This window comes from Methylocystis sp. NC52PC (assembly GCF_055698645.1).
The window spans coordinates 1,943,756-2,057,156 of sequence record NZ_CP170127.1 but is presented as its reverse complement, the minus strand read 5'-3'; the positions used below and the strand labels follow the sequence as shown (position 1 = coordinate 2,057,156).

Annotated in this window: 107 protein-coding genes, 3 tRNA genes and 1 pseudogene (1 of these 111 only partly in view); 62 read left to right on the top strand and 49 right to left on the bottom strand. The window is 64.2% G+C overall.

Going from position 1 to position 113,401, the window contains the following annotated elements:
* Both ACETII_RS11915 and ACETII_RS11910 read right to left on the bottom strand, forming a co-directional pair.
* A protein-coding gene (locus tag ACETII_RS11915; protein WP_363346176.1) for a DUF1214 domain-containing protein crosses the window boundary here: on the bottom strand, nt 1-233 show its 5' end (the start). Its footprint begins 364 nt before the window's first position; the window shows 233 of its 597 coding nt (coding positions 1-233); its start codon is at nt 231-233; its stop codon lies beyond the left edge, outside the window.
* A 2-nt stretch (nt 234-235) separates the two neighbouring features.
* Nucleotides 236-2,452 (bottom strand): transglycosylase domain-containing protein, encoded by a 2,217-nt coding sequence (locus ACETII_RS11910; protein ID WP_363346174.1) that lies wholly within the window; start codon nt 2,450-2,452, stop codon nt 236-238.
* 135 nt (nt 2,453-2,587) lie between these two features.
* On the opposite strand from ACETII_RS11910, the gene ACETII_RS11905 reads away from it, so the two are divergent.
* From ACETII_RS11905 to ACETII_RS11775, 27 genes and pseudogenes are all read left to right on the top strand, one after another.
* The gene (locus ACETII_RS11905) at nt 2,588-3,076 is read left to right on the top strand and encodes a YcgN family cysteine cluster protein (RefSeq protein ID WP_472785611.1); all 489 of its coding nucleotides are present in this window, start codon (nt 2,588-2,590) and stop codon (nt 3,074-3,076) included.
* 236 nt (nt 3,077-3,312) lie between these two features.
* On the top strand, nt 3,313-3,843 hold the full coding sequence (locus ACETII_RS11900) for a hypothetical protein (RefSeq protein ID WP_363346170.1): 531 nt from the start codon (nt 3,313-3,315) through the stop codon (nt 3,841-3,843).
* A gap of 13 nt (nt 3,844-3,856) precedes the next feature.
* Nucleotides 3,857-5,128, top strand: coding sequence for a DNA-packaging protein (locus tag ACETII_RS11895; protein WP_472788157.1), 1,272 nt, complete (start codon nt 3,857-3,859; stop codon nt 5,126-5,128).
* An 80-nt stretch (nt 5,129-5,208) separates the two neighbouring features.
* A pseudogene (locus ACETII_RS11890) lies at nt 5,209-6,366 on the top strand (phage portal protein); the annotation flags it as partial.
* A gap of 63 nt (nt 6,367-6,429) precedes the next feature.
* Entirely contained in the window at nt 6,430-7,038 is a 609-nt protein-coding gene (locus ACETII_RS11885) for an RNase A-like domain-containing protein (protein ID WP_472788156.1), read from the top strand.
* Nucleotides 7,039-7,040: 2 nt separating this feature from the next.
* Complete coding sequence (locus ACETII_RS11880) at nt 7,041-7,325, top strand: contact-dependent growth inhibition system immunity protein (protein ID WP_363346164.1); 285 nt, start codon at nt 7,041-7,043, stop codon at nt 7,323-7,325.
* A gap of 1,401 nt (nt 7,326-8,726) precedes the next feature.
* Complete coding sequence (locus ACETII_RS11875; protein WP_472785610.1) at nt 8,727-9,311, top strand: HK97 family phage prohead protease; 585 nt, start codon at nt 8,727-8,729, stop codon at nt 9,309-9,311.
* Nucleotides 9,312-9,443: 132 nt separating this feature from the next.
* Nucleotides 9,444-10,670 carry a phage major capsid protein gene (locus ACETII_RS11870; protein WP_472785609.1) on the top strand — a complete coding sequence of 409 codons (1,227 nt, stop codon included), beginning with the start codon at nt 9,444-9,446 and terminating at the stop codon, nt 10,668-10,670.
* Between the two features lie 60 nt (nt 10,671-10,730).
* Nucleotides 10,731-11,297, top strand: coding sequence for a head-tail connector protein (locus ACETII_RS11865; protein ID WP_472785608.1), 567 nt, complete (start codon nt 10,731-10,733; stop codon nt 11,295-11,297).
* Nucleotides 11,294-11,623: a phage head closure protein gene (locus ACETII_RS11860; protein ID WP_472785607.1), complete on the top strand. Its 330-nt coding sequence runs from the start codon at nt 11,294-11,296 to the stop codon at nt 11,621-11,623. Before ACETII_RS11865 ends, ACETII_RS11860 begins: the two co-directional genes overlap by 4 nt.
* Nucleotides 11,624-11,633: 10 nt before the next feature.
* Nucleotides 11,634-12,044 carry a DUF3168 domain-containing protein gene (locus ACETII_RS11855; protein ID WP_472785606.1) on the top strand — a complete coding sequence of 137 codons (411 nt, stop codon included), beginning with the start codon at nt 11,634-11,636 and terminating at the stop codon, nt 12,042-12,044.
* A gap of 19 nt (nt 12,045-12,063) precedes the next feature.
* Entirely contained in the window at nt 12,064-12,474 is a 411-nt protein-coding gene (locus tag ACETII_RS11850; protein ID WP_363346148.1) for a phage major tail protein, TP901-1 family, read from the top strand.
* Between the two features lie 11 nt (nt 12,475-12,485).
* Nucleotides 12,486-12,839 carry a gene transfer agent family protein gene (locus ACETII_RS11845; RefSeq protein WP_472785605.1) on the top strand — a complete coding sequence of 118 codons (354 nt, stop codon included), beginning with the start codon at nt 12,486-12,488 and terminating at the stop codon, nt 12,837-12,839.
* Complete coding sequence (locus tag ACETII_RS11840) at nt 12,836-13,060, top strand: rcc01693 family protein (RefSeq protein ID WP_472788155.1); 225 nt, start codon at nt 12,836-12,838, stop codon at nt 13,058-13,060. Before ACETII_RS11845 ends, ACETII_RS11840 begins: the two co-directional genes overlap by 4 nt.
* Before the next feature lie 19 nt (nt 13,061-13,079).
* Nucleotides 13,080-13,661, top strand: coding sequence for a phage tail tape measure protein (locus ACETII_RS11835; RefSeq protein ID WP_472785604.1), 582 nt, complete (start codon nt 13,080-13,082; stop codon nt 13,659-13,661).
* Between the two features lie 14 nt (nt 13,662-13,675).
* Complete coding sequence (locus ACETII_RS11830; RefSeq protein WP_472785603.1) at nt 13,676-14,314, top strand: phage distal tail protein, Rcc01695 family; 639 nt, start codon at nt 13,676-13,678, stop codon at nt 14,312-14,314.
* A gap of 11 nt (nt 14,315-14,325) precedes the next feature.
* Nucleotides 14,326-15,213 (top strand): DUF2163 domain-containing protein, encoded by an 888-nt coding sequence (locus ACETII_RS11825; protein WP_472785602.1) that lies wholly within the window; start codon nt 14,326-14,328, stop codon nt 15,211-15,213.
* Complete coding sequence (locus ACETII_RS11820; RefSeq protein WP_472785601.1) at nt 15,210-15,644, top strand: NlpC/P60 family protein; 435 nt, start codon at nt 15,210-15,212, stop codon at nt 15,642-15,644. The genes ACETII_RS11825 and ACETII_RS11820 overlap by 4 nt, the downstream gene beginning before the upstream one ends.
* A 28-nt stretch (nt 15,645-15,672) precedes the next feature.
* Nucleotides 15,673-19,539 (top strand): baseplate multidomain protein megatron, encoded by a 3,867-nt coding sequence (locus ACETII_RS11815; protein ID WP_472785600.1) that lies wholly within the window; start codon nt 15,673-15,675, stop codon nt 19,537-19,539.
* A gap of 7 nt (nt 19,540-19,546) precedes the next feature.
* Complete coding sequence (locus tag ACETII_RS11810) at nt 19,547-21,139, top strand: DUF2793 domain-containing protein (RefSeq protein ID WP_472785599.1); 1,593 nt, start codon at nt 19,547-19,549, stop codon at nt 21,137-21,139.
* Between the two features lie 33 nt (nt 21,140-21,172).
* A complete protein-coding gene (locus ACETII_RS11805; RefSeq protein WP_472785598.1) occupies nt 21,173-21,667 on the top strand; it encodes a M15 family metallopeptidase in 495 nt (164 codons plus the stop codon).
* A 38-nt stretch (nt 21,668-21,705) separates the two neighbouring features.
* A complete protein-coding gene (locus tag ACETII_RS11800; RefSeq protein ID WP_363346131.1) occupies nt 21,706-21,927 on the top strand; it encodes a hypothetical protein in 222 nt (73 codons plus the stop codon).
* Nucleotides 21,928-21,942: 15 nt separating this feature from the next.
* Nucleotides 21,943-22,143 carry a hypothetical protein gene (locus ACETII_RS11795; protein WP_363346129.1) on the top strand — a complete coding sequence of 67 codons (201 nt, stop codon included), beginning with the start codon at nt 21,943-21,945 and terminating at the stop codon, nt 22,141-22,143.
* A gap of 107 nt (nt 22,144-22,250) precedes the next feature.
* The gene (locus ACETII_RS11790; RefSeq protein ID WP_363346127.1) at nt 22,251-22,616 is read left to right on the top strand and encodes a PepSY domain-containing protein; all 366 of its coding nucleotides are present in this window, start codon (nt 22,251-22,253) and stop codon (nt 22,614-22,616) included.
* 35 nt (nt 22,617-22,651) lie between these two features.
* Nucleotides 22,652-23,335 carry a response regulator transcription factor gene (locus ACETII_RS11785; RefSeq protein ID WP_363346125.1) on the top strand — a complete coding sequence of 228 codons (684 nt, stop codon included), beginning with the start codon at nt 22,652-22,654 and terminating at the stop codon, nt 23,333-23,335.
* 5 nt (nt 23,336-23,340) lie between these two features.
* Complete coding sequence (locus tag ACETII_RS11780; RefSeq protein WP_363346123.1) at nt 23,341-24,726, top strand: ATP-binding protein; 1,386 nt, start codon at nt 23,341-23,343, stop codon at nt 24,724-24,726.
* Nucleotides 24,727-24,942: 216 nt separating this feature from the next.
* Complete coding sequence (locus tag ACETII_RS11775) at nt 24,943-25,524, top strand: hypothetical protein (protein WP_472785597.1); 582 nt, start codon at nt 24,943-24,945, stop codon at nt 25,522-25,524.
* 7 nt (nt 25,525-25,531) lie between these two features.
* Here the strand turns inward: ACETII_RS11775 and ACETII_RS11770 are convergent, their stop codons facing one another.
* Together ACETII_RS11770 and ACETII_RS11765 are read right to left on the bottom strand one after the other, a co-directional pair.
* On the bottom strand, nt 25,532-25,927 hold the full coding sequence (locus tag ACETII_RS11770) for a DUF3126 family protein (protein ID WP_363346119.1): 396 nt from the start codon (nt 25,925-25,927) through the stop codon (nt 25,532-25,534).
* Between the two features lie 126 nt (nt 25,928-26,053).
* Complete coding sequence (locus ACETII_RS11765; RefSeq protein ID WP_363346117.1) at nt 26,054-26,599, bottom strand: hypothetical protein; 546 nt, start codon at nt 26,597-26,599, stop codon at nt 26,054-26,056.
* A gap of 188 nt (nt 26,600-26,787) precedes the next feature.
* Here ACETII_RS11765 and ACETII_RS11760 point away from each other — a divergent pair, with 188 nt between their 5' ends.
* The 6 genes from ACETII_RS11760 to ACETII_RS11735 all read left to right on the top strand — a co-directional run bounded on the left by ACETII_RS11760 (nt 26,788) and on the right by ACETII_RS11735 (nt 32,461).
* Nucleotides 26,788-27,414 (top strand): DNA-3-methyladenine glycosylase I, encoded by a 627-nt coding sequence (locus tag ACETII_RS11760; protein ID WP_472785596.1) that lies wholly within the window; start codon nt 26,788-26,790, stop codon nt 27,412-27,414.
* Nucleotides 27,411-28,037: an HD domain-containing protein gene (locus tag ACETII_RS11755; protein ID WP_472785595.1), complete on the top strand. Its 627-nt coding sequence runs from the start codon at nt 27,411-27,413 to the stop codon at nt 28,035-28,037. Before ACETII_RS11760 ends, ACETII_RS11755 begins: the two co-directional genes overlap by 4 nt.
* A 21-nt stretch (nt 28,038-28,058) precedes the next feature.
* Nucleotides 28,059-28,577 carry a tyrosine phosphatase family protein gene (locus ACETII_RS11750; protein ID WP_363346111.1) on the top strand — a complete coding sequence of 173 codons (519 nt, stop codon included), beginning with the start codon at nt 28,059-28,061 and terminating at the stop codon, nt 28,575-28,577.
* A gap of 8 nt (nt 28,578-28,585) precedes the next feature.
* Complete coding sequence (locus ACETII_RS11745) at nt 28,586-29,569, top strand: NUDIX hydrolase (protein ID WP_363351300.1); 984 nt, start codon at nt 28,586-28,588, stop codon at nt 29,567-29,569.
* 80 nt (nt 29,570-29,649) lie between these two features.
* Nucleotides 29,650-30,435 (top strand): hypothetical protein, encoded by a 786-nt coding sequence (locus ACETII_RS11740; RefSeq protein ID WP_472785594.1) that lies wholly within the window; start codon nt 29,650-29,652, stop codon nt 30,433-30,435.
* A 373-nt stretch (nt 30,436-30,808) separates the two neighbouring features.
* The gene (locus ACETII_RS11735) at nt 30,809-32,461 is read left to right on the top strand and encodes a peptidoglycan L,D-endopeptidase MepK (RefSeq protein WP_472785593.1); all 1,653 of its coding nucleotides are present in this window, start codon (nt 30,809-30,811) and stop codon (nt 32,459-32,461) included.
* Nucleotides 32,462-32,691: 230 nt separating this feature from the next.
* Here the strand turns inward: ACETII_RS11735 and ACETII_RS11730 are convergent.
* A tRNA-Tyr gene (locus ACETII_RS11730) sits at nt 32,692-32,776 on the bottom strand.
* A gap of 367 nt (nt 32,777-33,143) precedes the next feature.
* On the opposite strand from ACETII_RS11730, the gene ACETII_RS11725 reads away from it, so the two are divergent.
* Entirely contained in the window at nt 33,144-34,739 is a 1,596-nt protein-coding gene (locus tag ACETII_RS11725; RefSeq protein WP_472785592.1) for a phosphoenolpyruvate carboxykinase, read from the top strand.
* A 3-nt stretch (nt 34,740-34,742) separates the two neighbouring features.
* On the opposite strand, the gene ACETII_RS11720 is transcribed toward ACETII_RS11725, so the two are convergent.
* A complete protein-coding gene (locus ACETII_RS11720) occupies nt 34,743-37,502 on the bottom strand; it encodes a glycoside hydrolase family 2 protein (RefSeq protein WP_472785591.1) in 2,760 nt (919 codons plus the stop codon).
* A gap of 175 nt (nt 37,503-37,677) precedes the next feature.
* Between ACETII_RS11720 and galK the strand changes: the two genes are divergently transcribed.
* Complete coding sequence (gene galK, locus ACETII_RS11715; RefSeq protein ID WP_472785590.1) at nt 37,678-38,838, top strand: galactokinase; 1,161 nt, start codon at nt 37,678-37,680, stop codon at nt 38,836-38,838.
* A 12-nt stretch (nt 38,839-38,850) separates the two neighbouring features.
* Nucleotides 38,851-39,879 (top strand): UDP-glucose--hexose-1-phosphate uridylyltransferase, encoded by a 1,029-nt coding sequence (locus ACETII_RS11710; RefSeq protein ID WP_472785589.1) that lies wholly within the window; start codon nt 38,851-38,853, stop codon nt 39,877-39,879.
* Here ACETII_RS11710 and ACETII_RS11705 read toward each other — a convergent pair.
* From ACETII_RS11705 to ACETII_RS11675, 7 genes are all read right to left on the bottom strand, one after another.
* The gene (locus ACETII_RS11705) at nt 39,858-40,355 is read right to left on the bottom strand and encodes a hydrogenase maturation protease (protein WP_472785588.1); all 498 of its coding nucleotides are present in this window, start codon (nt 40,353-40,355) and stop codon (nt 39,858-39,860) included. The genes ACETII_RS11710 and ACETII_RS11705 overlap by 22 nt on opposite strands.
* A gap of 6 nt (nt 40,356-40,361) precedes the next feature.
* Complete coding sequence (locus tag ACETII_RS11700; protein ID WP_472785587.1) at nt 40,362-41,654, bottom strand: Ni/Fe hydrogenase subunit alpha; 1,293 nt, start codon at nt 41,652-41,654, stop codon at nt 40,362-40,364.
* Entirely contained in the window at nt 41,629-42,420 is a 792-nt protein-coding gene (locus ACETII_RS11695) for an NADH-quinone oxidoreductase subunit B family protein (protein WP_363346094.1), read from the bottom strand. Before ACETII_RS11695 ends, ACETII_RS11700 begins: the two co-directional genes overlap by 26 nt.
* 1 nt (nt 42,421) lies before the next feature.
* Nucleotides 42,422-43,279, bottom strand: coding sequence for an FAD/NAD(P)-binding protein (locus tag ACETII_RS11690; RefSeq protein WP_472785586.1), 858 nt, complete (start codon nt 43,277-43,279; stop codon nt 42,422-42,424).
* Nucleotides 43,272-43,733 carry a cyclic nucleotide-binding domain-containing protein gene (locus tag ACETII_RS11685; protein ID WP_363346090.1) on the bottom strand — a complete coding sequence of 154 codons (462 nt, stop codon included), beginning with the start codon at nt 43,731-43,733 and terminating at the stop codon, nt 43,272-43,274. Before ACETII_RS11685 ends, ACETII_RS11690 begins: the two co-directional genes overlap by 8 nt.
* Nucleotides 43,720-44,877 (bottom strand): 4Fe-4S dicluster domain-containing protein, encoded by a 1,158-nt coding sequence (locus ACETII_RS11680; protein WP_472785585.1) that lies wholly within the window; start codon nt 44,875-44,877, stop codon nt 43,720-43,722. Before ACETII_RS11680 ends, ACETII_RS11685 begins: the two co-directional genes overlap by 14 nt.
* A gap of 230 nt (nt 44,878-45,107) precedes the next feature.
* On the bottom strand, nt 45,108-45,497 hold the full coding sequence (locus ACETII_RS11675; RefSeq protein WP_363346086.1) for an HU family DNA-binding protein: 390 nt from the start codon (nt 45,495-45,497) through the stop codon (nt 45,108-45,110).
* Nucleotides 45,498-45,775: 278 nt separating this feature from the next.
* Here ACETII_RS11675 and ACETII_RS11670 point away from each other — a divergent pair, with 278 nt between their 5' ends.
* The gene (locus tag ACETII_RS11670; RefSeq protein WP_472785584.1) at nt 45,776-46,225 is read left to right on the top strand and encodes a (2Fe-2S)-binding protein; all 450 of its coding nucleotides are present in this window, start codon (nt 45,776-45,778) and stop codon (nt 46,223-46,225) included.
* A gap of 11 nt (nt 46,226-46,236) precedes the next feature.
* On the top strand, nt 46,237-48,402 hold the full coding sequence (locus ACETII_RS11665; protein WP_363346082.1) for a xanthine dehydrogenase family protein molybdopterin-binding subunit: 2,166 nt from the start codon (nt 46,237-46,239) through the stop codon (nt 48,400-48,402).
* On the opposite strand, the gene ACETII_RS11660 is transcribed toward ACETII_RS11665, so the two are convergent.
* From ACETII_RS11660 to ACETII_RS11635, 6 genes are all read right to left on the bottom strand, one after another.
* On the bottom strand, nt 48,389-48,991 hold the full coding sequence (locus tag ACETII_RS11660; protein WP_472785583.1) for a nucleotidyltransferase family protein: 603 nt from the start codon (nt 48,989-48,991) through the stop codon (nt 48,389-48,391). The two genes, ACETII_RS11665 and ACETII_RS11660, sit on opposite strands and share 14 nt — an antisense overlap.
* Nucleotides 48,992-48,993: 2 nt before the next feature.
* Complete coding sequence (locus ACETII_RS11655) at nt 48,994-50,073, bottom strand: XdhC family protein (protein ID WP_472785582.1); 1,080 nt, start codon at nt 50,071-50,073, stop codon at nt 48,994-48,996.
* A gap of 72 nt (nt 50,074-50,145) precedes the next feature.
* Nucleotides 50,146-50,967 carry an HvfC/BufC family peptide modification chaperone gene (locus tag ACETII_RS11650; RefSeq protein WP_472785581.1) on the bottom strand — a complete coding sequence of 274 codons (822 nt, stop codon included), beginning with the start codon at nt 50,965-50,967 and terminating at the stop codon, nt 50,146-50,148.
* Entirely contained in the window at nt 50,964-51,809 is an 846-nt protein-coding gene (gene bufB / locus ACETII_RS11645) for an MNIO family bufferin maturase (RefSeq protein ID WP_363346074.1), read from the bottom strand. Before bufB ends, ACETII_RS11650 begins: the two co-directional genes overlap by 4 nt.
* Before the next feature lie 84 nt (nt 51,810-51,893).
* A complete protein-coding gene (locus ACETII_RS11640; protein ID WP_363346072.1) occupies nt 51,894-52,121 on the bottom strand; it encodes a hypothetical protein in 228 nt (75 codons plus the stop codon).
* 85 nt (nt 52,122-52,206) lie between these two features.
* Nucleotides 52,207-52,449, bottom strand: a complete 243-nt coding sequence (locus ACETII_RS11635; protein WP_363346070.1) for a hypothetical protein — start codon at nt 52,447-52,449, stop codon at nt 52,207-52,209.
* Nucleotides 52,450-52,855: 406 nt separating this feature from the next.
* Here ACETII_RS11635 and rpsA point away from each other — a divergent pair, with 406 nt between their 5' ends.
* From rpsA to rpsD, 4 genes are all read left to right on the top strand, one after another.
* Entirely contained in the window at nt 52,856-54,601 is a 1,746-nt protein-coding gene (gene rpsA, locus ACETII_RS11630; protein WP_363346068.1) for a 30S ribosomal protein S1, read from the top strand.
* Between the two features lie 192 nt (nt 54,602-54,793).
* Nucleotides 54,794-55,732 carry a hypothetical protein gene (locus ACETII_RS11625; protein ID WP_472785580.1) on the top strand — a complete coding sequence of 313 codons (939 nt, stop codon included), beginning with the start codon at nt 54,794-54,796 and terminating at the stop codon, nt 55,730-55,732.
* Nucleotides 55,733-55,811: 79 nt separating this feature from the next.
* A complete protein-coding gene (locus tag ACETII_RS11620) occupies nt 55,812-56,174 on the top strand; it encodes a hypothetical protein (protein WP_363346064.1) in 363 nt (120 codons plus the stop codon).
* Between the two features lie 281 nt (nt 56,175-56,455).
* A complete protein-coding gene (rpsD, locus tag ACETII_RS11615; protein WP_363346062.1) occupies nt 56,456-57,073 on the top strand; it encodes a 30S ribosomal protein S4 in 618 nt (205 codons plus the stop codon).
* Between the two features lie 79 nt (nt 57,074-57,152).
* On the opposite strand, the gene ACETII_RS11610 is transcribed toward rpsD, so the two are convergent.
* The 6 genes from ACETII_RS11610 to ACETII_RS11585 all read right to left on the bottom strand — a co-directional run bounded on the left by ACETII_RS11610 (nt 57,153) and on the right by ACETII_RS11585 (nt 65,983).
* Nucleotides 57,153-58,520, bottom strand: coding sequence for an ATP-binding protein (locus tag ACETII_RS11610; protein ID WP_472785579.1), 1,368 nt, complete (start codon nt 58,518-58,520; stop codon nt 57,153-57,155).
* Nucleotides 58,521-58,531: 11 nt separating this feature from the next.
* On the bottom strand, nt 58,532-59,251 hold the full coding sequence (locus ACETII_RS11605) for a response regulator transcription factor (protein WP_363346058.1): 720 nt from the start codon (nt 59,249-59,251) through the stop codon (nt 58,532-58,534).
* Between the two features lie 106 nt (nt 59,252-59,357).
* The gene (locus ACETII_RS11600; protein WP_472788154.1) at nt 59,358-60,893 is read right to left on the bottom strand and encodes an efflux transporter outer membrane subunit; all 1,536 of its coding nucleotides are present in this window, start codon (nt 60,891-60,893) and stop codon (nt 59,358-59,360) included.
* 32 nt (nt 60,894-60,925) lie between these two features.
* Nucleotides 60,926-64,099, bottom strand: a complete 3,174-nt coding sequence (locus tag ACETII_RS11595; RefSeq protein ID WP_472785578.1) for an efflux RND transporter permease subunit — start codon at nt 64,097-64,099, stop codon at nt 60,926-60,928.
* Nucleotides 64,092-65,120 carry an efflux RND transporter periplasmic adaptor subunit gene (locus ACETII_RS11590; RefSeq protein WP_472785577.1) on the bottom strand — a complete coding sequence of 343 codons (1,029 nt, stop codon included), beginning with the start codon at nt 65,118-65,120 and terminating at the stop codon, nt 64,092-64,094. The genes ACETII_RS11595 and ACETII_RS11590 overlap by 8 nt, the downstream gene beginning before the upstream one ends.
* Nucleotides 65,121-65,599: 479 nt before the next feature.
* Nucleotides 65,600-65,983: a hypothetical protein gene (locus tag ACETII_RS11585; protein ID WP_472785576.1), complete on the bottom strand. Its 384-nt coding sequence runs from the start codon at nt 65,981-65,983 to the stop codon at nt 65,600-65,602.
* 195 nt (nt 65,984-66,178) lie between these two features.
* Here ACETII_RS11585 and ACETII_RS11580 point away from each other — a divergent pair, with 195 nt between their 5' ends.
* The 10 genes from ACETII_RS11580 to ACETII_RS11535 all read left to right on the top strand — a co-directional run bounded on the left by ACETII_RS11580 (nt 66,179) and on the right by ACETII_RS11535 (nt 75,449).
* Nucleotides 66,179-68,032 (top strand): PQQ-dependent dehydrogenase, methanol/ethanol family, encoded by a 1,854-nt coding sequence (locus tag ACETII_RS11580; protein WP_472785575.1) that lies wholly within the window; start codon nt 66,179-66,181, stop codon nt 68,030-68,032.
* A gap of 10 nt (nt 68,033-68,042) precedes the next feature.
* Nucleotides 68,043-68,867 (top strand): substrate-binding domain-containing protein, encoded by an 825-nt coding sequence (locus tag ACETII_RS11575; RefSeq protein ID WP_472785574.1) that lies wholly within the window; start codon nt 68,043-68,045, stop codon nt 68,865-68,867.
* An 11-nt stretch (nt 68,868-68,878) separates the two neighbouring features.
* Entirely contained in the window at nt 68,879-69,589 is a 711-nt protein-coding gene (locus ACETII_RS11570; protein WP_472785573.1) for a c-type cytochrome, read from the top strand.
* Entirely contained in the window at nt 69,589-70,557 is a 969-nt protein-coding gene (gene coxB / locus ACETII_RS11565) for a cytochrome c oxidase subunit II (RefSeq protein WP_363346045.1), read from the top strand. The genes ACETII_RS11570 and coxB overlap by 1 nt, the downstream gene beginning before the upstream one ends.
* Nucleotides 70,558-70,567: 10 nt before the next feature.
* Nucleotides 70,568-72,511, top strand: a complete 1,944-nt coding sequence (gene ctaD / locus ACETII_RS11560; protein WP_472785572.1) for a cytochrome c oxidase subunit I — start codon at nt 70,568-70,570, stop codon at nt 72,509-72,511.
* Nucleotides 72,504-73,094 (top strand): cytochrome c oxidase subunit 3, encoded by a 591-nt coding sequence (locus tag ACETII_RS11555; protein WP_472785571.1) that lies wholly within the window; start codon nt 72,504-72,506, stop codon nt 73,092-73,094. The genes ctaD and ACETII_RS11555 overlap by 8 nt, the downstream gene beginning before the upstream one ends.
* Before the next feature lie 4 nt (nt 73,095-73,098).
* Nucleotides 73,099-73,545 carry a hypothetical protein gene (locus ACETII_RS11550; RefSeq protein ID WP_472785570.1) on the top strand — a complete coding sequence of 149 codons (447 nt, stop codon included), beginning with the start codon at nt 73,099-73,101 and terminating at the stop codon, nt 73,543-73,545.
* The gene (locus ACETII_RS11545; protein ID WP_472785569.1) at nt 73,533-74,801 is read left to right on the top strand and encodes a cytochrome c oxidase assembly protein; all 1,269 of its coding nucleotides are present in this window, start codon (nt 73,533-73,535) and stop codon (nt 74,799-74,801) included. Before ACETII_RS11550 ends, ACETII_RS11545 begins: the two co-directional genes overlap by 13 nt.
* A gap of 61 nt (nt 74,802-74,862) precedes the next feature.
* Nucleotides 74,863-75,261, top strand: coding sequence for a hypothetical protein (locus tag ACETII_RS11540; protein WP_472785568.1), 399 nt, complete (start codon nt 74,863-74,865; stop codon nt 75,259-75,261).
* On the top strand, nt 75,258-75,449 hold the full coding sequence (locus ACETII_RS11535) for a hypothetical protein (protein WP_472785567.1): 192 nt from the start codon (nt 75,258-75,260) through the stop codon (nt 75,447-75,449). Before ACETII_RS11540 ends, ACETII_RS11535 begins: the two co-directional genes overlap by 4 nt.
* 18 nt (nt 75,450-75,467) lie before the next feature.
* On the opposite strand, the gene ACETII_RS11530 is transcribed toward ACETII_RS11535, so the two are convergent.
* The 6 genes from ACETII_RS11530 to ACETII_RS11505 form a co-directional block, all read right to left on the bottom strand.
* Nucleotides 75,468-77,165, bottom strand: coding sequence for an amidase (locus tag ACETII_RS11530; RefSeq protein WP_472785566.1), 1,698 nt, complete (start codon nt 77,163-77,165; stop codon nt 75,468-75,470).
* Nucleotides 77,166-77,174: 9 nt separating this feature from the next.
* Nucleotides 77,175-78,605, bottom strand: a complete 1,431-nt coding sequence (locus ACETII_RS11525) for a SagB/ThcOx family dehydrogenase (protein ID WP_472785565.1) — start codon at nt 78,603-78,605, stop codon at nt 77,175-77,177.
* Between the two features lie 2 nt (nt 78,606-78,607).
* Nucleotides 78,608-80,860, bottom strand: a complete 2,253-nt coding sequence (locus ACETII_RS11520) for a TOMM precursor leader peptide-binding protein (RefSeq protein WP_472785564.1) — start codon at nt 80,858-80,860, stop codon at nt 78,608-78,610.
* A gap of 210 nt (nt 80,861-81,070) precedes the next feature.
* On the bottom strand, nt 81,071-81,436 hold the full coding sequence (locus ACETII_RS11515) for a hypothetical protein (RefSeq protein WP_363346025.1): 366 nt from the start codon (nt 81,434-81,436) through the stop codon (nt 81,071-81,073).
* A gap of 162 nt (nt 81,437-81,598) precedes the next feature.
* The gene (locus ACETII_RS11510; protein ID WP_472785563.1) at nt 81,599-83,278 is read right to left on the bottom strand and encodes a carbamoyltransferase family protein; all 1,680 of its coding nucleotides are present in this window, start codon (nt 83,276-83,278) and stop codon (nt 81,599-81,601) included.
* 210 nt (nt 83,279-83,488) lie between these two features.
* Nucleotides 83,489-83,578: transfer RNA gene (locus ACETII_RS11505), tRNA-Ser, on the bottom strand.
* A 207-nt stretch (nt 83,579-83,785) separates the two neighbouring features.
* Here ACETII_RS11505 and ACETII_RS11500 point away from each other — a divergent pair.
* Nucleotides 83,786-83,875: transfer RNA gene (locus ACETII_RS11500), tRNA-Ser, on the top strand.
* Between the two features lie 6 nt (nt 83,876-83,881).
* Here ACETII_RS11500 and ACETII_RS11495 read toward each other — a convergent pair.
* The 8 genes from ACETII_RS11495 to ACETII_RS11460 form a co-directional block, all read right to left on the bottom strand.
* Nucleotides 83,882-84,037: a hypothetical protein gene (locus ACETII_RS11495; protein ID WP_363346021.1), complete on the bottom strand. Its 156-nt coding sequence runs from the start codon at nt 84,035-84,037 to the stop codon at nt 83,882-83,884.
* Nucleotides 84,038-84,154: 117 nt separating this feature from the next.
* Nucleotides 84,155-84,496 carry a response regulator gene (locus tag ACETII_RS11490; protein WP_363346019.1) on the bottom strand — a complete coding sequence of 114 codons (342 nt, stop codon included), beginning with the start codon at nt 84,494-84,496 and terminating at the stop codon, nt 84,155-84,157.
* Nucleotides 84,484-85,542, bottom strand: a complete 1,059-nt coding sequence (locus tag ACETII_RS11485) for a PAS domain S-box protein (protein ID WP_472785562.1) — start codon at nt 85,540-85,542, stop codon at nt 84,484-84,486. Before ACETII_RS11485 ends, ACETII_RS11490 begins: the two co-directional genes overlap by 13 nt.
* 182 nt (nt 85,543-85,724) lie before the next feature.
* Entirely contained in the window at nt 85,725-86,150 is a 426-nt protein-coding gene (locus ACETII_RS11480) for a hypothetical protein (protein WP_472785561.1), read from the bottom strand.
* Nucleotides 86,151-86,265: 115 nt separating this feature from the next.
* Nucleotides 86,266-86,460: a hypothetical protein gene (locus ACETII_RS11475; protein ID WP_472785560.1), complete on the bottom strand. Its 195-nt coding sequence runs from the start codon at nt 86,458-86,460 to the stop codon at nt 86,266-86,268.
* The gene (locus tag ACETII_RS11470; protein WP_472785559.1) at nt 86,450-87,583 is read right to left on the bottom strand and encodes a DUF6250 domain-containing protein; all 1,134 of its coding nucleotides are present in this window, start codon (nt 87,581-87,583) and stop codon (nt 86,450-86,452) included. The genes ACETII_RS11475 and ACETII_RS11470 overlap by 11 nt, the downstream gene beginning before the upstream one ends.
* A gap of 41 nt (nt 87,584-87,624) precedes the next feature.
* Entirely contained in the window at nt 87,625-89,661 is a 2,037-nt protein-coding gene (locus tag ACETII_RS11465; protein ID WP_472788118.1) for an O-linked N-acetylglucosamine transferase, SPINDLY family protein, read from the bottom strand.
* A 109-nt stretch (nt 89,662-89,770) separates the two neighbouring features.
* On the bottom strand, nt 89,771-94,183 hold the full coding sequence (locus ACETII_RS11460; RefSeq protein ID WP_472788117.1) for a beta strand repeat-containing protein: 4,413 nt from the start codon (nt 94,181-94,183) through the stop codon (nt 89,771-89,773).
* 523 nt (nt 94,184-94,706) lie between these two features.
* On the opposite strand from ACETII_RS11460, the gene glf reads away from it, so the two are divergent.
* Nucleotides 94,707-95,858 (top strand): UDP-galactopyranose mutase, encoded by a 1,152-nt coding sequence (gene glf, locus ACETII_RS11455; RefSeq protein ID WP_472788116.1) that lies wholly within the window; start codon nt 94,707-94,709, stop codon nt 95,856-95,858.
* A gap of 27 nt (nt 95,859-95,885) precedes the next feature.
* On the opposite strand, the gene ftsH is transcribed toward glf, so the two are convergent.
* From ftsH to ACETII_RS11440, 3 genes are all read right to left on the bottom strand, one after another.
* Nucleotides 95,886-97,739, bottom strand: coding sequence for an ATP-dependent zinc metalloprotease FtsH (gene ftsH / locus ACETII_RS11450; RefSeq protein ID WP_472788115.1), 1,854 nt, complete (start codon nt 97,737-97,739; stop codon nt 95,886-95,888).
* A 201-nt stretch (nt 97,740-97,940) separates the two neighbouring features.
* Nucleotides 97,941-98,957, bottom strand: coding sequence for a fatty acid desaturase (locus ACETII_RS11445; RefSeq protein ID WP_363346004.1), 1,017 nt, complete (start codon nt 98,955-98,957; stop codon nt 97,941-97,943).
* Nucleotides 98,914-99,363, bottom strand: coding sequence for a hypothetical protein (locus ACETII_RS11440; protein WP_472788114.1), 450 nt, complete (start codon nt 99,361-99,363; stop codon nt 98,914-98,916). Before ACETII_RS11440 ends, ACETII_RS11445 begins: the two co-directional genes overlap by 44 nt.
* A 256-nt stretch (nt 99,364-99,619) precedes the next feature.
* Here ACETII_RS11440 and ACETII_RS11435 point away from each other — a divergent pair, with 256 nt between their 5' ends.
* On the top strand, nt 99,620-100,924 hold the full coding sequence (locus ACETII_RS11435) for a UDP-glucose dehydrogenase family protein (protein WP_472788113.1): 1,305 nt from the start codon (nt 99,620-99,622) through the stop codon (nt 100,922-100,924).
* A gap of 31 nt (nt 100,925-100,955) precedes the next feature.
* Entirely contained in the window at nt 100,956-101,576 is a 621-nt protein-coding gene (locus ACETII_RS11430; protein ID WP_472788112.1) for a YdcF family protein, read from the top strand.
* A gap of 57 nt (nt 101,577-101,633) precedes the next feature.
* Here ACETII_RS11430 and ACETII_RS11425 read toward each other — a convergent pair whose 3' ends face one another.
* Nucleotides 101,634-102,509 (bottom strand): FecR family protein, encoded by an 876-nt coding sequence (locus tag ACETII_RS11425; protein ID WP_472788111.1) that lies wholly within the window; start codon nt 102,507-102,509, stop codon nt 101,634-101,636.
* A gap of 282 nt (nt 102,510-102,791) precedes the next feature.
* Here ACETII_RS11425 and flgF point away from each other — a divergent pair, with 282 nt between their 5' ends.
* Genes flgF through fliP form a run of 6 tightly spaced genes read left to right on the top strand, consistent with a single transcriptional unit; the run spans nt 102,792 to nt 107,498 of the window.
* Entirely contained in the window at nt 102,792-103,514 is a 723-nt protein-coding gene (gene flgF / locus ACETII_RS11420; RefSeq protein ID WP_363345994.1) for a flagellar basal-body rod protein FlgF, read from the top strand.
* Nucleotides 103,515-103,518: 4 nt separating this feature from the next.
* Nucleotides 103,519-104,838 carry a FliI/YscN family ATPase gene (locus ACETII_RS11415; RefSeq protein WP_363345992.1) on the top strand — a complete coding sequence of 440 codons (1,320 nt, stop codon included), beginning with the start codon at nt 103,519-103,521 and terminating at the stop codon, nt 104,836-104,838.
* A 53-nt stretch (nt 104,839-104,891) separates the two neighbouring features.
* Nucleotides 104,892-105,428, top strand: coding sequence for a MotE family protein (locus ACETII_RS11410; RefSeq protein ID WP_472788110.1), 537 nt, complete (start codon nt 104,892-104,894; stop codon nt 105,426-105,428).
* Nucleotides 105,425-106,153, top strand: a complete 729-nt coding sequence (locus ACETII_RS11405; protein WP_363345988.1) for a flagellar basal body L-ring protein FlgH — start codon at nt 105,425-105,427, stop codon at nt 106,151-106,153. Before ACETII_RS11410 ends, ACETII_RS11405 begins: the two co-directional genes overlap by 4 nt.
* Nucleotides 106,154-106,167: 14 nt before the next feature.
* Entirely contained in the window at nt 106,168-106,773 is a 606-nt protein-coding gene (locus tag ACETII_RS11400) for a flagellar basal body-associated FliL family protein (protein ID WP_472788109.1), read from the top strand.
* Nucleotides 106,770-107,498: a flagellar type III secretion system pore protein FliP gene (gene fliP, locus ACETII_RS11395; protein ID WP_472788108.1), complete on the top strand. Its 729-nt coding sequence runs from the start codon at nt 106,770-106,772 to the stop codon at nt 107,496-107,498. The genes ACETII_RS11400 and fliP overlap by 4 nt, the downstream gene beginning before the upstream one ends.
* Before the next feature lie 309 nt (nt 107,499-107,807).
* Here the strand turns inward: fliP and amoB are convergent, their stop codons facing one another.
* From amoB to ACETII_RS11365, 6 genes are all read right to left on the bottom strand, one after another.
* Nucleotides 107,808-109,067, bottom strand: a complete 1,260-nt coding sequence (gene amoB / locus ACETII_RS11390) for a bacterial ammonia monooxygenase, subunit AmoB (RefSeq protein ID WP_363345982.1) — start codon at nt 109,065-109,067, stop codon at nt 107,808-107,810.
* A 166-nt stretch (nt 109,068-109,233) separates the two neighbouring features.
* Nucleotides 109,234-109,992 carry a bacterial ammonia monooxygenase, subunit AmoA gene (gene amoA, locus ACETII_RS11385; RefSeq protein ID WP_363345981.1) on the bottom strand — a complete coding sequence of 253 codons (759 nt, stop codon included), beginning with the start codon at nt 109,990-109,992 and terminating at the stop codon, nt 109,234-109,236.
* Between the two features lie 331 nt (nt 109,993-110,323).
* Nucleotides 110,324-111,091 (bottom strand): bacterial ammonia monooxygenase, subunit AmoC, encoded by a 768-nt coding sequence (gene amoC / locus ACETII_RS11380; protein WP_363345979.1) that lies wholly within the window; start codon nt 111,089-111,091, stop codon nt 110,324-110,326.
* Nucleotides 111,092-111,653: 562 nt separating this feature from the next.
* Nucleotides 111,654-112,133 (bottom strand): 2-amino-4-hydroxy-6-hydroxymethyldihydropteridine diphosphokinase, encoded by a 480-nt coding sequence (gene folK / locus ACETII_RS11375; protein WP_363345977.1) that lies wholly within the window; start codon nt 112,131-112,133, stop codon nt 111,654-111,656.
* Between the two features lie 3 nt (nt 112,134-112,136).
* Complete coding sequence (gene folP, locus ACETII_RS11370; RefSeq protein WP_472788107.1) at nt 112,137-112,991, bottom strand: dihydropteroate synthase; 855 nt, start codon at nt 112,989-112,991, stop codon at nt 112,137-112,139.
* The gene (locus ACETII_RS11365; RefSeq protein ID WP_363345973.1) at nt 112,984-113,358 is read right to left on the bottom strand and encodes a 4a-hydroxytetrahydrobiopterin dehydratase; all 375 of its coding nucleotides are present in this window, start codon (nt 113,356-113,358) and stop codon (nt 112,984-112,986) included. The genes folP and ACETII_RS11365 overlap by 8 nt, the downstream gene beginning before the upstream one ends.
* Nucleotides 113,359-113,401 lie beyond the last annotated feature (43 nt).

The window sequence follows — 113,401 nt, the reverse complement described above, 5'->3', positions numbered from 1 at the left end:
TGATCGCGCGCCAGCGGCGCCTCGCCGGAGCGTGCGATGACGGCCCGCGCATAAGGATCGACGTCGGACCCGCCGATATTGGGCCAGGCGATCCAGGACCCGGCGCGCAGGGCCCCGAATCCGTAGCCCGAGTTCAAGGAGATCAACGTCGCCAGCAGGCCGATGACAAGCCCGCCGATCATCACGGCGGCGGCGCGAAGATATTTTGCGTAAGGCCGGTTCAAGCGGAACACCCTTATTGCGCGGCGCCAATGGTCGGGAAGTCGACGCCGCGCGTTTCGGCGACCGTCGCCGGCGCGGCCATGCTTTGTTTGCCTACGCCAGTGGCCTTGGCCTTCTTCTCGATCGACTCCAGCGCCTGCACGGCGCCCTTGGTCAGCGTAGCGGGGCGCTGCGGGCCGCCGAGTTCGAGCGGTTTCACGGCGCCGCCCTCAGTCGAGGCGACGGCGGGCTTGGCTTCCGGCTTCAATCCGACAATGGGTTTCAGGGGGATGCCCTGGTGCGCATAAGCCATGACGTCGTGCCAGGTGCCGGCGGGCAGCGTTCCGCCGGTCATATTGTTCATCGGTTCGTTGTCATCGTTGCCATACCAGACGCAGCCGCCCATCGTGCCCGAATAGCCGCAGAACCAGGCGTCCTTGTAGCCGTTGGTGGTGCCGGTCTTGCCGATAACGTCGATGCCCTCGCCGAGAATGGCGCGCTTGCCTGTGCCTTCCTCCACCACTTTTTTCATCATGGTGGCGAGATCGACGACTTTGTCGAGCGGCAGCACCTGCCGCTGGGGCGGCGCGTCGCGGTCGTGACGGTAGAGAAGATCCCCCTGCCGGTTGCGAATCTCGACGGCCGCATAAGGAATGGTGCGCTTGCCGCCATTCACAAAGGCGGCATAGGCGGCGGAATGTTCCAGCAGGATCACATCGCTCTGGCCGACCGGCAGAGAGGGGGTGTCCTCGAGCGGCGTGCTGATGCCGAGCTTGCGGCAGGTTTCGATGATCTTGGCGCGGCCTTCCCTCGCATTGCCATTGCCGATCGCAATCGACAATTGGATCGCCACGGTATTGAGCGACCGCGCCAGCGCCATGGCGAGCGGCATCGAGCCCGCATAGCCGCCGCTGTAATTGTGGACGCAATAATTGCCGATGCAGGTCGGCCTGTCGGTGACGATGGTCGTCGGCTTGAATTTGCCGCTCATCAGCGCGGTCAGATAAACATAAGGCTTGAAGGACGAGCCCGGCTGGCGCGAGCCGTCCGTCGCGCGGTTGAACTGGCTAGCGCCATAATCCCGTCCGCCGATAATGGCGCGCAGAGCGCCGTCGGGCTCCATCACGACCATCGCCGATTGCTTGACGTGGAAAGACCGTCCCTGCTCCCGCAGATTCCGTTCGACCACTTCCTCGGCGCGTTTCTGCACGTTGGAGTCGAGCGAGGTGCGCACGGTCAGCACGCGGTTATCGCCGAGCTTGCCGCTCGCTGAAAGCTTCCTGATCTCCCCATAGGCATAGTCGAGGAACCAGTCCGGGCTCTCCTCGCGCTGGCGGTCCACCGGCGTCGCCGGGCTCCTCTGCGCGGCGATGATCTGGCTCTCGCTCATGAAGCCCGCGTCGACGAGATTGTTGAGCACGTCATTGGCGCGCGCGCGCGCGGCGGGAAGATTATTGTGCGGGGCGTATTTCGTCGGCGCCTTGAACAGACCCGCGAGCATCGCCGCTTCCGCGAGCGTGACGTCCTTTACCGACTTGCCGAAATAGAACTCCGCCGCCGCCTGGATGCCGAAGGCGCCGCCGCCCATATAGACGCGGTCGAGATAGAGCTGGAGAATCTCCCGCTTGGTGAGATGGTGCTCCAGCCAGAGCGCCAGAAAGGCTTCGTTGATCTTTCGCGTGATGGTGCGCTCATTCGACAGGAACAGATTCTTGGCGAGCTGCTGCGTGATGGAGGAGCCGCCCTGCACCACGCCCGATGAGCGGGCGTTCACGGTCACAGCGCGCAGCGTGCCGATCACGTCGATGCCGAAATGTTCGTAGAAGCGCCGGTCTTCGGTGGCGAGCACCGCCTTGATGAGATAGTCGGGATATTGTTCGAGCGGCACGGCGTCGTCGTGCTTGATGCCGCGTTGGCCGACTTCGTTTCCGTAGCGGTCGAGGAACGTGACGGCGAGGTCGGTTTGCTTCAACCAGTCGCCCTCGCTGGTCATCTGGAAGGCGTTGCCAGCCAGCGCAACCATGACAATAAGACCGCCGAGACCGAGAGTGAGACCCTCGCAGGCGATCTCCACCGCCACCCGCGCGAAGCCGGAGACGTGGAACCTCTGCATGAAGGCGGAGTAATTCTCGTAAAGCTCGCGCGTGCGGCGTCCGCTGTCGAAGACGCTCGAATCGATGAGCGCGTCGGCGGACAGAAGGATGCGCTTGATGCGCTTGACGAAAGGCGAGGACCAGAAACGCTCGAACAAGGCTCGTGAACCCCCCGGCCGCCGGGAACGATGCGGCAAGTTTAGCACCTTTTAAACCATCTTGACGACGCCCGACGACGCGCGCATTGCGGTTATGGTTTCCATCGCGCGGCGGGACAGCCGTATGGACAGAAAATGGCGGAAAAAAAAGGCGAAAGCGGCGCGGCTCCGTTCTGGCAGAAGCCCCTCTCGGAACTGACCCGGTCTGAATGGGAGAAGCTCTGCGACGGCTGCGGCCGCTGCTGTCTGGTCAAGCTCGAGGACGAAGACACGGGCGCGATTCATCACACGAGCATCGCCTGCAAGATGCTGGACCACGAAAGCTGCCTGTGCAGCGACTATCGGAACCGCCGCGCGCATGTGCCGGACTGCATCCGCCTGACCTTGACGAAATTGCAGGAGATCGCCTGGCTGCCGCCGACCTGCGCCTATGTGCTGCGAAATGACGGCAAGCCGCTGCCACCCTGGCATCCGCTGATCTCAGGCGATCCCGAAAGCGTCCATCGCGCCGGCGTCTCGGTGCGGGGCAAGGTCGAAGCGAGCGAGGAAGAGGTCGAGGACGAGGACACGCCCGACTTCATCCGGATCTGGCCGAAGCGTTGGCCGAAGAAGGCGCGCTTCTAGACGGGGCGCGCGGCGCTGAATTTTTTCCGGCCAGCGGGGAATATATTCCTTGACAGCCGCACGCTGCTCAGCTAGATAAAGGCCATGCTCCACAATTGCGCTTGGGCGGCGGGGCAAATCCACCGAAGCTGAAGGGACGCGCCAGTCTCTCGCCGCGAGAGAAGAACGGTTCGCCGCGAAAAAAGCGCGGCCGCCTTTCGTCGGCTTTGCCGCACCTGAGACGGCGCAACAGCGTCATGGCTGTCATGCACAAAAAGACATCTCCGGCGTCGCGCGCGAAAATCACGCAGGCGAAACTTCTCTATGACGCAGGCGCGCCCATCGCCGAGATTCTCGCTCTTCTCTCGATGAGCGCCCCGCAATTCCGCCGCTTTCGCGAAGCGAACGGCTGGCCGCTGCGCGCCTCCGCCTGCAAGCGGAAGGCCGACCCGCCCGACGCGCCGACCGCTGGCCCCGCCGCTGACCCGGGGCGTCTCATCCTGCGGCTCGAAGACGCCGTCGAACGGGAGTTCGCCCGCGCCGAGGCGGCGCTGGAAAAGCACGCGCCCAAAACGCTCGAAGCCAGCGCCCGCACGATCGCGACGCTGGTGAAAGCGCTCGCCGAATTGAAACGCATGCGGCGCGAAGCCGATGCGCCAAGGGAGACTGCGACCAGCGCCGATGACCATCCAGACGCCGACGCCGAGCCGCCCCGCGAATTGGCCGAACTCCGCGCGGAGCTTGCTCGACGGCTTGAGCGACTGCGCGGCGAAAGGCCTTCTCAATGAGGCGCTGGAAACTATCAGCGCGCGCGAGCTCGCGCGGCTTCTGAGCGACTGGGAGCTTGTGGCCCGCAAAGATCAGTGGCCGCCGGATTTCGCGCCGAACGGCCTGCCCTGGCGGGTGTGGCTCATTCTCGGCGGACGCGGCGCGGGCAAGACCCGCGCCGGCGCCGAATGGGTGAAGGCGCTGGCGCTCGGGCGCGCACAATTCACCGCCGCTCCGGTCGCGCGCATCGCCCTCGTCGGCGAAACCGCGGCCGACGTGCGCGACGTGATGATCGAAGGCGTCTCCGGCCTTCTCGCCGTGCACGACAAGCGCGACCGCCCGCGCTGGGAAAGTTCGCGCCGAAGGCTCACATGGGAAACGGGCGTCGTCGCCCAGGCCTTTTCCGCCGAAGATCCGGAAAGCCTTCGGGGGCCGCAATTTCACGCCGCCTGGTGCGACGAACTCGCCAAATGGCGCTACGCCAGGGAGACTTGGGACATGCTGCAATTCGGCTTGCGTCTCGGCGACTGGCCGCGTCAGCTCGTCACGACGACGCCGCGCCCGACGCCGCTTCTCAAGGAATTGCTCGCGCATCCGGCGACGGCGCTGACCCGCGCGCTGACGCGCGAGAACGCGGCCAATCTCGCGCCCTCCTTTCTGGAAAGCGTCGTGGCGCAATATGCCGGCACGCGGCTCGGGCGACAGGAGCTCGATGGCGAAATGGTCGAAGCGCGCAAAGACGCGCTGTGGACGCGCGAGATGATGGAGACGGCGCGCGTCGCCGCCGCGCCGGCGCTGTCGCGCATCGTCGTCGCCGTCGATCCGCCCGCGACCTCGGGCAAGCGCGCCGATCAATGCGGCATCGTCGCCGCCGGCGAGGACGCGGCCGGCCTCGTCTACGTGCTCGACGATCAGACCCTCGCGGCCGCGCGGCCGGCGCAATGGGCCCGCGCGGCGATCGCGTTGTATCACAGGCTTTCCGCCGACTCGCTCATCGCCGAAGTCAACCAGGGCGGCGAAATGGTGCGCGCCGTGCTCAATGAAGCGGATCCCGCGGCGCCGGTGACCATGGTGCGCGCCACGCGCGGCAAATATCTGCGCGCCGCGCCGGTCGCGCAGCTTTACGAACAAGGCCGCGTAAGACATGTCGGCGCCCTTCCGGCGCTCGAAGACGAAATGTGCGATTTCGGGCTCGACGGCCTCTCCTCGGGCCGCTCGCCCGATCGCCTCGACGCGCTGGTCTGGGCGGTGACCGCGCTGGCGCTGACGCCGAGATCGCCCGAACCGCGCATGCGGCGCGTGTAAACAGCAAGCAAGCCCGCCGTTTCAGCGCCGCGCCCAGATGGGCGCGGCCGCGTCTCATCTCTTCATTTCAGGGCCAACGCATGACTTCACTTTTCACGCGCCTCTTCGGCGCGACGGCGCCGGCGCGCGATCTCAAAGCGTCGCGCGCGGCAAAACTTCTCGCCATGCACGCCATCGGCATGCCGCATTGGACGTCGCGCAACAGCGCGGCGATGACGCGCGAAGGCTATGAGCGCAACGCCGTCTGCCATCGCTGCGTGCGTATGGTGGCGGAAGCGGCCGCCTCCGTGCCCTGGCTCGTTTACGAAGGCCGTGAGGAAGTCCCCGAGCATCCGCTGCTCGCGCTGATCGAGCGGCCCAACCCAACAAACACCAGCGTCTCCTTCATCGAGACGATCTGCGCCAATCTCTTGCTCTATGGCAACGCCTATATCGAGTCCGTCGCGCTCGACGGGCAGTTGCGCGAGCTTTACGCGTTGCGTCCGGACCGCATGAGCGTCGAGCCCGGCCGCAACGGCTGGCCCGCGGCCTTCGTCTATCGCGCGCAGGGCGCCGACGCCCGCTACGAGATGCAGGGCGAAGGGATCGAGCCGATTCTGCACATCAAATTCTTCAACCCGCTCGATGATTATTATGGCTTCGCGCCGCTCGCCGCCGCGCAAGTCGCCCTCGACACGCATAACGCCGCGAGCTTCTGGAACAAGGCGCTGCTCGACAATTCGGCGCGACCTTCCGGCGCGCTCGTCTACGCCGGGCCGGACAACGCCCATCTGACCGACGAACAGTTCACGCGGCTGAAGCAGGAACTGGAGGAAAACTTCTCGGGCGCCGATAACGCCGGACGGCCGCTGCTGCTCGAAGGCGGACTCGACTGGAAGGCCCTGTCGCTCTCCCCAAAAGACATGGATTTCGCCGAGTCGAAGGCGGGAGCCGCGCGCGAAATCGCCCTCGCCTTCGGCGTGCCGCCGCTGCTCCTGGGCCTGCCCGGCGACAATACGTTTTCGAATTACAGCGAAGCGAACCGCGCCTTCTGGCGCCAGACCGTGCTGCCGCTCGTCACCCGAGTCCAGAAGAGCTTTCAGGCCTGGCTGCAACCGGGCTTCACGCCTTTTCGCTTCGACTACAACGCCGACCGGCTGGAGGCGCTGGCGGCGGAACGGGCGAGCGAATGGGAGCGTGTCGGCAAGGCGGCTTTCCTCACGCTGGACGAACAACGCGAGGCCGTCGGCTACGGCCCGGCCCCGAAGGATGGGCCATTCGCGAAGGGCTTCGAGGCCCGCTACGCACCCGACCAGCCGCGCGTGCCGGCGGGGTCGTCGACGGGTGGGCAGTGGACGGGGGGTGGGGTTGGAGGAGGTGGTAGCGTGACTGGATCTGTCTCGCTGCTCGACGCCCCGGAACAGGTTGCAGTCAACGTCGACGCGAATGTCGCGGACGATCTCGGGATCGGGAGACTCTTCGAGCGAATTGGCGAGCTCGTTATTAACCTGTTGGATGAAGAGGGTGGCGCGCACGAAGGTCATGCCATTCGCGACCATATAGGAAAGAGTGACGCGCAGCTAAAGAATGCAACTCGAAACACTGTCAAGAAAATATTGGGTATTTGGGTTTGGAAGGATCAAATCGGTTCGTTTAGCTCATTGACCGCAGCAAATAAACTGGTAAACGCTACGTTAGCGAATAATCGAGCTCTGATAAAAGACATTATAGAAGGACGGATCGGCGGCGGTATCGCAGAAGCATGGTTCGACGCTCCAACAGGCTATCAGTCTTATCTTTCGAAGCCCGAAGCAGAAATTGAAATCCGCACGACCTACGGCGTTCGAGTTGTTCTCGTAAGAGATGGGAGCGCCAAGCAAGGCTTTCGCATCAAGACGGCTTATCCAATCTACGAACCCGGGAAACTCTAAGCATGGTTATTCCAGAAGAATTCCTGACTTTCACGGCGTTCTTTCACCAAGACTTTGATCTGCTGTTTCCAAACGGCGAAGGCTTGATCGAGGATGCAATTTCACACACCAAACTCGAACACCAGAACATCATCAAATCGTTCATCGATGATTTGCTGAGTGGAAAATTTACCGAAGACGAGCTGAGAATGATCTGGCGGAGCACCAGGGCGGAGATATCGCCCTTTCGCGGAACAGAGGGAAGCTGCACGGAATTTCTGAAATTGATCCGTTCGTTTCTCGCATAGGCCTGACACTTGCTCCGGAGGTCCTGATCGGGCGCCCATGCGAGCGCCCACAGCCGCTGCTGCTCGAGGCTAAGTCGACTGAAAAACCCTTTTTCGCATTACGGCGAAGCGAACCGCGTCTTCTGGCGCCAGACCGTGCCGCCCCTCGTCACCCGCTTGCAGAAAAGTTTTCAGGCCTGGCTGCAACCGGGCTTCGCGCCCTTCCGCTTCGACTACAACGCCGACCGGCTGGAAGCGCTCCCATCCGGCTGGATAAATGGTTCTCTTCCCCAACCGGTTTTGAAGCATTTACGGATCGTCCTTGGGACGTTAGTGCGCCAATAGCCTTTCGCGCGATATTCGGGTTCGGATTCGAGGCATACATAGAGCGCGCAATCGACTATGGACTCAGCTGGTGTGAGCGGAGCGACCTACTCGTTCTGAGGGACTTCCTGGCCAAAACGCTGAACGAGCCGAACGCCGCGGAGAAATTGAGCACGTTGTGGGAAAATGCGCGACCCCGTACTGCGGTTTTCTCTGGGCCAGACGCGAGTCGAGATCAGCCGGCAATTGTGCAAGTTTTCGCGCGGGCGCTTGCTGCTATAGAAAAAAAGCTCGGTTAGCGCTGTTCGTGAACTCAGCGCCGCGACGAAACCCAAAGGTCCAAAGAGGATATTCGGGTAGCACCGCGTTCCCGTCTTTTTGACCTTAAGCAGTAGTAAAATGCCAATGTCTGCGCCGCGTCAGTTTGAGGGCTTCTGTGTCGCGCTCGAGGTAGGGCTTTACCGAGATGGTCCCAAATTCTCGAAGAGTGGTTTCGCTGCTTTGAGAGCGGTAGAGCAGAAATTAACCTGATCCGGTGACTGGAAAGCTTTGTCGCTTTGCTTTCGCCGAAGGAAGGTCGTGTTTATTAAAGGAACCGTCCTCGAAAAATGGATTTCGCATAAATCTCTCATAAGCCTGGCGCTTGCTCCGCAGGCCCTGACCGGACAATGCCCATCTGACCGACCCACGGCCTGGAAGGCTTTGTCGCTTCGTCAAACACACCGATCCCACTTGGGAAGGAGGTCGCTTCGCTGTCCGACATTCTCAACGCCATTCTCGAGCGCGGCGATCTCGCCCATCTCGCGCTCTTTCTATGGGCCTGCGTCGCCACGGCGCAGGCCCATCTCGCGATGCGCCAAGTAAGTGAGGCGACGCGTCGCCTCGACGCCTTTGTGCGCGAACTCGCCCGATTCAACCGACGCTGTGGGAGCGATCCTTGATACATCTGAGACTGCGTCTGCCATTTTCAGCAAATCCCCGCCGCAAGACGACGCGACGCCGCGAGGAGTCCGCGCAAGTCTTCAAGACTTTCGTGCATGTGCTCGCGCAATTACAGGCGCATTCGCGAAACCCTGCGGGCGCCGATCTGGGCAGAGGATGACAACCTTGCGAGAAACCAAGCGCATAAGCCTTCCACTCGGCCAGGCGACGTCAGCTCGCGTTATCGAGGGCTATGCTTCGCTCTTCGGCGTCGCCGATACGGGCGGCGACATTGTGATGCCCGGCGCCTTCGCGCGCACGCTCATGAAGCGGGGCGCCGCGGGCGTCAAACTGCTGTGGCAGCATAACGCCGCTGAACCGATCGGCGTCTGGACCTCGCTTATCGAAGACTCGAAGGGCCTGAAAGCCGCTGGCCACCTCGATCTCTCGGTGGCGCGGGCGCGCGAAGCGCTCTCGCTCATTCGCAGCGGGGCGGTCGATGGGCTTTCGATCGGCTTTCGCGCCAAGCAGGCGGCCATCGACAAGACGAGCGGCCTGCGCCGACTGAGCGAAATCGATCTTTGGGAAATTTCCGTCGTGACGTTTCCTATGGCGCCGCAGGCGCGCATCGACGCGGTCAAACGCACGCCTCTCGCGACGACCGACACACAACGCGCCATGCTCTGCCGGCTCAAGGCGCAGGAGGCGTCGTTGCGTCTCCAGCATCGACTGCAAAGCCTCGCGTTACGAATAGGCTGTTAAGAAAACCGTTCCGCTCACGCCGTCGACGCGGAACACGCATTGGCCAGACGGCTTTCACCCCCGCGCACAGACGAAAACCCACGGCGATCGCCGGCGGGACGTCCTTTTGCGCGCTCACCCCCGAGGCACTTCATGGCGTCCACTGAAATGAAATCTGCAAGCGACGGCGTCATCGCCGACCTGAATTGCGCCTTCTCAGCCTTCAAGGAGGCAAATGACGAGCGTCTCGCCCAACTCGAAACGCGCATGGGCGCCGATGTCGTGACCGAGGAGAAGCTTGCGCGCATCGACCGGGCGCTCGATGAAACGAAGAGCCGCCTCGATCGGCTCGCGCTCGACTTGTCGCGTCCGCGACTGGGCGGCGCAACCCCTGAGGATCAAGGCGGCCGCGAGCACAAATCGGCCTTCAATCACTATATGCGCTCGGGCGAAGCGGCCGGACTGAAGGCCCTCGAAGCCAAGGCGATGTCGCGGACTTCTGGACCGGACGGCGGCTATCTCGTGCCGGTTCCGGCCGAACGAGAAATTCTGCGTCGCCTCGCCAAGCTTTCGCCGATTCGAGCCATCGCCAGCGTGCGCGAGATTTCGACACAGTCATTACGACGCGCCTATTGCACCTCTGGCCCTGCGGCCGGCTGGGTGGCGGAGGCCGACCCCCGCCCGCAAACGGCCAACCAGCAGATCGCCGACATGAACTTCCCGGCGATGGAGCTCTACGCCATGCCGGCGGCCACTCAGGCGCTCCTCGACGACGCCGTCGTCGATATTGAGCAGTGGATCGCGGACGAAGTGCAGGTGGCTTTCGCGGAGCAGGAAGGCGCCGCCTTCGTGTCCGGTGACGGCGTGAACAAGCCGAAAGGCTTTCTCTCCTACACGAACGTCGCCGATGCGGGTTGGACTTGGGGCAATATCGGCTATGTCGTCACCGGCGTCGCTGGGGCCTTCGCGGCCACCAATCCTTCGGACGCGCTATTCAATCTCGCTTACGCTCTGCGCGCAGGCTACCGACAGAACGCAAAATTCGTCATGGGCCGGCGCGCCCAATCTCTCGTGCGCCAGTTCAAGACGACGACCGGCGATTACATCTGGGCGCCGCCCGCGACAGCCGACGCGACCGCGAGCCTGATGAACTTCCCGATCGTCGAAGTCGAGGACATGCCCGATCCCGGCGCAAACACGATGGCGATCGGCTTCGGAGATTTCGAGCGCGCCTATCTCGTCGTGGACCGCATCGGCGTTCGCGTGCTGCGCGACCCCTACTCGGCGAAGCCGTATGTGCTGTTTTACACCACGAAACGCGTCGGCGGCGGCGTGCAGAACTTCGAGGCGATCAAGCTCTTGAAGTTTGGCGTTTCCTGACCGCTCCCGGCCTGCGGCGGCGACGCCGCGGGCTTTCCCCTCCTGATCAGGACCCCGCCCATGAGACCCATGCTGATCGGCGCGCCCACGATCGAGCCCGTTTCGCTTACGGACATGAAAGCCTGGCTGCGTGAAGACGGAGGCGACGAGGACCAACTGATCCAGGCGCTCATCGTCTCGGCCCGCATGACGCTCGAAGCCTATACGCGTCGCTTCTTCGTTACCCAGAGCTGGCGGATTACGCTCAACGCCTGGCCCCTCGATGCGCTCATGCTGCCTATCCCGTTCGCGCCGTTTCAAGCCCTTTCGGCTATTCGCATCTTCGACGCCAATGACATGGCGCAGACGCTTGCGCCGATCTCCTATCGGGCCCCTCCAGCGAGCGATGGCGCCCGCGTGACCTTCAAATCGGCGCCGCCCGCGCCGGGGCGAAGCGTCGACGGGATCGAGATCGACTTCTCGGTCGGCTATGGCGCGAGCGCCAGCGGGACGCCCGAGCCACTCCGACGCGCCATGATGGTTCTTGTCGCGCACTGGCGCGAAAAGCGGGGCGACGACGCCAACGACGCTTTGCCAAAAGGCGTCATCCAACTCGCAGCGCCCTTCAGGCGCGAGCGCTTGTCGTGACCAGCGCCGCGACAATCGGCGCGTTGCGCCATCGCCTCACCTTGGAGGCCCCGGTCGACGTTCCGGACGAACTCGGCGGCTTTACGCGAAGCTTCGCGCCCGTGGCACAACTTTGGGCGCGAATCGAAGCGCTTGGCGGAAACGAGCAGTTCATCGAGCAACAGATCGTTCAGACGCGACGCTACGCGGTTAAAATTCGTTGGCGCCCCGACGTGGCGAACGAGATGAGATTCGTTTTTCGCGGACGGAAGCTTGTCATTCGCAACGTCGAGGACAGCGACGAAGGTCGGAGGTTTCTTAAATGCGTATGCGAAGAGTTTTCATGAGGCGCCGACCATGACCGCCTCGCCCGTCGTCGCCCTGCGCAAAGCAATCCGCGCTCGCTTGCTGATGGATGGCGCGCTCGTCGCCGCTCTCGGCGGCGCACGGATCTATGAAGAGGCGCCACGCGGCGCTGAAACGCCTTATGTGCTTTTCACGGATGCCGAGATGCGCGACTGGTCGACGACGCTCTCGCGCGGAAGCGAGCACTTTCTCACGCTGGCCGTCATTTCGACCGAACGCGGGCTCGGCCCCGCGTTGGACGTCGCGCAGCAGATCGTCGATCTCCTGGATAGCGCGGCGCTCACGCTCGACGACCATGAGCTGATTGATCTGCGCTTCGCTTCTCTGAACACGAAGCGCGACGCCAGCGGCCGCTTCGCGCGCGTGGCCATGCTTTTCCGCGCGACGACGGAATATCTCTAACCCGAATTCGAGAACCGACATGACTGCCCAAAAAGGCAAGGATCTTCTTCTCAAGGTCAGCGACGCCTCCGGCGCCTTCGTGACCGTCGCCGGCCTTCGCACGCGACGCCTTGCGCTCAACGCTGACAGCGTCGACGTCACCGACGCCGAGTCGGCGGGAAGATGGCGTGAATTGCTCGGCGGCGCCGGCGTGCGCCGCGCGAGCGTTTCGGGCGCCGGGATTTTCAAGGATCAAGCCTCCGATGCGCTCTTGCGCCAGATCTTCTTCGACGGCCTGCTGCGGGACTGGCAAATAATTGTTCCCGGCCTTGGAGCGCTTGCAGGGCCTTTTCAGATTTCCAATCTCGACTACCGCGGTGAGCACTCGGGTGAAGTGACTTTCGACATTTCGCTCGACTCTGCCGGCGCACTGACGTTCACGGCGATTTGAGAGAGCTTCCCATGGCCAACGCCAAACGTGGAGAAATCGACGCGCTGCTAGACGGCAAGCGCTACACGCTGTGCCTGACCCTCGGCGCGCTCGCAGAGCTCGAGAGCGGCATGGGAGCGAACGATCTCGTCGGGCTGGCGCAGCGTTTCGAGGCGAACCGGCTTTCCGCCCGTGACATTTTGCGCGTCATTGGCTGCGGGCTGCGCGGCGCGGGTCATGCGCTGAGCGACGAAGAGGTTTCAAGGATGAAAGCATCGGGGGGATTTGCAGGCTATGTGCAAATCGCGGCTGACCTCCTGGCCGCGACATTCGGCGATGAGCCGGAGCCGCACGCCGCAAACCCTCGGTCGCCGCAGGACGCCTGATCGCGAAAGGAAATTCGGCGCGCGCGCCCTCTCCGCGCCCGCCCTTTCCTTTCTCGCGCGCGATGGCCTTTGGCCTCGGCGTCCTGCGGCTTGGTCCACGTGATTTCTGGTCTATGACGCCGCGCGAGTTGTTCCACGCTGCGGAGGGCGTCTACGGGCATGGCGGAACCTGCATGAGCCGCTCCGGGCTCGACGCCCTGATGCGCGATTTCCCAGATTGAGAACTGATGAGGACAGACGATGGGCATCGACTTCCCAGACTTTGACGGCCTGAGCGCGTCGCGGCCGATTGCGACGCAGGAGCTGACGTCCGCCAAGCATCTCCTCGACCAGATCGGCGCCTCGGGCGAGAAGGTCGCGAAAATTCTGGCGAATGGCTTTGGCGCTGCGGCGACGAGCGGCAAGAGCTTCAATGAAACGCTGCTGAGCATCGGACAATCCTTGGCGAAGCTCGCCTTGCGAGACGGCGCGAAGGCAATGGTCGACGGCGTTTCAAATTCCTTGAGCGGTATGTTGAGTAACGCCTTCAGCGGCAATCAACGGATCACGCCCTTCGCTGAGGGCGGCGTCGTCGCGAGCCCTGCCTATTTTTCAAATGGCGGCGCAATCGGACTCATGGGCGAACGCGGCGCCGAGGCGATCATGCCGCTTGCGCGTGGCCCAGATGGGCGGTTGGGGGTCGTTGCGCAAGGCGCTCAGGGGCGGCCTGTCTCGGTGACTGTCAATATCGCCGCGCAGGATTTCGAGAGTTTCCGCCGCTCCGAGGCGCAGATCACCAGCGCGCTCGCGCGAGCCGTCGGGCGCGGCCAGCGGCAACTCTGATCGACGGTTTCCAGATGAGCGACTTTCACGACATCCGCTTTCCCCTGGACGTTTCCTTGCAAGGGCGCGGCGGGCCAGAACGCCGCACCGAGATCGTGACGCTCGGGTCCAACCGCGAGTCGCGCAACGCACGCTGGGCTCATTCGCGTCGCCGCTATGAAGCAGGCTATGGCGTGAAGACGCTCGCCCAGCTTTCTCAGGTCATCGCCTTTTTCGAGGAGCGGCGTGGGCGTCTCTACGGGTTTCGCTGGCGCGACCGTGCTGATTTCGCGTCCTGCGCCCCAGGCGCCGCGCCTGCGCCAACGGACCAGAATCTTGGAAAAGGCGACGGCGCAACACGGACATTCCAGCTGACCAAAGCTTATGGCGGAGTTTTCGCCGCATACGGGCGTAGCATTGCAAAACCCGTCGCCGGCAGCGTGCGCATCGCTGTCGACGGCGTTGAAAAGGCCGCGTCACAATTCTCAGCCGATGCGACGACCGGCGTCGTCACTTTCTCGCCCGGCGCGACCCCGCCGCCGGGCGCGTTCATCACTGCCGGTTTTCTCTTCGACGTGCCGGTTCGGTTCGACACGGATTTCCTCGAGATCGACTTCGAGGCCTTCGAGGCGGGCGCCATCCCGAAAATCCCCATCATCGAAATCGCCGTCTGAAAGGTTTGGGAATGCTCGATATCTCTTCGTCTTTCCAGCAAAAGCTCGACCGGCAGGCGACGACCCTTTGCCATTGCTGGCGGCTCTTGCGGCGCGACGGCGTCATCATGGGGTTCACCGACCATGACCGGGATCTTACTTTCGACGGCGTCGTCTTTCGCGCAAGCACAGGGCTGTCGGCCACTGAAGCTGAACGCAGCCTCGGCCTTTCGGTGGCGACGTCGGAGGCCGCCGGGGCGCTCTCCGATGACAGTCTATCGGAAAGCGATCTCCTCAACGGCCTGTACGATAACGCCTCCGTCGAGACATGGCTCGTCGATTGGAGCGATCCTCAACTCCGGACTCTACTGGACGTCGCAACGATTGGTGAAGTGCGGCGCGGCGAAGGCGCTTTCAGCGCTGAGCTGCGCTCGAGCGCCCATTTCTTCGATCAAACCCAGGGCCGCGCGTTCCAGCGCGGCTGTGCTGCGGATTTCGGCGACGGCCGCTGCAAACTCAGTATCGGCGCTTTCGCTTCAACTGGCGTCGTCGCGGCGTTTTCAGGCGGCGTATTGACGCTCAATCTTTCCGGCGTCTTCGAATCGGGTTTCTTCACCGGCGGCAGACTGACCTTCACGGGCGGCGTCAACGGCGGCGCCAAAGTGACGATCAAATCGCACCGGCGGGAAAGCGGGTTGCGCGCGACAATCACGCTGTGGACGCCGCCAGGCGCCGCCATCGTGAGCGGCGACGTCGTGTCGCTCACCGCGGGCTGCGACAAATCGGCGACGACGTGTCGGACCAAGTTCGGCAATATCGTCAACTTTCGCGGCTTTCCGCATATGCCCGGCAACGATCTTGTCATCGCCTACCCCAGTTCGCGCTCTCAGGCGATGGATGGCGGGAGTTTCTTTCAATGAGCGTGAAGCGCGCAACGATCGTCGCCGCCGCGCGTCGATGGATTGGAACGCCTTACCGACATCAGGGGTCGCTTGTAAACGCAGGCTGCGATTGCCTTGGCCTCATTCGTGGCGTTTGGCGCGAAGTGATCGGCGAAGAGCCTGAAGAAGCGCCGCCCTACACCCCCGATTGGGGCGAGGCTCTCGGCGTCGAGGCTTTGCTCGATGCGGCGAACCGGCATTTCCGGCCTGCGCCGCCAGACGATTTTCGCGCGGGGGACGTCCTCGTGTTCCGCTTCCGCGATAACCTCCCGGCAAAACATCTCGGGATCGCGACCTCCCCCACCCATATGGTCCACGCCCATAGCGGCGCCCGTGTCGCGGAAGTTGCGATCGGCCATTGGGGCAAGCGCATCGCCGCCGTCTTCGCCTTTCCGGGCGTCGTCGACTGACGCCTCCTCGAGCCTCCAAGAGATTTGCATGGCGACGCTGGTCCTCCAAACCATCGGCTCCGCCGTCGGCGGCGCAATCGGCGGCCCGGTTGGCGGCGCTGTCGGACGTCTCGCTGGCGCCCTGGGCGGCGCGCTCTTCGATCAGGGACAAGCCCACGGCGCGCCGCGCTACAGCGACGGGCCGCGCCTCAAGGCGATGGATGGGGTCGCCTCGACCGAGGGCGCGGGCATTCCGCGCGTCTACGGCCGGGCGCGAATTGGCGGGCAGATGATCTGGGCCACCCGCTTCCTCGAGCAGAGCAACGTGGCCATTCAAACCACCGCCCCAAGCGGGGGCAAGGGCGGCGGCGGCGGGGCCGGCGCGCCACGGGTGGATGTTACCTACGCTTACTTTGCGAACTTCGCGATCGGCCTTTGCGAAGGGCCAATCGCCTTCATCCGCAGGATTTGGGCCGACGGCGCAGAACTGGATCTGACGACGCTGCCATTGCGCATCTACAAAGGAACGGAGGACCAGGAGCCGGATCCGCTGATCGTGGTCAAGGAGGGAGCGGAGAATGCGCCCGCCTATCGCGGGCTCGCTTATGTTGTCTTTGACAATCTCCCGCTGGCGTCGTTCGGCAACCGGATTCCGCAATTCACTTTCGAGGTCGTGAAGCCCGTCGCGGGCATTGGCGAGATGATCCGAGCGATCGATCTCATTCCCGGCGCGACGGAGGCTGGGTATCTCCCCGCGTTGAAGCTCAACTTCTGGTCAGCGGGGGCGACGAGCGCCGAAAACCGCCACCAATTGACTGCGCAGACGGACTGGCAGGCGTCGATCGACGCGCTCCAGGCGCTATGCCCCAATCTCGAAAGCGTGGCGCTCGTCGTCGCCTGGTTCGGCGACGATCTGCGTGCGCAATATTGCGCAATCGAGCCGTGCGTCGACGCGCCTTTCAAAACGATCGGCCAATTCAACTATCTGCTTGGCTCCTCATGGCCGGCCGACTGGAGCGTGGGCGACCGCACCCGCGCGACGGCGCGACTCGTCACCCAGATCGACGGACGCGCCGCATTTGGCGGCACGCCGAGCGACGCCTCGGTGCTCGGGGCGATCGCGGACCTCAAGGCGCGGGGCCTTTCGGTCACCTTCTATCCGTTTCTCATGATGGACGTTCCGCCGGGGAACGACTTGCGGGATCCTTACAGCGGCGCAACCAGCCAGCCGACGTTCCCATGGCGGGGACGCATTACCTGCGACCCCGCGCCGGGGCGTCGCGGGTCGCCCGACAATAGCAGCGTCGCGGCGACGCAGATCGACGCCTTCGTCGCCCGCTATCGCAGCTTCATTTTCCACTATGTCGACCTCCTGAAGTCGGCGGGCCTCGAGGCTTTTCTGATCGGCTCCGAACTGATCGGGCTCACGCGCGTGCGCTCAAGCCCGGGAGACTATCCCTTCGTCTCCGCGCTGACGTCGCTCGCCGCCGAGGCAAAGGCGATCCTCGGCGAAACCACAAAGGTCGGCTATGCAGCGGATTGGACCGAATATGGCGCGCATGTCCCCGAAGAGGGGGAGCTGCGCTTTCCGCTCGATCCTTTGTGGGCGTCGCCGGCGGTGGACTTCATCGGCGTCGACGTCTACTGGCCGTTGTCCGACTGGCGTGACGGCGACGCGCATTTGGACGCCGCGCAAGCGGCATGCCCGCACGATCTCGACTATCTCATGTCGCGCGTCGCGGCCGGAGAGGGCTACGACTGGTATTACGCCGACGCCGAAGCGCGCAAGGCGCAGGTCCGGACGCCTATCACCGACGGCCTCGGCAAGCCCTGGGTCTATCGCACGAAAGACTTCGTCTCCTTCTGGTCGCAGCTGCATTACGAACGCGTGGCGGGCGTCGAACTCGCGCAACCGACGGCCTGGATCCCGTGTTCCAAACCGATATGGATCGTCGAGACCGGCTGTCCCGCCGTGGACCGGGGGGCGAATGCGCCAAACATTTTTCCAGATTCTCGCTCGAGCGAAGGCGGCCTGCCCTATTTCTCGCGCGATGGTCGGGACGACCTCATGCAGTCGCGCTTCATCGAAGCGATGCTCGCCTATTTTGATCCGTCTCGCCCCGGCGGGTCGTTGGCGAATCCGCGATCGGCTGTCTACGGCGGCCCAATGGTCGATCCCGCGCGCATTCATATCTGGTGCTGGGACGCACGGCCATTCCCCGCCTTTCCAACGCAAGGCGACGCCTGGAGCGACGGGCCCAATTGGGAGACGGGACACTGGCTCAACGGGCGGCTGGAGGGCGTTCCCCTCGATCGTCTCGTGACGACGCTGGCCGAGGCCGTGGAGGCCCCGGGCCTCGCGATCCAGCGGCCCAGCATCGGTGGGTTTCTGGATGGCTATGTGCTGGATCGGCCGATGTCGCCGCGCGAGGCCATCGACCCGCTTGCGGCGCTTTATGGATTCGACGCAGCCATCGGCGCCGGCAGGCTCAACTTTGTCGATCGGCGCCGCAAACCGGTGCGCGAGATCGGCGATGATGATCTTGCAGTGGGAAAGGACATGTCGCTCGTCACCCTGACGCGGGCGCAGGAAAGCGAGCTGCCGGGCGAAATTGCGCTCACCTACGCCGACTCGGAAAGTGGCTATCAGCTGGCGCGGGCTCTCTCACGTCGACTCGAGTGCCGCTCGGCCAGAAAGAGCGACGCTCAGGCTGCGGTGATCACCCATCAGGCGGAGGCGCAGAGACTTGCAGACGTCTGGCTGCAAGACCTCTGGGTCGGACGCGAAACTGCGGAGTTCGCTCTGCGGCCAGGCCTTGTCGGCCTCCAGCCGGGCGATGTGCTGCGCCTCGACGCGCGCCAATTCCAGATCCAGCGTATCGCCGACGGCGCCGCCCGACGCGTCATCGCAAGGGCGGTCGACGCATCGGTTTATGACGCGGCGGCGCCGAAGATTGAACGCGTCGCCCAGGCGACGCCACAAATCCTCGGGCCGCCGAGAGTCGTTGTGCTTGATCTTGCGATCCTGCGCGGCCCTGAAGCGCTTTCCTATGTCGCCGCCTTTGCCGATCCTTGGCCCGGCGCACTGGCGCTTGTGAAAACCATGGGCGCAGCGTCGGAAACGATCGGCGTGATCGAGAAGCGGGCGATAATCGGCGACACGCTCGACATTCTGCCTCCAGGTCCTGTCGGCCGCTTCGATCGAGGATCGAGCCTGACAATATGCTTAGGAGGGGGAGAGCTTGCCTCGGTCGACGATCTGGCGGCGCTCGCTGGCAGGACCGCCATGGCCATCAAAGGCGCGGACGGCGAGTGGGAGATCTTCGCTTTCGCGCGCGCGGAGCTCGTCGGCGAGGGAACCTATCGTCTTTCGAGGCTCATCCGCGGCCTGGGCGGCGCGGAGCATCTCGCACGCCGAGCGGCGCCGGCCGGCTCCACCGTCGTGCTGCTCGACGACGCGCTCGTTCCGCTGGCGCGCAAAGTCGAAGAAATCGGCGCCCCGATCACTTACGCCATCGGCCCCACCGATCGAGACGTCGCCGATCCGCTCTACGTTCGCGCTACCGCCACGGCGACGCGTCTGACGCTGATGCCCTATGCGCCGACGCGCCTTCGCGCGGTTCGCACCGCTGAAGGAATTGTGATCAGCTTCTTGCGTCGCGGCCGCATCGACTCGGATAGCTGGGGGATGCTCGACGTTCCGCTCGGCGAGTCCAACGAGGCCTATGAAGCGGAGATTGTCCTGCCGACGGGCAAACGCGCGCTCTCCGCGCAGACGACCTCGATTCTCTACCCCGCCGCTCAAGAGCTCGCCGATTTCGGCGCGCCGCAAAGCGCTCTCACGCTCTCCCTCTATCAGATGAGCGCCGCTGTGGGGCGCGGGTTTCCTTTCACCGGCACGGTGACCATCGAATAGGCGAACCATGACCGAGACGACGCATCTGGCGCTGCCGCTCATCGACGCGGCTCAGGCGCAGAAACATATTACCCACAATGAAGCGCTGGCGATGCTCGACGCCAGCGTGCATCTTGCTGTGAAAGCGCGCAATGTCGCCACGCCGCCGACCGCGCCCGCTGAAGGCGACCGCTTTCTCATCGGCGCGGGGGCGACAAGCGCCTTCGCGGGCAAGGAAAAGCAGATCGCCGCCTTTCTCGCCGGCGGCTGGACGTTTTTGCGCCCGAGCGCGGGATGGCGCCTTTACGTCTCCGCGGAATCACTGCTGCTGTTTTTTGACGGCCTCGATTGGGTCGATCTCGGCCGCGGCCTGCGGGAAGTGCAAAACCTCTCGCGGCTCGGCGTCGGAACCACGGCCGACGCAGGCAATCCGCTCTCGGTGAAGACGAACGCAGCGCTGTTTTCAGCCAGAACTGTCTCCGAAGGCGGCGGCGGCGATCTGAGGGTGTCGCTGAACAAGGAGGCGTCCGCCAAAACAGTCTCGCAGCTCTACCAGTCGAACTACTCGGGGCGCGCCGAGACGGGGCTCGCGGGAGACGACAACTTTCGCATCAAGGTCTCCGCCGATGGCGCATCGTGGCGAGACAGCCTTGTCATCGACCGTACGACGGGCGCCGTTTCCTATCCCAGCGGCGGGCCGACAAGAATTCTGACGTTCAGAGCGAGCGGGTTTTACACGCCCTCCTCCGGACTTCGTTTCGCTGACGTCATTCTGTTCGGCGCAGGGGGCGGCGGCGGTTCCGGGGCGCGCCAGACGCCGGGCTCTCCCGCTTCCGGCGGCGGCGGCGGCGGCGGCGGCGCGTGGATCAGAGGCTCCTTCCCCGCTTCGGTGATCGGAGCCGGACAGGCGGTGACGGTTGGCGCGGGCGGCGCGGGCGGAGCCGCTCAAACGACGAATTCGAGTCCGGGCGCCAATGGCGCAGCCGGCGGGGACAGCTCTTTCGGGTCCCTAATGAAAGCCTATGGCGGCTGCGCAGGGTCGGGCGGCGGCCTTGGGAGGGCGTCAGGCGGCGGCGGCGGTTCAGGCCTTGCGAAGGGAACCGACGCTTCCGGCGCAACAGGCGGGGCCGGCGGCGGCGGACAGGGTGGGGGCGGCTCGGGGGCGGGCGGCGGCGTCTCCCAACTTCTGGGGTTCGGCGGCGGCGGCGGCGGCGGCCCCGCCGACGGCTCGGCCGGCTTTAGCGGCGGGACCGCCTTTTTCGGCGCTTCAGGCGGGGGCGCGGGAGGCGGTCTGACCGCCTCGAACGCGGCGAGCAACGGCGCCATGGGCGGCGCTTTCTTCCCGAGCGGGTTCGACGCGCGCGGGGCGCCAGGCGTTGCAGGCGGCGCGATCGCGGGCGGCGCGGGCCCTGGCGATTTCGCGACCACGACGGGGGCGTTCACTCAAGCTGGCGGCGGCGGCGGCGGCGGCGCCTCGGGGACGGCGATTGGCGGCGGAGGCGGCGTAGGCGGCTTTCCTTCGGGCGGCGGCGGCGGCGGGGGGGCGCATCAAAACGGCGGTTCAGGCGGCGCCGGCGGGGCGGGCGCGCCCGGCCTCGCGATCATCATCGAATATTTTTGATTTTTTCTCCCTCAAAAAGAAAAGGGGAACGCCGTGCACTGGCCGAATGAACGTCATATCGAGGAGTTGATCGAATTTTACGGCGATCCAATCTTGCACAGCTCGGTCAATCCGAGTTGGGAGCGTGACAACATTGTTGATCTCGTGCCCCCCTATGCGATGAGCTACTCATGGGGCCCGCCCGTAACGAAGTTACGCTTTCATCGCAGATGCAGGGACGCGTTCGGGGACGCGCTGCTCGCAATCAAGCGCCTCTATGGGACGCAAAAAGACATCGAGGCTCACCGCTTACATCTGACGGGCGGGTCGCTCATGGTGCGGCTCATGCGAGGATCGACAAAGAGCTGGTCCATTCACAGCTACGGCGCGGCCCTCGACATCGATCCCGAGCGCAATCCCTTTCGGTCCAAGTGGCGGCCTGGCTTCATCCCGCTCGAAGCCGCGCGCGCCTTCCAAGACTGTGGGCTGATCTGGCGCGGCGCCAACGGCGACTGCGACCCCATGCATTTCCAGGCCGCCGCTCGGTGACGGGCGCGAAACTCAAACGAAGGAAGGAGCAAAAACACATGTCAGCCCTTAATCGCCTCGCCGCGATCGTCGACGACTTGCGAAGCTTGATCGGCGTCGCGGCCGACCACATCCAAAATCTGTCCCATAGCCTCGCCTATGCGCAGGCGCAGGCGGCGGACGCGGCCGCCATCGAACAGATCGCCAACGACCTCCAGGCCACCGCCGACCAGTTGCGTGGCGCGCTCACGGCAGTGGATCAAAGCCAGACGCAGGCCTGAAGCAAAGGACGGAAAATGACCGGATACCGCACTTATCTCGCCGCCGCGCTCGTCGCGATCTTTGGCGCGCTCGCCTCAACAGACTGGATCGCCTTTCTCAACGACCCCAAAGCTGGGGCCGTCGCCATTGCTTCAGCAATCCTCATGGCCTTGATGCGAACGTTGACCACGACTCCGCCCGGCAGCCTTTCCGCTGCGTTGCGCATGAAACGCTAGATTGCGAAAGCCGCCGAAGGCCGCCATGATAATGATCTTTTCACGCCTCCGGCGGCGTTCACCTGCCGTTCAGACACGAGTTTGCTAAGAAAACCATTGTAGGAAAGATGCCGACCCGTATGTTCACCTTTCGCAGCGTCCTGGCGGCCGCGACAATCGCGGCGGCGTCGCTGACTCGCGCGCACGCGGAGGAACAGGCGGAACGCGCCGTCGAACGGGCAAGCCCAAGGATACAGTGTTTCTCGACGGCGCAAACCCGGGAGAAGATTGCGGCGCACGGGCTCGTTGATCCCTTCGCTTGCATGCGGGCGGCCGCTCGCGAGAATCACGGCGAGGCTCTGGGCGCCCGTCTTTGCCGGCGTGAGGAAACCTTCATCTACGAGATCAGCGTGCTGCTGCCGGACGGACGCATCTCGAGGCTCGCATATGACGCCATAACCGGGAAGCCGCATTCTGGCCACAAGGATGATTGATTCGAAGCCGCGGGCTTTTGGGCGGGAGGAAGAAGGTGCGGCTGCTCGTCGTCGAAGACGATAAGGACCTCAACCGTCAGATTGCGCAGGCTTTGGAACAGTCCGGATACGCGGTCGACCGCGCCTTCGACGGCGAGGAGGGCCAATATCTGGGCGAGACGGAAGCTTACGATGCGGTCGTGCTGGACATTGGCCTGCCAAAAAGGGACGGCATCACAGTGCTCGAATCCTGGCGCGCGACTGGTCGCGCCATGCCCGTGCTCATACTCACCGCGCGCGATCGCTGGAGCGAAAAGGTGCAGGGCTTTGACGCCGGCGCCGACGACTACGTCGCCAAGCCGTTTCATATGGAAGAGGTTCTGGCGCGCATCCGCGCGCTGTTGCGCCGCGCGGCGGGCCACGCGACGAACGAAATCGTCTGTGGTCCCGTCTGTCTCGACACTAAGGCTGGACGCGTCGTCGTCAACGGCGCGCCAGTAAAGCTGACATCACACGAATACCGACTGCTCGCCTATCTCATGCACCACAGCGGTCGAGTGGTTTCGCGAAGCGAGATCATCGAACACATCTATGATCAGGACTTCGACCGGGACTCGAATACAATCGAGGTTTTCGTCGGCCGTCTGCGCAAGAAGCTTGGAGTAGATGTAATTCAGACCATTCGCGGCCTCGGCTATATGGCCGCCGCCGCGCCGGAGAGCCCCGGCGGAAGACGTTAGCGAACATGCGGTTGCCCCGCGTCATCTCTCGCTCCATCGCGACGCGCCTGTTTCTCACTGCGGCGGCGCTGAGTTCGGTCGTGCTGCTTGTCGCCAGCATGTTCTTTACGGCCTATTATCGGCAGGAAGCCGAAGAAATTTTCGAGCGGCGGCTTGAGGTCTATCTCCGCGCCATCGTCGCAGACGTATCGGAATCGGGCCAGGAAGGAAGAACGGGACCTGGTCAGCTTGGCGACCCTCAATTCGAACTACCGGGCTCGGGCTGGTATTGGCAAATCACTCGGATGGACGACTCGGCACATGAAATAAAGGCGTCCCGCTCTCTCTTTGCCGAAAAACTGCCGAAGCTTTCCGATCTCGGTGTGCCGGCCGGCGTCGGCGGTTCCCGACGTGGCGACGCCCAGGGGCCTGATGGGCGGCGGCTGCGGATCGTCGAACGGGTGATCGACGCAGGCGACACGGGGATCTATCTTGTCCAGGTCGCTGCAACCACCGAGGAAATGGAAGAGCAGATCGGCAGATTCCGTTTCGAATTGACGATCGCTTTCGCGGCTCTTGCAATAGCGCTTGCGGGCGTCGTCGCCTTTCAAGTGCGCTTTGGCCTACGCCCCTTACGCCTGCTGCAGCGCGAACTCGTCTCCATCCGCCGCGGCGAACGCGATCGGATCGCGAACGCCTATCCAAACGAGATCGCGCCCCTCGCGGACGAACTGAATCTTCTCATTGGGGCCAATCGCGACATTCTGGAGCGCGCACGCACGCAGGTCGGCAATCTGGCGCACGCCTTGAAAACGCCGCTCAGCGTCATGGTCAACGAAGCAGACGCCGCGCCCTCCCCGCTCGCAGTAAAGATCAACGAGCAGGCGGGAATTATGCGCGACCAGATCTCGTTCTATCTGGACCGCGCGCGCGCGGCGGCGCGTGGCGGCGCGCTGGGCGCGGCGACGCAGGTTGCGCCCTGCGTCGACGCATTGCTGCGGACATTCACGAAAATATACGGCGATCGGGGCGTGACGTTCTCGGGAAGCGTCGGCGCGGAACTGAAATTTCTTGGCGAACGACAAGACCTCGAGGAAATGATCGGCAATCTCCTGGACAACGCCGGAAAATGGGCGAAGCGGGAGGTGATCCTGACGATTTTGGTGCAACCTTCCAGGCAAGCAAATCGATCCGAACTCCTTGTCATCATTGACGACGATGGGCCAGGTCTTGCGCCTCCTCTACGAAGGCAGGCGACCGAGCGCGGGCGAAGGCTCGATGAAACCAAGCCTGGCTCCGGGCTTGGGCTCTCCATCGTGGTCGATCTGGCAGCGGCTTATGGCGGCGCTCTTGACCTTGGCGACAGTCCGCGCGGCGGATTACGCGCGCAACTCAAACTGCCAGGCTTTTGACAGCCCCCGACTGCTGCGGCATGAGAAGCACGAGATTCTCATAGGAGAATCGAGGGCAGCAAGCCGGGCACACGCGAAATTTTTCCAAAGGGGCGACCTCAGCAAGCAAAGGGCCGGGCCTTTGGCGAGAACGGAGATTGGCGGATTGCGAGCTGATTTTTCTCCCCGATGAGACTTGCCTTCGTCCTGCTTCTACCGGCAGTTGTGATCGCCGGCTTGCTACTGCTTCGCGCGCGGGACGACGCGCCGGATGCGCTGGTTCGAGCCGACGTCGCGGGCGTGAAACTCGCCTACCCAAGAGCCTATGCGCGGGATGATGCGACGGCTGCGGGCGGCCTCGCCGACCGCTTGGCTTTCATCGCGTCCTTTCCGGCTTTCGTCCCCTTGCCGGCGACATCTCAGGGCGCGGCGCCATCGATCGTCATGACCGTGACGCCAAAGGACGACAGCCTCGACCCGCAAGAGCGTCCGGCGAAGCTCTACGCGCGCTTTCTCACGCCCGAAAGCCTTGTCGGCCCAGGCGGGCTGGTGCTCCGGCGCTTCGAACGCGCCTCCCCTTACGACACGGAAGAACTATTCATTGCGCCGCCAGAGGGACGCAGCTTTTTCGCGCGCTGCGTGAGACCGCAGATCGGCGCGCCCGATGAGGGCTGTCTCTCTGTGTTTCGAGATGGCGGTCTCGATGTTGAGCTGCGGTATCCGGCAGGTCTTCTGGAACAATGGGACGCGCTTTATGAGGGCGCTCACGCCCTTTTGGCGCGGATGCGTGCGGCCAGGGCGCGCGCCGGCGTGCGGTGAGTAGGCCTCACTCTTCTTCGAGATCGAAATCGAGAATGGCGATCTGAAGGGTGAAACTGGACAGTTTTGGATCATCCGCGGAGATGACGCCGAGGAATTCCCCGTCGCTGTTGAGCTCCACGGAGTCGGTCTTACGCGCGCGCGCCACAATGCTCAGCCGGTCGTTTTCGAAGAGCTTGCGGAGATAAGATTGCAGAACTTCCCGGCCCACGGGAATTTTCATTGCGAAAGCGAATGAACGATCGCCGTCCTCGTCGTCCACAGAAATTGTCGCGATCTGGCGCTCGCCAAGATAGGCCGCGGCGTTCTCGGTGTTTTTTGGGTCGAGCGTGACGCGGATATCGTCATTGCCGAAGGAGCGGCGAAGAAACGCCTGCAGCTTTTGCAACTCGCTTTTGTCCACGCTGGGCCTCCATTGGCTCTCGAGCAGTCCTGTGGCATGAACCCGCGCCTCGAGCAAGATGGGTTCATCTAAAAAGAAACGCCCGGCGAGAGGTCGCCGGGCGTCCGGTTCGAACGAGGCGCGGACTTATTCGCCGGCGTCCTTGAGGCGCTTGTTGCAGGAGCTCCAGAACTTCGGCCAAGTCAGCTTCTTGTCGCTCTTGAGGAGTTCCGCCTTCTGCGCCTTCCATTCCGCTGCGCACTTCTTCTGGCGGGCCTGCGTCGCAGCCTTGGTGTCGGCGGCGGGCTTCGCGGCCTCGGCCGGCTTGGCGGGCTCAGCAGGCTTTGCCGCCTCGGCGGGCTTGGAGGTCTCCGCCGGCGCGGCGGTTTCAGCTGGCTTCGCCGGCTCCGCCGGCTTGGCGGACTCCGTCGGCGCCGCGGTTTCAGCGGGCTTCGCCGGTTCGGCGGGCTTGGCTTCCGCGGCCGGGGCCTCGGTCAGGCTCGCGCGGCACTCCTTCAAAAACTCTTGCCAAGTCTGTCCGCCGAGTTCGTTCGCAGCCTTCTTGGCCTGATAACGAGATCCGCATTCCTTGAGCACATTGGCCTGGGCGAAGGCTTCGCCCGACGCGGCCACGCCGAGGCCGACGGCGACGAGGCCCACCGCAGCGCGGGAAACAACGAGACGGATCACCATATAAATCTCCCCTTATGGAAGCCGCTTGAGAAGTTGGCAGCGACTTGCGACGGCGCGATCAAGCACGCCGCGCGCCACCCGGACGCGGAACGTGTCAGCGGCGGCGTAACGATAGTCCCAACAGGGTTGTGAACGCAATCTGAACGGGCGATAAAGCGCCGAAACTCGCCACGAAGGAGCTCGATGTCGTGCCCCCCGCCCGCAAACAACCTGCAAGCTGGGGGGAAGGCGTGCTCGTTCACCTCGATGGTCTGTCGCGCTGCCCTTGGCCCGGATACGACCCGCTTTACGTCGCCTATCACGACGACGAATGGGGCCGCCCCGAAAGAAACAGCCAGGCTCTCTTCGAGAAGCTAATTCTGGATGGTTTTCAGGCAGGCTTGTCCTGGATCACGATCTTGCGAAAGCGAGAGGCTTTCAGAAAGGCGTTCGACGGCTTCGACCCATCGCGAGTCGCCCGTTTCGACGCCAGGCGCGTGCATGAATTGATGCAGAACGACGGCATTGTGCGCAATCGCGCTAAGATCGAGGGCGCCGTGCTGTCGGCCCGCGCCTGGCTGGAAATCGAATCCGCGCAGGGCTTCTCCAATTATCTCTGGGACTTTGTCGACGGCCTGCCTGTCGTCAACAACCCCAAGAGCATTAGCGACGTACCGACCCAGAGCGCCACTTCCGCGCGCCTCTCCAAGGATTTGAAAGCCAGAGGCTTCAAATTCTGCGGCCCTACGATCGTTTATGCCTTTATGCAGGCGGTCGGGATGGTCGACGACCATCTGGTGGACTGCCACGTGCGGCTGATGAGGGGCTCCAAATGACTGGCGCGCGGGCAAATAAACGGCCATTCAAGGACGTCCCGCCGCGCGCATGGCAGCGCATGCTCTCGGGCCGGCGGCTCGACCTCCTGGATCCCTCGCCGCTAGATATCGAGATCGAGGACATTGCCCACGGCCTCGCCCGCGTCGCCCGCTGGAATGGCCAGACAATCGGGCCTCACATCTTTTCAGTTGCGCAGCACAGTTTGCTGGTCGAAAAAATAGCGGCCGTGATGGAGCCCTCCATCGGCCGCAGCGAGCGGTTGTTCATGCTGCTGCATGACGCCCCCGAATATGTGATCGGCGACATGATTTCGCCCTTCAAGGCAGCGATCGGGGACTCTTACAAATCCATTGAAAACAGGATTCTAGCGGCGATTATGCTACGCTTTTCGCTGCCGGCCGCGCCCGGCCAGGCGACGTTGAAGCTTGCTAAGCAGGCAGATCGGACGGCGGCTTTTTTCGAAGCTGTGTCGCTCGCAGGCTTTACACGGCGCGAAGCCGAGAGCATTTTCGGCCTCCCTGCGATCTCCCCGCAGGCTCTGACGGATGAGATGACGCCTGCCCCCGTAGAGACGACGCAGACGCGTTTTCTCGCCCGCTTTCGTGAGATCGACCGCAGCTAGCGGAAGATTAAGAGGTTTTTGATGTCGAGCGGACGACTCTACGTCTGTTCCATGACCAAAGTGGTCGACACTGTGCGCAGCAGCGGCGCGCGTTCGCTGGTGACCATCTTGACGGCCGGCGCCTCGCTGGTCCGCCCCTGCGAGATCGCTCGGGAGCGTCATTTACGCATCGCCGTGTCCGACATTGACGCGCCTGTCGACGGGCACCTCCTGCCCGGCGAGGAACATATCGATCGGCTCCTCGCCTTCATGGAGGATTGGGACCAAGCCAACCCGATGGTGATCCACTGCTATGCAGGCGTGAGCCGATCTCCAGCGGCGGCATATATCGCCGCCTGCGCGCTCGCGCCGCACCGCTGTGAATTCGAGGTGGCGCGCGAACTGCGCCGTATTTCGCCGACCGCGACCCCGAACCGGCGGATCGTCGCGCTGGCCGATCGTCGGCTCGGCCGCGAAGGGCGGATGGTCGCCGCCATCGCCGCGATTGGCCGCGGCGCGGATTGCTTCGAGGGAGCGCCATTTGCGCTCGAACTGGCCTGATCGAAACAATTGAAAGGGCCAAGAGCCCGACGCTGTCTCCGCCGGTTGCGATCGGCCTGACGGCGGCGATTGTCGCGGTTCGGGGCGAAGAACCGCTCATCCTCACCACCCGCACCGACGAAAAATGTAGTGAAGCCGCCCTGCCGTCCGGGCCCTTCGACCCGATCCGACATCGAACCTTCGAGATTGGTCTGCGCGCCTGGGTTGCCGAACAGACCGGCGCGCCGCTCGGCTACGTGGAGCAACTCTACACTTTCGGCGATCGCGGTCGGCATGCGCGCGCCGGCGACCGGGATCCTCATGTGGTTTCCGTCGGCTATCTCGCCCTGACGCGCATTGGCGACGACAGTCAGCGCCCGGCGATGGGCGGCTGGCGCAATTGGCATGATTTCTTCCCTTGGGAAGATTGGCGTAACGGCCGCCCCGCGATCATCGAGACGACTATCGCGCCAGGGCTCCGTCAATGGGTGGAGGAAGCGCCCGACGCCATTTCATCCTCCGGTCTCTCGCGCCGGCAGCGCGTGGAGCTCCTGTTCGGCGCGCGCGGCTTCAACGAGGAAAATGTCCTCGAGCGCTATGAGCTGCTCTATGAAGCGGGCATGGTGGAGGAAGCGCTGCGAGATGGGCGCGAAGCGGCCGCCCGGCGTGGGGCGCTCGAACCCCTCGGCCATCCGATGCGACATGATCATCGCCGCATTCTTGCCACGGCCATGGGGCGGTTGCGCGCCAAAATGAAGTATCGACCGGTGATCTTCGAGCTAATGCCGGCGGCGTTTACCCTCACAGAGCTTCAGCGAACAGTCGAAGCGATCGCCGGACGGCATCTTCACAAGCAGAACTTCAGAAGACTGGTCGAGTCTTCCGCCATCGTCGAGCCAACCGGCGAAATGTCTATGCAGACCGGCGGACGGCCGGCCGCTTTATTCCATTTTCGCCGCAATGTTCTGCAAGAACGGCCTTCGCCGGGCCTGCGCGTGGGCATAAAGAGCTGATTTCAGCCCTTTAAGCGACTGTTCACCCTATTTAGGCGAACCTTTCCAAGCGTCTGGCTCGTAAAGCGTAGGGGTGCGTCTTGGGATATCTTTCGCCGCCGCCGTCGCCGGCCCCCGTCATTGTCTACAAAGACGTAGGCGGGCTCGTCACCGACTATGAGGCGCAGACTGAACAATATCGGCGTGAGAATCGCGAGGTTCGTCTGCATGAATGCCGTTCCGCCTGCACGCTTGCGCTGAGCCTGCCCAACGTCTGCGTCTACCCCGACGCCCAGGTGAAATTCCACCAAGCTTATAATGCCCTCACACGAGAAGTGGACCTTGGCATCTCCGCCAAGCTTTTCGCCTCCTACCCGGCCGCCGTGCAGGCGCGGCTCGGTTATCTGACTCGCGAGTACAGGATTTTGCGCGGAAGCGAGTTGATCGCGCTCGGCGTGCGCAACTGCAACGGCGACAATCCCGTGCTCATCGCCAACCGTCGCCAGCGCGAGGGAGCGCCCACAAGAATCGCCAATGCCGGCCCAACCGTTCCGGGGCCCGCCATGAACCCCTTTGGCGATCTCGCCCGCAAGGTTCAAACCGCCGTCGCCGGGGCTTTTTCAGCATCCGAGCAGCAGCCGAACGCCTCGATCCGCATCGCCGTGGCGGACCGCGAGCACATTCCCGATGGACGACCATCTTCGGATGCGGTGGCGCGTTCCGAACCGGCGACGAGCGTCGCCCGCGGGCTCGCCGACGCGCCGCCGCTGCCGCCGCGCCGCCCGCCGTCTGAGGCCTTTACGGCCCAGGACGCCGCGCCGATAGGGATGATCCCTGGGTCTCAGCCCATACTGAGCGCAAAATTCCTACCTGTCGCGACCCGCTAGACAGAGCAGCAAGCTTGGCGCCCGGTCGGCTCTCTGGCTATTTTTTGCCATGATGCTAACCTAACCCAGACGGCGTTCAGGGAAATCTGTCTTGATGGGCGGCTTCCCGGCGTGACACGCGCGAACCAACCTGCGCCAGTTCAAAAGCGGCGCAATCAAACCCTGCGAAGAGTCGGGGTCGTCCAGAAGCTGGCCCGGCCAGTCTGACGGGCAAGGGACGGGGAACGGTCTTGGGCGGGTCCACCGACTGCCCCAAGCGAGACGGGGAAGCGACTTTTTGACGACGCCTCGCGCCTGCAATGGGAACTCGACCTCGCCGATCTCGTTTGCGCTCGGCTGCTTATGCGCCCTGGCGTCCGTCCTCGCGCCGAGCGTGACCGAGACCGCAGTCGCCAACGGCGACACGCGGACAATCTATCTCCATCATGCGCATACCGGCGAGGACATCGCCGCGACTTATCTCGTGAATGGCCAATATGACAGTCGCGTTCTGGAACAGCTGAACTGGTTCCTGCGAGACTGGCGCCGCGACGAGCCCACGAATATGGACCCCCGCCTCTTCGACGTCGTCTGGGAGGCCTATCGCAGTGCGGGCGCGGGCAATCAGGTGATCAACGTCGTCTCGGCCTATCGCTCGCCAGAGACCAACGCCATGCTGCGCGCGCGCTCGCGCGCCGTCGCCAAATATTCTCAGCACATGCTCGGCAAGGCGATGGATACCACCATGCCGGGAATGCCAATGTCGCAAATTCGCGAAATCGGCATGCGCATGCAGCGCGGCGGGGTCGGATATTACCCGAACGCCAACACGCCTTTCGTGCATCTGGACGTGGGCAATGTGCGCTCCTGGCCGCGCATGACCTACGAGCAGCTTGTCCGCCTTTTCCCCGACGGAAAGACGGTTCATCTTCCGACCAACGGCCAGCCGCTTCCTGGCTATGAGGAAGCAAAAGCCGAGATCGAAGCCCGCGCCAACGGAGCGTATGTGGCGGCTCCGCGCCGCACCTTCGGCGGCTTCCTCGCCGCCCTCTTTGGCGGCGGCGGGGGCGAGGACGAGGACGCGGAGATTGCGACGCCGCCGCCCAGCACCCGAAAGCAGTGGGCGGCGCTCGCGCCACGCAACGCCCGTGAATCGCAAGCCGATTACGAGTCGGGCGGCGACGAGGGCGCGGCTGTCGAACGGCCCGCCGGCCGTCGCGGCCGTAATCAGATCGCGCGCGCCGAGGCGGACCTGCCGCGCGGCGAGACGGTCATGACGGCGACCGGCGCCGTAGCGGTCGCCCCGGACTCCGCCCGCGCGCTCCAGGCTGCCCCCGTGCCGCCAGAGAACGTCCTCGAAGCGCCGGTCGTGGGAGAGAAGCGGCGCCATCTCGCCAATGCGCCGCTGCCGCCGCGCGGCCGCCCAGCCTCCCTGGACGAAAGAGCCGTTGAAACAGCCAGCCTGGAGACAGGGGCGCAGGATGGGCGGCCAGCTGCCGCCCAGGATGGGGAGACGTCCGAAGACGCCTCGGCGCATCACTACGTGAAGGCCCCCGTCCCGCCACGTCGGCCCGCGAGCCTGACGGCCTCCCTGGAGCCCACGCCCCGATCTGCTGAAGAACGCGGCGACGGCGCCCGTTTGGCCAATTCGGCTGAGGCGCAGCCGAGCAAGGACGACCCCGCGCTTGCTTACGCCCCGGCCAGTTCCGACGAGACGGCACAGGACCCGGAGCCGACCAAGCCCCTGCGCCGAGCCAGTTCCCAGAGGGACGATCTCGTTCCCGCGCGGCTCGATCGATCCAATTTCAACACGCTGACGGCGGCGACGCCGGCGGAACGCGCGGTCGGCCGTTCAGTTCTAGGCGCGCCAATCACGGCGGTGCGCTCGGCCGCCCGCGCCAGCGAAGCCAGCGTGCTGCTGCCCCCAGCGCGTCCCGCCCACCTCGTCGGATTCGCCGCCCCTGCTTCGCCGCCGGCTGATAAATTCTCGCCAGCGGCGGCGCACACGCGTCCGAGCAGCCAAAAGGCAGAGACGTCGAAGAAGTGACCACGGCCTCTTTGTGAAAGAGAGGACTCCTGCGCCGCTGTAAAGCGTGGGAAGTCATTGATCGGTCATAGGGGCAAGTTAAGGTCTTCCCCGTCGGCGTTAGACGCCGGCTATCGAACGCCCCGACGCCGGAGGTAAGCGCGGGGCGTTTTGCTTTCCTGCGCTATAACAGTGCAGCTGATCGCAAGAAGCAGATCCCTGCGGTCATCGGCCTGACTGTAGAGGTGAGATGGTGGGGGAAGTAGGACTCGAACCTACGAAGGCTTAGCCAGCGGATTTACAGTCCGCCCCCTTTGCCGCTCGGGACATTCCCCCATCTGCCCGCATTCAGTTCTTGGACCAAATTCCGGGCAAGGACTCGAAAGCAGGCGACTGGGCTTGCCGCCCGTTCGCCGCTTCGATTGTCCGCGACGCTGTGTAGATGAAAGAGCCAGCCCAGTCAAACCCTGCCCCATGAAGTTACAGGGAAGATTTTTGCGTCGGGATCCGCCCCCAGGACGGACAGGCTGACGCCGCGCGCCGGCGCGGCGCGCCGGCGGCTGCGGCGGCGCACTTCCTCGGGGCTGCGGCAGGCGCGTTGGCAACCTTGGAAAGGAGCCAAGCGGACGCATGGCAAAGCTGGAACATCGCGCACGGGAGGGCGTTTCGCTCAAAGGTTGGCTCGCCTGAGGGATTGCACGAAATGACGGCGCAGATGCGGGTTTTGGCCGACGGGCCGCGCGATCCTCTTACCCCCCGCGAATTGCAGCCGGCCTACCGAAATTTCGACGCGCCCCGCCTCTACGAGGAAGCGATAAAACGCGGCGAGGGCGCGGTCTCCCGCAGCGGCGCGCTCGTCGTCGAGACCGCGCCGCACACAGGTCGGTCTCCGGCTGACAAGTTCATCGTGCGCGACGCCCTGACAGAGGGCAGCGTCTGGTGGGACAATAATCAGCCGATGTCGCCTGTGGACTTCTCGACGCTCCACGCGGACATGTCCGCGCACGCCCAAGGGCTTGCGCTCTTTTCACAGGATCTTCAGGTCTGCGCCGACCGGCGCTACAGCAAGCGCGTGCGCGTCTATAGCGAATTCGCCTGGCACTCGCTGTTCATCCGCAACCTTTTGATCAGGCCATCGCAGCCAACCGACGGGCCGGCGGATTTTACCATTATCGACCTGCCCACTTTCCGGGCGGACCCAAAACGTCATGGCTGCCGTTCGCATACGGTGATCGCTCTGGACTTCACGCGTCGCGTCGCGCTGATCGGCGGCACCCGCTACGCGGGCGAGATCAAGAAATCCGTGTTCACCCTCCTCAACTTTCTGATGCCGGCTCAGGGCGTGCTGCCGATGCATTGCGCCGCAAACGACCACGCGAGCGGCGCGGCGATCTTTTTCGGTCTATCTGGCACTGGCAAAACGACGCTTTCAGCCGATCCCGAGCGCGCCCTTATTGGCGACGACGAGCATGGGTGGGGCGACGCCGGCGTGTTCAATTTCGAAGGCGGCTGCTACGCCAAGGCGATCCGTCTTTCTCGCGAATTCGAACCCGAAATCTATGCCGCGTCGCAACGCTTCGGGGCCGTGCTGGAAAATGTCGCAATGGACGCCTCAACGCGGCGCGTCGACTTCGATGACGACTCGAAGACGGAGAATACTCGGATCGCTTATCCGCTCGACTTCATTCCCAACGCCGCGCGCGATGGCTGCTCCGGACATCCAAGAAATGTGGTGCTGCTGACCTGCGACGCCTTCGGCGTGCTGCCGCCGATCGCCAGGCTGGATGCGGCCCAGGCCATGTATCATTTCCTCTCGGGATACACGGCGCGGGTCGCCGGAACCGAGACAGGCGTTCACGAGCCGCAAGCGGTTTTCTCCACCTGCTTCGGCGCCCCTTTCATGCCGCGCCACCCCTCTGAATATGGCGCGCTGCTGCGCAATCGCATCCTCAAACACCAGGCCAATTGCTGGCTTATCAATACAGGCTGGTCAGGCGGCGGCTATGGCGAAGGCAAGCGCATGCCCATCGCCTTGACGCGCGCGCTCCTGCGCGCCGCCTTGCACGACGGCTTCGCTGGCGCGCCGTTCCGGCGCGATCCGCATTTCGGATTGTCGACGCCGCTTTCGGCGCCGGGCGTCGACGCTTTCCTTCTCGACCCCGCCGCGACATGGCGGTCACGCGAAGCGTTCGAGGCCACGGCTGCGAAGGTCGCAAATATGTTTTGCGACAATTTCGCAACTTTCGCGCCCTTCGTTGATAAGGACGTGCTGGAAGCGGGCCCCCGTCGCGCGCCGTAACCTTTACGCAGACTCGAATTTCGGCGTTTGCAACGTCGGCGTCGCGCTCTTGTTGAGAGCGGCTGTCACCAGCGCATCGAACAGCGCCGTCGCGGTCGGATCGACTCCCGGGGCGTCCCGCAGCAGGCGGAATGTCGAGATGACAATATGGCCCTCGCCATAGTTGCGCTCCACTGCGAGACCGACGGGCTTGTGAATCCAGCCGACCGCCAGCGCCGCATGCACCCGGGCGTGGAAATCGAGCAGATTGCAGCCCGAAATCACATGAGTCGGAATCACGCGGTCGAAAGAATGGTCGATCAGTGGCCCGCCCGGCAGGCTGCGGAAAGCGCCGCGGCGGCGGAGCCAAGCGAAAGACGAGGCCCAGTCGCCGCGCCAGAGCGTGCCGTCCCGTGCAACGACCTTCACGTTTTGCCAGTGCGGGAAGAAGGGAGTCAGGGTCCCTTCCTCATCAGGCAGTAGGAGCGCCCGCCCGCCGCCGCGCACATAGGCGGCAAGCTCAGGCGCACTCTGCAGAGCGACGACGGCATCGGCGTCGCCGATATTCGCCGCGAGGCGGTAGCCCAGCGCCTGAAGGCGCACGCGAACGTCCGGCTCCGGTGACCAGAGCGACAGATTTGGGCTTTCCGAACGCCGAGGATGCAACGCGACCTCAATCTCGTTGCGCGCGATGACGCGGTCGCCGATCCGCAAATGGAACGAGACGCGCCGCATGCACGGCTTGTCGACCTCCGGCAAGGCGATTGAGATTTCTCCGAGATCGAGCACGCTGGCGGCCTCGAGCCGCGCGAGAGAAATCGTCTGCGGCCAGTCGGACAAAATCTCGAGCGCCGCGCCTTCAACCGCGTCGCGACCGCCATGGGCGATGCGCAAAGGCAAACGCAGAGTTTCACCCGACCAAAAGGCGGCGCGTTCGAGCCGTGGCACGATCACCGTATCGTCGTTGATCGTGTGAAAAAGCTCGTGGAAGACGCGCGGATTCGAACGCATGTCGAGGAGGCCGTTGGACTCCCAATGGCAGTCGGTCAGCTCGGTGATCACGTAGCCGGCGATTTCCGGGCGGCGGCGCATCGCCTCGATCTCGTATTTCAGCGCGCGAAACTGCTGCCATTGCGCCGCCTCGATGAAAGCCTCGAAACTGCCAAACACGCGATCGAGGCTCCAGTCGTGGAAGCGGTTCTGGACGCCATGCGGATACATGACGCCTTCGCCCCAGTCGTGTCCCGTCTCGAACCACCAGGGCTCGCGTCCGTCCGAATCGCTCAGCTTGTCGGGATGCGGCAGGCCCCAATTGCCGAATTCCGAGCACAGCAGCGGCTCCTCGCCGGTGATCACGGCATCGCCTTCCGGGCTGAACAGCCAGTCGCCACGATCCGCGAGCGCGTCGACGAAACGGTCCCAATCGTGGCGACTGTCTGGGATTGCGGCGTAGAAGTGATAATCGGCGAGATCGCTTTGCACATGGAAACTCGGCGCGAGCGGCGAATTGTCGACGACGAGGCGCGTCGGATCATAGGCCTTAAGCCACAGGTACAGGCGCCGCAGCCAGGCGCGGTGCTTTGCGTCGTGGACAAGGTCCACGCCCCAGTTCTCGTTGATGAGCGTCCAGCAGAAGATCGAGGGATGGTTGCCGTCGCGATCGATAATACCCTTGAGCGTCGTTTCCTTGCGTTCGCGTGAGCGCTCGGTTGAATAGCCGCCATTGGGCAGCTCGGCCCAGACGAGAAGACCCAGACGGTCCGCCGCCTCGTAATAACGCGGGTCGGGCGCCTTGATGTGGCAGCGCAGCGCGTTGAGGCCGAGTTCCTTGGCCTTGCGGAACCTGTCCTCGATGAACTCGAGAGAAGGAGGCGTGCAGATCGTGTCAGGGTAGTAGTCCTGATCCAACGCGGCGCGCAGATAGAAGGGCTTGCCGTTGAGAAAGAGTTTGCCAGCCCGCGTTTCGATCTTGCGAAATCCGAAACTCGTCTCCTTTTCGTCGATCGTCATCCCATCGCGCATCATGCGCAGGCGAAGCCGATAGAGATTGGGCGCGTCCGGCGACCAGGGTCGCGGATCGTCGACCCGGGCGCGCATTGTCGCATGTTCGGCGCCAACCGCGAGTTCAGCCCGGGCCGTCGCGACGCAGTCGCCGTCAGGCCCAAGCGTCTCGAGGAGCGCCTCTGTGCGATTGCACAGCGCGCGCTCGAACCTCAGCTGTGCGGAGACTTCGCCGCTGTCGAGATCCGAGCCGACGCGCAGGCAGGTGACGCGATCCGGTATGTTGAGCTCGATAAACACCGACTGCCAAATGCCGGAGAGCGGGCCATACCAGCTCTGCTTGCCGAACGGCATCTCCGCGAAAGGCGTATGCGGGAACTCTGCAGGGTCGTCGGTAGGGCTTTCGACGCGCACCTCTATCTCAGCGCGACCCGGCGACAGGCGGTCGGTGATGTCGAAGTAGAAGGGCAAAAAGCCGCCGACATGGCTGCCGATCAAGGCGCCATTCACGAACACATGCGCTATATGAAACACCGCGCCAAAATGGAGGAAGACGCGCTGCTCGAGCCAGTCCGCGGGCACGTCGACGCCGCGGCGATAAACCGCCACGCCGCCGCGCATGCTCAGATCCGGGAACTGAGCCTGCCAGGGACTTGGAACGAGGATGTTCCTCATCCCAGCGAGCGCTGAGGCGCTCGCGCCGAGATATTGGAACTCCCAAATGCCATCCAGGCTGATACGCGCTTTCTTCACCGACGTCTTCCCTGGCCAGCAATCTGGCACACTAGATAGGGTCGAATAGAAGATGATGTTCGACTGCGAATATTACGATGTGCGCGATCTGAAAACTCCTACGCGAAACTACGTAAAAGCGCCAGCATTTTTCACGACGCCGCCTTGAGCGCGGCGGCTGTTTCTGTAAAGGAAAGCTAGGCGTTTCGCCCGCAGAAGGACTAATATGCGCACCTACGTCGCCAGCGAATTGCCCGAAGTCTTCAAGAGCCGCTTCGGCGGCGAACCCCAGCTTTTCCGCGCGCCAGGGCGCGTGAACCTGATCGGGGAACATACAGACTATAACGACGGCTTCGTTCTCCCGGCGGCGCTGGACCTCGCAACCTATGTCGCGATCGCCCCGCGAAGCGACCGCTTGATCCATGTTCACTCTCTCAACCTCGACTCGGATTTGTCATTCGACCTAGACGCCGTTCAGCAGCCGGCGCGGAACTGGGGCGATTATGTGCGGGGAGTCGCGGTCGAGCTTTCGAACTCCGGCTATCGGCTCACGGGCGCGGACGTCGCTGTCTTGAGCACCGTGCCAATGGGGTCGGGCCTCTCCGCTTCGGCGGCGCTCGAGGTCGCTTTCGGCTACGCCTTGCTCAGCGTGTCGAACGACCCGATCGACCGCTTGGAGCTAGCGAAAATTTGTCAGCGCGCCGAGAACGAGTTCGTCGGCATGCGATGCGGGATCATGGATCAATTCATTTCCTGCCATGGCGTCGCAGGCGCGGCTATGCTGCTGGACTGCCGAAGCCTGGAGGCGCGGGCGATACCCGTTGATCCAGCCGTGCGCATCGTCGTTTGTAATACGATGGTCCATCACGAGCTCGCGAGCAGCGAATTCAATCTCAGACGCAAAGACTGCGAAGAGGCTGTCAGGCTGCTTGCTCAAAGGCTCGGCGGCGTCTCAGCGCTTCGTGACGTCACGATTGCGCAACTGCAGGAACATGCGTCCGCCCTGCCCGCGCTCATCTTCCGCCGCGCGCGGCATGTCGTGACAGAGAATGTGCGCGTGATCGAGGCGGTCGCCGCACTCGAGCGAAAGGACTTCATCGAGGCAGGCCGGCTGATGAACGCCTCGCACGAGAGTCTGCGCGACGATTATAATGTCAGTTGCGCGGAGCTCGATCTGATGGTCGAGCTGTCGCGCAAGACCCCGGGCGTCTATGGCGCACGGATGACCGGCGGCGGCTTCGGCGGGTGCACGGTGAGCCTGGTGGAGGCGGGCGCGGCCGAAGCCTTTGCGGACAGCGTCGGTCACGCTTATGAGAAAGCGACCGGCCTCGCGCCGATGGTTTTCTCCTGCTACCCCGGCGCGGGCGTTGGCCCAACGCGCCTATGAACGGACGCCGAGATGCTACGCCTGCAGCACGACTCACATCGCCGCCTCAATCCCCTGACAGGCGAGTGGGTTCTCGTCTCGCCCCATCGCACGAGTCGTCCCTGGCAAGGCCAGACGGAAGCAAAGGCGGAAGCCGCCATCCCTGCCTACGATCCGGGCTGTTATCTTTGTCCGGGCAATATGCGTGCGAATGGCGAACGCAATCCCGCTTATGAGGATGTCTTCGCCTTCACTAATGATTTTGCCGCGCTCCTGCCCAACTCCCCGCATGATGAAATTGATAATAACGGGCTGATCGTCGCCCGCGGCGAACCAGGCGTTTGCCGCGTCGTCTGCTTTTCGCCACGCCATGATCTCACGCTGTCGCAGATGAGCGTCGACGAGATCGAAAAAGTCGTAACCTTGTGGCGTGAGGAGTTTCAGCAGCTCGACCAGGATCCGATAGTGGGGGCAGTGCAGATTTTCGAAAACCGCGGGGCCATGATGGGCGCAAGCAACCCGCACCCGCACTGCCAGATTTGGGCGACGCATAGCGAACCCAATGAACTGGTCAAGGAGTCGGCGCGCCAGCGCGGCTATCATGCTGTGAGCGGCAACTGCCTCTTGTGCGATTATCTGACCCTCGAGCTCGAGCAGAAAGAGCGCATCATCTGCGCAAACGACGGCTTTGTCGCCTTAGTGCCCTTCTGGGCGACCTGGCCTTTTGAAACCATGTTGCTCCCGCGCCGGCATTTGAGCGCGCTCGACGCGTTCGACGCCGAGGATTCTCGCGCTCTTGCGGATATGTTGAGCCGGATCACGCGCTGTTACGACCGTCTTTTTGAAACGCCCTTCCCCTACTCGATGGGCTTTCATCAACGCCCGAGCGACGGTGACGAGCATCCGCACTGGCATTTCCATGGGCATTTCTATCCACCGCTGCTGCGCTCGGCGATCATTCGCAAATTCATGGTCGGGTTCGAGTTGCTTGGTTCGCCACAGCGCGACATCACGCCCGAGAGCGCCGCCGAGCGCCTCCGTCACGCGCTGCTGCAAGTCTGATGGCGATTCTGGTAATGAGCGTCCAACTCTTCGATCAAGGATGAAACAACATCGTCGACGGCGGCAGAAACCGTCGGCGAAACGGGCGCGCCCACGTCGAAATTGCGCCCCTCGATCGCATAAAGAACGCAACGCCTTGGCAAGGTTCCCAGGGACGAGGCGAGCGAAACCGCCTCGGCGAGGCCGAAGCCATGGGACGATACGCCATATCGCGCTTCGGGCAATATAGAACGAGTCAGGTCGACGCGGCGAATCGTCCCCGGCGGCGCGCCGGAGACGCAGGCGTCGATCAGAAAAACGACCGCCGACTTTTCCATCAAGGCGAGCAAGGTCGTCGCTTCGCCCTCGGTCTCGAGGACCTGCGTCTTCGCAAAGCGCGACAATTTGAGACGGCGCGCCACCTCTCGTCCGGCCCGGTCGTCGCCGCGTTCCGGATTGCCGATGCCGATGATCATGACTGAATCAGAGGCGCGCACGTCGCTTCAACTCCTGTCCATCTCGAGGCGCAGGAAATGCGTCGCGCAGGAGATACAGGGATCGTAATTACGCACTGTCTGCTCGCAGCGACGCCGTAGATCGTCATCGGGAAGGTGCAGGAAGCCGCCGACGAAATCGAGGAGATCCTCTTCGAGACACGCTTGGTTCTGCGACGTTGGCGGCACGATCTGCGCATCGAGAATTGTTCCCTGCGCATCGAGGCCGTAGCGGTGATACAAAAGCCCGCGCGGCGCCTCGGTCGCGGCGTAGCCGACGCCCGCACGGGTCTCCACAGGCGCAAAAGGCCGGTCCGGCTCCTGATACGTCTCAATGACGCGCAGCGCCTCGTCACAGGCGTAGATCGTCTCGATGGCGCGGACCATGATGCTGCGATACGGGTTGCGGCAGGTTGCGGCAAGGCCGATCTCGCCGGCGACCTCCCGAGCCAGCGGCGACAGCCGATCGAAATTCAGATTGAACCGCGCCAGCGGGCCCGTGAGGTAGGAGCCGCCGTCCTCCCGAAGATGAGAATGCAGCGCCGTCGAATGAGAAACGTGGGTCTCCTCGAAATGCGCGTCGTAATCGGCGGCGGAGATGTCGAGCCCACGGTTCGAAACGATGCGTCCCGCATTGAACGGATATTCGTCCGCGGGCCGCAGCGAGACGAAGATGTAGTCACGTTCGCGCTCCGGGAAATCGAAGGTTGACACCCAGCGCGCCGTCTCGATCGCGGCCTCGCGCGCCCATTTCAGCTTTTCAGCCAGCGGCCTGAGCTCGCGTTTGCGCGGCGCGCGGTGGAAGCCGCCGACCCGCACATTCACGGGGTGGATTTCACGCCCGCCGAGCAGCTGCAGAATTTCGTTGCCGACTTTCTTGAGCTGCAAGCCGCGCGTTACCGCCGCGCCGTGGTCGCGCGCCATTTGCACGCCGCCGTCATAGCCGAGGAAGTCTGGCGCATGCAGCATGTAGATATGCAGCACATGCGACTCGATCCATTCACCGCAATAGATCAGCCGGCGCAAGTCCCGCAACGGGCCGGAGACTTCGACGCGAAGCAGATTTTCAAGCGCATGCACGGCGCTCATCTGATACGCGATGGGGCAAATGCCGCAGATGCGCGCCACAATGTCGGGCGTCTCAGCGAAATGCCGGCCGCGCAAGAAAGCCTCGAAAAATCGCGGCGGCTCGAAAATGTTGAATTCGGCGCTTTTCACCTTGCCGTCGCGAACGACAATCTTCAGCGCCCCCTCGCCCTCGACGCGCGCGAGAAGATCAACCTTGATGGTCTTGCGCGTCATGGCGTTGGCTTTCGTTACGGAAGGGTTCCGCGTTGGCGTTGAAGGTGCGGTAAACGCGTTGCAGCCCCTTCTCATCCACCCCCAGGCGCTCGAACCAGCCGCTCAAGGACGGCGCGTTGGGGGTCTCCTTTGGACCGAAGCATCCATAGCAGCCCCTGTCATAGGAGGGACATAAGGCTCCGCAGCCCGCGTGCGTCACTGGCCCCAGGCAGGGAACCGCGCGCGCGACCATAACGCAGACATTGCCCTTCAACTTGCATTCGATGCAGACGCTTTGCGCGGGCGTATTCGGGCGGCGGCCGGTGAGAAAGGCCGAGACAACGTCGATCAGCTGGCCCTTGTTGATCGGGCAGCCGCGCAATTCGAAATCGACCGGCACGTGTTGTGAGATGGCCGTGGAGGTAGCGAGCGTTTCAATATATTCGGGATGCGCGTAAACAACCGATGCATATTCCCGCACATCGGCAAAGTTGCGCAGCGCCTGAATGCCGCCCGCCGTGGCGCAGGCGCCGATGGTCACGAGCTTCTTCGAGCGATGACGAACGTCCAGGATTCGCTCGGCGTCATGTGGGGTCGTAATCGACCCCTCGACGAGCGAAAGATCGTAGACGCCCGTCACGTCGCCGCGCGTAGCCTCGGGGAAATAGGCGATCTCCAGCGCCCCAGCGATCGCGAGCAGTTCATCCTCACAGTCGAGCAGGCTGAGCTGGCAGCCGTCGCAGGAGGCGAATTTCCACACGGCGAGGCGCGGCTTTCGGTGCGCCATCTTACAGCTCCTTGACGGCAAGCAGGGGGTTCAGACGTGCGAAAGTGAACACCGGCCCATCCCGGCAAATGAAGGTCGGGCCGAGCTGACAATGCCCGCAGTGGCCGATTGCGCACTTCATATTGCGCTCCATCGAGAGATAGATGCAGTCCTCGGAAAGACCCCGGTCAACGAGCGCCATCGCGACGAAACGCATCATCACTTCCGGCCCGCACACCATGGCGATTGTCGCCGAGGGGTCGAACGCCTGTCTCGAAATCAATCCAGTGACGACGCCCACATGGCCGCGCCACTCGGGGCCCGCGTGGTCGACGGTCACCTCGACTTCCATGTCGAAACGCCCGCGCCAGCTCTCGACCTCGCGGCGGAAGACAATGTCGTCCGGCCGACGGGCGCCAAAGAGAAGCGTCACCTTGCCATAGCGCGCGCGTTCGCCGAGGAGGCGGTAGAGCGCAGGACGCAGCGGCGCGAGCCCGAGGCCGCCGGCGACAAGAAGGACGTCCTTGCCCTCTGCCTGCGCCATCGGCCAGCCGACGCCGAACGGTCCGCGCACGCCGATCGGATCCCCTGGCGCAAGCTTGGTCAGGGCGCGCGAAACGGGGCCGACGGCGCGGATCGTATGGATGAGCGGGCCTATGGCGGGGTCCCCGCTCACGCTGATCGCAGCTTCGCCGACGCCGAAGGCCGTCAGCATGTTGAACTGACCGGGCGCGTAATTGAAAGGCGCGCCGTCCGCCATTTCGAGTTCGAGGGTCCAGGCGTCGGGCGCATCGTGACGGCGGCGCCGCACATGGGCGACGCGCGGCGCCATTGGGGGCGCGGCGGAGGCGGGCTTGAGAACACCTGCCGTGTCAGACATGAGCGCCGTAAAGGTCGAGGAACTGAAGCCGCGTCGCATGCAGGCGCTCGAGTAAGACGGGCATGAGACGCTTCATGATGGCGTATCCGAGGTCATGGTCGGCCTCGCATTTATTGCGCAGGCAAAGCGTGTCCATGGCGATGACGCGCGCGCCGTCGAGCGCCCTGGCGTCGCAGGTCCATCGATAGGGGGGCACAAGCCAATTAACGCCGAACACTTCGCCCGGGCCGAGCGTGAGGAAGGTGCTGGCGCCCCGCCCCGGCGCGGAAATTTGCAGCGCCACGCGCCCCTCTCGCAGCAAATAAAAATGATCCGCCGCCTCGCCTTCGTGGAAGATGAACTGCCCTGCCTCGAAACGCGCGTTTTTGGCGCAGCCGCAGGCAAGGGCGACAAAGCCCTTGTCGAGATCGGTGAAAAAGGGATGCTCGGAGAGGATGCGTTCAAGGTTCTCCAAGGCAGTGCCCTCCCGCTTTTTCGCTCGCGCTGATGGCGTGGGTCTCTTCGGTGATGTCGATGCCGACCGGGCACCAGGTGATGCAGCGGCCGCAGCCGACGCAGCCATAGGTTCCAAACTGTTCGTGCCAGGTGGCGAGCTTATGGGTCATCCATTGGCGGTAGCGGGACGACACGCTCGGCCGCACGGCTCCGCCGTGGATGTAAGAGTAATCCATAGTGAAGCAGGAGTCCCAGCGCCGATCGCGCGACGACTCGACGCCGAATAAATCATTGTGCTCCTCGACCGTCGTGCAGAAGCAGGTCGGGCAGACCATCGTGCAATTGGCGCAGGACAGGCAGCGCTGCGCCACCTCCTCCCAGCGCGGATGCTGAAGGTTGCGCATGAGAAGCGCGGGCACGTCTTCAGCCGGCATGTCGCGCCCCATGGTCGCCGCCGTATGGGCGACGACAGCCTCGGCGGCGTCAAGCTCTTCCTCGGTCGCCGCGCGGCCCGGGAGTTGCGCGAGCGCTTCCGCCCCCGCCTGGGACCCTGCTTCGACCAGGAAGAGATGGGCGCTTTCAAAAAGCAGTTCGGTGAGCACGAGATCGAAACCGCGCGTGACCTTGGGGCCTGCCTCCATCGACACGCAAAAGCAGGTTCCGCCCGCCTTGCCGCAATTCACGGCGACGAGAAAGGCGCCCTCGCGCCGCGCGGCGTAATGTGGATCGACGTAGGAGCCGCCTATTAACACCCGGTCCTGAATGGCGATGGCGGCGAGTTCGCAGGCGCGAACGCCGAGGAAGGCGACGTTCTGTGGGCTCGGGGCGTCAGCCTCGACCGTCACCTCGGTCCCTTTTCGCACGGCGCGCCAGAGGCGCAGCGCCGGGAGATGAAGAAATTTTTTCCACGAATGCGGACCGACCGCATAGCCGAACAACGCCCCGTCGTCGCGCTGCGCCAAGGCGTAGCGCCCCGGCTCCTGCTCGTCGGTAAAGCCTCTCGGCAGGTCGGCGACGCCCTCGATTTCGTCGTAGACGATCGCGCCGTCGCTCACGGCCGGGCCAATGACTCTGCGGCCCTGCTGGCGCAACAGGTCAATGAGCGCCTGTAGTCCGCCGGCGTCGATGACGCGCGGCTCCGGGCGGGGAGTGATCTCGTGCATTGGATCGGGATTCTGTGCGAAGGCGTCCTGATCGGCAAGTCGCTATCGGCGATTCGCCGCGAGAAATAAGAGGGGAGAGACCTTGCTTGCGCTTTGTTACGAAAGCTTGACGCCGGAGCGCGGCGATCGCGGAGGCGGCGACTCACAAAAAATCAGCGCCGCCGCCCAGGTTCGGGCGCCGGCGCGAAAATCTACGCCAATGCGACAAAGTCGCCCGGCGGACTGCGTTCTTACTTCGAGGCCGCCGATTTCAACTTCGAAAGCGCGCGGATCTTAACGCGCACGCTCGCGGGCTTGGCGGCGGCCTTAACCATCTCGCCCGTCGCCGGGTTGCGCACGAGCGTGCCAGCCTTGCGCGCCGGCACCTTGCGCAGCGTCACTTTCAGGAGACCCGGCAGGGTGAATTCGCCCACGCCTTTGGGATGAACCGAACCGAGGAAAACCCCTTCGAGCGTCGCATAGACGGCCGCGGCCGTCTTGCGCGGAAGGTCGTTTTGCTCGGCGATATAATTGATCAACGCCGATTTCGTCATGGTTTCCTTCACCGGACGAACGGCGGGCGCCTCGGCCTTGCTGACCTTCGTGGTCGCGGCAGCCTTGGTGGTTTTTGCCTTGGCCATCAGAATTCTCTCCTCGTCGCGATCGGCCGCCACATGCTGCGAGCCTGAGCCAACAGAGCAAATTGCTAACGATTTACATAATGATTCGCAATCGAACCGTCACATTCGCTTATGTTTTGCCCTCATTTTTGCACGGCGCCGCGGGGCGCGCCGCTCTTACGCGGCTCAAAACAGGCGGTCTCGAGAGGCCGGCGGCGCGCCCGCGCCTTGGCCCCATCCCCTTTGTTTGCTAGCCTTTCGCAGCAAATGACAGGCTCTGCGGCGGGGAGGCGGCGACAATGACAGTCCTGGTCGTCAACGGAAAATCGGTCACGTTGGACGTCGAAGAAGACACGCCGCTGCTCTGGGCGGTTCGCGAGAGTCTCGGGCTGACCGGCTCAAAATATGGCTGTGGGATCGGGGCCTGCGGCGCCTGCACGGTCCATGTCGATGGCGCGGCCGTCCGCTCGTGCGCCGTGACCGTCGGCGAGGTCGCCGGCCGTCGCGTGACGACGATCGAAGGCCTTGCCGAAAACGGCCTGTTGCATCGCGTGCAAAAGGCTTGGATCGACGTCGACGTCCCGCAGTGCGGCTATTGCCAGAGCGGCATGATCATGGCTGTCGCCGCCCTGCTCGAGGAAAAGCCGCAACCCACCGACGCCGAGATCGACGCCGCCATCACCAATATCTGCCGATGCGGGACCTTCCAACAGGTGCGCGAGGCCATCCACGCCGCGGCCAAGGCCTGAAGGAGACCGGCATGAGCAACGCCTTCCCCATGAACCGGCGCAACTTCGTCGTCGGCGGCGCAGCGCTCGGCGGCGGCCTCTCGCTGGGCCTCGCAGAGCCTTTGCGCGCCGACGCAGCCGAGGCGCCGGAGATCAACGCCTGGATCGTCGTCAAGCCGGACGACACGGTCGTCATCCGCATCGCGCGCGCCGAAATGGGACAGGGGACGCTGACCGGCCTCGCCCAGCTCGTTGCGGAGGAGCTCGATTGCGACTGGTCCAAAGTCACGACCGAATTTCCGACGCCCGGCCAGAGCGCCGCGCGGGGCCGCGTCTGGGGCGACTTCGTGACGGGTGGCAGCATGGGCGTGCGCGCGTCGCAGGACTACATGCGCAAAGGCGGCGCCGCAGCGCGACACATGCTGATTCAGGCGGCGGCCGACGCCTGGAAGGTTCCGGCGGCCGAATGCAGCGTCGACAAAGGCGTCATCGTCCATGCCGCCTCCGGCCGCTCCACGACCTATGGCAAGGTGGCGGAAGCCGCGGCCAAACTCGCGCCGCCCGCCGACGTTCCGCTCAAGGATCCTCGCGACTGGAAGATCGCCGGCAAGGCGATGAAGCGTCTCGACACGCTGGACAAGACAACCGGCAAGACGATTTACGGGATCGACGTCAAGCTGCCGGGGATGCTGAACGCGGCGATTAAGGCCTGCCCCGTCTTTGGCGGAACGCTGAAAAGCTTCGACGAAAACAAGATTGCCGGGTTTAAGGGGATCAAGAAAGTCCTGCGCGTCGGCGACAATGCGGTCGCCGTCGTCGCCGACAGCTGGTGGCGCGCCAAAACTGCGCTCGACGCGCTGCCGATGGTCTGGGACGAAGGCGCCAACGCCAAGACCTCCAGCGCCGACACGGCGAAATGGCTCGCCGAGGGGCTCGATCCCGCGCAGCCCGCGGTCGTGGGCCACAAGAAAGGCGATGCGCCGGCGGCGCTCGCCGGCGCGGCGAAGATCGTCGAAGCTGTCTACAGCTATCCGCATCAGAACCACGCCGCGATGGAGCCGCTGAACGCGACGGCGCTTTATACGCCCGAGAAATGCGAGGTCTGGACCGGCACGCAGAACGAGGAAGCCGCCCGCCAGGCGATTGCCGAGGCCACGGGGCTTCCGATCGAGAAATGCGACGTTCATCGGGTGATGATGGGCGGCGGCTTCGGCCGGCGTCTCTTCATGGACAATGTGCGTCAGGCAGCGCTGATCGCAAAGGAATTTCCGGGTACGCCGGTGAAGCTCTTGTGGTCCCGGGAAGAGGATATGACCCATGGGGCCTATCATCCGGTCACGCAATGCCGGCTCGTCGGGGCGTTCGACGCCGACAACAGGGTGACCGGCCTTCGCATGCGCATTTCGGGGCAGTCGATTTCCGCGAGCGTCAGGCCCCAATGGGTCAAGGATGGCGTCGATCCGGCCGTTTTCCAGGGGCTGGCGGCGACGGGCGAGGCGCAGTTCGGCTACGACCTGCCCAATTTGCTGATCGAACACGCCATGCGTAATCCGCCCGTGCCGCCTGGATGGTGGCGCGGCGTGAACATCAACCAGAACGCCATTTATCTTGAATGTTTCATCGACGAGCTGGCCCATGCCGCGGGCGCAGATCCGGTGGCCTTCCGCAAACAGCTCCTGGCGAAACAGCCGAAACAGCGCGCCGTCGTCGAGGCGGTCGCCGAGCGGGCCGGCTGGGAGCAGCCCGCGGCCGAAGGCGTCTATCGCGGCGTCGCCTGTTTCATGGCCTTCAACAGCTTTGTCGCCGCGGTCGCCGAGATCACGGTGTCGCCCGCCAACAAGATCAAGATCAGCCGCATCGTCGCCGCGACGGACCCGGGCCATGTCGTCAATCCGGCGCAGATCGAGCGCCAGATCGCCGGCTCCTTCGTCTTCGGCCTTTCCGCGCTCTTTTACGGCGGGATCACCGTCAAGAACGGGCGGGTCGAGCAGGAGAATTTCGATGCTTACGATTCGATGCGCCTCAAGGACATGCCGAAGGTCGAAAGCGTCTTGGCGCCGAGCGGCGGTTTTTGGGGCGGGGTCGGCGAGCCAACGATCTGCGTTGCGGCGCCGGCCGTGCTCAACGCCTATTTTGCGGCGACCGGCAAACGCATCCGATCCGCGCCGCTAAAGGACCAACAGATCAGCTTCGCCTGATCTGGCCGCGGAGACGGTCGAGATCGCTTGGGACGTCGACGTCATTCAAGACGTCGTCGTCCACTGGGAGCTCGATCACGCCGTCCAGCTCGCTCAGCAGGCGCTTGGCGCCTTCGTCGCCTTCGAGCGCCATCAGGCGCGGGAACAGGCTCTTGGCGAGCAAAGCCGGATTGCCGCGGCGGCCGCCCTGCACCGGAACGATCGCCGGGGCCTCGGGCGCTTTCTCGAAGGCAAAAATCAGCCCGTCGATCAGCCCCGACGAAACGCCCGGCATATCCGCGAGCAGCACGATGACGGCGTCTGCAGCGGCGGCCGCGGCAAGACCCTTGCGCAATGAAGAGGCGAGGCCGCTAGCGAAGTCGGGGTTATGCGCAAAGGACAGCGGGAGCCCCGCGAGCGCCGCCTCGATCTCCGGCCGGCCATGGCCCGTCACGACGATCGTGTCGCGGGCCCGCGAAGCGAGCGCCGCCTCGGCCGCGCGCCTGACGAGCGGCCGCCCATCGAAATCGGCGAGCAGCTTGTTGCTCGCCCCGCCGAAACGAGAACCACGCCCGGCCGCGAGCAGAACGACGCTGATCCACGACGTCACGCTCAAGCGCCGCAGCTTACGAGCCGGCCGGCCGGCTCCGGCGCCTGCACGCTGCGCAGCGGCTTTTGCCCGCGCGCGAGGATGAGCTCCGAGAGGATGGACACGGCGATTTCCGCCGGGCTCACGGCGGCGATGTCGAGCCCAATGGGGGCGCGGAGCCGCTCGATGGCGGCTGAGGGGACGCCGTTCGCCGTCAACCTTTGAAGTCGCCGGCCGTGCGTCGCACGCGAGCCGAGGGCCCCGACATAGAAACAGTCGGACGCGAGCGCGAGTCGCAAGGCCGAATCGTCTATTTTCGGGTCATGGGTCAGCGCTGCGACAGCGGTGTAAGCGTCCAGGCCGATCGCAGGCAACGCCTCGTCCGGCCAGCGCAGATCGAGCTGTGCGCCAGGGAACCGTTCTCGCGCCGCATAGGCGGCGCGCGGATCAACGATGACGACGTCGAAGCCCGCTATTGCCGCCATGGGGGCGAGCGCCTGCGCCACATGCACGGCGCCGATGAGGATGAGCCGGGGCCCAGGCCCGTAGAAACGCACGAAAAGCCGCCGTCCCCCCGAGTCGACCGGGCCGCTCGCGCCAGCCCGCAACATCGCGCCGAGCGCGACTTCCAAAGTGGCGTCGGCGATTTCCGCCACCCGCAGAAGGCGAGCCGCGCCGCCATCGGGCGAGACAAGCAGCGCGCAAGGCCGCCTCGCGGCGGTCTCGGTGATAATCTCGGAAAGCAAAGCGGACCGGGCGTCGTCGACGCGTTCGACATAGACGACGATCCGCCCCCCGCAAGAGAGGCCGGCGCGCCAAGCCGTCTCGTCGGCGACCCCAAATTCGAGACCGCGCGGCGCCCCGTCGGCAATGCAATCGAGGGCGGCGGCGATGACGTCCCCCTCCACGCACCCCGCGGAGACGGAGCCGCAAAACAGGCCGCCCTCCTCGACAACGAGATGCGATCCCGCCGGGCGCGGCGCGGAGCCGAAGGTCTCCGCCACTGTGGCGATGGCGACGCCGCGGCCTTCTCGCCGCCAGCTTTGCGCCTGGCGCAGGATCTCTTTTTCGTCGACAGGCGCGGACAGATTCGAGCGGGTCACGGATCGCCTCTACGGGCTGGCCAGCGGCTCTCGCCGCGGACCGTTATGGATATAGGGGATGCGCGGGACGACTCACGCCTGAAGCGTGGCGCCCGTGACCATGCCGTCCTCGAACCAGCTCGCGAGAAATTGCGCCAGCCGCTCCGGCTCGATGTCGCCGGCTTGTTGGAATGCGGCCATTTGGCAGATGTCGCCGAAGGCGCGCCCTGCCCGCGCCTCGTTCAGGGCCAAATACTCATCCGAATCAAGTTCGCGAAAAACCGACTCCTCGTCGCAACGCCAAACGGCCGCGGCTTCAAACTCCTCCCCGCCGCCGCGCTCCTGGGCCTCGGGCGCATCCTCGTCGCTCTCTCGGCTTTCCCCGTTCATCGCCTGATAAGCGGCGAATGTGCCCGGGGCGAGCTGCAGCACGAACAGGCTCGGGTGAAAACCGAAAACGAGACGGGGCGACTGCTCGGCGGGGAAGCCGGCGAGCGCCTGAATGGTCAACGGCTCGGCGTTCGGCGCGTCAAAGGCGTCGACGATGGCCCGCTCGAAGAGCGCCATGGACAAAACCCGACCATCCTCCCGCCATTGGGGATGCGCGCGAATGTAATCTGGCAGGCCGGTCGTATACCAGCGGGCGTTGCGATCCTTGGGCGGGTTAGCCGAGACATAGTCCCCGATGAGCGTCTCGAAGCGCTCCTCGCCCAAAAGGGCGCGCAGGCCAGGGTAGTCCTCGTGGAGAAAGCTTTCCAGCCGGACGCGGTAGCCCGACTGATAGACATGCAGCAGCTCGTCCCGCGCCGCGCCGCGCCGGGATTCTCGCAGCTGGGCGATGAGCGGCGCGTCGCCCTCGCCCGGCCCGGCGAGCAGGCGCGCCTGGAACAGGGTCTGAAAGTCCGAAAGCTTCATGCGGCGCTCAAGGCCCTTTCCGCCGCCAGGCGGGCGTCGATGTCGCGCATGCGCTGCAACTCGTCGAGCAACTCGGAGAAGGGCGGGAAATTGTCGTCCCGCTCGATCATTGCGGAGACGTCGCCGAAACGGCGGCGCGCCCGTTCGTATAGGGTCCAGACTTCGTCGCAGACCGGCTGGTCGTGCGTGTCGACGCGATGCGTGCCCTTGTCGGTATGGCCGGCCATATGGAACTGCACGACGCGCTCGACGGGAACGGCGTCGACAAAGGCCTCGGCGTCGAAGCCGTGATTGAAGCTGGACACGAAGATATTGTTGATGTCGAGGAGCAGCAGGCAATCGGCGCGCTCGGCCATCTCCCGCACAAACTCCTGCTCGCTCATCTCGGAAGAAACAAAAGACACATAGGTCGAGGCGTTTTCGACGACGAGCGGGCGTTTCAGATAGTCCTGCACCCGGCAGATGCGCTCGACGATATGATCGAGCGATTCGCGTGTGTAGGGGATCGGCAGCAGGTCGTGGAGGTTGAGGCCGTGCACGCCAGTCCACGCGACATGGTCGGAGACCCAGGCCGGCTCGACGCGCTCGATAAGCTCCTTGAGCCGGGCGAGATAGGCGAAATCCAGCGGATCGGTCGAGGCGAGCGACATGGAGACGCCGTGCATGACGACGGGGTAGTCGGCGCGGATACGGTCGAGCATGGACAGCGGACGGCCGCCCTCGACCATGTAATTCTCGGAAATGATTTCGAACCAGTCGACCGGCGGTCGGGTCGACATGATTTCATCGAAATAGACGGGCCTCAGCCCGAGACCATATCCCAGCGGCGCAGGCTTTTGCATGCGAATTCTCCCGCCTGAAAAACCACTTCCCCGCCTCAGGCGAGAGAGCTTGCGCCGGACCCGCGGGGGTCCGGCGCACGACCGTTACTTGGAGTGGCACTTGCTCTTCATATTGCAGTGGCCCTTGTGGTGATGGCACTGCGCCTTGTGGTGGCAGCGGGCCTTGTGATGGCAGGTGCCCTTGGCGCCGCAGTGGGACTTGGCGTGGGTGGCCGAGACATGCGCATGGGCCGGCGCGACCGCCGCGCCGTTGAGGGCGAGCGCGAAAGCGGCGGCGGCGAGCGCCGAACCGGAAACGACCTTGGTCTTCATAAGTTTCTCCTCTGCAAAACGCCCTCGTCCGGGCTGAAACGGCGCCCCTCCCGGGTCTCCGGGAAGACGTGGCGCCGAAAGGGAATTACTTGCCCTCGGCCGGCTTCGACTCCGCCGGCTTGGCGTCGGCGGGCTTCTCGGGCGCCGGGGCCTTGTCCTCAGTCTTGCTCATGGCCGGACAGCCGTTCTTGCCCCCGCATTTGTGTTTCTCGGCCGCCGCCTTGGGGGCGCGGTGCGCCTTGTGCCTGGCCTCCGCCGGGGGCGCGCCGAGCGCAAGGGCTACCGTGGCAAGGGCGGCCGCCGCGCCGCCGAATATCTTTGCCTTCATTGAGTTCTCCAGAGTGCGGCTGCATCGTTTCGCCGCTCGGGGAGATTAGCAGCTGGCGCCGCTTTCGCTAGCAGATTTTGGCCAAATGGCGAACGAGCTGGCGCGGGATGAATGCTAAGGCTTGTCGCACTGCAATAACTCATATTCTGCAATGCAGCAACAAAGCCGCGGCGGCGGCGCTTGCCGCGAGCGCCGCGCGCTGATAGATAGCAGGCGCGCGAAGGGGTTTTTCCTCCCGCGCAAACCACTTGGTTTTCGTCCTTCGGGCCGCGCCGGCCAGTTCGCGACAGCGAACTTTTCGTCTCCTCGCGCCCTGCGCGGCGCTGAGACGTTCCGATCGTCGAAAACCGACCGTAACGCAAACCTTTCGCCGGCGCCGCCCCGACCGGGGCCCCCAGGAGAAAAAATGTCCGCCACGACCGATCGCGCCCCCACGCGCGAAGATTTTGCCGCCCTGCTCGAACAGAGCTACGGCGATAACGAGGCTTTCGAGGGTTCCGTCATCAAGGGGCGCGTCGTCGCCATCGAGAAGGACGTCGCCGTCATCGACATCGGGCTGAAGACCGAAGGCCGCGTGCCCCTCAAGGAATTCACCGGCTATGGCCGCGATCCCGCGCCGCAGGTCGGCGAGGAGGTCGAGGTCTATCTGGAGCGCGTCGAGAACGCGCTCGGCGAGGCCGTCATCTCGCGCGACAAGGCGCGCCGCGAGGAGAGCTGGGTCAAGCTCGAAAAGGCCTTCGAGACCAATGAGAAGGTCGAGGGCGTCATCTTCAATCAGGTCAAGGGCGGCTTTACCGTCGATCTCGACGGCGCCGTGGCCTTCCTGCCGCGCTCGCAGGTCGACATCCGTCCGATCCGCGACGTCGGCCCGCTGATGAACGTGCCGCAGCCGTTCCACATTTTGAAGATGGATCGCCGCCGCGGCAATATCGTCGTCTCGCGCCGGACGGTGCTCGAAGAGAGCCGCGCCGAACAGCGTCACGAGATCGTCGCCAACCTCGAAGAGGGGCAGGTGATCGACGGCGTCGTGAAGAACATCACCGACTACGGCGCCTTCGTGGATCTCGGCGGCATCGACGGCCTGCTGCACGTCACCGACATCGCCTGGCGGCGCGTCAATCATCCGTCCGAGGTGCTGACCATCGGTCAGACCGTCAAGGTGAAGATCATCAAGATCAATCACGAGACGCACCGCATCTCGCTCGGCATGAAGCAGCTGCTCGAGGATCCCTGGCAGGGCATCGAGGCCAAATATCCGATCGGCGCGAAGTTCCACGGCCGCGTGACCAACATCACCGACTATGGCGCCTTCGTCGAGCTGGAGCCGGGCATCGAGGGTCTGGTCCACGTCTCCGAGATGAGCTGGACCAAGAAGAACGTCCATCCCGGCAAGATCGTTTCGACCAGCCAGGAAGTCGACGTTCAGGTGCTCGAGGTCGATCCGGTCAAGCGCCGCATCTCGCTGGGCCTCAAGCAGACGCTGCAGAACCCGTGGGAGGCCTTCGCCGAGAAGCATCCGGTGGGCTCGACCGTCTCGGGCGAGGTCAAGAACAAGACCGAGTTCGGCCTCTTCATCGGCCTCGATGGCGATGTGGACGGCATGGTCCATCTCTCCGACCTCGACTGGAACCGTCCGGGCGAGCAGGTCATCGAGGAATATAAGAAGGGCGACGTGATCAACGCTCAGGTTCTCGACGTCGACGTCGAGAAGGAGCGCATCTCGCTCGGCGTCAAGCAGCTTGCGGGCGATCCCTTCGCCTCCGTGGGCGGCGGCGAAGAAGGCGGCGACGTCAAGAAGGGCGCCGTCGTCACCTGCGAAGTGATTGAGGTCAAGGATTCGGGCATCGACGTGAAGATCGCCGGCACTGATCTGACGACCTTCATCAAGCGCAGCGAACTCGCCCGTGACCGCGCCGACCAGCGCCCCGAGCGTTTCGCCGTCGGGGAAAAGGTCGACGCCCGCGTCACCCTCTTCGACCGCAAGGCGCGCAAGGTCGCCGTCTCGATCAAGGCGCTCGAAGTCGCGGAGGAGAAGGAAGCCATCGCTCAATATGGCTCGGCCGATTCCGGCGCGTCGCTCGGCGACATTCTCGGCGCGGCCCTGAAGGCCCGCGAAGAGGGACCGAAGAAGGGCAAGAAGGGCGAGGAATAATCCTCTCCGTCAGCGAGACCACAGAAAGCCTGCGCGGACCACGCGCAGGCTTTTTTTCTGCCTTGGCGCGATTTTACCTTGCGTTAACCACGAGGCGAGGCGGCGCCGCTCGTTAACCTTAGTTTTCTGAAAAGCACGCAACATACGGTTGTTGTAAACATGCGCTTGAACGCGCGACGCCGGAGTAGCGTGATGCGTGCGAACACTTTCGACCAAGACGACGCCACGGCGGCCCTCGGCCCGATCCGCGCGCGACCCAGGGGCGTTCGCGCCGCGCTTGGCATGGGCGTCGGGGCCTCTCTCATTCTCGCCATGGCGGCGCTTTTTGCGCGCCACCCCGTCCCTTCCTCGCCTCTGGCCGACGCCGGCGCGCCCGCCACGGCGGAAGCGCCGGCCAAAATTTCGGCCAAGGCGAGCGTCGAGCCGGAGCCGGCCGCGGCGAGCGCCGTCGCCAGCCTCGATATCGAGGCCCCCGAATTCGCGCGGGAGAAAAAGATGGCCACGGTCGGCGACGCCAAGGACGGCGGGCCGCGAATCGACCGGCTGACCGTGGGCCAGTTCGCCATGGGCGCCCCCTTCCTGCGCGTCGACGTCCACCCTGAGCTCGATCCCGCGGCGACGCATACCGATTTCTTCCTCGACATGACCCGCCACGCCCGCGACGCGGGCCTCAATGTCGCGAAGATCGGTCAGCGCGCGACGCTTTCGACGCGCTTCGGCGCTTTCGAAGCCGCCGACATCCGCCTCTCGCAGCCCGGCGGCGAGGGCGTCGAGGCGGCCGAACGCGCCTGCCTTGCGGCGCGGCTCGTGGACGCCAAGGTTCCCCTGGAGATCGCGGGCGTCGTCTGCGGCTCGGCGGCGAAGCCGATCGACCGGGTCGCCTTCGCCTGCATCCTCGACGGGCTGAATTATTCCTCGGGAAGCGACAACAAGGCGCTGAACGACTTCTTTCTCAACGCCGAGATCGCGCGCGGCAAGGGCTGTAACGTGTCACGCGACGACATGACCGCCTCGATCCCGCGTAAGGCCGCCGTAAGCCGCGCAAAGCCGGCGAAGCCCGCGGCGCAGGCGAGAAAGGCCCGCCCCGTGGCGCAGGCGGGGGCCGCGCAAGCTGAAACCGTAAATAACTAAACCAAGGCCGAAGGCGTATCGCTTTGCCGTCCGATCCTATATGATGAGATCGAAGCGTTTGAGCCTGAAGAGGATGGAGATGCGCAAGGGACTTAAGCTTTCGGTGGGCCTCGCCTGCCTGGTCGCAATGGCCGCGGGCGGAGACGCGCTCGCCAAATCGCGCTATCGCCCGCCGGCCTACTCGGTTTCGAACGACGCTTTGCTCGCCTCGAACGGGCGCACGATCGACGTCGAGCGCCGCAGCTGGCTCGATCCGGGCACGAAGGTGCCGGTCGGCAGCACCAATCGCTACATGCTGCAGCAGACTTATTACAACAAGGATCCTGTCCAGACGGCGCAGCGCAGCTGGTACATGCAGGAGACCCTGCCGCAGCGTCCGCCTTACAACGCCGATATGATCGTCCCCTACGACGAAGGCTTTCCGATCGATTGGCTGCCATAAGACGGCGGATCTTCAGGGAATCGCTTGACTCGGGGAGCGCCTTCGTTTAGCTCCCCGGTCAGCCTGACGCGAAATATTCGCGCCGGGCGAGCACCCGTGGCGCTCCTACCGAGCGCCTGTCGGCCGGATATCCGGCAGAGGAGGGCGCGTTCCCAACCCCGGCGCAGCCGGGACCAGCGGGAGACGCGGTTCGATGAGGCGCCAGGGCAAAGGCCCTGACCGCGCGCTTTCGTCTTTTCGCCTCTCGCCGCTGGACGCGACCATGAGAGGACAAGAGTAAAGTGACGAAGCGCGCAGAAGCCAAATATAAGCTCGACCGCCGCCTGGGGCAGAACATCTGGGGCCGCCCGAAGAGCCCGGTGAACCGCCGTGAATACGGCCCCGGCCAGCATGGCCAGCGCCGCAAGGGCAAGCTCTCCGACTACGGCACGCAGCTGAAGGCGAAGCAGAAGCTGAAAGGCTACTACGGCAATATTTCCGAGAAGCAGTTCCGCAAATATTACGCCGAAGCGATCCGCATGAAGGGCGACTCGGGCGACAATCTGATCGGCCTCCTGGAGCGCCGCCTCGACGCGATCGTCTATCGCGCCAAATTCGTGCCGACGGTCTTCGCGGCTCGTCAGTTCGTCAACCACGGGCACATCCGCGTCAACGGCCGCCGCGTCAACATCCCGTCCTACCTCGTGAAGGTCGGCGATGTGATCGAAGTGAAGGAAGCCTCGAAGCAGGCGGTGACGGTGCTCGAATCGGTCGGCCTCGCCGAGCGCGACGTGCCCGAATATTACGACGTCGACCACTCCAAAATGACCGCCAAGCTTTCCCGAGTCCCCCATGCGACGGAAGTGCCCTACCCGGTCCAGATGGAGCCCAACCTCGTGATCGAATTCTATTCGCGCTGATCCTCCATCAGCGCACACAGAACGTCGGCGTCAGCATGGCGACATGCTGGCGCCTTTTCTTTTGCAGGAAGCCGCGCGCTCAGCCGTCTTGCAAGGGAAGCACGACGCGAACGATGAGCCCGTGCGGTTCGCGATCGAGAAGTTCGACCCCGCCGCCGTGATGCTCGACGAGCGCGCGAACGATCGACAGGCCGAGCCCGAAGCCGGTGTGATTGCTGATTGTCCTGCCCGGCTCGCCGCGAACGAAGGGCTCGAAGATCGCCGCCTTCTCACTGTCCGGTATGCCGGGGCCGTCATCCATCACGTCGATCTGCAGACCTTCCTCGCCGATCGGGCGCACGTCGATCTCGACGGCCCCGGCATGGTGGATGGCGTTTTCGACCAGATTGGTGAAAACACGCTGCATTTCGGTTAGAGAGCCGAGAATCATATAATGGGCGCCGCCCCGATAATTCACTTTGTAGCCCAGATCGGCGAACTGATCCGCGACTGTCTGGAGAACGCTGTCGATGTCGACGAGCGAATAGTCTGCGCGGTCGCTTTCGGCGCGCAAATGCTCGAGGTTTTTCCGAAGCATCGCGTCCATCAAGGAAATGTCGCGCATCATTCTCGCCCGCAGATCGGGTTCGGAGACGAGCTCCGTCCGCAAGTTCAACCGAGTGATGATGGTTTTGAGATCATGGCTGACGGCGGCGAGGACGCGGCTGCGCGCCGCGATCATGGAGCGGATGCGTTCCTGCATTCTGTTGACGGCGCGCGTCAGCTCCCGCACTTCCATGGGGCCGCGCTCGGCGAAGAGATCATCGCTTTCGCCACGATCCGGGAATTGTTCAGCGTGCCGCGCGAGTCTTACGAGGGGCGCGACGATTCCGTCCGACGCCCACACGACGAGAACCGTGGTGCACAGGAAAAACAGAATGGCCGACAACGCCCAAGGCGTCAGGAAGAAGGGCGTCCCAGGCTCCGGCTCCCAGAACCATCGCCACACCGATCGCGGCGGCTTGCGATGCTGATAAATTGAAATGAGCGCGTAACCCCCCTTGCGCAAGGCGGCCGCCAGCACGCCGGGCGCGCCGCCCTCTGGCGCTGACGCGGCGAAAACCTCAGCGTCGGCCCAGAGGTCCGATTTGACGGCGCGAATCTCCCTCGAGAGCTCCCGGTCGTCGAGGTCCACTGAGGCGGGACGCTCCTGCCGAATGTGAATATTGGCGAAGGGAACAGCGTGGGCGAACTCGTCCAGGAGATGGCGCCGCGCGTCGACGGGGGCGGCGTCGACCGCGAGGATGATGCTGGCGACGAAATCCGTCTGATCGACGATATGGCGACGTCCCTCGACGTCGAGCAGGTGAAAGGCGACAAGCACGATCGTCTGAAAGGTCACGATCGCGCCGAGGATCAGCAAGGTAATCTGTCCGGCGAGCCGGTCGGGACCCAAACGCGCAACCATGCTTTGCAAATTCATGAGCGCGTCACCGAAGCCGCGAACATGTAGCCCTCCGACCGCACAGTGAGAATGATCACCGGATTTTTTGGGTCTTTCTCGAGCTTTTGTCGCAGCCGGCTGATCAGAACGTCCACGCTTCGCTCGAAAGGACCGGACGTTGGTCCATGTGTGAGGTTGATCAACTGGTCTCTGGTGAGAATGCGATTAGGGTTCTCGCACAGGGCATGGAGAAGATCGAACTCCGCCCCCGTCATCGCGACTTTGATCCCCTTGGGCGAAACGACCTCGCGGGAGAGAAGCTCTATGCGCCAACCTGCGAAATGATAGGTTTGGCGCGGAAGACCGGCGCCGACGCGATTGCGCGTCTCGGCGCGACGCAAGACGGCGCGGATGCGGGCCAACAGCTCTCGGGAGTTGAAGGGCTTCACGACATAGTCGTCGGCCCCCATTTCGAGTCCCAGGATTTTATCCACGTCTTCGCCCTTGGCGGTGACGATGATGATGGGAAGGGTCTGTTGGGCTCTGACGCGCCGGCAGATTGAAAATCCATCCTCGCCTGGAAGGTTGAGATCGAGCAGCAGGAGATCAAAAGCCCGGCTCGAAAGCGCCGTATCCATGGCGTCGCTGTTGGAGACGGCGACGACGTCCATGTCGTGCTTTTCCAAATACTGCGTGATCAGTTGGTTGATTTCGGCGTCGTCCTCGACGAGCAGAATGGAGGTGCGGGTGGTCATCTCATCGTCGCGCCAATTCTACGAGCTATGCCCCGCTATACCCCTTTCTGCAGGCGCATGTCCCCAAATTGTGGCGGGCGACCACGGTCGAGACACAAAGCAGAAACTACTGAGCCCGTGCGACCTCTGGCTCCCGGTTCCACCAGCCGCCGCCCAGCGCCATGAACAGCCCGGCCGTGTCCGAAAGCCGGGTGGCCTCGGCTTGCACCAGCGACAGCGACGCCAGCAGATAGGCGCGCTGCGCGTAGAGGACCGCAATCTGCGACACCTGCCCGTATTTCATCTGCATGCGCACGATGTCGAGGTTACGCTTGGCGGCGTCCTCGGCCTTGCGGGCGGTGGTGACGGCCTTGGCGTCAGATTGCAGCGCGCGCAGCGCGTCGGTGACGTTCTGGAAGGCGTTGATGACGGTTTCGCGGTATCTCGCATCGGCCTGCTGGAGCTGCGCCTCGGCCGCTTTCTGCTTGTTGAGAAGGGTCATGCCGTCGAAAATCGGCTGGGTGACGTTCGCCGCCGCCATGTAAAGGCCGGTGCCAGGCGTGAAGAGCTCGGCGACCTTGAACGCGCTCGCGCCAAGATTGCCGGACAGCGTGAGATTGGGCAGGCGGTTGGCGACGGCGACGCCGACCGCCGCAGTGGCCGAATGGAGATTGGCCTCGGCCGCCCTGATGTCCGGCCGCTGCGCCACGAGCTGCGAGGGAACGCTGACCGGAACGGTCGCCGGCAGAGCGAAGTGAGACAGCTCAAAGCTCTCGCCCGGCCCCTCGAAGGAAAGGCGCCCCGCGAGCGCGGTAAGAAGATTGCGCTGGAGCGCGAGCTGTTTCTCAAGCGGCGGGAGCGTCTGCTCGGCCTGCGCCAGCGCGGCTTCCTGGGCGATGACGTCGGCCTTGGCGATGGATCCGAAGGAATATTGCCGGTTGAGGATCTCGAGCGACTCGCGAAGAATCGTGAGGATGTTCTTCGTCGCCTCGATCTGCCCGCGGATCGAAGCCTCCTGGATCGCGGCGACGACGACATTGCTGGTCAGGGCAAGCTGCGCCGCCTCGAACTGCCAGCGCTGCTCCTCGGTCTGCGCAACGAGCGATTCCACCGCACGCAGATTCTGGCCCCAGATATCGGGGGTGTAGCTCACGGTGAATTGCTTGAGCAGCAGCGCATAATTGGCGGTCGGCGGGTTCTGGGTGTTCACCGAGGGCGCGTTGTAAAGAACATTGGCGGGGGACGGATAGAGCTGATTGAAAATGACCTGATTGATGCTCGAAAGCGACCTGTTGTTGGACTGAAGATTGGTGCTGTCGTTGGAGTTGAAGAGAAGCTGAGGGAAGAAGCCGCCTTTTTGCGCCTCAGCCGTGAAATAAGCGAAGCGGACGGCGGTCTCGGCGGATTGCAGGCTCGGATTGTTTTGCAGCGCCTCGCGCACCAGCGCGTCGAGCGCAGGGGATTTGAACAGCCGCCACCACTCGGCCGGAATGTCCTTGCCTTCCGCGAAGCGCTGCCCGTCGCCAGGGGAAGACGGGCGTTCCGGCGTGAGATGGCGCGCCTCGGGCGACGTCGGCGAGGCGAAGTCGGGGCCGACAGGAAAGCAGGCGGAAAGAGATCCAGCGCCAAGCGCGATGGCGCTTGCGAGCGCCGCGCCGCGCATCGACAACCAACGCCTTTCGACCGGCCCCCGCCTCATCGCGCCGACGTCCCTTCCCGCACGACGAGCTTTTCGTCGCGCGTCCGGACGAAGCACTCGATCACGAAATAGAAGCTCGGCAGAATGAAAAGCGTCAGCAGCGTCGCGACGATGAGGCCGCCGACGATAACGGTCGCCAGACTGCGTTGAACGTCGCTGCCGACGCCTGTCGCCATCGCAGCCGGTAACATGCCGACGGTGGCTACTGTAGAGGTCATCAGCACGGGCCGGAACCGTTCCGCCGCCCCTTCCATCACGCCGGCTCTGATCGCCGCGACGACATCGCGCCGCATGGCGTCCGGTCCGACCTCTGTGGCCACCCAGCGCGCCCGCGCCGAGGCGATGCGAACGGCGCTCGTGCGATTGAGATTGGCGACCATGATGATGCCGTTCTGAACGGCCACGCCGAAAAGCGCAAGGAAGCCGACGCCCGTCGCGACATTGAGGCTGTCGGTCCGGATATGCAGCGAGACAAGGCCGCCGAGCGTCGCGAGCGGCACGACAGCGAGGATGAGCAACGCATGGCGCAACTTGCCGAAGCCGATGTAAAGGATCATCAGCATCAGCGCCAGAACCGCGCTCAAGATGATCCGCAGCCGCGCCTGGGCCCGCTGCTGGTTCTCGAACTTGCCGCCCCAGACCAGTTTGTAGAGCGCGGGATCGAACGACACGTTTTTGGCGATGCGCGCCTGCGCGTCCGACAGATAGGATGAGAGGTCTCGATTGTCGTAATCGACGCGAACGGTCAGGGCGCGCTTGGTCTTCTCATGAGAGATGGCGCTCTCGCCGTTCTGCAGGGAAATCTTGGCGATCTGCGAAAGCGCAATCTGGGCTCCGGAGGTCGTGTTGACGAGAAGATTGCCGAGCGCCTCGGGGCTGTTGCGCGCCTCCGGCGGAAACCGCACGGTCACATCGTAGCTTCGGTCGTTCACATAAATCTGGCCGATCGGGCTTCCGCCGACGCCAGTCTGAATGAGATTGGCGACATCCGCGACATTGATGCCATAGCGGGCCGCAGTGGTGCGATCGACGTGGAAGGCGATCTGCGGAATTGGCGGTTCCTGGACGATTGAGGCCTGGGTCGTGCCGGGCGTCTCTTTCAGCGTCGCGACGATGTCGCTGGCGATGCGTCGCATCTCTCGCAGATCTTCTCCGAAGACCTTGACGACCAGGGCGCTGTGCGCGCCGCTCACGAGTTCATTCACATTATCGATGATCGGCTGGCTGACGCCGGCGTCGATTCCAGGCAATTGCGTCAACCGCTCATTCAGACGGCGGACGAACTCCGCCTTGGTCTCCCCCGAGGGCCATTCGCCATAGGGCTTGAGGCCGACAGGCGCCTCGATATGGCTCGTGGTCCAGGGATCGGTGCGGTCGTCATTGCGCCCGATCTGCGTGACGATGAACGAGACTTCCGGGAATTCGAGGACGGCGTTTCTGAGGTCGCGCGCCATTTCCTGCGCCTTGCCCATTGAGATGCCGCTCGGCAACTGCACCTGAAGCCAAAGCGAGCCTTCGTCGAGGCTGGGCAGAAACTCCCGACCGATCGTCGCGCCCGCGACGATCACGCCGAACAAGGCGGCGCCGGCGGCCCCGTAAACGATTTTCGGCTTGTCGACGCAGGCGGCGAGCAGCTCGGCGTATTTTTGCTGCAGCCGCTCCAAAATGAAATTGTGGAAGACCTTCGACGGCTTGTGGAAGGCGATATAGGCGAGGCCAGGTACGACAAAGAGCGAGCACAGCAATGCGCCGAACAGAGCGTAGGAGATTGTATAGGCCACCGGCGAGAAGAGCTTCGCCTCCACGCGCTCGAGGCCCAAAAGCGGCAGATAGGCCGTAATGATGATGACAGTGGCGAAGAAAATCGGATTGACGACCTGCCGGACGACGAATTGAACCGCGTCCGTCTCCAAGGGGCGCGTTGGATTGAGTTCGCGCACGCGCAGGATCGCTTCGGTGACGACGATGGCGCCGTCGACGATGACGCCGAAGTCGATCGAGCCGAGCGAGAGCAGATTGGCCGGCAGCCTGGTCAGGTTCATCAAAATGAAGGTGACGCTCAGCGCGATCGGGATCGTCACCGCCACGACGAGCGCGCTGCGCGCGCTGCCGAGGAAGAGCATCAGCACGATGAAGACGAGCGCGACGCCCTCCCCTACCGTATGGCCGACCTTTTCGACGGTCGCGTCGACAAGCTCGTTGCGGTCGAGATAGGGGACGATGCGCACGCCTTGCGGCGCCAGCTCGGCCTGCAACTGCTCCAGCCGCTCATGCACCGCTTTAAGGACCTGCTGGGCGTTTTCGCCCTTGAGCATCTGGACCGTGCCCTGGATAGCGTCCGAAGTGTGGTCCTTGCCGAGAACGCCTTCCCGTTCCTGGCTGCTCATGCGCGGCGTCCCGAGGTCGCGGGTGAGAACCGGCGTGCCCTTGTGCTCGGTGACGACGATATTGCCGAGGTCCTCGAGATCTCGCACAAGCCCGATGCTGCGGATCACATAGGACTGTTCGCCGCGCGTGATGCGGCTGCCGCCGGAGCTCGCGCTGTTGCTGGTGATGGCGTTGGAGATGTCGGAGAGCCCCAGGCCATAGCGCTGAAGCGCCAAAGGATCGACCTCGAGCTGGAACTGCCGGGTGAGGCCGCCAAAGTTCGCGACGCTTGCGACGCCGGGAACCTGATTGAGCGCGGGCACGACGATCCAGCGCTGAATCTCGGACAGTTCGTCCAAGCTCTTCTCGTCGGATTCGACTGAATATCGGAGAATCTCTCCTACCGGACTTGTCAATGGGCCGAGCGTCGGCTGGAAACTCGACGGCAGCGGCGCCTGGCTGACGCGCTCGAGAACGCGCTGGCGCGCCCAGTAATCTTCGACGCCGTCCTTGAACACCAGCGTGATGAGCGAAAGCGCGAAAGTGCTGGTCGAGCGCATCGTCACGAGGCCGGGCGTGCTCGCGAGCGCACGCTCGAGCGGCACGGTGATCTGTTGCTCGATCTCTTCCGCGGCGAGACCCCTGGCCTGGGTTGTGACGATCACCGTCACGTCGCCCACGTCGGGATAGGCTTCGAGCTTGAGCTGCGTCCAGGCGTAGAGGCCGTAGATGAAGACGAGGATCGTCGCCAGAATGACGACGAGGCGTCTCTGCAGACAGAATTCGACGGCGCGCTCAATCATTGAGCAGAACTCCGCCGCGCACGACGATGCGCTGACCCGGCTCGAGTCCGCGGACGATGGTCGACCCTTCGTAATCGCTCTCGATTACCACCGGCCGCCGCTGAAAAGTCCAAGGCGCGACTTCGATGAAGACGCTCGTCGTGTCGTTGACGATGAAGAGCGCGGAACGCGGGACGACGACGCTCTGGGCGCCGGGCGCGTAGAAACGCACCGTGGCGAACATGTTCAGCTTGAACAAGCCATAGGGATTGTCGAAGGAGATGCGCACCTTGTTGCGCCGCGTATCGGCCTCCAGCAATTGGCTGATGACTTGCACGCGACCGGTGAACACCTCGCCGGGATAGGCGAGCAGCGACACCTCGACGCGTTCGTCCTTCTGGACGAACGCGAGGTCCTTCTCCTGAACGCTGGCGGTCACCCAAACTTTCTCGAGATTGGAGATGGTCATCATCGACTCGGTGGCGTTGTCGATGAAATCGCCGGGCGCGGTATCGAGCGAGGTGATGGTCCCGTCGATCGGCGAGGTCAGGACGATCTGCCGCTGGCCGGAGACCGTCCCGCTGTCGCCGATCACTTCTAGACGCGCCTCCGCGCGCTTCAGTTCAGACGTCGCCTGATGGTAGTCGTTCTGCGCCTGTTCCAGCTCTTTGAGCGCCAGGCCGCCGGCCTTATTGAGGCCGACCGCGCGCTCCAGGGCGCTCTTTGTGAGCTTGACGGTGGCGCGGGCTTTCTCGGCGTCCGCGACAGCCTGGGCGAGGTCGCCGGAGTCGATCGTGGCGAGGCGCTGCCCTTTTTTCACGGTGTCGCCGAGCGAGACGTCGAGACCCGCGACGCGACCGGCCACCGGAGCCAGAATCTTCACGGTGCGGGTCGGATCGGCCTCGACGGTCCCCGTGACCAATTTGCTGCGGCTAATGCTTTTTTGCTGCGCCGGCGCAACGGCGACGCGCGCCCGATAGGGCGAGCCCTCCGGAATAAAGATTTTCCCTTGGCTTCGAATGATCTGGGTCCGCTCGCCCATTCCGCCGGCTTGATGAGGGGCGGTGGCGTTCCCGCCGCCTCCGGACCGCGCAATCCAGAGCGCGCCGGCCAGAACCCCGGCGGCGATGGCTCCCGCCAAGACACGTTGGTAGGGCGGCAGCTGGCGAAGGATTACAGCGAGCGACATGAAGGGGCTGAGCGTTCCACAATGTGCGAGAGCCGGTCGAGCATAGGCTTCTTTTTACGGCCGAGGTCAACTCGCGCGTCGCCATTCCTGCACTTCAGCGACGGTAGCCTGATCGCCCAGCCGGCGTATTTCCGGAGTATGACGGCAAGGCGACGGTTGAACGGCCTGAAAGGATAAGGAAAACGGGGATCATCGTCTTGGAGTCAAATTCGTCCCGGGTGGTTTTCCTCGTTTCTCAAACTCTGCTCAAAATATTTCTGGAGTTTTTCCGCCATGTCGGAGAGCCCGGACACGTCCGGGCCAAAGTTTGCAAGAGCGCCGACGTCGTCCGTTCAGCGCGCCGTCTTCATGGCGTAATAGACGTCGAGCGCCGCGACGAGGCCGATCGCCAGCGCCGCTAAGCCATTCGCCTTCCGCACGCTCGCGTCGCGACTGCCTAGTTTTGGCGCGACGGTCGCCATGTCGACGACGTCGCCGAAGGCGCGCGCCCAGAGCCACGCCGCCGGCCGGCGCGACAGGAGAACGCCAAGGCCGGCGATCATTTCCCTGAGGCCGTACGTCTGCAGCAGAGTGGATTGCCGCTCCATGCCCAGCGGCCTGCCCACGCTTTTCGGGGCGAAGAATTCGAGAAATCCGAGGCCGAGCGAAAACCAGCCGAGCCCATTGACGATCGCCTCTGTCGAGGCCGTCTGCCGCATCGCTTTCCGCCGCATCATCCTGTTCCTTCCAACTGCAATGGCGAACGCCCCCTTAACTGGCGGCGTCGCGGCGCCGGGACAATCCACTGAAAAGCGAGTCGAAACGCCGAGCCGCGCTATTGCTCTGCTCGCTCCCGTGGCGGCGCGCGCTACGTCCTGCCGGAGCCCCTTTCCAAATGGCCCCATTGCTTCGTTTCAATAAGAGAGGCGGCGATGCTGGAAATTCCCTCGCTTGCGACTGTTGTGTCCGCCGCGGCGGCGCGGCTCGGCATCGCGCTTTTAGCGAGCGCGTTCGGCGCACATGCCTTCGCCCAGCAGCCCCTCGACGCGCTTTCCTCAGACGCCCGCAACTGGCCCATGGCCCCGCGCGATTACGCCAATACGCGCTTCAGCGCTCTCGATCAGATCAACGCTGGCAATGTTTCAAGATTGAAACTGGCATGGGCGTTTTCGATCGGCGCCGATCGCGGCCAGGAGGCGGCGCCGCTCGTGATCGACGGCGTCATGTATGTCGTGGGCCCTTACGATGGTCCGCGCCCCAATCAGGTGTTCGCGCTCGACGCGGCCTCCGGCGAATTGAAATGGTCCTATGCGCCAAAGCCCGATCTCGCCGCGAAAGGGGTCGCCTGCTGCGACGTCGTCAACCGCGGCCTCGCCTATGACAATGGCAAGATCTTTCTCAATACGCTCGACGACCACATGGTCGCGCTCGATGCGCAGAGCGGGAAAGAACTCTGGGTGACGAAGCTCGGCGACATCAATCTCGGCGAGACGATCACCATGGCCCCGCTCGCCGTCAAAGGAAAAGTCCTGGCGGGCAATAGCGGCGGCGAAATGGGCGTGCGCGGCTGGCTCACGGCCGTCGATCAAGCGAGCGGGAAAATTGTCTGGCGCGCCTATTCAACCGGCCCTGACGCTGAAACGCTGATCGGCGGGGATTTCAAGCCGCACTATGACTGGATGAAGGGAAAAGACCTCGGGGTGGCGACTTGGCCCGCCGACCACTGGCGCACCGGCGGCGGCACCGTGTGGGGATGGCTTTCCTATGATCCCGAGACCAATCTGGTGTTCTACGGCACGGGCAACCCAGGTCCGTGGAACGCCAACCAGCGTCCCGGCGACAACCTCTGGACAAGCACGGTCTTCGCCCGCGACGTCGACACCGGCCACGCCAAGTGGGCCTATCAGATGAGCCCGCACGATCTTTGGGACCACGACGAAGTCAATGAAAATATCCTGCTCGAACTGGAGATCGGCGGCGCCTTGCGCAAGGTTCTGATCCATCCCGGGCGCAATGGATATATGTATGTTATGGACCGGGCGACGGGCGAGGTCCTGTCGGCGGACCCTTACGATACGGTCACGGTCTATAAGGGGATCGACCTCAAGACGGGCCGCATTGCGCCCAATGACGCGTTGGCGCCTGTCCTCAACAAGACGGTTGAAAACATCTGCCCCGCGCCGCCCGGCGCCAAGGACTGGCAGCCGATGGCCTGGTCGCCGCGGACGAAGCTGCTCTACGTTCCGCATCAGCATCTATGCGCCAATTTCAATGCGAGCGAAGTGAGCTATATCGCAGGAACGCCCTTCGTCGGCGCGACCGTCGACATGTATGCCGGACCGGGCGGGCATCGCGGCGAATTCCTCGCCTGGGACCCGGTCAAACGCGCCAAGGCGTGGGCGATCACTGAAAAACTTCCTGTCTGGAGCGGCGCCCTCGCGACCGCGGGCGACGTCGTCTTCTATGGAACGATGGACCGGCTGTTCAAAGCGCTCGACGCCAAGAGCGGCCAGTTGCTCTGGCAGTTTCGCGGTCCGTCCGGCTTCATCGGTCAGCCGGTGACGTATGTGGGGCGCGACGGCGTTCAATATGTCGCCATTCTCTCCGGCGTCGGCGGCTGGCCCGGCGTTGTCGCCAACGCCGAGATTGATCCGCGCGTACGCAATGGCGCGCTCGGCTTCGTGGGCGCCACGCAGGATTTGCCCCTCTACACCGTCGGCGGCAGCACGCTGCTCGTCTTCTCGCTCAGCGACGCCGGCGCGCCGCCCCAGCAGCCCGCGCCATGAGGGCCTTGGAATGCGGCTGAAAAATCCACTGTGCGCCACATGCGCCGCACTCGTTTTAACGCTCGGCGGCCACAACGCCGCAGGCGCTGAGCCGAATGTGCTGCGCGTCTGTGCGGATCCGAATAATCTCCCCTTTTCGGACGCAAGTGGAAACGGCTTGGAGAACAGGCTCGCCGAACTCGTGGCGCGCGAGATGGGCCGGACAGTCTCTTACGTCTGGTGGGCGCAACGCCGCGGCTTCATCCGCAACACGCTCAAGGCGGGGCTCTGCGACGTCGTCATGGGCGTTCCGACACAGTATGACCCGGTCGCGACAACGCGTCCCTATTATCGCTCGAGCTATGTCTTCGTTTCGAGAGAGGACCGCAACATCGACGTCGCCTCGCTGAAGGATCCCCGGTTGCGCAAGCTGAAAATTGGGGTGCCTCTCTTTGGCGACGACGGCATGAGCGCGCCGCCCGCCCATGCCTTGGGCGACCAGGGCATCGTCGGCAACGTGATCGGCTATTCGATTTATGGCGATTATCGCGACGCCGCTCCGCCGGCGCGGTTGATTGAAGCGGTGGAAAGGGGAGACGTCGAGCTCGCGGCGGCATGGGGCCCGCTCGCGGGCTATGCGGCGCTCAATTCGCCTGTTCCGCTACGCGTCGTCTCGATCGAGAACACCGAGGACTTCGCGCCGCTGCAATTTTCCTTCGACATCTCCATGGGCGTGCGCAAAGGCGACGCCGCGTTGAGACAGCGGCTCGATGACATCATCGCGCACAAGGGGGCGGAGATCGACGCGTTGCTCAAGCGTTACGGCGTCCCCATCGCGTCCAAAGGCGCTCGCTAGGAGAACGGGCCATGCACATGCGGCGTCTCTCTCTTTTCGCCGTTGTTACAGCCCTTAGTCTCGCCGCCGCCTCGGCGCCGGCGCGTCCCGTTCGTCGCCACGCGCCGCAACCTGCGCCGCCCGCGCAACAGGCGCCTCAACCCGCCGCGCCCGTGGCGCCCTCGCCCGAGGCGGAGAAGCCGCAGCCGCCGCCGACAAGTGGCCCAGCAGCGCAAGGCGCGCCTGTTCCGCCCTACGCCAGCCCTCGTCAAATACTGGAGGCGCCCGTCTCCACGCTCCTGCCCGGAAACACCGGCCCGAGCCCGACGATCAAAAACCCGGTTGGCGGCAATCCCGAAGCAATCCAGCGCGGGATGAGCTATTTCAATACGTTCAATTGCAGTGGTTGCCACGCGCCCAATGCCGGCGGCGGCATGGGCCCTTCGCTCAGCAACAAATTCTTCGTTTACGGCGGCGAACCGCAGAATATCTACCTGAGCATTTATCAGGGACGGCCGAACGGCATGCCCGCCTGGGGCGCCATGCTGCCCGAAAACATCATCTGGGATCTCGTCGCCTATATTCACAGCATCAGCCGCGAGCCGTCTTCGACATGGGGGCAGACCTTCTCGCATGAGGCGTTCAATATCGAACAGGTCCCCGCCGAATTTGCGGACACGGCGGCGCCCTGGAAGGAAACGCAGCGTTTCAGTTTCGGCCAGAAACCCAGCGAGAAACGCTGATGCCGACGCCCGCCGACCCGGCGATGAATTATCTTGAGGCTTTCGGCGAAAAGGCGGAGGCAATCTCGCTGCTGACCTGGGCGCTGCTGATCCTCTCGATTGCGGTCGTAGCCATCATCGCGTTGCTGACGGCGGCAGGCGTAACGATGCGACGGACGTCGCTCGCAGCCGAAGACGCGAAACGCGAACCGGTCCTTCGTCCCAGCGGCGGCCTCTCGTGGATCACCGTCGGCGTCGCGCTGTCGACGCTTGCGCTCTTCGCCTCCATGGCGTGGAACGCCTATACGATGGCTGCGGTCAACAGACCGCCGCGCGCCCCGGCGCTCACCATCGAAGTCATCGGCCATCAATGGTGGTGGCAGTTCCGCTACAAGAGCGACGATCCCGCGCAAACATTCGAGACCGCCAATGAAGCGCATATTCCGATCGGCGCGCCGGTGCGCCTGGAAGTCCGTACACAGGACGTCATCCATTCCTTCTGGATTCCAGCGCTCGGCGAGAAGATCGACCTTATTCCCAGTCAGACAAACGTAACCTGGTTCGAGGCCGAAAAGCCTGGCGTCTATCGCGGGCAATGCGCGGAATATTGTGGGCAGCAACACGCCCATATGGCGATCGCCGTCGTCGCCGAGACGCCGGAGGCCTTTCAGGCATGGCGCGTGGCGCAGCTGCACCCGGCCGAAGCGCAGCAAGGCGGCCTTATTGAAGGCGAGGCCCTGTTTCAGGCCCGCTGCAGCGCCTGCCACACGGTTCGCGGCACGCTCGCCGGCGGCAAGCTCGGACCCGATCTCACGCATGTTGCAAGTCGTCTCGGCATCGCAGCAAACACGCTGCAAAACACTACGGCGACTCTGAGCGGCTGGATTGCCGATCCACAGCGGATCAAACCCGGAAACAAGATGCCGACGCTGGACTTGCAGGCCTCGGAACTCGGTGCGATCCGCCGCTACGTGCAAAGCTTGAAATAGGGAGACGCGCATGGCTGTCGCCGATTCTGACCGCTCCCTCGAGCTGCAGCAATCGGGCGCTCCGGCGCGCGAGCGGCTTGCTCGAATATGGGAAGGCGAGGCCGGTCTGCGCGGTTGGCTTTCGACCGTAGACCATAAGGAATACGGCAAGCGCTATATCGCCACCGCCTTCATCTTTCTGATCCTTGGCGGGCTCGAGGCGCTCGTCATGCGCGTCCAGCTCGCCGGCCCCAACAAGACGCTGCTCACGCCGGAGCAATATAATCAGCTCTTTTCGATGCACGGCCTCACAATGATTTTTCTCTACGCGCAGCCCGTTCTCTCCGGCTTCAGCGTTTATCTCTTCCCTTTGCTTCTCGGCGCGCGCGACATGGCGTTTCCGAGACTGAACGCCTTCTCCTACTGGATCTATCTCTTCTCGGGACTTTTCATCTACGCCGGCTTCGTTATGGGTTACGGGCCCAACGACGGCTGGTTCAATTACCCGCCTTATGCTTCGATGCGTTACAATCCTGGCCCAAACATGGATTTTTACGCCATCGGCATGATCCTGTTCGGGGTCTCCTCCACGGCGGGCGCGGCGAATTTCGTCGTCACCTTCCTGCGCGCCCGTGCGCCTGGCATGTCGATCAACCGCGTTCCCATCCTTACGTGGGGAACGGTGACGGCCTCCTTCGGGATTCTCTTTTCCGTTCCCGCGGTCAGCCTCGCCTTCTTTCTCTTGTGGACGGATCGCCAGTTTGGGACGGATTTCTTCAACCCCGGACAAGGCCAGCCGCTTCTGTGGCAGCATCTTTTCTGGATATTCGCGCATCCGTGGGTCTATGTCGTCGTTCTTCCGGCGATGGGCATCGTCTCCGACGCGCTGCCAATCTTTTGTCGTCGCCCGCTCGTCGGCTATACGGTCGTCGTCCTCGCCACTGTCGCGACCATGGTGATGGGGTTCGGCGTCTGGCTGCACCATATGTTCGCGACCGGCATTCCTTACCTCGCGCTTTCCTTCTTCAGCGCCGCCTCCTTCGTGATCACCGTTCCGAGCGCGGTGGCGGTTTTCGCCTGGATCGCCACCATCTGGACCGGGCGGCCGGTGCTCTCCACCGCCTTTCTCTTCTTCGCAGGATTCATCGTGATGTTTACGCTCGGCGGCGTCTCGGGCGTGATGACGGCGGCCGCGCCTGCCGATCAGCAGCTCACCGACACTTATTTCGTCGTCGCCCATATTCACTACGTTCTAATTGGCATCAATGTGCTTGCCGTCATGGGCGGGCTCTATGTCTGGTTCCCGAAAATGACCGGACGTCTTCTCGACGAACGCCTCGGCCGCTGGAATTTCTGGACCGTCTTTCTCGGCTTCAATATCGCCTTCTTGCCCATGCACTGGACGGGCCTCGCGGGCATGCCGCGGCGGATTTACACTTACCCCGAAGGTCTCGGCTGGACGGCTGTCAATGTGGTGACGACCATCGGCGCCTTCATTTTGGCGGCGGGCGTTTTGCTGCTTTTGGTGAATATGTATGTAAGCCGCCGTCATGGCGCCGCGGCGGGACCCGATCCCTGGGGCGGGCCGACGCTCGAATGGGCGACGACTTCTCCGCCGCCGACTTATAATTTCGCCGTCATTCCGGCCGTCGCGAGCCGCCATCCGCTTTGGGAAGGCAGCCTCGACGAGAGCGGTGAGCGTTCTTCCCTCCAGCGCGGCATGATTCTCGACGACGGCAAGGAGATGCTCACGACGACGGCGCTCGACGCCGAGCCGGACGCCATCCAGAAAATGCCGCCCGATACGCTGGCGCCGCTTCTTGCCGCGCTCGCGGCGACGGCGCTCGGAGCGGCGGCGCTTCTTCACGCCTGGATCGGCGCGACGATCTTTACGCTCCTGCTCTTCGCCACCCTTCTCGTCTGGCTGTGGCCGCAACGCGCGATGGGACAAATCTCGGAGCAGGCGCATGTCTGACGAAGCGCTTCGGCGACTCCCGGTCGGCAGCGTCGGTCACAAACCCTTCGGCTGGTGGGGCATGCTGACCGTCGTGATGACGGAAGGCTCTCTCTTCGCTTATCTGCTCTTCACCTACTACTACTTCGTCGTACAATACGGCCGCATATGGATTCCCGAGGCGCCGAGCCTGCGTCTTGCGGGACCGAACACGGTCGTCCTGCTGTTGAGCAGCGCCTTCGTCTGGTGGGCGGAGAACAGCGCGGCGCGCGGCAAAACCAAGGCGCAATCGCTGGGGCTCGCGATCGCCCTTCTCCTTGGCGTCGTCTTTCTCGCCATCCAATTCCTCGAATGGCGCGACAAGCCCTTCACGCTTGGATCCGGCTCCTACGGCTCCGCCTATTTTATCACGACGGGCTTCCACATGGCCCATGTCGTCGTTGGCGCGCTCATGCTCGCGGCCGTTCTGCTGTGGTCTTTGCTCGGCTATTTTGATCGGGAAAGGCACGCGGCTTTGTCGATCGCTGCGCTCTACTGGCATTTCGTCGATCTGATCTGGCTGACGATCTTCTTCACCTTTTATGTCACGCCTTACATAGGATGAGCCAATGCCCAGAGAGATCATGGAAGCTTATGGAGTCGAGCATCCGGCGCCGCATCGGAGCCGCGTCTCCGACTCTGTGCTTTTTTCGGCGCTTCTCGCCGCGCCGCTCGCCTGGTCCGCACAGCTCCTCATAAACTATGGTCTCGCGAGTGAGGCTTGTTTTCCACGCGAGGCGCCGAAATCCGCGCCGATCTGGGGATCGCTGCACGCTGAACTCCTCGCCATCAATTTGCTCGCCTTGGCGATCGCGATCGCGGCGACCATCGTATCTTATGTGATCTGGCGGCGCGTGAGCGAAGAGGCGGCCGGGGGCCATGCGCATTTGGTCGAGGCCGGAGAGGGCCGAACGCGCTTCTTCGCTATTTGGGGCGTGTGGTCGGGGGTGTGGTTCATCCTTCAAATAGTTTTTGGAACCATTGCGGCGGTGGGAGTTCCGGGATGCGGAAGCTAGCCGCGCTCCTTTTCCTCGTCGCCTTGGCGGCGCCCGGAGAAGTCCTCGCAGATCCCGGGCACGAAGCTGCGCCCGCGTTTCCCCATCCGCTCGCGCTTTTGATCCTTGCCCTTGTCGCTCTCGTCTACGGTCGCGGCGTCCAAAGAATCGCTGCAAAAGGCGCCTTCGGACGCGTCATTACGGCCCGGCACATCGGATATTGCGCAGTCGCGCTTCTCTTGTCTTACGCCGTCGTCGCTTCGCCAGCCAGCGCATGGGGCGAGCGTCTGTTTTCGACGCATATGGCGCAGCATCTCGCGTTAATGCTGGTCTGCGCGCCGCTGTTCGTCGCGGCAAAAACGTCACAGGCGGCTGTCTACGCCTTGTCGCCGACGCTTCCCGCCCCGGCGCTGTCCTCCGCCCTGAAAATATCGGCGGTCGTCGCAGCGCCCGTAGCTCTCTGGCTGTGGTTCACGGGACTCTTTTTGCTGTGGCATTTGCCGACCCTCTACGCCTGGGGGCTGCGCAACGAGGCGGCTCATGCGCTGGAGCACGCCAGCTTCTTTCTTGGCGCCTATGGCTTTTGGTCCGTCGTTCTCGCGCCCGCGCGCGCACATGCGCTGGGCCATGGCGCGCGGTTGCTGTTCGTTGCGAGCGCGGCGCTGCTGAGCGGCCTGCCAGGCGCCCTCATCGCCCTGTCGTCGCGGCCGCTCTATCAGATCGACGCGGCGCAGGCCGCACGCCTCGGACTGACGCCGCTCGAAGACCAGCAGCTCGCTGGACTCGTCATGTGGATTCCGGGCGGGCTCGCCTATCTTATCGCTGTTCTGGCGCTGCTTTCGGGCTGGATCAGCGAAGCGGAACGACGCGCGTCTCGTAGAAGCAGAGGCGGAGGGGCGGCCCTCGTCTTTGTCTTATGTTCCCTGTCGCTCGCCGGATGCGACGACGTCACGCCGAAGCGCTTCGCGGCCACGGCGGCGGCGAGCGAAGCAACGGGCGGCGACCCGCAAAAAGGCGCGCAGGAGATTGCGGCGATTGGCTGCGGCGCCTGTCACACCATTCCCGGCGTCAATGGCGCGAACGGGCTTGTCGGCCCGCCGCTCAACCGCATTGGACGGCGGGTATACATTGCTGGCGTCTTGCGAAACACGCCGGAAAATCTCGAGGCCTGGCTGCAGGACCCGCAGAAAATCGTTCCTGGCAATGTGATGCCCAATATGGGCGTTTCCCCCGAGCAGAGCCGCGACATCGCCGCCTATCTTTATACGCTGAAATAATGTCAGCGCATGGGTTTCCGGCCTCGCCACATTAGTTGAGTGAGGGCGAGGCGCCTTATCCATGACAGAAACAAGAGCGATTGACGCCAGGCGTTCAGGCGACGCCGTCGATGTGACGGCGGAGGCCCCCGCGCAACGCACGCGGCGGCGCGCATTGCTCATCATCCTGTCGACCATTCTGGCCCTCGCGCTCGTCGGAGCGGGCTATCTCTATTGGGAGCACACGTCTCACTTCGAAAGCACGGACGACGCCTTCATCGACGCACGGCAATTCCCTTCGGAAGCAAATGTCGCGCAATCTGCAGCGGCGCTGCGCTTTGCGCAGCAGGAAGCCGAGCGCTCGCAGACCCTCGTGCAACGCGGCACAGGCACGGTGCAGCGCCAGCAGCAAGCATCCTCGACGCTCCAGCAGGAACAGGCGCGGCGCAAGAGCGCCGTCGACGGCGTCGAAGCTACATGAGCAGACTTGCCGACGCCGCAATCCCCTCAAATTTGCACTATCAGCAGACGCTGCAGCGCCTCATCGACTATTTCCTCTCGCTCGGCGGTTCGGCGTCGCTCGCGCAGCGGCAGGCGACACAATGGATCGGGCGGCAGCTCGAGATGCAGTCGTCGCTGCTGCCTATATCGACGTCTTCCACACCTTGATGCTGCTCGCCGCCCTCGTTATTCCGCTCGCCACGATCCTGCGGCGCGCGCCGCTCGGCGCCGCCCCGCCGATGGCGCATTGATCCCGTCTTTCGCGCAGGACAGCCGCGAGGCCTTCTTCGTGGGCGGCGTAAAGCCGCCGAAGGCGCGTTCGAGCAGCGTCGCGAAGGCGATGGCGGTTCGATCCTCGTAAGACGGACCAATGATCTGCACGCCGATCGGCAGGCCGGAGCCGTCCTGCGCGATCGGCGCCACGGTCGCCGGCAGCCCCCCGATGGTCGCCGGCGCCGCCCAGATCGTATGAGCGTCGAGATAGGAGACAGGCTTGCCGTCGACCCGCACGCGTCGCGCCTCGAGCGGCGTCGAATGGTCGTGCGGAAGAGCGGTCGTTGGAGCGGCGGGGCAAAGCACGACGTCGACGTCGCGAAAGAGTTCGCGCCATTTTTGCTGCAGTTCAGCGCGCTCGGCCTCGAGGCCGCGCCATTCGCGAAAGCTCAAGACCGCGCCGCGTGCGCGTTCGGCCGCGAGGCTGCGATCGGTTGGGGAAACGGCGTCGGCGGCGCCATAAAGCCTATGGTAGGCCGCGACAGGAAGACCCGCGCCCCAATAGGCGGAGAGCAGACGCACGTGAAGACGCGTCGCCTGCGCAAGGTCGGGCGCCAAGGCGCGCCTGTCGGCGACGCCTGCGCCGGCACGCCCGAGACGTTCGGCCAATGTCGCGAGCGCCAGACCGATGTCGCTTCCCGTTGGGCCAAGGGGATGACGATCGATGATGAGCACGCGAAAGTCGCTGAGCTTCTCATGGCGCGGCGGCGGCAAGGCGAGCCTGTAGCCGACGCCCGCGCCGATCTCGTCCGGCCCGGCGACAATGTCGAGCGCCAGCGCCAAATCGGCGGCGCAGCGCGCCATCGGGCCGATAACGGCGAGATCGTGCTCAACCGGCAAAGGGGGTGTATCGGGAAACGCATGGCCCCGGCGCGGAACGAGGCCCGGCGTCGGCCTATGGGCGTAGATCCCGCAATCATGCGCCGGTTCGCGCAGGGAGCCGCCCATGTCGGAGCCAAGCGACAGCGCGCCAAAACCCGCCGCCAGCGCCGCCGCCGAACCGCCCGACGATCCGCCCGGCGTGCGGCAGAGATGGAAAGGATTGTTGGTCGTTCCATAGACGCTGTTGTCGCTCTGCCAATCGCTCAGCCATTGCGACACATTGGTCTTGCCGAGGATGACGGCGCCGGCCTTTTTCAACCTTGCAACGGCGAGAGCGTCTTCCTTCGGCGTGAAGCGTCTGAAGCGCGGATCCCCCCAGCAGGTGGGCAGGCCGGCGACATTGAAGGACTCCTTTACAGTAACAGGAACGCCGAGCAAAGCGCCGGTCTCGCCCCGCGCCAGCGCCGCATCCGCCGCTCGCGCCGCTGCGCGAGCGCGATCGAAGTCGCGCACCGGCACGGCGTTGATGGACGCGTCCAGCGCCTCGATCCGCGCGATGGCGCCGTCGACGAGCTCCAGCGCCGAGATGCGCCGATCGCGCAGCGCCGCGGCGAGTTCGCCGGCGCAGCGGTAATCCCATTGCGACGAAGCCGTCTCGCTGGCCGCGGCCCGCGCAGGACCGCCAAGAGTCGCCGACGCCGCGCAGGCGCCGGCGTTGAGAAGAAAGCCGCGCCGCGTCGGGGCGTCCACGGCGCCCTGCGCAGATTGAGCCTTGTCTCGATTACCCATCTTCGCGCGTCATGGCGGGCCCTGGGCGGCGGCGCGGCCGATCGCCATCTGACCCACCGCGCCTTCCACATGGAACGGCAGCGCGGTCATCCGCGCGAAGAGGTCGATGTCGCCGACGCCGATGGCGCAGGCCCCGAGCTCCATCTCCGTGGCCATCAGATAAAGCGTCTGCATGACGACGCCCACATGCTTCAAGACCAGAGAATAGGCGAAGCCGCTATATTTCCATGACACGCGCCCGAAGCGCGCCGCCATCGTGATCATGATCTGCGGCCGCCCGGGCGCGCCCATCGCAAATTGTCCATCATCGATCATCGCGTCGAGCTGGCGTTCGGTCACCTCGATCGAGACCAACGCGTGTCGATCCGCGTCGTAGTGATAGAAACCCCGCGGCAGCCCCTCGCATGTGTCGACGGCGAGATAAAGCTCGAGCTCATAGCTGGCGCCGCCTGAAGGATACGGCCGCGCGGCGATCTCCATCTCCTCGCCGTACGCCTCGCTCAGCTTCTGCCGTGCAACGATGCGCGCCGCGCCGTCGAGAAAGCGCGCGACTTCGGCGAGCGTGATGGGATGCGCGTTATCGAAGACGCGTTCGGACCGCCGCTGGCGCAGCAGCGCCGTAACGGCGGAGCCTTTCGCATCCGCAATCGCCTCGAGGGCGATCGCCTGACCTGGCCATGCCGGTCGCACCGCAGGCGGCTGCGGGGCGAGATTCGCATGGGCGTAGAGGCCGCCCGTTGGATTGGCGTGGCGGCCGTTGGTGCTGCGCATATGAAAGAGGAGATCGTGGAATTCCCACAAAGCGAGATCGCCGTCGCCTTCGCTCCTGCGTAAGCCTTTGGCGGGATCAGGCGCGAAAGCCATCGCGCTGTGGACGAGCAGCGCGAGGAACTCTTCTCCAAAAAATTCCGGCGCGCCGCGAAGGTCGGCGAGCGTCTGTGGCGTCGCGAGGCGCGCAAGGGCGGTCGCGACGCGCGGGTCGCACAATCGAATCACAGCGCCGGCAAGAGGCGATTCCAGCACAATATCCTCGCCCCGCCGCCGCAGGAAGGCAAAGCGCGACAGAACGTAGGAACGCGCCGCGTCGAGCTTCTGAAGGCTCGGCTGGTAATCGCGCATCTGCGGTTCGATCACGACAATGTCCGGCGCCTCGGGACCGCGGGCGAGACGATATTCGACAAGGCCGTAGAGGGCGAGCCGCTGGATGAGCCCCCGCAGCTCTCTTTCCTCGGGAGTGTCAGTCTCGTGAAGGCGAGAGAGCGAGACGCCCGTGGCAAGCTGCCCGGCGCAGCGCGCAGCGTTGGCGCTGAACTTGCCTAAAAGCAGCGACTCGCGGTCGAAACGCGCCTTTAGAACGCCGCCCGCCGCCTCCTCCAAGGAAACGCCGGGACCCAATTTGGCAAGGAGCAATGCGGGCGCTGGCGGCTGATCGTCGCTCAAGTTCAGGTCCGTGGATACAAAGGATTGAGGTCCCGTTCCCGCGTCGGCCGCTTTCGTAGCCCGAGCGCGACCGGCGTGTCATAGAGCCGGCCCGGTCCGAAGCGACGATAGAAATGCCGCAAGCCCGGCGCGATCACCCGCACCACCGGAACCTCGATATCGGGCCGCGTCTGATCGAGGACGAGAAAGTCGAAGCCCTTCTTTGCCATATGCGCGACGCAGGCGCGCACCTGCTCGCGTCGGTCGTGCGTCACGAAATCCTTGAACGGCGAACGCTCAAAACCCGCTGTCCCCTCCGGGCGCAGATAGGCGTGCTTGCGCAGGGGCAGCGGATCGTTTCCGTAATCGTCGCCCGTCTCTTCCGGCCGGCCGCGCAGCCGCTCGATCGCGAGAAACTGGTTGAGTTCCGTCATCGCCCGCAGCGTCGCAATGCGCGGATCGAAATGCGCCCCCGCGGCGACTTCGATGAACTCGCGCCCGTCTTCCGTCCAATGCGCCACCGCGATGACGACCGGAATCCCGATGTCGTTTGTGACGTCCAGCGCCCAGACGTCACGACCCATCGCCGCAAAAGCGGCGCGCAGGTCGCAGACGTAGCTGTCGCCGAGCGCGTCGAGATCGATCCCGGGACGCCGCAAGCGGTTGTACCACCAGATGGCGTACGCGTCCCGCTCCACGAGCTCCAAAAACCCCTGGAGGATCGCCTCTTCGATCGTATTGCCGGCCGCGCAGCCATTCGAGTCGGCGCTGAACTGGCTGGCGCAGCCAGATTCATGGAAGAAGTACAAAAGCCCGGTCGGGACATGCTTGAAGCGTTGGTCGCGCAGCGACCAGACGGGCGACCATTCCGTCTCGGCCAAGGGATCGAAACGGCGCGGCGCCCCGTCGCCGGAACAGCATCCTTGCGCGCTCTCCTCATATTGCGCGTCGCTATAGTGAATGATCTCTTCGGGATGGATCGCCTCGCCGGCGTTAAAATCCACGAAGCGGCGCGTTAGTCTGATCTCGTCGCCCTGGAAGATCCCACAATAGCGTTCGATCGCCTCCATGAGCGCGCTGGCTTCGCCCTGCTCCGCCGTGCTGCCCTTGCCATAGCTGTCGCCGCTCAATCCCGCTTGTAATGCGTCGACGGTCTCCGGACAAGGCGAGAAATTATGGCGCGCGACGAAACTCGCGTCGAGCGGCTGGTCGCTTCTGATCCGCTCGAGATGCGACACGACGCCCGTGAGCGGGCTGACATGCTTGCGATGGCGAGCGACCGTCTCCACCGGCGTCATGGATCGGTAGCCGCCGCTCGTCACGATGATCCTGCCGCCGGCGCGCAGCCGAATGGGAACGGGCGTGCGTTCCGGATCACGCAGCGCCGCGCCGCCGCAGACCGGACATTGCGGGCGCGCCGGCACATAATGGCGCGCCACTTCGGAGCCCAGCATGTCGAGGCTCACAATATGCTCGCCAAGGTCGGTGCGAAAACCGCTGGCGATGGCCTTGCCGATTTCGGCGGCCGCGAGCGAGACGCCGCTTCGCCCGAGCGACGCTGCGCCAAGCGGCGACGCCGAGACGCAGCGCGCCGCCTTGCGATCCAGAAACGCCTTGACCTGACGGTTCCATTTCATCCGGTCGGAGAGGCATCTCCAGCAGGCGCTTTTACCAGGACTGAAAATCGGGCCGACGAGCGGAAACAGTCCTGTCGGCTGAACGGGCAGCCAGTCCCTCTTTTCCTCGAGCCGCCGGCGATTGAATTCGGCGAGCCGCTCGTCGAGATAATCGCCGACGAGCGCAACCGTCAGATCGCCCTCGCCGTCAGCCACCCTGACGCCGAAGCCGCGCAACGCCTCTGCGAGTTCGTCTTTTCCATCGACGCCCAGCGGTTCGATCGCAACCCCGACATTCTGGAGATTCTCAACCGCAGCGGCCGGATTGAGACCCATGCTCGCCCAATAGGCGGCTGTTGCGTCCTGCGCGACATCGGAAGCGACGACGAAGCGACGATCGATGAGCCGCCGAAGCGCTTCCTCGATCTTGGCGACCGGAAAGTCCGCGGCAAGCGCATGAACGATCGAGGCCTCATCCTCGCCCGCCCCGATCCGCTCCGCGAGCGCGCAATACAGCGCGCCGCGCAGAAAGAACTTCCTGTTCTCGGAATAGAGGCAGACGACGTCGGGCGGAAGGATATAGACCGAGTAATTCGGCGAAAACCTGAACGCTCCGCCGACACGTCCCTCGAATTGCCGCGCGGGCGCTTCCATCGTCATCTGTCGACCGCCAGCCCCCATTTGTTTCGCGACGCTTGGACCGAAAAAGCCTGGACCGGAAAAGCCTGTACTGAAAAAGTTCAGCGGCGAACGCGCGCCTTCTGAAGCCCCGCCCGTCAACGATGAGACGCGCCTGCCCGCCGCGCCGAGTCATTCCCAGCGCGACGCAGCTCTAGCCAACGGCGATCTCGGTCTATCCTGAGGCCGACCTCAGCCCGCGCAGCCCCTGCAGCCTCTGCAGCCCCCGCATCCCCTGCAGCCGCGACAGCCTCTGCAACCCCAGCATCCCCTGCAGCCGCGACAGCCCCATCCCCACCAGGCGACGGTTTCGGGCTTGGCTTCCTTGACGTCTTCGCGATCGAACAGACGGAAAGAGCTCAAGCCGACGTCGAAGACCTCCTGCTCGTGAAGATCCATGTCCATGAGGCGCGTATTGCTGGTCGTCGGCTCGGTCGCGGCCTCCGCCGGGCTGCTCTCGGCGCAGGCCGCCCCTGCGAGGGAGAAGGATACGCCGATGACGCCAAGGGCCTTTTTTCCTCGATGCGGGTTCCGAGAGTGGTCCGATGAACGCGCCATTGCCCTACCTCCGCAAAAAGATAAAAACCCGCGACCCCAACGAAGTTAGTCTAGCACCCGACCCCGCGCCGTCAATGCCCCTGCTCGGCTGGTTGACCAGGTTACGCTAGCGAATCAATATTTTGGGCGCAGCGACTTTCCGCAGCCCGAACCGCTTGCCGCTCAACTCTCGGACGTCACGCAAACGTCGCCGATGAACAGGGCGTCGAGACCCGCGCCCCGAAAAGTCGCGACGGCGTGCGCCGGCGTGCAGACGATCGGTTCGCTGTCGTTAAAGGAGGTGTTGAGCACGAGCGGCACGCCGGTGCGCTCGTAGAATCGTGAGATCAACGCGTGATAACGCGGGTTCGCCGCCCGCCGCACGATCTGAACGCGCGCAGTGCCGTCTTCGTGGACGACGGCCGGGATGCGCGCCGCGCGACCTGGCTTCGTCGGGCAGGCGAAGAGCATGAATTCGTGACTGGGCGACGGCGGGCCGATCTCGAACCAGTCGTCGGCGTGTTCGGCGAGGACGCTCGGGGCGAAGGGACGGAAGTCCTCACGGTGCTTGACCCGCTGATTGAGGGTCGCCCGCGTATCCGGCCGGCGGGGATCCGCGAGCAGCGAGCGGTTGCCGAGCGCGCGCGGCCCGAACTCCATACGCCCCTGAAACCAGCCGACGATATTGCCGTCGGCGATCATTTCTGCAGCCTCCAGCGGCGCATCCTTGCATTTGCGGGGCTTCAGTCCGGCGGCGCGGATCGCCGCCAGCGCATCGCGTTCGTCGTATTCGGGGCCCAGATAAGGCGTCGCGCCGCCGATCGGGCGCTTCGCCCCGGGTGCAGCGCAATGGGCGACAAGCGCCGCGCCAATCGCCGTCCCTGCGTCATGCGGCGCCGAGGGGATGAAGATGTCGCTGAACACGCCGGCGCGCGCGAGACGCGCATTCGTCACGCAGTTGAGCGCGACGCCGCCGGCAAGGCATAAGGCGCCGCCGCCTGATTCGCGCGCCAGACGGCGCGCCAGCGCGAGCATCGCAAGGTCCGTCGCGTCCTGCAGCGCGGCGGCGACGTTCATATGATGGGGGAGAAAGTCGCCGTCCGGCGCCCGCCTCGGCCCGAACAGCGCATCGAGGCCGCGGGGCTCGAGCGAATGGAATCCGATCGCCTCGCGATCCACGGCGTAGCCTTGCTCGCCAATCTGGATGATTGACGCAAAGGCGCGCCGAAAGACCGCCGGGTCGCCATAGGCGGCCAAGCCCATGACCTTTGCGGCGTCGTGAGGCGAAAAGCCGAGATAGACGCTTACATGCTCCCATACGAAGCCGAGCGAGTGGGGATAGGAGAGGCTCGCGATGACGCCGATATGATTGCCCTCGCCGCGCGCGAGCATCGAGCAATCGGCCTCGCCGATGCCGTCGACGACCAAAATGGCTGCCTTGTCGAAGCCCGACGGATAATATGCCGAGGCGGCGTGCGCGAGGTGATGAGGCACGAATTTGAGCGCCTTGCCGAGGCGCCGCCCCATCAACCGGGCGACGGCGTCGTCGATCTGGTCGAGCCCGCGAAGGAACGCCGCTTCGAGGCCGACGTCGGGCCACCATTCGGGATGAAACTTCCGGCGCCTCAGTCCAGGCTCGAAGGAATAGGCGACGATATCGACGTCGCAAGGACGCAGGCCCGCAGAATCGAGACAAGAGCGCACCGCCTGCTCGGGCATCTCATGCGGATTGTCGACCCGGGCCTCCTTAGCGTGCTTGATGCGCGAAAAGCGCTCCTCTTCGCACGCCGCCACAACCTTCCCGTCGACCACAAGCGCGGCCGCGGATTCGTGAAAGACGGAATTGATTCCGAGAATGTTCATTATGGCGGCAGGCTCTCTTTGCTCGCCTCGCCGTACGAAGCTCGAGCTTGTTCTTCTTGCAAGCCTGGGACGAGACCGCACCCTCGCGCCCTGGAGCGCCATCATGCCAAAAACCTGATGGGAAAGGAAAGGCGCAGACGCGCGCCGCCGAGGCCCGCCGCATGGGGCCAAGACGAGCGAAGGCAGCCTATCGGCGCGAGAGTCGGGACATGGCGGAGGGGGCGGGATTCGAACCCGCGATACGGTTTCCCGTATACACACTTTCCAGGCGTGCGCCTTCAACCACTCGGCCACCCCTCCAGTGGCGCGCACTATATTCATGACGGCCAAGAACGCAAATGCTGTTTCGAGGTCTTCAAAAAAAGCTTTAGGCTTTGGAAAAAAAGGCTGTTCGCCGGGCCTCGCCGCGACGCTGCGCGCCATCGGGGGAGCTTGATTGCGGGCGCCCCCGCATGCTATTGGCAGCGCACCACACAGGATCCCGCCGGTCACGCGGGATCGGGCCGCGGAGAGGTGGCTGAGTGGTTGAAAGCACCGCACTCGAAATGCGGCATACGGGCAACTGTATCGGGGGTTCGAATCCCTCCCTCTCCGCCACTAGCCTTAGCGCGAGGTCTTGTCCTTCGCCTCCTTTGCTGCAGCTTCCCGCAGCCCCTGGGCGATCATGACGCCGAAGGCTTCATGCTCCTCGTCTGTCAGGTCCTCGAGTTTTTTCCCGAGCGACTTCGCGAATTGGTCTTCGAGTTCAGAGATAGACACTTTGCCGCCTCCGGTATGTCGGGCGGGCCCTCCAAAGCACGCGCCGAAGGCAGAAAGCAAGTAAATTCAATAAGGTTACGGTTATTTTCAACCCGGCCGACGCCGCCGAGGCGGCGGTCATTTGTGCAGCGCGAGCACGGCCGACGCCAGGGAATTGGGCTCGCTGGGTTTCGACAGGAAGGGGGCCTGCGCGAGCGCGCCCGTCATGTGGTCGGGCGCATAGCCGGACATCACGACAAAGGGAACGCCCCGCTGCCGCAAGCGCGCCGCCACAGGCTCGGCGCTCACGCCGTTGAGATTTGCGTCGACGACGGCGGCGTCCCATCCGTTCCCGTCGATGAGGCGCTGCGCCTCCTGCACGGTCGCCGCGACGCCGCCGACCTCGCAGCCGGCGTCTTCCAGCACGGCCTCCGTGTCCATGGCGATCAGAAACTCGTCTTCCACAATCAAGACGCGCATGCGAGCGCTCGATTTTCGGGGGGCTGCGGATCTGTCTGTGAGGATTGTCGCCGGCAAACGCGGTCGACGGGAGCGACCATCGTCCACGTCAGGCCCGCGTCTGCGAAGCAAAGCGAAACCTGCGCGCCGAGCGTATGCTTGATCATGTCGACGATGACCGTTCGGCCAAAACCGTTTCGCTCTGGCGGCGTGACCTTAGGGCCGCCACGCTCCGACCAGCTCATCTGGAACGTTTCTTGACCGCTAACCTCGGCCTCGCGCCAGTCCACGTCGATCGACCCCTGGGCATTGGACAACGCCCCGTGTTTGCTCGCATTGGTGGCCAGCTCATGCAACGCCATCCCGATCGCTTGCGCCGCGGCAGGCGTCACCTGCACTTTGGGACCATTCAGGCGCACACGTTTGCCGATGACGTCGGCGAAATGCGTGAGTTGTGACGCGGCCAGGTCGCCCACGTCGACGCCCGCCCATTCGGATCTCACCAGCAGATCGTGGCTTGCCGCCAAACCCGCAATGCGTTCGCCAAAGGCTTTGGCGAACAGGCTCGGCTCCGATTTTTTCGCCGTCTGCCGCGCCACCGCCTGAACAACGGCGAGCAGGTTCTTGGCGCGATGATTGACCTCGGCCAGAAGGAGCTTGGCGCGCTGGTCCGCCTGCTTTCTCTCCGTAATGTCGCGCACGACGCCGATGAAGATGCGATTATTCGCGACCCTGACCTCGCTGATTCCGAGATCCATCGGGAAAGTGGAGCCGTCCTTACGCTGCCCGACCACCTCTCGCCCGATGCCAATGATCTTGGCCTCTCCCGTTTCGCGGTAACGCTTGATGTATTCGTCGTGGCTGCCGCGGTAGGGCTCCGGCATCAGCATCTTGACGTTTTGTCCGACCACCTGGTCGCTCGGATAGCCGAATAATCGGATCGCCGCGGGGTTTATTGATTGAACGATCCCGGCTTCGTCGATCGCGATGATGCCGTCGAGGGCGCCGTCGAGCACGGCTTTCAGGCGGGCGGCGGTGTCGCGCAATTCCTGCTGGTCGTCGCGCATGGCGAATCCCTGCAACGCGGTAAAGATGGAGACCTAGATAGTTCTACTTATAGTCTCGGCCAGTCATCCCCGCTGAACGCTGCGCGGCGCTCGGGAGAGAAGCAGGTTATCGCAAGGCGGGGTCGCAAGAAAGCAGCCCGGCGCAAAAGCGCCAGACTGCCGGTCTGCGAGCGGCGCCGCGCTCACCGCGCGTCGTTACGACTCGCAATTTCCTCGGGCGGCTGCCACACAATGCCGGAGGCGCTGGCGTGGGCGGCTTGTTTGTTCGCGGGCTGGCCTTTGGCCCCCGAGCGCGCCCGCGCGACGGCGTCCGCCGCAACGCGCCATTCGTCTGGCGTCCAGTCCCCCGAGCTCGAGACGGACTTGTCCGTATTTCCGCCAGACGCAGCCGATCCGAATGCGTTGGGCGGAATGTTCTTGAGCATGGAGAGGAAGTTCGTTTCGGAGGGCGAAGTCTCAGTAACCGGCATGGACGCGCCTCGGTCTAAGAGGCTCGCGACCCGACGATTGTCGCCCGCCATATTGGCAAGATAACCTAAGCCAAGCAGCGCCAACGCGATCGCCGAAACGCCCACCATGTGGCGGTTGAGTTCGGGTAGCTTCACCATGGCTCGCTCCTGCGTTTTCCAAGGTGCGGCCTTAACGCCGGCGAGGGAGCGTTGGTTTCGCCGGACGCGCGTAAGAAATGCCTTGACGCGCCAAATGCTCGTTTTTTGTCGCCTGTCAAGCGGCGTAAGCCGGCGCTTCGAGTTCCCGCGCGGCGAGTTGCCGATAGCGCGAGAGAACGGCGTCGACGTCCATCTCGGCGTCCTGTTTCCAGAAGGAGAGATGCGCGGCGACGAAGCGAGGGTAAATGCAATTTAGTTTCCGGGCCCGCTTGCGCACCCCGTAACAAAGGTCATGCTCGTCATCGGTCATGATGTCTGGAATGTGAACGAGATCGGCGCCGAGCCAGGAAACGAAGTTGATGCTGATCCTTTCTCGCCAAGGAATGGCCGCGCGGGCCGCGTCGCGAAAAGCGCAAGGATTGCTCAAGAAGAGGTCGTGAAGCCGCTGCGCTTTCGCCCCACATGCCGCCCGGCGGCATCTCGAAGGCATCGAAATCTTGCGGGACGGCGCCGCTCATCTGCTGGAAATAGGCGCAGACGCCATTGTTGACGACATTGGCGCTGACCAGGAAAAACTGCGGATTGCGGCGGCGAAATTCAATGAACTCCCGAAGCCGCGCGAGGTCCATGTAGACGACGTCGTCATCGCATTTCAAAAATATGTCGCCGCCGTAGCGATCGCGATTGGCGCCATAATATTGATAGGCGTTCGTGTAGAACATGGCCCCGGGCGGATAATCGGCGGTCGGACCTCTGACAAAGAGACGCGCGGGCGACCTTTCTGTTTCGTTGAAGAGCCACTCGCCGTTCGAGCCGAAGCCGGTGCGATAGAGCAGCTCATAATCTCCCGGCGCGATCGCGATCTTGGCGCGCAAAGCTTCCTTTTCCTGCACCGTAACCCTGACTTCGTCGGCGTGGAGATCCAGTTCAGCGGCGGCGAATCCAAATTCCGGCAAGAGGCCCGGCGTCGCCGAGACCACGAGCGGCCGATGCAAGGGATCGCGCCTCGCCACATCGACGAGTTGCGCCGCATCGTCGAAAAGCCGCAGGGCGCTCGCCTGATTGTTCCAGCCGCCGAGCACGAATTCATAGCTTGCGCCGTCCCCGCCCAGGGGGCGCAAGCCTACGTGGACGTCGCTTTGGGCGTAGACAGAAAAACGCAAGGCGCATTGCTTTCCGGCAAGCGTGACCCGTTCGGGACGACGAAAATACTCCAAGCTATTGCTGGGCGTCGCCTGCGTCATCGGAAATTGCTGACGGAGCCACAGGCGGTCGGCCGCGTTGCGGCTGAAATCCCAGACATGCCATTCGTCGATCAGACCCTCGGCGATCGCGCGATCGACATAGCGCGTCAAGAGCGACATGCGGTCCCGCCTGCCGGCGAATGTTACGAGAATCGTCTTCGGCGGGCGCGGTGCAAGCGTCTCCAACATGCGAATCGTCCTTTTCTAGATGCTGGGATTTTTTTAAAGGATCAGCGCCTCCACAGCCGCGCATCCGGCGACAAAGGCGCGCGGCGCGACCATTCTTCGAGCTTTTCATGATAGGCGGCGAAATAAGCGGCGTCGTCGAGCAGATTCGCCCGCTCGATCTCGAGTTCGGCGCCGATCTCGTAATAGACGTCGAGATTGGCGAGGTCCGGGACGGGAAGCGCATCGGCGTCACGCGCGTCCCGCATGTCGCAATAGAGCTCCTCGAGGCGCCGCGCGGCGGCGTTCATGTCGCGCAGCACGCTCGCATCCCGGCCTTGCGCCAATTGTGCGCGATAACGCTGGGCGAGGCCTCGATCAGAGCCGATGGCGATCGCCTTTTGCACGTATTCGTCGAAGGTCGCGCACACCAGCGCGTCGAGGCCGGCCGCACGCGTGACGCTGGCGCAAAAGCGCGCAGCGAAACTGCGACCCGGGCGCGTCAGAACCGGCACGCCGGCGGTGAGCGCGTCGGCCGCCGTGGAATGCGCGCCATAGGGAAAACTATCGAGAAAGAGATCGGCAAGAGCCATGCGAGCCAGATGCTGCGCATTGGGCCGCTTTTGCGCAAACAGCAGGCGTTCAGGCGCCACCCCGCTTTGCGCAGCGAGCTCGCGCAACCTGTCGTCGACCGCCTGCGCGCCCGTGAGCAGCCACAACACCGACTCCGGCGTTTCGCGCAGGATCGTCATCCAGAGCGAAAACATTTCCGGCGTGATCTTCTGCATGCCGTTGAGGCAGCAGAAGACGAAGGCGTCCTGCGGCAATCCTTCGTCAGCGCGCGTCAACGCGTCCCATGCAATCTTCCGCTTGCGGTCGAGCGGCTGATTGCAGGCGAGCCGCAAGACTTTTTCCGAATAGTAGAGCTCGTTCTCCGGCGGAACGATATGCGCGTCGGCAATGAGATAATGGTGATAGGGGCTTCCCATCGTGCCGGGATAGCCGCACCAGTTCACGATAACAGGCGCCGGCCGCCGCGCGAAGACGCCGGCGCGCGCATGTTTGGTGTAGCCGTTGAGATCCACCAGAATGTCGATCCGGTCCTCAGCGATCTCCATCGCCGCGCGGTCGTCATCGAGTTTGGCGATGTCGGTCCAGTGATCCACGGCCGCCTTGAAACGCGCCTGCGTTTCATCGGCCGGCCTGTCGTCGCCGAAGTAATAGGCAAAAATTTCAAACTTGCTTCGATCATGTAATTCGAAAAGCTCCACCAGCGCGAAGCCGACGGCGTGCTCTCGGAGATCGGAAGAGACATAGCCGATGCGCAGCCGTTCCCCCGCGGTTTCTCTGCATTCCGCGGGCGAGCGCAGCGGGCGGATCGTCGGGCGTCCCACGAGCGTCTTATTATAACGATAGGCCTTGGCGAGCTGAAACAACGGATCGTCGGCGAAAAGCGCCAGCGAAATGGGCGACATGCCGTCGAGGAGCTGGCGCTTCGTGACATATTCGGACGGCGCGGCGACCGGCCATTTGCACTGCCGCTGACGCAGCGCCAGCCAGTGCTGGGTCGATTCGGTCAGATCGGGTCGAAGCTCCATCGCCTGTTTGAGCATGTGTTCCGCCGCGTCGAACCTTTCCGCCGCCTCGAGCACCCGACCCGACTGCTGGAGCGCGAGAAGTTTCAGCTTCAGCGTCTCGGCGGTCACGCCGGAGAGGCCGGCGACGGCGAGATTCCACTGTTCCAGCGCCTTGACGAGGAAGCCGCTGTCTTCGAAGACGCGGCCGAGATTTATGCGCGCCTGCCAGAACTTCGGCTCGAGACGCGCGCATTCGGCAAGCGCATTGATGGCGCCGGCGTGATCGTCGAGGCGGCGCAGAAGAATGGCGAGGTTGAAATAGGCCATATATGCGAGCGGATTGGCGTCGCTGAATGCGATCCAAATCTTGTAAAGCTCGACGGCGAGCCGAGGCTGGTTGGCCGAAGACAGGGTCTCGGCGGCGCCAAACAGCTCGGCGAGCGGCTGCTGGCCCGACCGCGCCTTTTCGGTTTCCTGCTGGAAGAATTGCGCGATAGCTTCGGGAGACGTTGCGGGCGCGAGCATGCGGTTCCCATCGTTTGGCGAAAGACGACCAACGCGACGCACGACGCTACAAGAGGCGCCGGCGGATCGCCGGTGCTCCGCCGGCGCTGCGATCTTCGCTAGAGGCGCGTCAGCCGTTGTAGAGCCTAAACAGCGCGTTCAGTATGTCGCCGTTCAGCGCCTGCAGCTGAGAAGACGTAAAGCCGTCGGCTTGCGCGGTGCTTAAGGCGCCGATGTCGTCCGTCGTGAGACCGGAGAGGCCCGAGGTGCTGATCGCGCCGAGCTGACTCGACGTCAGCGCGGCGAAATCCGCGGTTTCCAAAGCGCCGATCTGTCTGGACGACAGCGCCGCGAGGTCGGTCGTCTCCAGCGCGGCGGCCTGGTCGGTCGAGAGGGCCTCGACCTGCTCGGTGGTCAGCGCCGCCGCCTGAGCCGTGGTCAGGGCCACGACCTGGGAGGTGGTGACCGCCGCGATCTGGGTCGTCAGCAAGGAGGCGACGTCGGCTGCGCTGAAGGCGGCGAACTGAGCCGTCGACAGCGCCGCGATGTCGTCCGTCGTCAGGGCGGCCGCCTGCGCCGTGGAGAGCGCCCCAACCTGACCCGTGGTGAGCGCCGCGGCCTGAGCGGTCGAGAGCGCGCCGATCTGGTCGGTCGTCAGGCCGCCCACCGCCGCGGTGGTGACGGCGGCGATCTGGCCCGTCGAGAGAGCGGCGAGGCTCGCCGTCGACAGCCCGGCGATCTGCGCCGAGGACAATGTGGCGACCTGCGACGTGGACAACGCCGCGGACTGATCGGTGGAGAGCGCCCCGAGCTGGGTCGTCGTCAACGCGCCGATCTGGCTCGTCTTGAACGCCGCGAGCTCTGTCGTCGTCAGGGCGCCGATCTGATCCGTCGAGAGGATCGCCACCGCTCTTGTGCTCAGCGCGGAGACCTGCGCCGTTGACAGGACGGCGAGGTCGGCCGTTTCGATTGCCGCGGCCTGGGCCGTCGAGAGGGCGGCGATCTGCGCCGTGCCGAGCGCGGCGGCCTGATCGGTCGACAGCGCGACGACTTGATTCGTCGTCAATCCGGCAAGCGCCGAAACCGACACGGCGGCGACCTGGCTCGTCGACAGCGCCGCGACGTCGTCCGTCTCCAGCGCGCCGAGCTGGGTCGAGGACAGAGCGGCGACCTGCGCGGTCGTCAGCGCGGCGGCCTGGCCGGTCGACAGCGCGCCAACCTGATTGGCGTTGAGGCCGGAGAGCGAGGCGACCTTGACGGCGGCGACCTGGCTGGTCGAGAGCGCGGCCAGATTGTCGGTCGTCAGGGAGCCGAGCTGCGCGGAGGAGAACGTCGCGACCTGGGTCGTCGTCAGCGCCGCGGCCTGATCGGTCGAGAGCACGGCGATCTGCGCCGTCGTCAACGCGCCGGTCTGGCCGGAGCTCAGCGCGGCGACCTCAGCGGTCGACAGAGCGGCGACCTGATCCGTCGTCAGCGCCGCGACGCTCCTGCTGCTCAAGGCGGCGATCTGGGACGTCGACAGCGCCACGAGGTCGGTCGTCTCGATCGCCGCAGCCTGCGCCGTCGAGAGGCCTGCGATCTGGGCGGTGGTCAACGCCGCCGCCTGGTCGGTCGAGAGGGCGACCACTTGATCGCTGGTCAGGCCCGGGAGAGCGCGCGTGCTCAGCGCGGCGACCTGCGCCGTAGAGAGCGCCGCGACGTCCGCCGTCGTCAGCGCGGCGAGCTGGCCCGACGACAAGGCGGCGATCTGGCTGGTCGTCAATGCGACAACCTGGTCGGTCGAGAGCGCGGCGACTTGAGTCGTGGTGAGCGCGGCCACCTGCGACGTCGACAGCGCAGTCGCGTCGGCGGTTTCGAGCGCGAGGATCTGCAGCGCCGAGAGCGCCGCGAGGCCCTTCGTCGTCAACGCCCCGATCTGGCTGGTGGAGAGGGCCGCGAGGTCGGCCGTTTCGATCGCAGCCGCCTGAGCCGTCGTCAGCGCGGCGATCTGGGCCGTCGTCAAGGCGGCGACCTGATCCGTCGAGATGGCGACAATCTGATCCGTCGTCAGGGCGGCGAAAGCCTTGACGCCGACCGCCGCCAGCTGGGCGGTCGACAGCGCGGCGACGTCGTCAGTGGACAAAGCGCCAATCTGTGTCGACGACAGGGAGGCGACCTGCGCCGTGGTGAGCGCGGCGGCCTGCGCCGTCGAAATCACGCCGACCTGCGCCGTGGTGAGACCGGCCAGCGACTTGGAGTTGACTGCCGCGAGTTGATCCGTCGACAGCGCGACGACGTCGTCGGTCTTCAGCGCGCCGAGCTGCTTCGACGAAAGCGTCGAAACCTGCGTGGTGGTCAGCGCGGCTGTCTGATCGGTCGAGAGCGCAGCGATCTGCACGGTGGTCAGGGAGCCGATTTGCGCAGTGGTGAGCGCCGCGACCTCCGCCGTGGTGAGCGCGGCGACCTGATCCGTGGTCAGCACCGAGACGCCCTTGGAGGAGAGCGCGGCGATCTGGCCGGTCGAGAGCGCGGCGATGTCGGCCGTTTCAATAGCGGCCGCCTGGCTCGTCGACAGGGCGCCGATCTGGGCGGTGCTCAGGGCGGCGATCTGATCGGTGGAGAAGCTTGCGACCTGAGCCGTCGTCAAGCCGGCGAAGGCCTTTGAGCTGAGCGCGGCGACCTGACCCGTCGACAGCGCGCCGACGCCGTCAGTGGTCAAGGCGCCGAGCTGCTTAGAGGACAGGGCGCTAAGCTGCGTCGTGGTCAGGGCGGCGGCCTGATCCGTGGACAAAGCGGCGACCTGCGCGCTTGTCAGCGCGCCGATCTGGCCCGTCGACAGAACCGCGAGATCGGCGGTCTCCATGGCCGCGACCTGGTCGGTCGTCAACGCTGCGACGCCCTTGCTGGAGAGCGACGCAATCTGCGTCGTGGAGAGCGCCGCGAGGTCGGCCGTCTCGAGCGCGGCGGCCTGCTTGGTCGACAGCGCGGCCACTTGCGCAGTCGTGAGCGCGGCGGCCTGATCCGTGGTGAGGGCGGCGATCTGCGCCGTGGTCAGGCCAGCCACGGATTTGGCGTTCACGGCGGCGATCTGGGCCGTCGACAGCGCGGCGATGTCGTCGGTGGTCAGCGCGCCGACCTGCGTGGAGGAAAACGCTGCGATCTGCGCCGTTGTCAGGGCCGCAGCCTGGCTGGTGGACAGATTGGCGATCTGCGCCGTGGTGAAGGCGGCGATCTGCGTGCTGGACAGCGCGGCGAGGTCCGTCGTTTCGATGGCGGCGATTTGCGACGAAACGAGCGCGGCGAGATCCTTGGCGGTCATGGCCGCGAACTGGCCCGTCGACAAAGCGACGATGCTGTCGGTCGAGAGCGCGGCGGCCTGGCTCGTCGACAGCACGGAGACCTGCGCAGTCGAGAGCGCCGCCGCCTGATCGGTCGAGATGGAGCCCACCTGCGCGGTGGTGAGACCGGCGATTGCGGCGGTCTTGATCGCGGCGATCTGGGCGGTCGAAAGCGCGGCGAGGTCCGTCGTCGTCAGGGCGGCGATCTGCTTGGACGACAGAGCGCTCATCTGGGTCGTCGTCAGCGCCGCGACCTGATCGGTCGAGAGCACGGCGATCTGCGCCGTCGTGAGCGCGCCGATCTGACCCGTCGAGAGGGCGGCGAGGTCAGCCGTTTCAATCGCGGAGACCTGATCCGTCGAGAGAACCGCAATGTCCTTACTGGACAGGGCCGCGGTCTGCGCGGTGGAGAGCGCCGCGAGGTCCGCCGTCTCGAGCGCGGCGGCCTGAGCCGTCGTGAGAGAAGCGACCTGCGCGGTCGTCAGCGCCGCCGCCTGATCGGTCGAGATCGCGACGATCTGCGCGGACGTCAGACCGGAGACGGTCTTTGACGCAAGCGCCGCGATCTGCCCGGTCGAAAGGGCCGCGACGCTGTCCGTCGTCAGGCCGCCGATCTGAGAGGAGGCGAAGGCGGCGATCTGGGTCGTCGTCAGCGCCGCCGCCTGGTCGGTGGAGAGCGCGCTGATCTGGGTCGAGGTCAGGGCCTTGATCTGCGTCGTTGTCAGACCCGCGATGGCGGCGGTCGTCAAAGCGACGACCTGGTCGGTCGACAGAGCCGCAAGGCTCTTGGCGCTGAAAGCGGCGGCCTGCGCCCCGGTCAAGACGGCGACGTCCGCCGTCTCCATGGCGGCGGCCTGCGACGTCGACAGGGCGGCGATCTGCGCCGTCGTCATCACGGCGACCTGATCGGTGGAGAGGTCGTCAATGTAAGAGGCGACGATCTTCGCGAGCTGCGCGGTCGAGAGCGCGGCCACCTCCGCGGTGGTCATGGCGCTGATGTGAACGCTGGTGAGCCCCGCGATCGCGCTGGCGCTTATCGCCGAGAACTGCTGGGTCGTGAAGGCGCGCAAATCATCCGTCGACAGCGCCGCCAGCTGCGTCGACGACAAGGCGGCGACCTGAGCGGTCTTCATTGCGGCGATGTCGTCGGTCGTCAGCTTAGAGACCGTGTCGGTCGAAAGAAGCGCGATCTGTTTGGCGGAAAGCGAGTTGATGATCGAGGTCATTGGCCAGCCCCTGAAAGGTTTGGATCTGCTCGTGTCGCAGCCCGGCCAGCCCATGCGGACGCGCGTCCGTCAGGCGGCATGGTCGGTCCGGCGCGAAGGGCCCCGCCGGAAACCGTTGCGGTGAGGGCTTCGAGCCACGAGTGCGGGTTTTGCGAAAACAACGTCGTGCGGAGCGGCGCCTTGTTTCGCTGTCGGGGGAAAAGCATCCCGACAGCGTCACGGGCCGAAAGGAGCAGATCATCTGCCCCGCCAACACGAGAGCCAGGCCGCCAATTAGCGGTCAATAGGAGCTGGTTTAAATCGAGCGCCTTAAGAGAAGATGAACACGTCGCGGTTCTACCGGATGATTACTTTCCTCCGCCTTGCACCTCCTGAATGTATACTTACTTATGTGCGCGCTTCTTCTTGAAAAATTACCCCCACGACAGATCAGCCTCGCGCCAGCCTTGCGCGTCTAAGGTGGTTAAGAGGGCGTTGTCGCGCCCCATGCGCATTGCGCGCTGCAATCCGAAGGAGGCTGTTCTTGGCGCGATATTGTGTTGTCGGAGCCGGGCTCAGCGGCGCCGTGGTCGCCCGCGCCCTGGGCGAAGCCGGGCATGCCGTGCTCGTCGTGGACGAACGGACGCGCATCGGCGGGAATTGCGCAACCGAGCGCGACGCCGCGACCGGAATCATGGCGCATCTCTACGGACCGCATATCTTTCATACTTCCGACGAGGCGGTCTGGCGCTATGTGCAGCGCTTCTGCACGATGATGCCCTATGCGCACCGGGTTCAAGCGGTGGCCCGCGGGCGCGTCTATTCCCTGCCGATCAATCTCCTGACCATCAACCAGTTTTTCCAAACGACGATGAGCCCTTCGCAGGCGCGCGCTTTTATTCAGGAGAGGGCCGTCAACAACGAAACGCCGCGCAATTTCCAAGAGCAGGCGCACGCCATGATTGGCAAGGAGCTCTACGAGGCGTTCTTCGAAGGATATACACGCAAGCAATGGGGACTCGAGCCCGTCGACTTGCCGGCCTCGGTTCTCAAGCGTCTGCCCTTGCGCTTCGATTACGACGACAGCTATTTCGCGCATCGCTATCAGGGCATGCCGAAGGACGGCTACACCCCGTTGATCGCCGCGATTCTGAATGCGCCGAATGTCGAACTGCGCCGGGAGACGACCTTCGAGTCCCTGTCCGAAACCTTCGAACACGTTCTTTACAGCGGCCCCATCGACCGCTTTTTCGACTTTCGTCTCGGCCGGCTCAACTACCGCACCTTGGACTTCGAGAAATTTCACTCACCGGGAGACTTTCAGGGAACGGCGGTGATGAATTATTGCGACGCCGGCGTCCCTTTCACGCGCATCACCGAACACAAGCATTTCGCGCCCTGGGAGAAGCAGAATTTCGAAAACACGATTTGCTACCGCGAATATAGTCGCGACTGCAGGCCGACCGACATTCCCTATTACCCGATCCGGCAGGCGAAGGAGCAACGACTGCTGCAGGATTATATCAGCCTGGCGCGGGAAACCCGCGGCGTCAGCTTCATCGGCCGTCTCGGGACCTATCGCTATCTCGACATGGACGTGACGATCGGAGAAGCCTTGTCGGCCGCGGGGGTGGTGCTGGAATGCATTGCCGGGGGCGCCGCTCCGCCATCGTTTTTCATCGATCCGGAGCATTGAGACGACGCCGGCGCGCCGGCGGCTTCGTCACGAAGCAGCAGCATTGCGGCTTTGCATCGCGCCTCTCACCTCGGCGTAAATCTTGGCGAGATCGCTCTCGCCGAAGGTTTCCTGATCGAGCAGGCGCTCGGCCCAATCGACATGTACCGTCGCGCAGCCCGCGAGGATCTCCATCGCGCGACGGAAGGCTTGTTCGACGAGACTGTTGATGGCGCCGTCGATCCGCGCATTGGTCTCGTCGCTCATTTCGGATTGCTGCGGGCCAAGGCCCTGGAGATCGAGGTAACGCGGGCGCTCGACGACGAACGACGCCTGGCCGATCTCCTGTTCCATGCCGTAGCGCGTGACCATGGCGCGCGCCATCTCCGTTGCGCGCTGCAAATCGTCGGCGGCGCCCGTCGTCGCCTCCTTGAAGACGAGCATTTCCGCCGCCCGCCCGCCGAGCAGCACGGTCATGCGATTCACGAGTTCGCTGCGCGTCATCAGATAGCGGTCTTCGGTCGGCATTTGCATGGTGTAGCCGAGCGCTCCGATTCCGCGCGGCACGATGGAGACCTTCTTGATCGGATCGACGTCCGGCAGCGCCATGGCGACGATGGCGTGGCCCATCTCGTGATAGGCGACGATGCGCTTTTCACGGGGATTGAGAATACGCTTGCGCTTCTCCGGCCCCGCGAGCAGACGCTCGATCGCCGCCGTGAAGTCTTCGAGCGTGACGGCGCCGGCCTTGCGCCGCGTCGCGAGCATCGCCGCCTCATTGACGAGATTGGCGATGTCGGCGCCCGTAAAGCCCGGGGTCATGGCTGCGATTTTCGCCGGATCGACGTCTGGCGCGAGCTTGATGCGCGTCAGATGCACCCCGAGGATGGCGAGACGGCCGTTCTTGTCGGGTCGATCAACCGAAATCTGACGGTCGAAACGGCCCGCCCTCAAGAGCGCCGGGTCGAGCACTTCCGGGCGGTTTGTGGCGGCGAGGAGGACGACGCCGACCGTCGGGTCGAATCCGTCGAGTTCGCTCAACAGCTGATTGAGCGTCTGCTCCTTTTCGTCGTGCCCGCCGCTCAGCCCGGAAATGCCGCGGGCGCGGCCCAGCGCGTCGAGTTCGTCGATGAAGATGATGCAAGGCGCCGCCCCGCGCGCCTGATTGAACAGATCACGCACGCGCGCGGCGCCGACACCGACGAACATCTCCACGAATTCTGAGCCGTTGATCGAGAAGAACGGGACGCCCGCCTCTCCGGCGACGGCGCGCGCGAGCAAAGTCTTGCCGGTACCCGGCGGCCCGACGAGCAGGATGCCTTTGGGCACATGGGCGCCGAGACGCCCATAAGTGACGGGATCTTTCAGGAAGGCGACGATTTCCTGAAGTTCTTCCTTGGCTTCGTCGACGCCGGCGACGTCCTTGAAACCGACTTTGATGTCGGTCTCCACGAAGATCTTGGCGCGGCTCTGGCCGACCGACATCACCGAGCCGAGGCCCTGCCCGACCCGCCGAGCGAGATAACTCCAGATGAAAAAGAAAATGGCGGCCGGGACGACCCACGACAGAAGCGTCGAGATCCAGCCTTGCTGGACCTGTCCCGAATAGACGACTTTGGCGGCCTCGAGCTCCTGCGCGAAATTCGGATCGACCCGGACCGCAACCACTTGTTTCTTGCCATCGGGCAGCGGCGCTTTTAGCGTCGCGCGCACGGCTCGGTCGCCGACCTGGACGTCGGCGAGCTTGCCCTCCCGCAGGAGATCGTAAAATTCGCTGTAGGGGACGACGTTGGTTTCCCCATAGGTCTCCCAGAGTTGCTGAAAGACCAAAATGGCGATCGCGGCCAGGAGGAAATAGCCGAGATCGAAGCGCCACTCCCTTTTATTGTTCGCCTCCGCCATGGCCAGCGCCCTTTCTCCAGGAAGAAGGGCCGGAGCCGCTCGATCCTCTCAAATGCTCGCCCGCATGTTTTATTTGAAACAAGGGACGGCGTCCAAGGGACGGTCTCGTCGTCGCGCGGGGGGCGCGCGAAGCAAGCCGCGCCGCTCCGGCCGCGGATTGCCTCGCTGCGCTTGCAGGAAGGGCGGAGCGCCCGGCGCGCGTCAGGCCCTGGCCGCCTCGCCGAGCGCGAGGAGAACGGCGGCCATGGCCTCGCCGTTCTTCAACTCCTCGTAAACGTAGCCGCAATCGATCATGGCTTTGCGGGTGGCTTCGCGCATCTTGGGCAGATTGCGGCGGGCCATCGTGGGGTACATGTGATGTTCGATCTGGCTGTTGAGGCCGCCGGTCAGCCAGTCCAGAAAAGCGGAGGTCGGCGTGTTGCGCGTCGAGCGCGCCTGCCGGTCATAAAAGCCTTTCGCCTCTGTCGCGTCATAGACCTCCATCCCGGTGTGATTGAGGACGAAGACGAAGGCGAGGATAAATCCGCCGAGGAGCTGCGCGCAGAGAAACCAGAGCCAGCCCGTCCAGGCCGGGCCCGGCGTCAGAAAGCCCGCGAGCGTCAGTCCGAGCGCCCAATGGGCGACGCAAAGCGCCGCCTCGAGGTTCAGTCCCCGGCGCGCAGCCGTCTCGATGCTCTGCCAGCTCCAATTGAAACGGGCGAGCGAGAGCAGCGGGAAGAACAGCGGCACCTGAAAGCGCGGCATCACATAGGAGAGAAGCCGTTGCCAGGTCGATTTGCACGCCTTGCTGTTATAGTCGACGAGCGCTTTGTCCCAGACGATCCACGGCACGGAATCGATGTCGCCGTCGATCGGGACCAGCACGCCGTCTTCGCCCACGCGGCAGCCGTTGGGGAAAGAATGGTGCAATTCATGCTTCTCGATCCACCAGGCGGAGCCGAACCCCTGAAATAGCGCCACGACGCCGAGCATGAAGCGCGGCTTCGCGTCGTCTCGCGGTCCCCAGTGATTATGGGCGAGGTCGTGGCCGAGATAGGCGGTGCGCGGGTAATGCATCCCCAGGAGAAGCGCGCCGGCGAGGGCGAAGGCGCCGCCCTTCGACAGCAGAAAAAAGGCAAGCGCCGGGACGGCCACGACTTCAACGCAACGGAGCGCCTGCTCCCATGCGGGCACTTTAAAATAACCCTTTTCCTTCGCCTGAGTTTTCAGTATTGCCATGCGCTGGGCCAGCGCTCTCGCGTCCGGACTGCTCTGGCGTCCGGCCGTTATGTCGATTGTCTCGGTCAATGTTTCCCCGCAGCGCCTGCTTCGGCTTGTTTTGATTTTTTGCCGCGCATTTCCATTCGGCTATAGCTCTGCGATTGTCAAATGCTTTACCCGAGAAACGATGGATGAAAGTAGGTTTTTTCGGTATCGAGCCGCTCTGCAGCCAGGTCGTCTCCGAAGAGGCGCGGCATAACGGCATTACTTCGCTCGCTTCACCCGCGAAGTCGCAAGTCGACGTCGCCGCCGCGCGCCCGCTTTTATTCTGCGTTGCAGCAAGACAGGATGGACGGCGCCGGGGAGAGACTGTCACGATCTCCGATTTAGTCTTACGCAAGTCTTGAGGAACGCTTTCGCTCATGCGTGGTCATAAAAGCGTTGTGAACGACGCGCACTCCCTCGCCGAAACGATGAATGAACGCCCTCCCGCCCAAATGAGAAGACAAGCTCTACTGAAAAAGCGCCAACCGAGACTTTGCGCGCCAAAGGCCCGGCCCGGATAAGCTTGCCGAACGCCTGCGGCTTTCGTCGGAACATTGACAAAAAACGCGGCAGAAACAATGACTATGCACGGCTTCCAACGGTTTTCCGTGCGCTCTCGAGAGGACCATTCCTAAATGAACATTACGATGATCGGCTCCGGCTATGTGGGACTCGTTTCCGGGGCATGCTTTGCGGACTTTGGCCACAATGTGATTTGCGTCGATTCCGACGCCGGCAAAATCGAGCGGTTGAAGCGTAACGAGATTCCGATTTACGAACCGGGCCTCGACGAACTCGTCGCCAATAACGTCAAACAGGGCCGCCTCGCCTTCACGACCGAACTCGCGCCCGCCGTGAAAGGCGCCGATGCGGTGTTCATCGCCGTCGGCACGCCATCGCGCCGCGGCGACGGGCACGCCGATCTTTCTTACGTTTACGCCGCCGCCAAAACGATCGCCTCGGCGCTCGACGGGTTTACCGTCGTCGTCAACAAATCGACCGTGCCGGTCGGCACCGGCGACGAGGTGGAGCGCATCATTCGCGAGGTGAATCCGAAAGCCGACTTCGCGGTCGTCTCCAACCCGGAATTCCTGCGCGAGGGCGCCGCCATCGAGGACTTCAAACGCCCCGACCGCGTGGTGATCGGGGTCGAGGAGCCGCGCGCCCGCGAGGTCATGGAGGAGATCTATCGGCCGCTGTCGCTCAACGCGCCGCCGCTCGTCTTCGTCGGCCGCCGCACTTCGGAACTCACCAAATACGCCGCCAACGCCTTTCTGGCGACCAAGATCACCTTCATCAACGAGATTGCGGACCTTTGCGAGAAGGTCGGCGCCGACGTTCAAGAGGTCGCCCGCGGCATCGGCCTCGACAAGCGCATCGGCTCGAAGTTTCTGCACGCCGGGCCGGGCTACGGCGGCTCCTGCTTCCCCAAGGACACGCTGGCGCTCATCAAGACGGGACAGGACGAGGGATCGAGCCTGCGCATTGTCGAGACGGTCGTCGCCGTCAACGACTCGCGCAAGCGCGCCATGGCGCGCAAGATCATCCATGCGCTCGGAGGCTCGGTGCGCGGCAAGCGCATCGCGCTCTTGGGACTCGCCTTCAAGCCCAACACCGACGACATGCGCGACGCGCCGTCCCTGGCGATCGTCGCCTCGCTCGCCGGCGACGGCGCCGAGGTGCACGCCTATGATCCCGAGAGCATGGCGCAGGCGCGGCCGCTGATGCCGGAGGTGATCTTCCACGAGGACGCCTATTCGGCGATCGAGGGCGCCGACGCGCTGGCGATCGTGACGGAATGGGACGCGTTCCGCGCGCTCGATCTCGAGCGCGTCAAGCGCCTGCTCAAGCAGCCCATCCTCGTCGATCTGCGCAACGTTTACCGCCCGGCGGACGCCCGCAAGCATGGCTTCGCCTATGTGAGCGTCGGACGCAGGTGAGGTAGGGCTCCGGCGCGAGGGCTCGGAAGACATGTTCGTACGGATCGCCGGACGCGTCTGCCTCGCCGCCGCCCTGCTCAGCCTGCCCTACGGTTTTCTGGCGTTCGACTCCTTCAGCGCGCCGCCGGCCCAGTCCATCGAGTCTGTGGCGGCGGCCGTTGTTTTCACGGGCGCTCACGAGCGCATCGACGCCGGACTCCAACTCGCCGCGGCCGGCGCGGCGCCGCGTCTGTTCATTTCCGGCGCAAACAGCCGCGCCGGCATTTTTCCCGGGCGATTCGCGCCGCTCTTCGCCGAGCGCAACCCCAATATCAAAGACCTGCCGCGGCTCCTGGCCTGCTGCGTCGAGTTGGGCGAAATGGCCGACAACACCGCCGCCAACGCTCTTGAAACGCGGACCTGGCTGCAGCAGCGGAAAATCGAGGGTCCCGTGCTGCTGATTACGTCCCGCCTTCACATGGCGCGCGCGCTGGCGCTCTTATCGGCGACGCTGGGACAGCAGCGAATTATCCCCTATCCGGTCGAGGATGCGCTCAACGGCGATCCCCTGCGGGAGAGGGCCGAAGAATATGCAAAGTATCTGGCGACGCTTGTGCTGGTGAAGCTGCCCTGGATCTTCGACGCGAAGCGGCTTGCGAGCGTTTCCGCTTAAGCCGCGCCCTCGCGGAGGCCCTGCGGCGCGACGCGCTTGCGGCGCCGCGCGCCGTCTTTAGTTGTTCGGCTGCTGTTGTCCCGTCGACGTCGCAGGGTACGGCTGGTTGATCCGCGGCGGGAAGGTCAGCGGCGAGTTGTTGTTCTGCCCGGCCAATCCGCCCCCGATTCCGCCGCCGATCGCTGCGGCGGCGGCGGCGGGCGCGAGGATCGAGCCCAAACCCTCGCCGGGGATCCCCAGTTGCTGGGCCTCAGCAAAGGTCTCGGCCGTGCACATGGCCCCGGCGCAATCGATCATCTGGTTGGGCGGCCCGAATTGCGCGGCCGTCAGCGAACAGACGTGAACGACGCCATCGAGGACGTTGATCACCGACCTGCCCTCTTTGCCCTGAATGGTCGCGCTTTGTCCGGCGCCAATGTCCGAGCATTTCGATTTGCAGTTCTTGCCGCCGGCGCAGGTCTCTCCGACCGTTTCTCTGCGGCCGGAGCCGGAATAGGAGAATTCGAAGACGGTGCCGCGCACGCCGATGGTGGCGACCGGGGACTTTATCTCATAGGCGTGCTTGTCTGAACTGCCGGTCGTGAAGCGCAGCGCGCCCTTGGCGATATTGATCGTCGCCTTCTGGTAGCTCGACTCTCCCGAAAAGACGAATTTATCCAGCTTCACCACCGAACTCGGCCCGATGGACAGATTGGTGTTGTCGGTGAAAACGACCTTCGCCGCGCTGTCGGGGGTCGTCTTGATGATCTCGTCCCGGACGATGCCCTCGCCGACGTTGATCAGCGCCGTCCGGGTTGGCAGCACGCCATTGACGTCATTGCGCACATAGGAAGCGACGCCGATGCTGTCATAAGCCCAGGCGCCGCAAGCCATGACCGCGGCCGCGGCCGCGACGCTGGCGAAAAGCAATTTCTCACGAATATTTTTGAACATTGCAGCGCCCCTGCCCAAGGCGACGAACCAGGAACGCCGCTCATTGGGGCTGGGCGGCGCTTGCGCGAACTTTGCGTTAAATTGGTCTCGGATCAAGTAAAAATGTGTTCAAGCGCCGCCTAAAATACGTTTTGTCTGCAGTTTTTTTCAGCAAAGCTCAAAATTAGGCTCGGCTGGATCCGTCGGGAGCCCACAGCGGCGCTTTCCATGAGCGAGGCTGGCGCCGCTGGGACAAGCTTCGCGGCCCAACATCTTAAAAATTGGAAAACGCAAGGCTAAGCCATGCAACCGGCCTTTTACGTCACGCTCTCCTCCCAGGTCGCATTGGACAAACGGTTGACGACCATCGCCGAAAATGTCGCCAACGCCGCGACCATCGGCTACCGCGCCACGGGCGTGAGCTTCGACACCGTGCTGTCCAAGGCGTCGCCGACGCCGACCGCCTACGCCACGGCCGGCGCAGATTTCATCTCCCGCGCCCCCGGCGCATTATCGAAGACCGACAATCCCTTGGACCTCGCCGTTGTCGGCGACGCCTGGTTTGCGATCCAGACGCCCCAAGGGGTCGCCTATACGCGAGACGGCCGCTTCAAAATGCTGGAGACGGGCGACGTCCAGACCCTCCTGGGCCATCCGGTGCTCGACGCAGGCAACGCGCCCATTGTGCTCGATCCGACCGCTGGCGCGCCAATGATCTTTCGCGACGGCATGATCCAGCAAGGCGACCGCCAGTTCGGCGCCGTCGGCCTGTTCCAGATCGACGGGGCGGCGACTCTGCGGCGCGGCGAAAATTCGAGCGTCGTTCCGTCGATTCCGGCGACGCCGATCGTGAACTTCACGCTCAACGGCGTGGCGCAGGGCCATCTCGAGAACGCCAATATCAGCCCGGTGAGCGAGTTGACGAAGTTGATTTTGGCGCATCGCAGCTTCGATAACGCCGCCGCGGCCTACGACATGCTCGACGCCTCGCAGCGCGCCGCCGTCCGCACGCTCGGCGGCGCCTGAGCCTTTGGCGGACGCGCTCACGCGGCTCGGCGACGCCGTCGCCTCTTTCGCCCGCAGGGGCGCGCGGCTTTCCGTCAGCGGCGTCGTCACGGAAGTCTCGCCGTCGCATTTCCGCGTCGAGGGATTGTCGAAATTTCTGCGCCTCGACGATTGCGTGCTGCTAGAAGGCGCCGGACGCTCCTGCCACGGCCAGGCGATTCGCATCGACCGCGCCGGGGTGCTGGTGAAATCCTTCGAAAGCAACGCCGGGGTCGGCCTCGGCGCCCGGGTCACGCGGCTGGGGCCCATCGAAATCGCGCCGCACCTGGACTGGAAGGGCCGCGTCATCGACGCGCTCGGCCGCCCCATCGACGGGCTCGGCCCGTTGAACCAGGGGCCGACGCGCGGGCTCGATGCGCCCCCGCCCAACCCGATGTCCCGCGCGCGAGTCGACGCGCCGGCGCCGACAGGCGTCGCCGCCATCGACGCATTCACGCCCCTCTGCCGCGGCCAGCGGGTCGGCGTCTTCGCCGGTTCCGGCGTGGGCAAATCCACGCTTTTGTCGATGATGACCCGCTCTGCGGCTTTCGACTCGGCGGTGATCTGCCTCGTCGGCGAGCGCGGACGCGAGGTGCGCGACTTTCTCGCCGAGGCGCTCGGCCAAAGTGCGGCCAATGCGGTCGTCGTCGTCGCGACGGGCGACGAAAGCCCGATGATGCGACGGCTGGCGCCGCTGGCCGCGACGGCCATTGCCGAAAGTTACCGCGACCAGGGCCAGTCCGTCCTGCTGATCATGGACTCCGTCACGCGCTACGCCCATGCGCTGCGCGAGATCGCGCTGGCCGCCGGCGAGCCGCCCGCGGCCAATGGCTTCGCGCCGAGCGTCTTCGCCGATATCCCCCGCCTCCTCGAACGGGCCGGCCCCGGCCTCGACGGCGGCGGCTCGATCACTGCGATCTTTTCGGTGCTGGTCGACGGCGACAATCACAATGATCCGATCGCCGACTGCATCCGCGGCACGCTCGACGGCCACATCGTTCTGGAGCGCGAGATCGCCGAACAGGGCCGCTATCCCGCGATCAATATATTGAAATCGATTTCGCGCCTCGCGGACCGCGTCTGGAGCCCGCCGGAGCGCGAGATCGTGGCGAAGGCGCGCGCGCTCGTGGCGCGCTTCGAGGATACGCGGGACCTGCGGCTGCTCGGCGGCTATCAGCCGGGTGGCGACGCGGAGCTCGACCGGGCCGTGCAGCTGACCCCGGCGATCTACAAGGCGCTGCAGCAAGCGCCGGACGCGCCGCCCAAGCCCAATGTCATTCAGGAACTCGCCGCCGTCCTCTCCTGACACGCGCACCCGCCAGTCACGCGTAAGCTTGGGTCGTCAATGCTTTTCAAACCATGACAAGTCGACTCGGACTAAAGCGAATCAAGCGCGTGGGCGCGCTGCGGCGCCAGGCGATCGCCAGCGCCATGATCCCCCTGCTCTTCTGGCTAGCTCGCGTGACGGACGCAGAAGCCGGTCCGGGCGCGGGCGTCCGTGACGAACAACATTATTGCGCCGACATCGCCGCTTCCGTCGAGACCCTGCGTCTGGAGCGGCGCCGCCACGAGCTCGCGCGGCTCGAGACCGAAGTGACCGCGCGGCTGCAGGCGCTCGAGACCCGCCAGAATGAATTGCGCGTCATTGTCGACCGCCTTGACTCCTTCGAGCGCAATGCGAGCGAGGCGCTCGTTGGCCTTTACGCGCGCATGAAGCCGGAAGCAGCCGCCGCGCAACTGTCTGAACTCGATGACGACGTCGCGGCGGCGCTGCTGCTGCAGCTCAAAGGAAAGGTTTCGAGCGCGATCCTGAATGAAATATCGGTCGCCCGCGGCGCGGCCCTCGTCAAGAAAATCTCGGATTTGCGCAAGTCCAGCGCCGCGAGACAGCCATGACCCGCTTGACGCTCGCCTGCGCGCTCTCTCTTGCGGCCGCAGGCTGCGCGACCGACCCCCGCGACTTTGCGCGCGAGCCGCTGATGTCGCCGGTCGGCTCCGGCCTCAATTTCTACGATGATCAATTGCCTGTCGGAACGCTGCGCGGCGCCTCGCTCGGGCCCGGCATGCAGCTCGACGAAAACCGCGTCAACCTTTTCAAGGACGTCAAGGCGATGAGCGTTGGCGACGTCGTCACGGTGGTCATTTCAATGGACGACCGCGCAGTGCTCGGCAATTCGACCGACCGCTCACGGGAGGCCAAGATCAAATCCAAATGGACGTTCCTGCTCGATCTCGTTCCGGCGCTCGGCGGCCTCGCGTCGTCTCAGACGAAGCAGACGGGCGCCTGGCAAAACGATATCGACAACAAGTCCGAGACGCAGGGCCAAGGCACCATCAATCGCTCGGAGCAGATCAAATTCACTTTGGCCGCGGTGGTCACGGCCGTCATGCCGAACGGCAATCTCGTCTTGCACGGATCTCAGGAAATTCGCGTCAACAGCGAATTGCGCATCCTCACGATCGGCGGGATCGCGCGTCCGCGCGACATCAACAAGGACAATTCCATCTCCTACGACAAGATCGCCGAGGCGCGCGTCTCCTATGGCGGACGCGGGCGGCTGAGCGAAGTCCAGCAGCCCGCCTGGGGTCAGCAGCTCTACGACACTTTCGTTCCGTTCTGAGGAGGCGCGTCACAATGGCGGAGACCGATCGACAGTCGACAGACGCGCCAGGCGGATGGCGGCAATTGCTGATCCCACTCATCGCCGTCACCGTCGTGGGCGGCGGCGGCGGCGGCTTTCTCGGCTATGCGCTCTTGGCCTCGAAAGACTCCGCGAAGGCGGAACTGCCCGAGGCGGGCGGGCGCGCGCCCGCAAAGGAGTCGGCAGAGGCTGGAGCGGACGGACACGGCGCCCCCAAAGAAAGCGCCCAGGGCGAGCACGCTGGCAAGGCCCATGGCCACGACGCGGCGAAAGGCAAGGAAGCAGCGCAGCCAGCCGCGCCGGCGCAGCTGAAGGTGAGGGAGTTGCCTCCCGTCGTCGCCAATCTGGGCGGCGAGAAGCGCGCATTGGTGCGCATCCAATCCGCCATCGTCTACGACGCGGGCGAGCTGGAACATCTCGATACGCTCATCCCCATGCTGATGTCGGACATCACAGCCTTCATCGGCACCTTGGACCTCCCGGCCATCGAAGGTCCCGACGGCTTACGGCGGCTGCAGGAAGAATTGACGGAGCGCGCCGCCACGCGTTCGGAACGCCGCATCCGGGAGCTGATCATCGAGGCTTTGGTCGTCCAATGAGAGCGGCGCTTCTCTTCGCCCTTCTGCTTGCGCCGAACGCTGGCCTCGCCGCCGACGGCTTCGATCTGAACGCGCTTCTGCCAAATCCCGGCGGCGCGACGAGCGGGCGCCTCATTCAGCTCATGGGCGCGCTGACGGTTCTGTCCATCGCCCCGGGCCTGCTGGTGATGGTGACGAGTTTCACGCGCTTCGCCATCGCCCTCTCCTTTCTGCGCGCCGGTCTCGGGTTGCAAAGCACGCCGGCCAATCTCGTGATGATCAGCCTCGCCCTGTTCATGACGTTTTACGTGATGGCGCCGAGCGGCGAGAAGGCCTGGGAAACGGGGGTCCGGCCCCTCATCGAGGGCAAGATCGGAGAAGCTGAGGCGTTCAACCGCATATCGCAGCCGTTTCGGCAATTCATGCTCGCGAATGTTCGGGAGAAGGACCTTCGTCTATTCGCGGATCTGCGAAGGCCCGACGCCGCCGCGGCCAAGGATGGGCCGCGCCTGGATGTGCTCGTGCCGGCCTTCATGACCTCGGAACTGCGGCGCGGCTTCGAGATCGGCTTCCTGATTGTCGTTCCCTTCCTGGCGATCGACGTCATCGTCGCGATCATCACGATGTCGATGGGCATGATGATGTTGCCGCCGACAACGATCGCCCTGCCGGCGAAGGTGCTGTTCTTCATTCTGATCGATGGGTGGAATCTGCTTATCGGAAGCCTGATCCGCTCCTTCGGCTGAGTCGAGACCAGTCGGCAAGCGCACCCTTTTCGCGGGCCGAAACGCCTGTGTTTTTCTCCGCCGAGGGAAGTTGCGGCGTGCGCCCCTCGAGGCTCTCCGCGTTTTCTTGAGGCCAGTTTTTGCTTGCGCAGGGCAGAGGTCGATTCGCGGCTTTGGCCGGGCCGACGCTTTTCGATGCAGATCGCGAAAGGATCGAGGCGTCCTTCGCGGCGGGCCCGAGCCGCTGGACTTTCTTCTGCCGGGCAAAAAGCGAAACCGGCCGGATCTTTCGATCCGGCCGGCTTTTTCAGGTTAGCGATCGTTGTTCGCTCAGGGCATGTCGCCGGCGACGAACTTCGGAATCACCGGGCCGCCGATTTCAGCCGCGAAGCGCTTGCCGTCGGGCGTGAAGAAGAACAGCAGGCCGCCGATCTGGCTGTCGGTGTCGTAAGCCAGGTCAGACAGACGCTCGATGTCCCAACGCGCGTCCTGGATCTTCACCGTGATCTCCTTCGACTCGCCGGGCGCGATCGTGTCGTCGTTCGACAGGCCGCGGTCGGCAAGCAGGTAGTCCGGGAAGTCAGGCTTCGAGGTGAACACCGACGGGTTCAGGAAGCGCAGGCCAGCGGCGGTGTATTCGCCGAGGCGCACCGGCTGAGACGTGCCGTTCTTCACCTTCACGTTGATCGTCAGCTCACGGCCCGGAACCTTGTAGACGCCGCCGTTCAGCTCGGTCGTCACCTGCTCCTTGCCCACGCCAGCCGTGCCTTCCGTCTCGATCGGCGTCAGCGGCTTCTGCAAGCCGGCCTGAAGCGGGATCGTGCGCGGGAAGGTCGAGTTCGTCACGGCGTAGCCGACGATGGTCGCCAGGATCGTCAAAGCGAGAACGATCGCGCCGATACGACGGTCGTCATCGCCGATGACGTCATCAGGACGGCCTTCCGCGACCTTGACGTAGGACGCGATGATGCCCTTCCGGATGAACCAGAACAGGATCCAGGCGGCGCCAACCGCCATCCACGGCAGATGCCACGCATAAACGCGGCTGATGCCGTAGTGCTCGAGGTCAATGGTCGACCCGTCGAGGAGCGTCACCGGGTCGGTGAAGTCCTTCATGTCGCCCTTGATCTCAATCCACTGGCCGGGGCCGATGATCGGGCCGCCGCCTTCAACGTTGATCTGGGCGTGGACGTGCCAACGGCCCGCGCGACGGCCGCGCAGGTTGATCGAGAAGGCGTAATCCTTGCCGATCTCCAGCGACACCGAACGCGGCGCAAACTGCTCGCCGATGAACTGCGCCGTGCGAACCAGAACCGGGCCGGGCTCGCCGGCGTTCAGGAACGACACGCGCGGATTGGCGACCGCCTGCGGCCACGCCGAGAAGACGTGGACCTTGCCGGACAGAACCATGTCCTCGTTGACGTTGACCGTCGTCTTCGACCACTGAACGTCATACCAGTTCAGCGTGCGCATGCGAAGGAACGCCTGCTGCGACTTCTCGCCGTGCGCCGAAGCCGGAGCAACCGCTCCAAGCGTCGCCGCCACAGCAGCCGCCGCGCCAATGGCGGCGAGCTTGACTAGCTTTTTCATGAACAAACCTCCCAGGTTCCTCTTCCGGCCGGCGCCTCGCGCGCCAGCCGACTTTTTTCCTCGCAAGCCGTGAAGCCAAATCATCGACCCGGCCGCATGCGGACCTGCGTTCTTTTCCTCTTCGAGACAGGCCGCGACCCGTTTCAAAACCGCGGCCCAGCCCGCATTAGATGGAGTCGATGACCTTGGTCGTGGAATACCAGCGACCCATGAACCACCACAGGAAATACACCATCATCGAGACGAAGCCCGAGAAGAACGCCGCAACCGGCACAACGTCCTTACCGAACGTGCGCAGCGTGCCGCGCTCGACCATGCGGATGTATTCCGGCATCGACGTGCGGACGTAGTGGAGGCCGATCAGGTCGGCGAGGGTCATCAGCTGACCATGCTGCTCGGTCGCCTGGTGGAAGGCGGCGATCGCCGGCCAGTTGTTCGGGTAGAACAGCAGACCCCAGCCCAGCGAACCGACAACCGCCGTGATCACATAGGAGCCCGACAGAAGCAGGATCACGTCGAGCCAGATCGCCGGAACGATCAGAGCGGACGGGAACACAAGGCTGATCGGGAAGTAGGTCCAGCCCCAGAAGTTGACGTAGCGGTTGATCCACTCGCCAATCAGGAGGCCGAGAGCCGCGAACACCGCGCCGAACGGCAGACGGAAGTTCACCCACCAGAAAGCCTGCGACGCCGCGCAGAAGGTCACGCCCAGAATCGGCACGACCGTCGGCCACATACGACGATCCTTCCAGTCAACCCAGAAGTCCCAGTCGCCCGCCGTCAGCATGAAGTGGACGTGATAGCCGCCCAGAACGGCGAAAAACAGCAACACAAGAAGCATCCAGTCCGTCGTCTGAACGCAACCCGCCGCCTCGGCGACGGAGTTGAACGGACCGACCGCCCCCCCGCTTTTCGATTGTGACATCACTCTTCTCCTTGGTGTTTCTCGGAAAGCCATCGTGGGCTCCGAGCTTTCTTTTTGCCGCAGGACGGAACGAAAGCCCCGGACCCGCGTCCAAACCCGATGCGCCCTCTCGAAACGCCCGCGTTCGGTTTTCTTTTGCGCAACGCGAAACGTGCGCCGCGAAACCTTCCCCTTCCCGAGCCGGGGGCGAACCCCCCGAGCCGCGACACGAAAAACCAGCCCCCGCCGAAAGTCACGGCAGATCAAAAGCCTTCTCGTGTCAGTGGTGTAAGCGAAAATCCCGCCGGAACCGTCCGCCCGCGCCAACCGGGCGCGGGCGGCCTTTGTCCGATTACTCGGTCAGGAGGGCGACGCCTTCCTTGCCGATCAGCGCATGAATGCGCATCAGGATCTGCAGCACGACGCCGAAGACGCCCAGGGCCATCCAGCCGAAGAACACGAAGCCCCAGTGCAGCGGAGCGACGAACAGCTCTTCCATGAACCAGAAGGTGTGGCCCCACTCGTTCAGGCCGACGTTCGGGATGATCATGAACGGGCCGATGGCGACGATCAGGAACGCCAGCGAGTAGCCATGAGCAAAATACGGAATGCGGGTCTTCGCATAGAAGAACGCGCCAACCGCGATCACCGAATAGATCGGATAGCTCATGTAGAACTCGATGATGTGCGACGGCGTGAAGTCCGTGTCGCGAATCACCGTCATGTGCCAGGTGCCGTCCTGCTCCGTGAAGAACGACGCGCCCCAGTAAATGGCGATGCCGTAAACGACAAGCCACTGAACCAGAACCACCAGGCGGCGCATCTCTTCGCGCGGCGTCACCGCGTCGACGTTGCGGTCGCGGGTCTTCCAGAGATAGCCCGCAAGGCCCAGACCAGAGACCAGCTCCAGCGGGATCTCGGTCCAAAGGATCGACATCCAGTAGGTCTGGAACTCCGGCGCGAACGAATCCAGGCCAGCGCGCCAGCCGTAGACCTGCTCGTAAATGCGCACGATCAGATAGAAGATGTTGAGGACCGCAAGGCCGATCCACATTCCGCGAAGATCGACTATTTGTACCTCAGCAGCTGCGCCAGCAGCTGCGCTCGTCGTCGAAGCCATATTAACTCCTCCTATGTGCTCCCAGGGATATGCGCGTGACCGGTATCGCTCCGCCTCCCAGAACAGAGCTGCTTCGTCCTCGTTTGTCTTAAAACGTTAGGCAGGGCCCCCTAAAGGTCGCCCCACGCCATACCGCCCTTTCTTGACGCGGCCATCGGACATGCAGCCTTCAGAAAAATTTCCCGAAAGACCGAACATCCAATCCTGCCGCTTGTTGTTATCGGACGAACACCGACGTCGCCGCCTAAACAAAGCCCACTAGGCCACCCTAAGGGACCAGCCCAGAAAACCCCGTTTAGCGTGGCCCAACCATTCCCCCTCACCAGCATAATGACAATATCCCTTGGTATAGCAAAATGCTGTCTATCGAATAGTAATAACAACCCCAGTGGATGGCTTTTTACCTACCCTATTCGGCGCGGCAACGGGCCTTCGGCCGTTTCCTTAGACAGCGCAATAAGCCAAAAAACGCCGGGTTTTACAGCGGTTTGGCAAGACTTGAGGCGAGCCGCCGGCCTTTGCATGCTGCGCTGCGGCAATACCACCATCGGGGGTAGGCGAATTAACCTTCCGTCCAGGGTCTGACCCCGGCGACGTCGACCGCCGTCAGCGCCTCTGCGACGGGCGCGCCGTCGAGCACCAGGTCTGGCGCGATCTCCGCCAGCGGCAGCAGCACGAATCCACGCCCGAAAAGCTCCTTGTGCGGCAGCGTCAATTCGGGGTCGTCGAGCGTGTGGTCGCCCAAGAAAAGAATGTCGACGTCAATGAGCCGCGGCCCCCAGCGGCGGGTCGGCTCCCGGCCCATGTCGGCCTCGATCGTCTTGACCGCCGCCAGCAGTTCATAGGGCGAAAGACTCGTCTCGCCGATGGCGCAGGCGTTGGCGAAATCGCCCTGGTCGAGCACGCCCCAGGGCGGCGTCCGGTAGATGCGGGAGACGGCGCTCAGCCGCGCGATTCCGCGTTCTTCCAGCAGCGCCAGAGCCTTGCGAATATTCTCGGGCTTGTCGCCGATATTGCTGCCTAGTCCAAACCCCACGCGCATGGTTCACCCTTTCGCGCCGCCCAAGGCCGTGAACACCTCGAAGGCCGCGCGATGCTCGGCGACGTCGTGAACGCGGAAAATCTGCGCCCCGGCGCCGGCGGCGATCAGATTCGCGGCGAGCGTGCCGACCAGACGCCCTTCAATCAATCCATCCGGCAGTCCCTTGAAGATCGACTTTCGCGAGACGCCGATCAGCAGCGGAAAGCCGAGCTCAAGCAGCCTCGAAGTGGCCCGCAGCGCGTCGAAATTCTGACTCCGGCTCTTGCCGAAGCCAATGCCGGGGTCGAGCGCCAGATGGGCCTCGCTCACGCCCGCGCGCCGGGCGATATCGAGCGAGCGCTCGAAAAAGCGCAGCATGTCCGAGACGATGTCGATTCCGGGATCCGTCTCGGAGCGGTTGTGCATCACGACGACCCCCGCCCCCGCCTCGGCGATGGCCGGCGCCATGTCGGGATCGCGCTGCAGGCCCCAGACGTCGTTAACGACCGCGACGCCGACCGACAGCGCGCGCCGCGCGGTGATCGCCTTATAAGTGTCAATCGAAACCGGAACGCCCGCCTCTCGCACCAGCGCGGAGAGCAGCGGCTCGAGCCGCGCCCATTCCTCCTCCGCCGGGACCGGCGTGTGTCCGGGCCGGGTCGATTCGGCCCCGACGTCGACAATGTCGGCCCCGTCGGCGGCGAGCTTCGTCGCCTGGGCCAGCGCCGCCGCCCTCGAGACGAACAGTCCCCCGTCCGAGAAGGAATCGGGGGTGACGTTGACGATGCCCATGATGACGGGACGCCGACCGATGGGCTCGAAAAATCGATCCCGGGCGGCGGCGATCGCGGCCCAGTCGAACGACAAAGGCTCAGTCATATTTAATGTAGGCGAAGCGCTGATCGGTCTCCGGGGTGCCTTCGAGCGGGCCGCCCTCCTTGCCGGGCCGCCAGCCGACGACTTCCTCGATCTTCTTTGCGAGGTCGAAGTCCTTGTCGGTGATGCCCTTTGCGGTATGGGTCATCAGCTTGACCTCGACCCAGGCGTAAGAGGCGGCAATATCGGGATGATGCCAGGCGGCCTCGGCGAGATGGCCCACGGTATTGATGACCATCAGCGTGCCCTTCCAGCTGTGGGTCTTGTAGCGTCGGCGAATCCAGCCGTTTTCATAGCGCCAATGCGGCAGCTCCCGGCCCAGCCGCTCGACCACCTCATTCTCCGGCAGCGCTTTTTCTTCCTTGCTCATGAAAGCTTTCCTCCCCGGCGCCCGCGGTCGGCGGGCGGCTTCT

What these genes read in the sequence shown, in the direction of transcription:
- ACETII_RS11650 (WP_472785581.1), bottom strand. Translation starts at nt 50,967, where the DNA reads ATGAAGCTTTCGGACTTTCAGACCCTGTTCCAGGCGCGCCTGCTCGCC.
- ACETII_RS11465 (WP_472788118.1), bottom strand. Translation starts at nt 89,661, where the DNA reads ATGCTCGCGCCCGCAACGTCTCCCGAAGCTATCGCGCAATTCTTCCAG.
- fliP (WP_472788108.1), top strand. Translation starts at nt 106,770, where the DNA reads ATGAGAGCGGCGCTTCTCTTCGCCCTTCTGCTTGCGCCGAACGCTGGC.
- ACETII_RS11755 (WP_472785595.1), top strand. Translation starts at nt 27,411, where the DNA reads ATGACTGGCGCGCGGGCAAATAAACGGCCATTCAAGGACGTCCCGCCG.
- ACETII_RS11690 (WP_472785586.1), bottom strand. Translation starts at nt 43,279, where the DNA reads ATGTCTGACACGGCAGGTGTTCTCAAGCCCGCCTCCGCCGCGCCCCCA.
- ACETII_RS11610 (WP_472785579.1), bottom strand. Translation starts at nt 58,520, where the DNA reads ATGGTTGCGCGTTTGGGTCCCGACCGGCTCGCCGGACAGATTACCTTG.
- ACETII_RS11490 (WP_363346019.1), bottom strand. Translation starts at nt 84,496, where the DNA reads ATGCGCGTCTTGATTGTGGAAGACGAGTTTCTGATCGCCATGGACACG.
- ACETII_RS11875 (WP_472785610.1), top strand. Translation starts at nt 8,727, where the DNA reads ATGACAACCTTGCGAGAAACCAAGCGCATAAGCCTTCCACTCGGCCAG.
- ACETII_RS11905 (WP_472785611.1), top strand. Translation starts at nt 2,588, where the DNA reads ATGGCGGAAAAAAAAGGCGAAAGCGGCGCGGCTCCGTTCTGGCAGAAG.
- ACETII_RS11445 (WP_363346004.1), bottom strand. Translation starts at nt 98,957, where the DNA reads ATGGCAATACTGAAAACTCAGGCGAAGGAAAAGGGTTATTTTAAAGTG.
- ACETII_RS11480 (WP_472785561.1), bottom strand. Translation starts at nt 86,150, where the DNA reads ATGGTGAAGCTACCCGAACTCAACCGCCACATGGTGGGCGTTTCGGCG.
- ACETII_RS11510 (WP_472785563.1), bottom strand. Translation starts at nt 83,278, where the DNA reads ATGAACATTCTCGGAATCAATTCCGTCTTTCACGAATCCGCGGCCGCG.
- ctaD (WP_472785572.1), top strand. Translation starts at nt 70,568, where the DNA reads ATGGCTGTCGCCGATTCTGACCGCTCCCTCGAGCTGCAGCAATCGGGC.
- ACETII_RS11620 (WP_363346064.1), top strand. Translation starts at nt 55,812, where the DNA reads ATGCGCAAGGGACTTAAGCTTTCGGTGGGCCTCGCCTGCCTGGTCGCA.
- ACETII_RS11795 (WP_363346129.1), top strand. Translation starts at nt 21,943, where the DNA reads ATGACCGGATACCGCACTTATCTCGCCGCCGCGCTCGTCGCGATCTTT.
- ACETII_RS11810 (WP_472785599.1), top strand. Translation starts at nt 19,547, where the DNA reads ATGACCGAGACGACGCATCTGGCGCTGCCGCTCATCGACGCGGCTCAG.
- ACETII_RS11540 (WP_472785568.1), top strand. Translation starts at nt 74,863, where the DNA reads ATGACAGAAACAAGAGCGATTGACGCCAGGCGTTCAGGCGACGCCGTC.
- ACETII_RS11700 (WP_472785587.1), bottom strand. Translation starts at nt 41,654, where the DNA reads ATGACGCGCAAGACCATCAAGGTTGATCTTCTCGCGCGCGTCGAGGGC.
- ACETII_RS11710 (WP_472785589.1), top strand. Translation starts at nt 38,851, where the DNA reads ATGCTACGCCTGCAGCACGACTCACATCGCCGCCTCAATCCCCTGACA.
- ACETII_RS11780 (WP_363346123.1), top strand. Translation starts at nt 23,341, where the DNA reads ATGCGGTTGCCCCGCGTCATCTCTCGCTCCATCGCGACGCGCCTGTTT.
- ACETII_RS11790 (WP_363346127.1), top strand. Translation starts at nt 22,251, where the DNA reads ATGCCGACCCGTATGTTCACCTTTCGCAGCGTCCTGGCGGCCGCGACA.
- amoB (WP_363345982.1), bottom strand. Translation starts at nt 109,067, where the DNA reads ATGAAAAAGCTAGTCAAGCTCGCCGCCATTGGCGCGGCGGCTGCTGTG.
- ACETII_RS11850 (WP_363346148.1), top strand. Translation starts at nt 12,064, where the DNA reads ATGACTGCCCAAAAAGGCAAGGATCTTCTTCTCAAGGTCAGCGACGCC.
- ACETII_RS11590 (WP_472785577.1), bottom strand. Translation starts at nt 65,120, where the DNA reads ATGGGCGAGCGGACCCAGATCATTCGAAGCCAAGGGAAAATCTTTATT.
- ACETII_RS11825 (WP_472785602.1), top strand. Translation starts at nt 14,326, where the DNA reads ATGCTCGATATCTCTTCGTCTTTCCAGCAAAAGCTCGACCGGCAGGCG.
- ACETII_RS11585 (WP_472785576.1), bottom strand. Translation starts at nt 65,983, where the DNA reads ATGATGCGGCGGAAAGCGATGCGGCAGACGGCCTCGACAGAGGCGATC.
- amoC (WP_363345979.1), bottom strand. Translation starts at nt 111,091, where the DNA reads ATGGCTTCGACGACGAGCGCAGCTGCTGGCGCAGCTGCTGAGGTACAA.
- ACETII_RS11835 (WP_472785604.1), top strand. Translation starts at nt 13,080, where the DNA reads ATGGGCATCGACTTCCCAGACTTTGACGGCCTGAGCGCGTCGCGGCCG.
- galK (WP_472785590.1), top strand. Translation starts at nt 37,678, where the DNA reads ATGCGCACCTACGTCGCCAGCGAATTGCCCGAAGTCTTCAAGAGCCGC.
- amoA (WP_363345981.1), bottom strand. Translation starts at nt 109,992, where the DNA reads ATGTCACAATCGAAAAGCGGGGGGGCGGTCGGTCCGTTCAACTCCGTC.
- ACETII_RS11750 (WP_363346111.1), top strand. Translation starts at nt 28,059, where the DNA reads ATGTCGAGCGGACGACTCTACGTCTGTTCCATGACCAAAGTGGTCGAC.
- ACETII_RS11520 (WP_472785564.1), bottom strand. Translation starts at nt 80,860, where the DNA reads ATGACGATGGAAGCGCCCGCGCGGCAATTCGAGGGACGTGTCGGCGGA.
- ftsH (WP_472788115.1), bottom strand. Translation starts at nt 97,739, where the DNA reads ATGGCGGAGGCGAACAATAAAAGGGAGTGGCGCTTCGATCTCGGCTAT.
- ACETII_RS11515 (WP_363346025.1), bottom strand. Translation starts at nt 81,436, where the DNA reads ATGGCGCGTTCATCGGACCACTCTCGGAACCCGCATCGAGGAAAAAAG.
- ACETII_RS11435 (WP_472788113.1), top strand. Translation starts at nt 99,620, where the DNA reads ATGAACATTACGATGATCGGCTCCGGCTATGTGGGACTCGTTTCCGGG.
- ACETII_RS11845 (WP_472785605.1), top strand. Translation starts at nt 12,486, where the DNA reads ATGGCCAACGCCAAACGTGGAGAAATCGACGCGCTGCTAGACGGCAAG.
- ACETII_RS11365 (WP_363345973.1), bottom strand. Translation starts at nt 113,358, where the DNA reads ATGAGCAAGGAAGAAAAAGCGCTGCCGGAGAATGAGGTGGTCGAGCGG.
- ACETII_RS11900 (WP_363346170.1), top strand. Translation starts at nt 3,313, where the DNA reads ATGGCTGTCATGCACAAAAAGACATCTCCGGCGTCGCGCGCGAAAATC.
- bufB (WP_363346074.1), bottom strand. Translation starts at nt 51,809, where the DNA reads ATGCAAAAGCCTGCGCCGCTGGGATATGGTCTCGGGCTGAGGCCCGTC.
- ACETII_RS11675 (WP_363346086.1), bottom strand. Translation starts at nt 45,497, where the DNA reads ATGGCCAAGGCAAAAACCACCAAGGCTGCCGCGACCACGAAGGTCAGC.
- flgF (WP_363345994.1), top strand. Translation starts at nt 102,792, where the DNA reads ATGCAACCGGCCTTTTACGTCACGCTCTCCTCCCAGGTCGCATTGGAC.
- ACETII_RS11680 (WP_472785585.1), bottom strand. Translation starts at nt 44,877, where the DNA reads ATGCACGAGATCACTCCCCGCCCGGAGCCGCGCGTCATCGACGCCGGC.
- ACETII_RS11855 (WP_472785606.1), top strand. Translation starts at nt 11,634, where the DNA reads ATGACCGCCTCGCCCGTCGTCGCCCTGCGCAAAGCAATCCGCGCTCGC.
- ACETII_RS11880 (WP_363346164.1), top strand. Translation starts at nt 7,041, where the DNA reads ATGGTTATTCCAGAAGAATTCCTGACTTTCACGGCGTTCTTTCACCAA.
- ACETII_RS11475 (WP_472785560.1), bottom strand. Translation starts at nt 86,460, where the DNA reads ATGACCGATGACGAGCATGACCTTTGTTACGGGGTGCGCAAGCGGGCC.
- ACETII_RS11530 (WP_472785566.1), bottom strand. Translation starts at nt 77,165, where the DNA reads ATGGGTAATCGAGACAAGGCTCAATCTGCGCAGGGCGCCGTGGACGCC.
- folK (WP_363345977.1), bottom strand. Translation starts at nt 112,133, where the DNA reads ATGCGCGTGGGGTTTGGACTAGGCAGCAATATCGGCGACAAGCCCGAG.
- folP (WP_472788107.1), bottom strand. Translation starts at nt 112,991, where the DNA reads ATGACTGAGCCTTTGTCGTTCGACTGGGCCGCGATCGCCGCCGCCCGG.
- rpsA (WP_363346068.1), top strand. Translation starts at nt 52,856, where the DNA reads ATGTCCGCCACGACCGATCGCGCCCCCACGCGCGAAGATTTTGCCGCC.
- ACETII_RS11600 (WP_472788154.1), bottom strand. Translation starts at nt 60,893, where the DNA reads ATGCGCGGCGCGGCGCTCGCAAGCGCCATCGCGCTTGGCGCTGGATCT.
- ACETII_RS11555 (WP_472785571.1), top strand. Translation starts at nt 72,504, where the DNA reads ATGTCTGACGAAGCGCTTCGGCGACTCCCGGTCGGCAGCGTCGGTCAC.
- coxB (WP_363346045.1), top strand. Translation starts at nt 69,589, where the DNA reads ATGCCGACGCCCGCCGACCCGGCGATGAATTATCTTGAGGCTTTCGGC.
- ACETII_RS11460 (WP_472788117.1), bottom strand. Translation starts at nt 94,183, where the DNA reads ATGACCTCGATCATCAACTCGCTTTCCGCCAAACAGATCGCGCTTCTT.
- ACETII_RS11440 (WP_472788114.1), bottom strand. Translation starts at nt 99,363, where the DNA reads ATGAGCGAAAGCGTTCCTCAAGACTTGCGTAAGACTAAATCGGAGATC.
- ACETII_RS11725 (WP_472785592.1), top strand. Translation starts at nt 33,144, where the DNA reads ATGACGGCGCAGATGCGGGTTTTGGCCGACGGGCCGCGCGATCCTCTT.
- ACETII_RS11665 (WP_363346082.1), top strand. Translation starts at nt 46,237, where the DNA reads ATGAGCAACGCCTTCCCCATGAACCGGCGCAACTTCGTCGTCGGCGGC.
- ACETII_RS11865 (WP_472785608.1), top strand. Translation starts at nt 10,731, where the DNA reads ATGAGACCCATGCTGATCGGCGCGCCCACGATCGAGCCCGTTTCGCTT.
- ACETII_RS11570 (WP_472785573.1), top strand. Translation starts at nt 68,879, where the DNA reads ATGCACATGCGGCGTCTCTCTCTTTTCGCCGTTGTTACAGCCCTTAGT.
- ACETII_RS11595 (WP_472785578.1), bottom strand. Translation starts at nt 64,099, where the DNA reads ATGATTGAGCGCGCCGTCGAATTCTGTCTGCAGAGACGCCTCGTCGTC.
- ACETII_RS11820 (WP_472785601.1), top strand. Translation starts at nt 15,210, where the DNA reads ATGAGCGTGAAGCGCGCAACGATCGTCGCCGCCGCGCGTCGATGGATT.
- ACETII_RS11485 (WP_472785562.1), bottom strand. Translation starts at nt 85,542, where the DNA reads ATGCGCGACGACCAGCAGGAATTGCGCGACACCGCCGCCCGCCTGAAA.
- ACETII_RS11695 (WP_363346094.1), bottom strand. Translation starts at nt 42,420, where the DNA reads ATGGCGCACCGAAAGCCGCGCCTCGCCGTGTGGAAATTCGCCTCCTGC.
- ACETII_RS11410 (WP_472788110.1), top strand. Translation starts at nt 104,892, where the DNA reads ATGACAAGTCGACTCGGACTAAAGCGAATCAAGCGCGTGGGCGCGCTG.
- ACETII_RS11535 (WP_472785567.1), top strand. Translation starts at nt 75,258, where the DNA reads ATGAGCAGACTTGCCGACGCCGCAATCCCCTCAAATTTGCACTATCAG.
- ACETII_RS11625 (WP_472785580.1), top strand. Translation starts at nt 54,794, where the DNA reads ATGCGTGCGAACACTTTCGACCAAGACGACGCCACGGCGGCCCTCGGC.
- ACETII_RS11425 (WP_472788111.1), bottom strand. Translation starts at nt 102,509, where the DNA reads ATGTTCAAAAATATTCGTGAGAAATTGCTTTTCGCCAGCGTCGCGGCC.
- ACETII_RS11670 (WP_472785584.1), top strand. Translation starts at nt 45,776, where the DNA reads ATGACAGTCCTGGTCGTCAACGGAAAATCGGTCACGTTGGACGTCGAA.
- ACETII_RS11545 (WP_472785569.1), top strand. Translation starts at nt 73,533, where the DNA reads ATGCGGAAGCTAGCCGCGCTCCTTTTCCTCGTCGCCTTGGCGGCGCCC.
- ACETII_RS11815 (WP_472785600.1), top strand. Translation starts at nt 15,673, where the DNA reads ATGGCGACGCTGGTCCTCCAAACCATCGGCTCCGCCGTCGGCGGCGCA.
- ACETII_RS11575 (WP_472785574.1), top strand. Translation starts at nt 68,043, where the DNA reads ATGCGGCTGAAAAATCCACTGTGCGCCACATGCGCCGCACTCGTTTTA.
- ACETII_RS11635 (WP_363346070.1), bottom strand. Translation starts at nt 52,449, where the DNA reads ATGAAGGCAAAGATATTCGGCGGCGCGGCGGCCGCCCTTGCCACGGTA.
- ACETII_RS11430 (WP_472788112.1), top strand. Translation starts at nt 100,956, where the DNA reads ATGTTCGTACGGATCGCCGGACGCGTCTGCCTCGCCGCCGCCCTGCTC.
- ACETII_RS11870 (WP_472785609.1), top strand. Translation starts at nt 9,444, where the DNA reads ATGGCGTCCACTGAAATGAAATCTGCAAGCGACGGCGTCATCGCCGAC.
- ACETII_RS11605 (WP_363346058.1), bottom strand. Translation starts at nt 59,251, where the DNA reads ATGACCACCCGCACCTCCATTCTGCTCGTCGAGGACGACGCCGAAATC.
- ACETII_RS11405 (WP_363345988.1), top strand. Translation starts at nt 105,425, where the DNA reads ATGACCCGCTTGACGCTCGCCTGCGCGCTCTCTCTTGCGGCCGCAGGC.
- ACETII_RS11765 (WP_363346117.1), bottom strand. Translation starts at nt 26,599, where the DNA reads ATGGTGATCCGTCTCGTTGTTTCCCGCGCTGCGGTGGGCCTCGTCGCC.
- ACETII_RS11550 (WP_472785570.1), top strand. Translation starts at nt 73,099, where the DNA reads ATGCCCAGAGAGATCATGGAAGCTTATGGAGTCGAGCATCCGGCGCCG.
- ACETII_RS11830 (WP_472785603.1), top strand. Translation starts at nt 13,676, where the DNA reads ATGAGCGACTTTCACGACATCCGCTTTCCCCTGGACGTTTCCTTGCAA.
- ACETII_RS11470 (WP_472785559.1), bottom strand. Translation starts at nt 87,583, where the DNA reads ATGTTGGAGACGCTTGCACCGCGCCCGCCGAAGACGATTCTCGTAACA.
- ACETII_RS11640 (WP_363346072.1), bottom strand. Translation starts at nt 52,121, where the DNA reads ATGAAGACCAAGGTCGTTTCCGGTTCGGCGCTCGCCGCCGCCGCTTTC.
- ACETII_RS11580 (WP_472785575.1), top strand. Translation starts at nt 66,179, where the DNA reads ATGCTGGAAATTCCCTCGCTTGCGACTGTTGTGTCCGCCGCGGCGGCG.
- ACETII_RS11800 (WP_363346131.1), top strand. Translation starts at nt 21,706, where the DNA reads ATGTCAGCCCTTAATCGCCTCGCCGCGATCGTCGACGACTTGCGAAGC.
- ACETII_RS11400 (WP_472788109.1), top strand. Translation starts at nt 106,168, where the DNA reads ATGGCGGAGACCGATCGACAGTCGACAGACGCGCCAGGCGGATGGCGG.